General features: G+C 50.8%; 104 protein-coding genes and 1 tRNA gene (1 of these 105 only partly in view). 45 read left to right on the top strand and 60 right to left on the bottom strand.

Going from position 1 to position 115,343, the window contains the following annotated elements; translation table 11 throughout:
- Positions 1-606, bottom strand: the beginning of a protein-coding gene (locus tag H6585_10540; GenBank protein MCB9448770.1) for a SpoIIE family protein phosphatase. It extends 2,694 nt beyond the left edge of the window; the window shows 606 of its 3,300 coding nt (coding positions 1-606); its start codon is at positions 604-606; its stop codon lies beyond the left edge, outside the window.
- A gap of 125 nt (positions 607-731) precedes the next feature.
- On the opposite strand from H6585_10540, the gene H6585_10545 reads away from it, so the two are divergent.
- The 6 genes from H6585_10545 (at position 732) to H6585_10570 (ending at position 6,129) form a co-directional block, all read left to right on the top strand.
- Positions 732-806, top strand: a tRNA-Val gene (locus tag H6585_10545).
- Between the two features lie 478 nt (positions 807-1,284).
- Entirely contained in the window at positions 1,285-2,127 is an 843-nt protein-coding gene (locus H6585_10550) for a hypothetical protein (protein MCB9448771.1), read from the top strand.
- Between the two features lies 1 nt (position 2,128).
- Positions 2,129-3,208, top strand: coding sequence for a cytochrome-c peroxidase (locus tag H6585_10555; GenBank protein ID MCB9448772.1), 1,080 nt, complete (start codon positions 2,129-2,131; stop codon positions 3,206-3,208).
- 117 nt (positions 3,209-3,325) lie between these two features.
- Positions 3,326-3,970, top strand: a complete 645-nt coding sequence (locus H6585_10560; protein ID MCB9448773.1) for a DUF4412 domain-containing protein — start codon at positions 3,326-3,328, stop codon at positions 3,968-3,970.
- A gap of 147 nt (positions 3,971-4,117) precedes the next feature.
- Complete coding sequence (locus tag H6585_10565; protein ID MCB9448774.1) at positions 4,118-4,912, top strand: helix-turn-helix domain-containing protein; 795 nt, start codon at positions 4,118-4,120, stop codon at positions 4,910-4,912.
- Between the two features lie 35 nt (positions 4,913-4,947).
- Positions 4,948-6,129: an MFS transporter gene (locus H6585_10570; GenBank protein ID MCB9448775.1), complete on the top strand. Its 1,182-nt coding sequence runs from the start codon at positions 4,948-4,950 to the stop codon at positions 6,127-6,129.
- Here H6585_10570 and rho read toward each other — a convergent pair whose 3' ends face one another.
- The gene (rho, locus tag H6585_10575; GenBank protein MCB9448776.1) at positions 6,130-7,857 is read right to left on the bottom strand and encodes a transcription termination factor Rho; all 1,728 of its coding nucleotides are present in this window, start codon (positions 7,855-7,857) and stop codon (positions 6,130-6,132) included.
- Between the two features lie 251 nt (positions 7,858-8,108).
- Here rho and H6585_10580 point away from each other — a divergent pair, with 251 nt between their 5' ends.
- Entirely contained in the window at positions 8,109-8,567 is a 459-nt protein-coding gene (locus H6585_10580; protein ID MCB9448777.1) for a DUF4293 domain-containing protein, read from the top strand.
- On the opposite strand, the gene H6585_10585 is transcribed toward H6585_10580, so the two are convergent.
- The 9 genes from H6585_10585 to H6585_10625 are packed head-to-tail and all read right to left on the bottom strand — an operon-like array spanning position 8,559 to position 17,399.
- A complete protein-coding gene (locus tag H6585_10585; protein MCB9448778.1) occupies positions 8,559-9,062 on the bottom strand; it encodes a metallophosphoesterase family protein in 504 nt (167 codons plus the stop codon). The genes H6585_10580 and H6585_10585 overlap by 9 nt on opposite strands.
- A gap of 3 nt (positions 9,063-9,065) precedes the next feature.
- Positions 9,066-9,824 (bottom strand): tetratricopeptide repeat protein, encoded by a 759-nt coding sequence (locus H6585_10590; protein ID MCB9448779.1) that lies wholly within the window; start codon positions 9,822-9,824, stop codon positions 9,066-9,068.
- A complete protein-coding gene (locus H6585_10595; protein MCB9448780.1) occupies positions 9,821-11,620 on the bottom strand; it encodes a protein BatD in 1,800 nt (599 codons plus the stop codon). Before H6585_10595 ends, H6585_10590 begins: the two co-directional genes overlap by 4 nt.
- Before the next feature lie 7 nt (positions 11,621-11,627).
- Positions 11,628-12,461 (bottom strand): tetratricopeptide repeat protein, encoded by an 834-nt coding sequence (locus tag H6585_10600; protein ID MCB9448781.1) that lies wholly within the window; start codon positions 12,459-12,461, stop codon positions 11,628-11,630.
- Positions 12,461-13,483 carry a VWA domain-containing protein gene (locus tag H6585_10605; GenBank protein ID MCB9448782.1) on the bottom strand — a complete coding sequence of 341 codons (1,023 nt, stop codon included), beginning with the start codon at positions 13,481-13,483 and terminating at the stop codon, positions 12,461-12,463. The genes H6585_10600 and H6585_10605 overlap by 1 nt, the downstream gene beginning before the upstream one ends.
- Positions 13,484-13,485: 2 nt before the next feature.
- Positions 13,486-14,484 carry a VWA domain-containing protein gene (locus tag H6585_10610; GenBank protein MCB9448783.1) on the bottom strand — a complete coding sequence of 333 codons (999 nt, stop codon included), beginning with the start codon at positions 14,482-14,484 and terminating at the stop codon, positions 13,486-13,488.
- Positions 14,471-15,460 (bottom strand): hypothetical protein, encoded by a 990-nt coding sequence (locus tag H6585_10615; protein ID MCB9448784.1) that lies wholly within the window; start codon positions 15,458-15,460, stop codon positions 14,471-14,473. The genes H6585_10610 and H6585_10615 overlap by 14 nt, the downstream gene beginning before the upstream one ends.
- Positions 15,457-16,332 (bottom strand): DUF58 domain-containing protein, encoded by an 876-nt coding sequence (locus tag H6585_10620; protein MCB9448785.1) that lies wholly within the window; start codon positions 16,330-16,332, stop codon positions 15,457-15,459. The genes H6585_10615 and H6585_10620 overlap by 4 nt, the downstream gene beginning before the upstream one ends.
- Before the next feature lie 32 nt (positions 16,333-16,364).
- Positions 16,365-17,399, bottom strand: coding sequence for a MoxR family ATPase (locus H6585_10625; protein ID MCB9448786.1), 1,035 nt, complete (start codon positions 17,397-17,399; stop codon positions 16,365-16,367).
- Positions 17,400-17,535: 136 nt separating this feature from the next.
- Between H6585_10625 and truA the strand changes: the two genes are divergently transcribed.
- From truA to H6585_10640, 3 genes are all read left to right on the top strand, one after another.
- Positions 17,536-18,336 (top strand): tRNA pseudouridine(38-40) synthase TruA, encoded by an 801-nt coding sequence (truA, locus tag H6585_10630; GenBank protein ID MCB9448787.1) that lies wholly within the window; start codon positions 17,536-17,538, stop codon positions 18,334-18,336.
- Positions 18,333-20,093 (top strand): ABC transporter ATP-binding protein, encoded by a 1,761-nt coding sequence (locus H6585_10635; GenBank protein MCB9448788.1) that lies wholly within the window; start codon positions 18,333-18,335, stop codon positions 20,091-20,093. Before truA ends, H6585_10635 begins: the two co-directional genes overlap by 4 nt.
- A gap of 221 nt (positions 20,094-20,314) precedes the next feature.
- Positions 20,315-22,693 carry a T9SS type A sorting domain-containing protein gene (locus tag H6585_10640; protein ID MCB9448789.1) on the top strand — a complete coding sequence of 793 codons (2,379 nt, stop codon included), beginning with the start codon at positions 20,315-20,317 and terminating at the stop codon, positions 22,691-22,693.
- Between the two features lie 80 nt (positions 22,694-22,773).
- On the opposite strand, the gene uvrA (H6585_10645) is transcribed toward H6585_10640, so the two are convergent.
- Positions 22,774-25,605 carry an excinuclease ABC subunit UvrA gene (gene uvrA / locus H6585_10645; GenBank protein ID MCB9448790.1) on the bottom strand — a complete coding sequence of 944 codons (2,832 nt, stop codon included), beginning with the start codon at positions 25,603-25,605 and terminating at the stop codon, positions 22,774-22,776.
- Positions 25,606-25,896: 291 nt separating this feature from the next.
- Here uvrA (H6585_10645) and H6585_10650 point away from each other — a divergent pair, with 291 nt between their 5' ends.
- Together H6585_10650 and H6585_10655 are read left to right on the top strand one after the other, a co-directional pair.
- Positions 25,897-26,502, top strand: coding sequence for a sigma-70 family RNA polymerase sigma factor (locus H6585_10650; protein ID MCB9448791.1), 606 nt, complete (start codon positions 25,897-25,899; stop codon positions 26,500-26,502).
- A 74-nt stretch (positions 26,503-26,576) separates the two neighbouring features.
- Complete coding sequence (locus H6585_10655; protein MCB9448792.1) at positions 26,577-26,831, top strand: hypothetical protein; 255 nt, start codon at positions 26,577-26,579, stop codon at positions 26,829-26,831.
- 44 nt (positions 26,832-26,875) lie between these two features.
- On the opposite strand, the gene mtaB is transcribed toward H6585_10655, so the two are convergent.
- Complete coding sequence (gene mtaB, locus H6585_10660; GenBank protein ID MCB9448793.1) at positions 26,876-28,192, bottom strand: tRNA (N(6)-L-threonylcarbamoyladenosine(37)-C(2))-methylthiotransferase MtaB; 1,317 nt, start codon at positions 28,190-28,192, stop codon at positions 26,876-26,878.
- A 135-nt stretch (positions 28,193-28,327) separates the two neighbouring features.
- Between mtaB and H6585_10665 the strand changes: the two genes are divergently transcribed.
- The 4 genes from H6585_10665 to H6585_10680 all read left to right on the top strand — a co-directional run bounded on the left by H6585_10665 (position 28,328) and on the right by H6585_10680 (position 34,213).
- Positions 28,328-29,989 (top strand): ABC transporter substrate-binding protein, encoded by a 1,662-nt coding sequence (locus H6585_10665; GenBank protein ID MCB9448794.1) that lies wholly within the window; start codon positions 28,328-28,330, stop codon positions 29,987-29,989.
- A 72-nt stretch (positions 29,990-30,061) separates the two neighbouring features.
- Positions 30,062-32,017 (top strand): tetratricopeptide repeat protein, encoded by a 1,956-nt coding sequence (locus H6585_10670; protein MCB9448795.1) that lies wholly within the window; start codon positions 30,062-30,064, stop codon positions 32,015-32,017.
- Positions 32,017-32,790, top strand: coding sequence for a class I SAM-dependent methyltransferase (locus tag H6585_10675; GenBank protein ID MCB9448796.1), 774 nt, complete (start codon positions 32,017-32,019; stop codon positions 32,788-32,790). The genes H6585_10670 and H6585_10675 overlap by 1 nt, the downstream gene beginning before the upstream one ends.
- Positions 32,777-34,213, top strand: a complete 1,437-nt coding sequence (locus tag H6585_10680; protein ID MCB9448797.1) for a glycosyltransferase — start codon at positions 32,777-32,779, stop codon at positions 34,211-34,213. The genes H6585_10675 and H6585_10680 overlap by 14 nt, the downstream gene beginning before the upstream one ends.
- An 8-nt stretch (positions 34,214-34,221) precedes the next feature.
- On the opposite strand, the gene H6585_10685 is transcribed toward H6585_10680, so the two are convergent.
- The gene (locus H6585_10685) at positions 34,222-34,422 is read right to left on the bottom strand and encodes a cold shock domain-containing protein (protein MCB9448798.1); all 201 of its coding nucleotides are present in this window, start codon (positions 34,420-34,422) and stop codon (positions 34,222-34,224) included.
- Between the two features lie 258 nt (positions 34,423-34,680).
- Positions 34,681-36,468 (bottom strand): tetratricopeptide repeat protein, encoded by a 1,788-nt coding sequence (locus H6585_10690; GenBank protein ID MCB9448799.1) that lies wholly within the window; start codon positions 36,466-36,468, stop codon positions 34,681-34,683.
- An 88-nt stretch (positions 36,469-36,556) separates the two neighbouring features.
- Between H6585_10690 and H6585_10695 the strand changes: the two genes are divergently transcribed.
- Both H6585_10695 and H6585_10700 read left to right on the top strand, forming a co-directional pair.
- Positions 36,557-37,309, top strand: a complete 753-nt coding sequence (locus H6585_10695; protein ID MCB9448800.1) for a glycosyltransferase family 2 protein — start codon at positions 36,557-36,559, stop codon at positions 37,307-37,309.
- 24 nt (positions 37,310-37,333) lie between these two features.
- Positions 37,334-38,314 carry a class I SAM-dependent methyltransferase gene (locus H6585_10700; GenBank protein MCB9448801.1) on the top strand — a complete coding sequence of 327 codons (981 nt, stop codon included), beginning with the start codon at positions 37,334-37,336 and terminating at the stop codon, positions 38,312-38,314.
- Here H6585_10700 and H6585_10705 read toward each other — a convergent pair.
- The 5 genes from H6585_10705 to H6585_10725 form a co-directional block, all read right to left on the bottom strand.
- A complete protein-coding gene (locus tag H6585_10705; protein MCB9448802.1) occupies positions 38,263-39,402 on the bottom strand; it encodes an endonuclease/exonuclease/phosphatase family protein in 1,140 nt (379 codons plus the stop codon). The two genes, H6585_10700 and H6585_10705, sit on opposite strands and share 52 nt — an antisense overlap.
- On the bottom strand, positions 39,402-40,316 hold the full coding sequence (locus H6585_10710; protein ID MCB9448803.1) for a rhomboid family intramembrane serine protease: 915 nt from the start codon (positions 40,314-40,316) through the stop codon (positions 39,402-39,404). The genes H6585_10705 and H6585_10710 overlap by 1 nt, the downstream gene beginning before the upstream one ends.
- 9 nt (positions 40,317-40,325) lie before the next feature.
- Entirely contained in the window at positions 40,326-41,072 is a 747-nt protein-coding gene (locus tag H6585_10715) for a rhomboid family intramembrane serine protease (GenBank protein ID MCB9448804.1), read from the bottom strand.
- Between the two features lie 107 nt (positions 41,073-41,179).
- Positions 41,180-43,027, bottom strand: coding sequence for a DNA mismatch repair endonuclease MutL (gene mutL / locus H6585_10720; GenBank protein ID MCB9448805.1), 1,848 nt, complete (start codon positions 43,025-43,027; stop codon positions 41,180-41,182).
- A 7-nt stretch (positions 43,028-43,034) separates the two neighbouring features.
- Entirely contained in the window at positions 43,035-43,325 is a 291-nt protein-coding gene (locus tag H6585_10725) for a hypothetical protein (protein MCB9448806.1), read from the bottom strand.
- 177 nt (positions 43,326-43,502) lie between these two features.
- On the opposite strand from H6585_10725, the gene H6585_10730 reads away from it, so the two are divergent.
- Together H6585_10730 and bshA are read left to right on the top strand one after the other, a co-directional pair.
- On the top strand, positions 43,503-46,532 hold the full coding sequence (locus H6585_10730; GenBank protein MCB9448807.1) for a serine hydrolase: 3,030 nt from the start codon (positions 43,503-43,505) through the stop codon (positions 46,530-46,532).
- Positions 46,533-46,571: 39 nt separating this feature from the next.
- Positions 46,572-47,714: an N-acetyl-alpha-D-glucosaminyl L-malate synthase BshA gene (gene bshA / locus H6585_10735; protein ID MCB9448808.1), complete on the top strand. Its 1,143-nt coding sequence runs from the start codon at positions 46,572-46,574 to the stop codon at positions 47,712-47,714.
- A 2-nt stretch (positions 47,715-47,716) separates the two neighbouring features.
- Here the strand turns inward: bshA and H6585_10740 are convergent, their stop codons facing one another.
- Together H6585_10740 and H6585_10745 are read right to left on the bottom strand one after the other, a co-directional pair.
- A complete protein-coding gene (locus tag H6585_10740; protein MCB9448809.1) occupies positions 47,717-48,070 on the bottom strand; it encodes a translation initiation factor in 354 nt (117 codons plus the stop codon).
- 52 nt (positions 48,071-48,122) lie between these two features.
- The gene (locus tag H6585_10745) at positions 48,123-50,015 is read right to left on the bottom strand and encodes a sulfatase-like hydrolase/transferase (GenBank protein ID MCB9448810.1); all 1,893 of its coding nucleotides are present in this window, start codon (positions 50,013-50,015) and stop codon (positions 48,123-48,125) included.
- A gap of 154 nt (positions 50,016-50,169) precedes the next feature.
- On the opposite strand from H6585_10745, the gene H6585_10750 reads away from it, so the two are divergent.
- The 6 genes from H6585_10750 (at position 50,170) to H6585_10775 (ending at position 56,175) form a co-directional block, all read left to right on the top strand.
- Positions 50,170-51,063, top strand: a complete 894-nt coding sequence (locus H6585_10750) for a hypothetical protein (GenBank protein MCB9448811.1) — start codon at positions 50,170-50,172, stop codon at positions 51,061-51,063.
- A gap of 133 nt (positions 51,064-51,196) precedes the next feature.
- On the top strand, positions 51,197-52,120 hold the full coding sequence (locus tag H6585_10755) for a hypothetical protein (GenBank protein MCB9448812.1): 924 nt from the start codon (positions 51,197-51,199) through the stop codon (positions 52,118-52,120).
- A gap of 117 nt (positions 52,121-52,237) precedes the next feature.
- Positions 52,238-52,483, top strand: coding sequence for a hypothetical protein (locus H6585_10760; GenBank protein MCB9448813.1), 246 nt, complete (start codon positions 52,238-52,240; stop codon positions 52,481-52,483).
- A 112-nt stretch (positions 52,484-52,595) separates the two neighbouring features.
- Complete coding sequence (locus H6585_10765) at positions 52,596-54,575, top strand: dehydrogenase (protein ID MCB9448814.1); 1,980 nt, start codon at positions 52,596-52,598, stop codon at positions 54,573-54,575.
- A 39-nt stretch (positions 54,576-54,614) separates the two neighbouring features.
- Positions 54,615-55,340 (top strand): toxin-antitoxin system YwqK family antitoxin, encoded by a 726-nt coding sequence (locus H6585_10770; protein ID MCB9448815.1) that lies wholly within the window; start codon positions 54,615-54,617, stop codon positions 55,338-55,340.
- On the top strand, positions 55,318-56,175 hold the full coding sequence (locus H6585_10775; GenBank protein MCB9448816.1) for an aminotransferase class IV: 858 nt from the start codon (positions 55,318-55,320) through the stop codon (positions 56,173-56,175). The genes H6585_10770 and H6585_10775 overlap by 23 nt, the downstream gene beginning before the upstream one ends.
- Here H6585_10775 and H6585_10780 read toward each other — a convergent pair.
- Positions 56,165-56,425: a hypothetical protein gene (locus tag H6585_10780; protein MCB9448817.1), complete on the bottom strand. Its 261-nt coding sequence runs from the start codon at positions 56,423-56,425 to the stop codon at positions 56,165-56,167. The two genes, H6585_10775 and H6585_10780, sit on opposite strands and share 11 nt — an antisense overlap.
- A gap of 151 nt (positions 56,426-56,576) precedes the next feature.
- Here H6585_10780 and radC point away from each other — a divergent pair, with 151 nt between their 5' ends.
- From radC to H6585_10805, 5 genes are read left to right on the top strand one after another with little or no spacing between them, the layout of a single operon-like run.
- Positions 56,577-57,284, top strand: a complete 708-nt coding sequence (radC, locus tag H6585_10785) for a DNA repair protein RadC (protein ID MCB9448818.1) — start codon at positions 56,577-56,579, stop codon at positions 57,282-57,284.
- Positions 57,285-57,296: 12 nt separating this feature from the next.
- A complete protein-coding gene (gene wecB, locus H6585_10790; GenBank protein ID MCB9448819.1) occupies positions 57,297-58,460 on the top strand; it encodes a UDP-N-acetylglucosamine 2-epimerase (non-hydrolyzing) in 1,164 nt (387 codons plus the stop codon).
- Positions 58,457-59,764 (top strand): polysaccharide deacetylase family protein, encoded by a 1,308-nt coding sequence (locus H6585_10795; GenBank protein ID MCB9448820.1) that lies wholly within the window; start codon positions 58,457-58,459, stop codon positions 59,762-59,764. The genes wecB and H6585_10795 overlap by 4 nt, the downstream gene beginning before the upstream one ends.
- Positions 59,761-60,681, top strand: coding sequence for a GNAT family N-acetyltransferase (locus H6585_10800; protein MCB9448821.1), 921 nt, complete (start codon positions 59,761-59,763; stop codon positions 60,679-60,681). Before H6585_10795 ends, H6585_10800 begins: the two co-directional genes overlap by 4 nt.
- A complete protein-coding gene (locus H6585_10805; protein ID MCB9448822.1) occupies positions 60,681-61,136 on the top strand; it encodes a hypothetical protein in 456 nt (151 codons plus the stop codon). The genes H6585_10800 and H6585_10805 overlap by 1 nt, the downstream gene beginning before the upstream one ends.
- A 28-nt stretch (positions 61,137-61,164) precedes the next feature.
- On the opposite strand, the gene H6585_10810 is transcribed toward H6585_10805, so the two are convergent.
- The 7 genes from H6585_10810 to rsfS all read right to left on the bottom strand — a co-directional run bounded on the left by H6585_10810 (position 61,165) and on the right by rsfS (position 66,398).
- Entirely contained in the window at positions 61,165-61,404 is a 240-nt protein-coding gene (locus tag H6585_10810; GenBank protein MCB9448823.1) for a hypothetical protein, read from the bottom strand.
- Positions 61,405-61,456: 52 nt separating this feature from the next.
- A complete protein-coding gene (locus tag H6585_10815) occupies positions 61,457-62,119 on the bottom strand; it encodes a phosphatidylserine decarboxylase family protein (GenBank protein ID MCB9448824.1) in 663 nt (220 codons plus the stop codon).
- 64 nt (positions 62,120-62,183) lie between these two features.
- Complete coding sequence (locus H6585_10820) at positions 62,184-62,987, bottom strand: phosphatidate cytidylyltransferase (protein MCB9448825.1); 804 nt, start codon at positions 62,985-62,987, stop codon at positions 62,184-62,186.
- Positions 62,984-63,193 (bottom strand): DUF2007 domain-containing protein, encoded by a 210-nt coding sequence (locus H6585_10825; protein ID MCB9448826.1) that lies wholly within the window; start codon positions 63,191-63,193, stop codon positions 62,984-62,986. The genes H6585_10820 and H6585_10825 overlap by 4 nt, the downstream gene beginning before the upstream one ends.
- Before the next feature lie 3 nt (positions 63,194-63,196).
- Positions 63,197-63,844, bottom strand: a complete 648-nt coding sequence (locus tag H6585_10830) for an LUD domain-containing protein (GenBank protein MCB9448827.1) — start codon at positions 63,842-63,844, stop codon at positions 63,197-63,199.
- A 6-nt stretch (positions 63,845-63,850) separates the two neighbouring features.
- On the bottom strand, positions 63,851-65,980 hold the full coding sequence (locus H6585_10835; protein ID MCB9448828.1) for an ATP-dependent zinc metalloprotease FtsH: 2,130 nt from the start codon (positions 65,978-65,980) through the stop codon (positions 63,851-63,853).
- Between the two features lie 31 nt (positions 65,981-66,011).
- Positions 66,012-66,398 carry a ribosome silencing factor gene (gene rsfS, locus H6585_10840; protein ID MCB9448829.1) on the bottom strand — a complete coding sequence of 129 codons (387 nt, stop codon included), beginning with the start codon at positions 66,396-66,398 and terminating at the stop codon, positions 66,012-66,014.
- 95 nt (positions 66,399-66,493) lie between these two features.
- Between rsfS and H6585_10845 the strand changes: the two genes are divergently transcribed.
- Positions 66,494-67,270 (top strand): biotin--[acetyl-CoA-carboxylase] ligase, encoded by a 777-nt coding sequence (locus tag H6585_10845; protein ID MCB9448830.1) that lies wholly within the window; start codon positions 66,494-66,496, stop codon positions 67,268-67,270.
- On the opposite strand, the gene H6585_10850 is transcribed toward H6585_10845, so the two are convergent.
- Positions 67,236-67,658 (bottom strand): hypothetical protein, encoded by a 423-nt coding sequence (locus H6585_10850; GenBank protein MCB9448831.1) that lies wholly within the window; start codon positions 67,656-67,658, stop codon positions 67,236-67,238. The genes H6585_10845 and H6585_10850 overlap by 35 nt on opposite strands.
- Before the next feature lie 128 nt (positions 67,659-67,786).
- Positions 67,787-68,437: an orotate phosphoribosyltransferase gene (locus tag H6585_10855; protein ID MCB9448832.1), complete on the bottom strand. Its 651-nt coding sequence runs from the start codon at positions 68,435-68,437 to the stop codon at positions 67,787-67,789.
- A 7-nt stretch (positions 68,438-68,444) separates the two neighbouring features.
- Here H6585_10855 and H6585_10860 point away from each other — a divergent pair, with 7 nt between their 5' ends.
- On the top strand, positions 68,445-69,068 hold the full coding sequence (locus H6585_10860; GenBank protein ID MCB9448833.1) for an NUDIX domain-containing protein: 624 nt from the start codon (positions 68,445-68,447) through the stop codon (positions 69,066-69,068).
- A gap of 6 nt (positions 69,069-69,074) precedes the next feature.
- Here H6585_10860 and H6585_10865 read toward each other — a convergent pair whose 3' ends face one another.
- From H6585_10865 to H6585_10890, 6 genes are all read right to left on the bottom strand, one after another.
- The gene (locus H6585_10865; GenBank protein MCB9448834.1) at positions 69,075-70,433 is read right to left on the bottom strand and encodes a redoxin domain-containing protein; all 1,359 of its coding nucleotides are present in this window, start codon (positions 70,431-70,433) and stop codon (positions 69,075-69,077) included.
- Between the two features lies 1 nt (position 70,434).
- Positions 70,435-70,896 carry a pantetheine-phosphate adenylyltransferase gene (coaD, locus tag H6585_10870; GenBank protein ID MCB9448835.1) on the bottom strand — a complete coding sequence of 154 codons (462 nt, stop codon included), beginning with the start codon at positions 70,894-70,896 and terminating at the stop codon, positions 70,435-70,437.
- A gap of 13 nt (positions 70,897-70,909) precedes the next feature.
- Positions 70,910-71,455, bottom strand: coding sequence for a 16S rRNA (guanine(966)-N(2))-methyltransferase RsmD (gene rsmD / locus H6585_10875; protein ID MCB9448836.1), 546 nt, complete (start codon positions 71,453-71,455; stop codon positions 70,910-70,912).
- The gene (locus tag H6585_10880; protein ID MCB9448837.1) at positions 71,443-72,324 is read right to left on the bottom strand and encodes a DUF3822 family protein; all 882 of its coding nucleotides are present in this window, start codon (positions 72,322-72,324) and stop codon (positions 71,443-71,445) included. The genes rsmD and H6585_10880 overlap by 13 nt, the downstream gene beginning before the upstream one ends.
- A complete protein-coding gene (locus H6585_10885) occupies positions 72,308-72,844 on the bottom strand; it encodes a hypothetical protein (GenBank protein MCB9448838.1) in 537 nt (178 codons plus the stop codon). The genes H6585_10880 and H6585_10885 overlap by 17 nt, the downstream gene beginning before the upstream one ends.
- 156 nt (positions 72,845-73,000) lie before the next feature.
- Positions 73,001-74,770, bottom strand: a complete 1,770-nt coding sequence (locus tag H6585_10890) for a DNA polymerase III subunit gamma/tau (protein MCB9448839.1) — start codon at positions 74,768-74,770, stop codon at positions 73,001-73,003.
- Between the two features lie 163 nt (positions 74,771-74,933).
- Between H6585_10890 and H6585_10895 the strand changes: the two genes are divergently transcribed.
- From H6585_10895 to H6585_10905, 3 genes are read left to right on the top strand one after another with little or no spacing between them, the layout of a single operon-like run.
- Complete coding sequence (locus H6585_10895; GenBank protein ID MCB9448840.1) at positions 74,934-75,314, top strand: 30S ribosomal protein S6; 381 nt, start codon at positions 74,934-74,936, stop codon at positions 75,312-75,314.
- A 33-nt stretch (positions 75,315-75,347) separates the two neighbouring features.
- Positions 75,348-75,614, top strand: a complete 267-nt coding sequence (locus H6585_10900) for a 30S ribosomal protein S18 (protein MCB9448841.1) — start codon at positions 75,348-75,350, stop codon at positions 75,612-75,614.
- Positions 75,615-75,623: 9 nt separating this feature from the next.
- The gene (locus H6585_10905; GenBank protein ID MCB9448842.1) at positions 75,624-76,070 is read left to right on the top strand and encodes a 50S ribosomal protein L9; all 447 of its coding nucleotides are present in this window, start codon (positions 75,624-75,626) and stop codon (positions 76,068-76,070) included.
- Between the two features lie 86 nt (positions 76,071-76,156).
- On the opposite strand, the gene H6585_10910 is transcribed toward H6585_10905, so the two are convergent.
- Genes H6585_10910 through panB form a run of 3 tightly spaced genes read right to left on the bottom strand, consistent with a single transcriptional unit; the run spans position 76,157 to position 78,913 of the window.
- Positions 76,157-77,368, bottom strand: a complete 1,212-nt coding sequence (locus H6585_10910) for an ABC transporter permease (protein ID MCB9448843.1) — start codon at positions 77,366-77,368, stop codon at positions 76,157-76,159.
- A 26-nt stretch (positions 77,369-77,394) separates the two neighbouring features.
- Complete coding sequence (locus H6585_10915; protein MCB9448844.1) at positions 77,395-78,111, bottom strand: RluA family pseudouridine synthase; 717 nt, start codon at positions 78,109-78,111, stop codon at positions 77,395-77,397.
- Complete coding sequence (gene panB, locus H6585_10920) at positions 78,092-78,913, bottom strand: 3-methyl-2-oxobutanoate hydroxymethyltransferase (protein ID MCB9448845.1); 822 nt, start codon at positions 78,911-78,913, stop codon at positions 78,092-78,094. Before panB ends, H6585_10915 begins: the two co-directional genes overlap by 20 nt.
- 210 nt (positions 78,914-79,123) lie before the next feature.
- Here panB and H6585_10925 point away from each other — a divergent pair, with 210 nt between their 5' ends.
- The 3 genes from H6585_10925 to H6585_10935 all read left to right on the top strand — a co-directional run bounded on the left by H6585_10925 (position 79,124) and on the right by H6585_10935 (position 83,166).
- Positions 79,124-80,119: a hypothetical protein gene (locus H6585_10925; protein ID MCB9448846.1), complete on the top strand. Its 996-nt coding sequence runs from the start codon at positions 79,124-79,126 to the stop codon at positions 80,117-80,119.
- Between the two features lie 157 nt (positions 80,120-80,276).
- Positions 80,277-82,193, top strand: a complete 1,917-nt coding sequence (gene dnaK / locus H6585_10930) for a molecular chaperone DnaK (protein MCB9448847.1) — start codon at positions 80,277-80,279, stop codon at positions 82,191-82,193.
- A 79-nt stretch (positions 82,194-82,272) separates the two neighbouring features.
- Positions 82,273-83,166: an EamA family transporter gene (locus H6585_10935; protein ID MCB9448848.1), complete on the top strand. Its 894-nt coding sequence runs from the start codon at positions 82,273-82,275 to the stop codon at positions 83,164-83,166.
- Between the two features lie 9 nt (positions 83,167-83,175).
- Here H6585_10935 and H6585_10940 read toward each other — a convergent pair whose 3' ends face one another.
- The 16 genes from H6585_10940 to H6585_11015 form a co-directional block, all read right to left on the bottom strand.
- Positions 83,176-83,529 (bottom strand): hypothetical protein, encoded by a 354-nt coding sequence (locus tag H6585_10940; GenBank protein ID MCB9448849.1) that lies wholly within the window; start codon positions 83,527-83,529, stop codon positions 83,176-83,178.
- 89 nt (positions 83,530-83,618) lie between these two features.
- Entirely contained in the window at positions 83,619-85,868 is a 2,250-nt protein-coding gene (locus H6585_10945) for a hypothetical protein (GenBank protein ID MCB9448850.1), read from the bottom strand.
- A 79-nt stretch (positions 85,869-85,947) separates the two neighbouring features.
- Positions 85,948-87,360, bottom strand: coding sequence for a hypothetical protein (locus tag H6585_10950; GenBank protein ID MCB9448851.1), 1,413 nt, complete (start codon positions 87,358-87,360; stop codon positions 85,948-85,950).
- A gap of 15 nt (positions 87,361-87,375) precedes the next feature.
- Positions 87,376-88,788, bottom strand: coding sequence for a hypothetical protein (locus tag H6585_10955; GenBank protein MCB9448852.1), 1,413 nt, complete (start codon positions 88,786-88,788; stop codon positions 87,376-87,378).
- A gap of 260 nt (positions 88,789-89,048) precedes the next feature.
- Positions 89,049-89,753, bottom strand: coding sequence for a TIGR00730 family Rossman fold protein (locus H6585_10960; GenBank protein MCB9448853.1), 705 nt, complete (start codon positions 89,751-89,753; stop codon positions 89,049-89,051).
- 44 nt (positions 89,754-89,797) lie between these two features.
- Positions 89,798-92,623, bottom strand: a complete 2,826-nt coding sequence (gene uvrA, locus H6585_10965; GenBank protein MCB9448854.1) for an excinuclease ABC subunit UvrA — start codon at positions 92,621-92,623, stop codon at positions 89,798-89,800.
- A gap of 2 nt (positions 92,624-92,625) precedes the next feature.
- Positions 92,626-93,594, bottom strand: coding sequence for a lytic transglycosylase domain-containing protein (locus H6585_10970; protein ID MCB9448855.1), 969 nt, complete (start codon positions 93,592-93,594; stop codon positions 92,626-92,628).
- Positions 93,584-94,684 carry an undecaprenyl/decaprenyl-phosphate alpha-N-acetylglucosaminyl 1-phosphate transferase gene (locus H6585_10975; protein MCB9448856.1) on the bottom strand — a complete coding sequence of 367 codons (1,101 nt, stop codon included), beginning with the start codon at positions 94,682-94,684 and terminating at the stop codon, positions 93,584-93,586. Before H6585_10975 ends, H6585_10970 begins: the two co-directional genes overlap by 11 nt.
- A 10-nt stretch (positions 94,685-94,694) precedes the next feature.
- Entirely contained in the window at positions 94,695-95,249 is a 555-nt protein-coding gene (gene rfbC, locus H6585_10980; protein ID MCB9448857.1) for a dTDP-4-dehydrorhamnose 3,5-epimerase, read from the bottom strand.
- A 3-nt stretch (positions 95,250-95,252) separates the two neighbouring features.
- Entirely contained in the window at positions 95,253-97,670 is a 2,418-nt protein-coding gene (locus H6585_10985) for a polysaccharide biosynthesis tyrosine autokinase (GenBank protein ID MCB9448858.1), read from the bottom strand.
- 7 nt (positions 97,671-97,677) lie between these two features.
- Positions 97,678-98,436 (bottom strand): polysaccharide biosynthesis/export family protein, encoded by a 759-nt coding sequence (locus H6585_10990; GenBank protein ID MCB9448859.1) that lies wholly within the window; start codon positions 98,434-98,436, stop codon positions 97,678-97,680.
- Positions 98,437-98,474: 38 nt separating this feature from the next.
- Entirely contained in the window at positions 98,475-99,671 is a 1,197-nt protein-coding gene (locus H6585_10995; protein MCB9448860.1) for a glycosyltransferase, read from the bottom strand.
- Between the two features lie 37 nt (positions 99,672-99,708).
- Positions 99,709-101,574, bottom strand: coding sequence for an asparagine synthase (glutamine-hydrolyzing) (asnB, locus tag H6585_11000; protein ID MCB9448861.1), 1,866 nt, complete (start codon positions 101,572-101,574; stop codon positions 99,709-99,711).
- A 39-nt stretch (positions 101,575-101,613) separates the two neighbouring features.
- Positions 101,614-103,002, bottom strand: a complete 1,389-nt coding sequence (lpdA, locus tag H6585_11005) for a dihydrolipoyl dehydrogenase (protein ID MCB9448862.1) — start codon at positions 103,000-103,002, stop codon at positions 101,614-101,616.
- Positions 103,003-103,062: 60 nt separating this feature from the next.
- Entirely contained in the window at positions 103,063-103,443 is a 381-nt protein-coding gene (locus tag H6585_11010) for a RidA family protein (protein MCB9448863.1), read from the bottom strand.
- A 95-nt stretch (positions 103,444-103,538) separates the two neighbouring features.
- On the bottom strand, positions 103,539-106,049 hold the full coding sequence (locus H6585_11015; protein ID MCB9448864.1) for an LPS-assembly protein LptD: 2,511 nt from the start codon (positions 106,047-106,049) through the stop codon (positions 103,539-103,541).
- Positions 106,050-106,185: 136 nt separating this feature from the next.
- Here H6585_11015 and H6585_11020 point away from each other — a divergent pair, with 136 nt between their 5' ends.
- The 5 genes from H6585_11020 to H6585_11040 all read left to right on the top strand — a co-directional run bounded on the left by H6585_11020 (position 106,186) and on the right by H6585_11040 (position 111,024).
- Complete coding sequence (locus H6585_11020) at positions 106,186-107,376, top strand: N-acetylmuramoyl-L-alanine amidase (GenBank protein ID MCB9448865.1); 1,191 nt, start codon at positions 106,186-106,188, stop codon at positions 107,374-107,376.
- Between the two features lie 12 nt (positions 107,377-107,388).
- On the top strand, positions 107,389-108,360 hold the full coding sequence (locus H6585_11025) for an MCE family protein (GenBank protein MCB9448866.1): 972 nt from the start codon (positions 107,389-107,391) through the stop codon (positions 108,358-108,360).
- A gap of 21 nt (positions 108,361-108,381) precedes the next feature.
- Complete coding sequence (locus tag H6585_11030; GenBank protein ID MCB9448867.1) at positions 108,382-109,695, top strand: 4Fe-4S dicluster domain-containing protein; 1,314 nt, start codon at positions 108,382-108,384, stop codon at positions 109,693-109,695.
- Positions 109,696-109,760: 65 nt separating this feature from the next.
- Positions 109,761-110,528 (top strand): (Fe-S)-binding protein, encoded by a 768-nt coding sequence (locus tag H6585_11035; GenBank protein MCB9448868.1) that lies wholly within the window; start codon positions 109,761-109,763, stop codon positions 110,526-110,528.
- Positions 110,518-111,024 carry an ABC transporter ATPase gene (locus H6585_11040; GenBank protein ID MCB9448869.1) on the top strand — a complete coding sequence of 169 codons (507 nt, stop codon included), beginning with the start codon at positions 110,518-110,520 and terminating at the stop codon, positions 111,022-111,024. Before H6585_11035 ends, H6585_11040 begins: the two co-directional genes overlap by 11 nt.
- A 3-nt stretch (positions 111,025-111,027) precedes the next feature.
- Here H6585_11040 and H6585_11045 read toward each other — a convergent pair whose 3' ends face one another.
- The 3 genes from H6585_11045 to H6585_11055 form a co-directional block, all read right to left on the bottom strand.
- Positions 111,028-112,401 carry an SPOR domain-containing protein gene (locus H6585_11045; protein MCB9448870.1) on the bottom strand — a complete coding sequence of 458 codons (1,374 nt, stop codon included), beginning with the start codon at positions 112,399-112,401 and terminating at the stop codon, positions 111,028-111,030.
- Positions 112,402-112,417: 16 nt separating this feature from the next.
- Positions 112,418-113,302, bottom strand: coding sequence for a hypothetical protein (locus H6585_11050; protein ID MCB9448871.1), 885 nt, complete (start codon positions 113,300-113,302; stop codon positions 112,418-112,420).
- Between the two features lie 151 nt (positions 113,303-113,453).
- Positions 113,454-114,395: an SDR family NAD(P)-dependent oxidoreductase gene (locus H6585_11055; GenBank protein MCB9448872.1), complete on the bottom strand. Its 942-nt coding sequence runs from the start codon at positions 114,393-114,395 to the stop codon at positions 113,454-113,456.
- Between the two features lie 159 nt (positions 114,396-114,554).
- On the opposite strand from H6585_11055, the gene H6585_11060 reads away from it, so the two are divergent.
- Entirely contained in the window at positions 114,555-115,313 is a 759-nt protein-coding gene (locus H6585_11060; GenBank protein MCB9448873.1) for a glycosyltransferase, read from the top strand.
- Positions 115,314-115,343 lie beyond the last annotated feature (30 nt).

Genomic DNA, 115,343 nt, shown 5'->3' on the forward strand with positions numbered 1-115,343 from the left:
ATCGATGAGGAGGGGGCGGCAAAATTTATGGTTGTAGATGCTGGCGCCAGGTGCGTCGAGGGAGTAAAAGATCAGCTGGCCTTTGTTGTCCTTGAAGATGCGGTCGATGTCTTCGAAGTGGAGGCCTTCGTCAGCTGTAAGCATCTTTTCAACCCCTTTTTCCGCCGACAGCATACACACGCCTTTTTCGGTGGCCACCCAGATATGACCGGTGCTATCCGTCGTCATATCGGAGATGGCGTTTGAGGGCAACCCGCTGTCTATGTTCAGGGTGGTAAATTCACGGCCGTCAAAGTAACTGATGCCTGCTTCGTGTTCCGACATGAACCATACGTTGCGGTCGGCGTCTTCCAGCATTTTGATGATGGAATTGTTTTGCAGGCCTTCCTTGTCGGTGAACACCTGGAAGTGAAGTCCGTCAAAACGGTTTACGCCTCCTCCGTTGGTGGCAACCCAAAGATAGCCCTGACTGTCTTCCAGCATGCACTGCACCTGGGATTGCGAGAGTCCCTCTTCGTTGGAGTAGCGTTGGAAATGATACTTTTGTGCATGGGCAATGAGGTTGCCTGCAATGAATATCGCGCACAAAATGAATTTCCTGATCACTGCTTGAAGACTATAATAATGCCCGTTTGCCGTTTACAACGATAAGTTGCCACCTTGTACGAAAAAATACCGGTAGGGTTATTCGGACCGGAATTCAGAAAAACTTCTTTATTTTTGGCCATTTAGGGCTGTTAGCTCAGTTGGTTCAGAGCATTACCTTGACAGGGTAGGGGTCACTGGTTCGAATCCAGTACAGCCCACAAACAAAAAGCCCCACGCGTTAGCGTGGGGCTTTTTCGTGACGGCCGCGAACGCAAATCCCATTTGCGCGAGCAGCCGTCACGAAAAAGGCCACCGTTTGAGGTGGCATTTTTGTTTGGGTACAAGGGCGCCGGGAGCTGGATCACGGAGTAATCCAAAGGCGAGCAGCCGTCACGAAAAAGGCCACCGGATGAGGTGGCATTTTTGTTTGGGTACAAGGGCGCCGGGAGCTGGATCACGGAGTAATCCAAAGGCGAGCAGCCGTCACGAAAAAGGCCACCGTTTGAGGTGGCATTTTTGTTTGGGTACGAGGGCACAGGGTCTTGGATCACGAAGTAGTCCATCTCATGTATAAACATTTCCACAACTTCCGTGACCTCTGTCGTTGCGGTTATCCAACGAAATACTTACCATTGTATATAGCAAGCGCATCCCCAGGCTTGAGGTAAACGAGTTGTATCCCTAAAAACCCGAATCATGAAGAAGATTGTATTGGCAGTGATGGCAGGACTTATGCTCACCGCTGTGGGCTGTGGCAAAAAAGGATGCATTGATCCCAATGCGGTTAATTATGATGAAGATGCCACCAAGGATGATGGTACCTGTGTGTATCCCGAGGAGGAGGATCACATCCACATCACCCTCAAATTCGTGCACACGGTGGATGGAACACCGCTTGAATTCGATACGCTGAAGTATACCAACGCGGCAGGTAACCAGTACAAGGTGAGCCGGCTGAACTACTTTGTTTCCAAGGTGATGTTCAGCGGAGCGGCAGCAGATGTGCTTGCGGATACCATGCATTATGTGGATGGGCAGGATTCCACTACGATGCTCTGGCATGTGGATGCCCACATGGAGAAGGGGAGCTATACCGGCATATCCTTCATCTTCGGCATGGATTCGCTCATGAACCATTCCACCGTATTCAACAACCTGCCTGAATCCAACATGGCTTGGCCCGATCCGATGGGCAACAACAATGGCAACATGACCGATGACGGTTCCCACTACATGAAGATAGAGGGTAAATTTCTTGACTCGGCCAGTGTGCTGAGCAACTTCAATACGCACACAGGTCCCTCTATGGGCAAGCAGTATTTCGTGCAGGTGTCGTTGCCTTCGTCTTCGTTCACGGCGGGCGACAAGGACCTGACCATCGAAATCAAAATGGATATCAACAAGTGGTATACCAGTCCGAACGACTTTGATTTTAATACCTACGGCGATGCCATCATGATGAACATGGCCGCCCAGATGGCATTGAAGCAAAACGGAGCGGATGTATTCTCCATTGGTTCCATTACCGAAACACCTTGATATGAAGCGTTGGGTTACACTGGCATCGTTGGTGCTTGTGGCCTTTCTCTCCCGAAGCTGCAAGAAGGAAAGTCCGCCTGAGGAGACAGACAATGACATCACTGTGGTCTCCACCCCGGAAGTGGGTACACCCTACGAACTGAAGGTGCCACCCGGCTTTCCCACACTTGAGATCCCTGCAGACAACCCGATGACGCTTGAAGGTGTGGCGTTGGGGCGGAAGCTCTTTTATGACCCCATCCTCTCCGGTGACAGTACGCAATCGTGTTCAAGTTGTCATTCACAGAAGTTTGCATTTTCTGATAATGGGAAGCAATTCAGCGAGGGAATAGATGGAAAAAAGGGGGCCCGCAACGCCCCAGCCATCATCAATGCGGCATGGCTGCCTTCTTTGTTCTGGGACGGGCGTGCGGAGACGGTGGAAGACCAGGCGCTGCAGCCGGTGCCCAATCCCATCGAGATGCACCTGGATTGGCTGGATGCCGAGAAGAAACTGAATGCATCATCCGATTACAAAAATCTTTTCCAGCAGGCCTTCGGTACCCGCGTTATCACATCTGACCTGGTGGTGAAGGCCATTGCTCAGTTCGAACGCACGATCATTTCGGCCAACTCCAAATTCGATAAAGTATATGAGAACAAGGAGTTTTTTTCGGATGAGGAATTGGAGGGCTATACCATCTTCTTTACGGAAAAAGGAGATTGTTTCCATTGCCATGGAGGCCGTCAGCTGACCGACCAGCAGTTTCATAACAACGGCCTTGACAGCGTGTTTACTGATCGCGGATTGATGGAAGTGACGGGGAATGCCACCGACCTGGGCAGGTTCAAGACACCCACCCTGCGCAACATCGCGTACACCGCACCTTATATGCATGACGGTCGTTTTGCCACACTGGAAGAGGTGGTGGATTTTTACAGCGAACACGTGGTACCTTCTGCCACCATCGACCCGTTGATGAAAAAAGTGAACCAGGGTGGCCTGCATCTGACCGCCCTGGAAAAGGAATACCTGATCGCATTTTTGAATTCCTTTTCAGACCCGTATTTCCTGATCAATTCGGCATACGGCCCTCCCTGATTGGGAATGGATTTCAACACTAATTTGTTGGCAATAAAATCATTATGATCGTGGCATTTGTTTTGTATTCTTAGACAAAAAAGAGTTATTTTGTCCAACCTTTGAAAACCCACGATTATGAAGCATCATGCAAAATATCTGGCCGCAGTGGCCGCCCTCTTTTTCGGAACTGTTGGCGCTAGCATGGCCGATGGCTTCGAAGGGACAATTGAGTTTGTGAAAATGACGCAGACAGACACATCCAACTATGTGTACTACGTGAAAGGCGACCACATTCGGATCGAAAACACAGTACGGGGTGAAGTAAAAGGTGTGATGTTGGTGGATCTGGGTGAGAAGTCATTGCTGGCCCTCAGCCCGGAAAGAAAGCTTTACATGGATGTGAACAATTCGCCCCTCAATCCGGGTGATAAGAACAACTATGAAGTGATGAAGACCGGTAACAAAAAGACCATCCAGGGTTTTGAGTGTGAGCAGGTGCGTGTACGTAACAAGTCACAGAATACAGAAGTGACTTACTGGTTGGCATCCGGTGGTTTCCAGTTTTTTCCCAGTTTGATCAATACGGTGAACCGTAAAGAAAATACCTCCATATACTATTTGGTGATAGATGGGTTTGAAGACGCTTTCCCATTCCTCACAGTTGAGAATTCGCTGTTGAGGGAAGAAAGAACACGTATGGAGGTGACAAAAATCACCAAGAAGTCTATTGATGACAAGCTTTTCAATGTGCCTGACGGTTACGTCAAGTTCGAGAAGTAGTTGTTAAAGGTTTTTGGTGGACATATGCTAGCCCCGGTTGGAAACAACCGGGGTTTTTTTTTGGAGGTTGAAAAAGTATTTGGTAGATTCGACGGAAAATCTGTCATTCCCATGATGAAAAAGTCGTCAATTGAAAGCGGGCATCCCATTTATTTAGGTACCAACCTCCAGTTGCTCCGGCAACGCCGTGGTCTATCTCAAGAAGAGATGGCTACAACGCTCGGCATCAAGCGTGCTTCTTTGAGCGGGTATGAGCTGGGGCATACGCAGCCTAACCTGGATGTGTTGGCTACCCTGGCAGATTTTTTTTCGATGCCCCTTGACCCATTGATCCGTTTGGATCTTTCGGCGATCCCCGGGTCTCAGCTCGAGGCGTTTGAAAAGGGTCTTTCGTTTGACGCAGACGGCAAACGTCTGCGGGTGTTGCTGACCACTGTGGATCCTTCCGGAGATGAAAACATCGAGTTGGTTCCCCAGGAAGCCAGTGCCGGTTACACCCGCGGCTATGCCGATCCGGACTACATCAAGGTGTTGCCTACTTTTCGGTTGCCGTTTCTGCCAAGGGAGAAAAAGTACCGGACCTTTCCCATCAAGGGCGATTCCATGCCGCCTGTGCAGGAAGGTTCATGGGTAACCGGATCGTATGTGCAGAACTGGCACCAGATCAAAGACGGAGAGCCTTGTATCCTGGTCACACGCGATGAGGGCATTGTGTTCAAGCTGGTTGCCAACCGCCTTTCCGAAGACGGCACCTTTCTGCTTTCATCCACCAACCCGGCGTATGAACCGTATCGCATCAAGGCCACGGAGGTGGTCGAGGTGTGGCGCTTCGTGAACTACATCAGCCCTGAATTGCCGGAAGCGAACCTGTCAAGAGACCAGCTGGCACAGGCGGTGATGGATCTTCAGCGGGAAGTGGCTGAGATCCGAAGCCGGGTTTAGAGCCTGTCTATTCTTTCCTTTGTTATTTTTGCCTCATGGCGGATGTGCAGTCCAATATCTGGAAGCTATACGTATTGAAAATCTCGCGCTGGTTCATGATGTTCATGCCGGTGTTCATGTTGTTTTACAACGACCTCGGACTTGAACTGCGTCAGATTACCTTGTTACAATCCACCTATTACTTAACCATCGCGGTATTTGAAATTCCCTCCGGGTATTTGTCGGATGTATATGGCAGAAGGAATACGCTGCTGCTCGGAACCATCGCCACTGCCATCGGTTTCGGCATGTATGCCTTTGAGTCGTCATTTACTTGGTTCATGGTGGCGGAAATTCTGCTTGGCGTCGGCATGAGCTTCGTCTCGGGTACGGATTCCGCATTGTTATTTGAAACATTGAAAGCCGGGGGAAAAGAGTCGCAATACATTCACCATGAAGGCAGGGTGGTGGCCATCGGAAATTTTGCGGAAGGCATGGCTGGTATCCTGGGAGGTTTATTGGCTGGTTGGAGCCTCCGTTATCCATATATCGGTCAGTGTGTGATTTCGTTGCTGGCGGTACCGGTGGCCGCAAGTCTGAAAGAAATACCGAGCCACATCAATCGCAAGTCGCAACCGGTCGGTGCCATACTCAAATACCTTCGCTATGAAGCCAAAGACCTGACCGGCATGATCTTGTTCTCTTCGGTACTGGGAGCCGCTACTTTGCTGATGGCAAAGATTTTTCTTCAGCCCACATTCCGTGAGCTGAACATGCCTGTATTCTGGTTCGGTGTGGCATGGACCGCACTTCAGTTTCTGGTAGGGATCTCGGCCTATTTTTCTTCAAGGGCTGATCGCCGGTTCGGGCGACGGAACATGGTATGGACCATGTGGCTGCTGATCGCTGCGGGGTTCTGGCTGGTAGCGGCGGTACCCGGGTATGCTGTGCTTTGTGTGCTTGCTTTGTTTTACCTGGTGCGCGGATTGGCAACACCCTTGTTGCGAAGCTACATCAACCTGCTTACGCCTGATCACATGCGGGCCACCATTCTGTCAATCCGTAGTTTCGTCATCCGGTGCATGGCGGCGGTTGTTTCCCCTTTGCTCGGATGGATGGCCGATGTGTATACCCTCAGGTATGCACTTATCCTGGCAGGCATCATGTTCCTGCTGATGGGAGGTATTACCCTGTTGATGTTGATTCGCCTTCGCGCCTTTGACCGTCTGACTTCCTGACTATCCGTTCATGGAAACCAGGAACTCTTCGTTGGTCTTGGTGTGACGCATTCTGTCGAGCAGGAACTCCATTGCTTCCACGGAATTCATATCGGCAAGGTGGTTACGCAGTACCCAGATACGTGGCAAAGCTTCTTTCTCAAGCAGCAAATCTTCGCGACGTGTGCTGGAAGTAACGATGTCAATAGCCGGGTAGATCCGCTTGTTGGAAATCTTGCGGTCGAGTTGAAGTTCCATGTTACCCGTGCCTTTGAATTCTTCGAAGATCACATCATCCATCTTGGATCCTGTTTCTGTAAGGGCCGTAGCCAGGATGGTGAGTGAACCGCCGTTCTCAATCTTACGGGCTGCACCGAAGAAACGCTTGGGTTTGTGGAGTGCGTTGGCGTCCACACCACCGGACAGGACCTTGCCAGAGGCCGGGGATACGGTGTTGTATGCACGTGCCAGGCGTGTGATCGAGTCGAGCAGGATCACCACATCGTGTCCGCATTCCACCATGCGTTTGGCTTTCTCAAGCACGATGTTGGCGACTTTTACGTGGCGTTCTGCAGGTTCGTCGAAGGTAGAGGAGATGACCTCGGCACGTACGCTTCTGGCCATATCGGTTACTTCTTCCGGACGTTCATCGATAAGGAGCACCAACAGGTATACTTCCGGATGATTTTCTGCGATGGCGTTGGCTACGTCTTTCAGCAATGTGGTCTTACCCGTTTTGGGTTGTGCCACGATGAGTCCGCGCTGACCTTTTCCGATGGGTGTGAACAGATCCATGACACGGGTGGAAAGGTTGCTTTTCCTGTGGCCGGTCAACTGGAGTTTCTCAAACGGGAACAACGGTGTGAGGTGGTCGAAGGGAACGCGATCGCGCACGTAGTCGGGTTCGCGGCCATTGATCTTTTCAACCTTGATCAGGGGGAAATACTTTTCACCTTCTTTGGGCGGGCGGATGCTGCCGCGAACGGTGTCACCGGTTTTCAGTCCGAACAGTTTGATCTGCGACTGTGATACGTAAATGTCATCCGGTGAAGTAAGGTAGTTGTAGTCGGAAGAGCGGAGGAAGCCATAGCCATCGGGCATGATTTCCAATACGCCTTCGCTGACAATGATGCCGTCGAAATCAAACAGGTCTTCGGGGGCCTGTTTTTTCTCGTGGCGTTGTTGCGGTTTTTGTTGCTGGAAATTCTTGGAACGATCCTGTTGGTTCTGCTGGTTCTGCGGATTTTGCTGCTGCTGATGTTGATGATTTTGCTGCTGCTGCTGCTGCTGCTGCTGCTGCTGCTGCTGCGGATTCTGGTTGGATCTTTCCTGGTGATTTTGTTGAGGAGCAGGAGCTGTTTTGGTATCCTGATCGGGTTTTCGGTTTTCCTGTCTGGCCACGCTGGGATCGCTGCTGGCGATGGGTTGGCGGTGTTTGGAATCCGGTGCGTTTTTTCTTGGTTCTTCAGAGGGTGTAGCGGATGCGCTGGATTGTTCGGGTTTGAACATGTCTGCCTGTACCGGCTCGGGAGCTTTTGCAGGTGTTTCCGCCGATGGCTTCGCGCTTTCTTTTTCTTCCTTCATGGATGAACTGGCGTTGGTTTTAGGAGGGGCTATGGCTTGTTGGTCAAGAATCTTATATATCAACTCCTGTTTGCGGAGGGCATTATAATCGGATATGTTGAGGGATTTGGCAATCTCTTTAAGTTCGGGGACCAACTTTTCGTTCAGGTCAAGGATACTGTACATGCCTTGGGAAATTTAAATAGAAATGGGAATGATTTTACAATATGAATAAAGCGTTCAAATATGTTGGGCGCTTAAAAAAACAATCTCGCAGTTCAAGCTTCGGATTTGGATTTAATTAGAAGTCATCTGCTGATTTTCCCGCCGGAGAAAACTCTAAATCGTTCGGGAAACGAGTAAAGACGTGCAATATTACAAATAAATCGTGGAATTCAAGAAGGCGTTCGAAAAAAATTATCAATTTCGCCACAGATATGATACAGAGAATTCAAACCATCTACCTGTTGTTGGCCGTGGCCTTCATCATGGCCCTCTTCTATTTTCCACTGGGAAAAATGGCCGGTGACACGGGCGAAGCATCCTATTTTATTTATGGTCTGATGGAAGGACTGGAGGGGAAAGTCACACTTCTCACGCCGTTTCCTTTCGGTTTATGGATCGTATTCGTACTGATTTCATTCGCTACTGTGCTGTTTTACAAGAATCGCCCCAGGCAGATCTTCCTGTGCAGGTTGCTATGGATGCTGGTGGCTGTGGGTCAGGGTGTGATCTTTTTTTATGGATACAGGCTGGCCGGACTTTTTCCGGATCGCTCCTTCAAGATTTCACCGGTGGCATTTCTGCCGTTGGTTTCCATGTTGTTTGTTGTACTTGCCCTGCGACGCATCCATAAGGATGAGGAACTCGTGCGGGCCGCCGATCGTTTACGCTAGGCCTTTTCTGGGCCATTCCACGATACTAAGGTCCTTGACCTTGCCCTGGTCTATCTCCATCCGGATGGCAGTTACTACCCTGTGAATGCCGTGGTTTCCGGCTGCGCCCGGGTTGATATGCAGGAGATCGTGTGCTTTGTCGTAAATCACCTTTAAAATATGAGAATGCCCGCAGATGAATATTCCGGGGCGGTGGTTCATGAACTGTGCCAGCACCCTTTTTTCATATTTTCCAGGATACCCGCCGATGTGCGTGATCCATACCTCCAACCCCTCACACACAAAATGCTGATCCAGCGGACACATTTTCCTCACCTCGGTGCCATCGATGTTGCCATATACGGCCCGTACCGGCTTCATGTCTTCCAATGCATGAAGCACCGCAGCATTTCCGATGTCTCCGGCATGCCATATCTCGTCAGCCCATTCAATGTGTTTCAGCAGCCTCGGGTCAAGGAAGCCATGTGTGTCTGAGATCAGGAGGATTTTTTTCAAGCGTCAGATGATTTCAAGTGCATCTGCCGGCAACCAACCCTCGTTGCCATTGGCCAGGCGGATGTTCAACCAATCGTTGTTTCTGCTGATGATGTTGCACTTGGTTCCTTCGTGCAATTCGAAAAGCATCTTGCCTGATTCGGTCGGTTCACTTTTGGCGGTCACACTGGTTTGCATGATGATCGCACCCCGGCCGTTTATCTGTTCGTTGTTCTGCCTGGATGCCATGATGAAGGAAAGGACACCTACGCATACCATCAGCACCAACCCATAAAACAGGGGTGCTGTTTTCCTGCGACCCCTCAGCCAGATATAAAAGGCAAGTACAAGGCAGGCCAGCCACATGCATAAGGCGGTCAATCGCGCCCAACCATCTGCGCTAAAAATATACGTGGTGTCTTTGATCCACCCCTGGAAGAAAACCTGCGGAAGCGGTTCGATCCGGTCTACTGTGTGTTCATTGGCGAGTTCCAGGTTGTAACCGGCATCTTCCAGTTTTGGGTCGATTTTCAGCGCGCGTTCGTAGTGCAGGATCGCCCGTGGGTATTGGCCGGCTTTATAATAGGCATTGCCCAGGTTGTATTCCAGGGACGCTGATGTATATCCGCCGGACAGAACCTGTTCATAATGTTTGATTGCGTCGTCGTACCTGCCTTCCACGTATTTTTGGTTGCCCAGTTCCAGTTGCGATTGTGAAGCATCCTGGGCCCATACACCACCGGTCATGAGCAACACGCAGATGTATATCAGGAATTGTCTCATTTCATTTCCTCCTCGATCTTTCGAATGACATTGATGGCGGAAGAAAAATCGTCCTGCATTTCATGGCTGCTGCCGGGAGGTGCATAGCGGGCGAACTCACATTGGTGAATCAGTGCGATCAGGTTTCCTGTTGTTTCATTGCTCACTCCCGATTTTTGCAAGGCTGTCGTAGCATTTTCCTTGTTCAAGTCAGCCATGGCGATATGCAGGCGGTGCCCTGTGTAATTCCAGAGGGTTCGCAATACTTCTTCATAATAGGCATCCCGGTTATTTTCCTTCAGCAGCTGAGCTGCTTTCGAAAGGCGGGTGCGTGCCACCTTTTCTGCTTTTTTGCTGCGGTTGCCTGCCACATCCCTCAGTGCTTCCTGCTTTTTTCTGCGTTGCCAGGCAGCAAGAAAAACAAATAAAAGCGGCAGGATCATTAGTATGGTGAAAGCCGTTGAGCCGAAGAATGTTTTGCCTTTTCGCGTGAGGTCGGAAACCCCGTTATGAATGAATCGGATGTCTTGCCCAACGATTTGCACATCTTCTTTTCCAGGAACAAAAGTACTGCCATCCGATTCGCCGTTCCCTTTTTCAACCTCCACCGAATATTCTTCGGACGAAAGGGTGACATACGTGGCCCGGTTGGGGTTAAAGTAATCAAAGGAGAAGGAAGGAATGGTGTATGTGCCTCCGTGCCGGGGAATGAGTACGTATTCAAAGGTGATTTTACCGGATACCCCCGATTCGTTCACCTGGATGTTTTGGGAGATCTTGGGGTCATAGACTTCGAAGTCGGTCGGAAAGTCGATTTCAGGTGCATCAATGATCTTCAGGTTGCCTTTTCCGCTGATGGTTACCTTCAGCGTCAGGGCTTCGTTGGCCTTGAGGGAGGTTTTGTCTACCTCCGTTTTCATCTGGTAATCGCCTACCGCTCCTTTGAAGTGATCAGGTTTCCCATCTTCCGGCAAAGGTTTCACTTGAATCGTAATGGGATCGCTTTTAACCTTAACAACTGTGTTCTTGTATCCACCCCCAAAGAATTGGTCAAAGAAATCCCGTGACCTACGTGTTTGTTCACGTACCACGCATTCAACTTCCATAGGCTGGATCTTGAGCTTGCCGGATTTTTGCGGAAACAGCACTTGTTTGCGCAGGTCAGCGGTTTGGTAGTTGGCCCCGTTGTAGTTTTCGTTCCTGAGGGTGATGGGGCCTTTTTGCTCGATGTCATAGGACATGAATCCTTCCAGCTCAGGAGGCCGGAAATCACGGAGGTCAGCCAGTTGTTGGCGGCTTTGCAAGATTTGGGTGAGCAGGAGTTCCTGTCCCTGGTATACTTCGGACGGACTTGCTTTCAGGCGGGCCAGCGTCATGCCCTGGTTTGAGCTTTCGCCGCCATCCTGTTCGGAGTTCTGTTGTTCGCCGGATCCGTCGTTCGTTACTTCAATGGTGAGTTCACCTGTATTGTATTCCTGACCATCCACCGTTACACTGGCCGGAGGAATTTTTACGGAACCCGCCTTGAGGGCACGCATGTCAATGGAGTAGGAAATGGATTGGGAATAATCACCGTTGATGATGCGTGTGCTGACCTGTTGGTTGGGACCGGAAAGAATTTGCACATTCTGGATGGATGGAAGTCGGAAATTCTTGCCGTTTCCGTTGGCCAGGGAAAAGGTGATACGGAATGGCTGGCCTACGCCCACTTTGCGGTGACTGGTGGATGCGGTGAAGTTGACCTGTGCCTGCAAACCCGTTGCAAATAAAAGCAAACCGGTTGCAATGGCAAATAAGATATGTCGACTTCGGTGCATATGCGATCTACCAATCTTTGTCAATAACCACTACGCGTGCTTTCTGGTTCTTTTGTTTCTCTTTCTGTAAGGCGTTCTCATCTTTTTGCAGCGCATCCAGAATACGTTGGGCGTCCGCCTTTGATATTTTTCCTTCCTTTCCCTGACCCTGCTGCGCCTTTTGCTGATTTTCCTTGTCTTTCTGATTTTCCTTGCCGTCCTGATCTCCTTGCTGAGGGTCCTTTTTGTCTTTGTCGTTCTTCTGTCCGTCCTTGTCCTGCTTATCTTTTTGATCCTGTTTGTCCTGTTGATTTTGTTGATCCTGCTTGTCTTTTTGGTCTTGCTTGTCCTGGTCTTGCTTGTCCTTTTGATCCTGTTTGTTGTCCTGATCTTTGTTGTCGTTTTTTTGCTGCTGTTGCTCTTGCTCCTTTTTTAGCATAGCCTGTGCATATGCCAGGTTGTATTTGGTATCCGGGTCGTTCGGGTTTGACAACAAGGCCTGTTTGTACGCCTGAATGCTTTCCTTCCATTTCTTTTGTTGCATCAGCGCATTGCCTGCATTGTGGAAACATTGCGCGCGTTCTGAGGGGTTCAGTCCTGATTCCTGGGCAAGGGATTGAAAGCCGGAGGCGGCTTCATCGAACTTCTTCTGGTTGTACAGTACATCGGCTTCATTGAAGCGTGCGGCAGCTGACACAGGGTTTTTCTCCCTCGCTTTCTTATAAGCATCAGCTGCCATGTCGTAATTCTGTTCTTTGTAGTATTTGTTCCCCTCGCGGATGTACTTTCGTTCTTCCTGGGCATGTGCGGTCCAGGCCAGCAAGGTCAGCAGACCCAGAGACAGGATATGTCTGTACCACATCATATTTTTAATTTTTGGGCCCATTTGCCTTTTCTCTCAGGAATAAGGGATTCCAAAGTTAGCAACAATAAAGCGGCGGCAATGAAGTAGTGGAAATGGTCTTCGTAGTCGCTGAAAACCTTGGAGTCCATATCGGTTTTATCCATTTTGTCAAGCTGCTTTCTTAATGCTTGAACAGCGGTTTGACTGTGGCTTGTGGGGAAGTAGGCGCCATCGCCGGCATCTGCAATTTCTTTCAGCATGGCCGGGTCCAGTTTGGTTACGATTGTATTGCCTTCCCTGTCTTTCTGGAATCCGGCTTTGCTGCCATTCTGATAAATCGGGATGGGGCCACCTTTGGGAGATCCCATGCCCATGGTGTGTACGATAATACCGGCAGCTGCAGCTTCTTTGGCAGCGGTGATGGCATCATCTTCATGGTTCTCCCCATCGGTAATCACCAGGATCACTTTCGACTTGGCACCGGATTCGTCGAAGGCTTTCATGGATGTACGGATGGCTTCACCGATGGCCGTACCCTGCGTGGGTATGATATCGGTATTGATGTTCCCGAGGTACATCTTGGCAGCGGCATAGTCGGTTGTGATGGGCAATTGCATGTAGGCGCTTCCTCCGAATACAACGATGCCGATGCGGTCACCATGCAGGTTGTCTACCAACCGGGAAATGATTTGCCGTGTGCGTTCCAACCGGCTCGGCTTGATGTCTTCGGCTTTCATGCTATTGGAAACATCAATTGCCACCACCAGGTCGATCCCTTTGCGTTTCACCTCTTGTAGTTTTGAACCCAGTTGTGGGTTTGCAAGTCCAACGGCCAGCAATGCCAGGGCCACACAGAAGAGGATGGTTTTGAACCAGGGTCTTGAACCGGAAACACCGGAAGTGATGGCGCCAAGCACCGATTCATCTGCGTACCTTCTCAAGGCCTTCTTGCTGCGTGACGCGGCGATGCCGGCAATGACCAATACCAGTGGAATCAGCCAGAGCGCATGCAGGAATTCGATATGTTCAAAACGGAACATGTCTATGGAATGCTTTTGAGTAAAGATTTACGCAACAGGAAATCCAGCATGAGCAGCGTCAGGCCGATCAGGGCGAATGGCAGGAATTCTTCTCCTTTTCTGCTGAATTCCGTTACCTGTATTTTTGATTTTTCAAGCTTGTCTATTTGTTGATAGATGCTTCGGAGTTTGTTGTTGTCGGTTGCCCTGAAATACTGACCACCGGTTAAGCTGGAAATCTGGTTAAGAACCGCTTCGTCAATGTCAACCTTCATGTAGTCATAGGTGTACTTTCCGTTGGGTAGCTTGCCTGTAGGACTCAAAGCTACGCCTTCGGATCCTACACCGATGGTATATACCCGAATGCCCATGGTTTCCGCCAGTTCTGCAGCCGTAGCCGGTGCAATGCTGCCCTGGTTGTTCACGCCATCCGTTAGTAGTATGACTACCTTGCTTTTTGCATCGCTGAAACGAAGCCGGTTCACGGCATTGGCCAGTCCCATTCCGATGGCCGTTCCATCTTCAAGCATTCCGACCTTGATGGAAGCGAACAGGTTTTTCAATACGGCATGATCTGTAGTAAGCGGGCACTGGGTAAAGCTTTCTCTGGCAAACACCACCAGGCCGATGCGGTCTCCAGGGCGGTTTTCAATAAACTCGGAAGCCATCTTTTTTGCTGCTTCCAGGCGGTTCGGTTCAAAATCGCGGGCCAGCATGCTGCTGGAAATGTCAACCGCCATGATGATATCAATTCCGTCAGTGGTCACGTTTTGCCAGCTGAGGTCCGACTGAGGTCTGGCAAGGGCCACAATGAGCAATGCCATGGCAAGTAATCTAAGAATGAAGGGCAAGTGAAATATGCGGGAACGGAATGAGGGTTTGATCTTTTCCAGTTCGGAGAGGGTAGAGATAGACGCGACGGGCATTTTCCTGGAGCTCCATCGAAAATGATAAATCGCCAGAACCAGCAAGAGAGCCAGCAGGGAGAATACCCACGGATATGCGAATTCAATTCCCTTCATGGCCATCCGTTTCGTTTGCAGATTCACGTTCCTGGTCCTCCAGGGGTGTGGCGGTTGCCTGCACAAATTCCACCGCGAGTCTCAGGTTTACTTCATGTTCGGATGCCAGCGGTTGTGCTTTGGCAAACTTAACCATATCGGCCAGGGTGAACAGGGGGCGCAGGTGTTTTTGAAGCAGGCCGGCATCCACACGGCTACGCATGGCGGTCAGCACTTCATTGCTGGTCATTTCCATGGCGGAGATGCCGAATTGCCTTTCTATGTATTCGCGAAGAATATCGGTGAGGCGTGTGTGATAGGTCTTGATATCGCCTTGTTGCCAAAGTTTCTCCTCTTCCAGCGCTCGCAAGGCAAGCAATGCTTCTTCATGCGGAGGTAATTGCACAACCGGTTCGGTGTTTTCCACTTGTTTCTTTTTCTCACGGAAGATGAAGTACCACAAAAAGAACAACAGGGCGAAAACGACCAATGCCACAATGAGGATGAGGGTTTTCATCTCCTGCCATGTAAGTGGCGCATCCATCGGCTCCTTGATGTTTCTGATCGCCTGGGTGGTGTCAACTTGTACCGTTATTACATCCAGGTTCAGAGCACCCGTTGATGAAGTAATTGATGTGTCTTTCGCATCGCGGAACAGGAAAGATGGAATGGTGTAGTGGCCGGAGTCGAAGGAAGTGATGAGGTAAGGTTTGGTAAGAAGCGTAACCTTGGTGTCAGGATTAACCACGGTATCAATCTTGCTTTCACCGATGATCAACAACCCGTTTGTGAGTGTGTCTGAAAGTTGAGGCCAGATGACGGATGTGCGTGGATTCGTTTGCACCATCAGTTTGAATACCGTCTGGTCACCGATGGTCAGCAAATTGGTGTCCAACCCCGCCCTTGCCTCCATTTGCTGCGATCGTGCAGGTACAAAAGCCATGAGCAAAATGCAGAAGAGCAGCCGGAATTTATGGAATACAGCACCCTTCGTCATGCCCTTGCCTCCCTGCTTTTAAAGAAATTCATAAGGTAGCGGATGTAGGACTCATCGGTGCGTATTTTCAAATGATCCACCCCCGAGCGCAGAAAGGTTTCTTTCAGAACCGCTTCTTTCTGGCGCCCTGCAGCGAAGTAGGCACGCCGAACATGTGCTGCGTTGCTATCGACCACCATTTGTTTTCCCGTTTCCGGATCACGCAGTCGGATCAGGCCCACCGAAGGCAACTCGAGATCACGTTGATCATACAACTGGATGGCCACCACGTCATGTTTTTTGTTGGCGATGCGCAGGGCCTGTTCAAAACCGGCATCCATGAAGTCGGAAATCACGAAGGCGATGGATCTTTTTTTGATCACATTGGTGAGGTGGCGAAGTGCGCAACTGATATCGGTTTGCGATCTTTCCGGTTCAAAGTTGATCATCTCCCGTATGATATGCAGAATATGGCTTCGGCCTTTTTTCGGGGGGATGAATTTTTCGATGCGGTCACTGAAGAAGATCACCCCGATCTTGTCGTTGTTCTGCATGGCGGAGAAGGCAAGGATGGCTGCCAGTTCTGTGGCCATGTCCCGTTTCAGCCGGAGAGAAGAACCGAAGTTTTCAGATCCGCTCACATCCACCAGCAGCATCATGGTGAGTTCGCGTTCTTCTTCGAAAATCTTTACGTAGGGGTGGTTGAACCTCGCCGTCACATTCCAGTCGATGGCACGGATGTCATCCCCCGGTTGGTATTCGCGCACCTCGGAGAAAGCCATGCCCCTGCCTTTGAAGGCGCTGTGGTATTCGCCGGAGAAGATCTGGTTGGATAGCCCCCGGGTTTTAATCTCCACCTTCCGAACTTTTTTGATGAGTTCTTTCGTGTCCATGATGTCAGGGCTTGATTTGTTCCGGGGTCACATCAGGGAACCTCCACCGTATTAAGAATGTCAGTAATGATGTCTTCCGTGGTGATGTTTTCCGCTTCGGCCTCATAGGTCAGACCGATGCGATGGCGCATGACGTCCGGGCACACCGCACGCACATCTTCCGGAATCACATACCCCCGGCGTTTGATGAATGCGTAAGCCTTGGCAGCCATGGCCAGGTTGATGCTGGCCCGGGGTGACGCCCCGTAGTTGATCAGGGGCGCGAAGCGTTCCAGGTTGTATTCTTTGGGGTTCCTGGTGGCGAACACAATGTCGAGGATATAGTTCTCGATCTTTTCATCCATGTACACTTCCTTCACCACTTCCCTGGCCTTGAGAATGGACTCGGGGCTGACTACCGGTGTTGTGGAAGGTTTCACATGGGAAAGGTTCTGGCGAATGATTTTTCTTTCTTCTTCCTTGGCCGGGTACCGAATGATGATCTTCAGCATGAACCTGTCAACCTGCGCTTCCGGAAGGGGGTAAGTACCTTCCTGTTCGATCGGGTTCTGCGTCGCAAGCACCAGGAAGGGTTCCGGCAACGGATAGGTTTGATCGCCGATGGTCACCTGGTGTTCCTGCATGGCTTCCAGCAATGCGCTTTGCACTTTGGCAGGGGCACGGTTGATCTCATCTGCCAGGATCAGGTTGGCGAAGATGGGACCTTTTCGCGGAATGAACTCTTCCTTTTTCTGGTTGTAGATCATCGTGCCCAGCAGGTCGGCCGGCAGCAGGTCAGGTGTGAACTGGATGCGGCTGAAGTCGGCATGGATGGATGATGCAAGCGATTTGATGGCAAGGGTTTTGGCCAGACCGGGTACGCCTTCAAGCAGGACGTGTCCGTTGGATAGAAGTCCGATCAGCAGTCGCTCGACCATGTACTTCTGTCCGACAATCACCTTGTCGAGCTCCATCAGCAGGAGTTCGATAAATGCGCTTTCCTTTTCGATTTTTTCATTGAGGGCCCGAATGTCGGTACCCCCTTGTTGTGATGGCTCGGCTGCCGTCATGTGTGATGCTTCTTCCATGATTTACCGGATTTGGAGGTTAGCAAAAGTATAAAATGATGAACACAACATTCAACCCAATCCATGTGCAGTTGCTGTTAAAATTTGTTAAGGCCCAGACGGGTTTTCTATCTTTGCGGTCGCTATGACAGCAGGGATGCGCAGGTATTTTATTCGCTTGGCCTATGACGGCAAGCCCTTTCACGGTTGGCAAAGCCAGGACAATGCGGTCTCCGTTCAGCAATTACTTGAGGAACGGTTCTCGGCGGTAACCGGCATACAGGTAGCCATCACAGGATGCGGCCGAACCGATACCGGTGTGCATGCCACGGATTATTTCGCACATGCCGATTTGCCGTCAGCCCTGGCGGATCACCCAGAATTTGTTTTGAGGATGAACGGCTTTCTTCCATCGTCCGTTGTGATCCGCGCCATTTACCCGATGAAACCGGATGCACATGCTCGCTTTGATGCCGTTTCACGTTCTTATGAATACAGGATCGTGCGTGCAAGAGATCCGTTCAGGGTGGGGCGTGCTTGGTATCTGTATGGAGAACTGGATCTGTTCGCCATGGAGCAGGCAGCTGCGATGCTTGTGGGAGAAAAGGACTTTGCCAGTTTCTGTAAAGCGGGCGGAAACCAGAAGTCGACCCGATGTACGGTTACTGCGGCGGTTTGGGAAGAAAATGAAGGTGAATGGGTTTTCCATATATCTGCCAATCGTTTCCTGCGCAACATGGTTAGAGCTGTTGTTGGTAGCCTGGTTGAAGTAGGTCAGGGTAAAATGACCCTGAATGGTTTTGCGGAGATGCTTGACGCGGGAGATCGGTCCCTGGCGGGACAGTCGGCACCGGCTTGCGGACTTTATCTCACGCAGGTGATATATCCATCCGTCCTGTTCGCAGATGACCTGGCCCATGAACCGTTTGTGGAGAAGAAAGCGGAGGTGAAAGTATGAGCGGTGTTTCCGGGAAAATTCTTGATTCAAGCCTGCTGAAAAGAGTGATGGCATTTACCCGGCCTTATCGGAAGGTATTCTGGACGGCCGCGGTAAGTACACTGTTGTTGGGTGTCGTGGGGCCTGCCAGACCCTGGCTTATCCAATATACATTCGATCACTATGTGGTCATGCCCGATCCCATCGGATTGCTTAACATGACCATTGCCATGGTTGCGTTGCTGGTGATGCAGGCCTTGCTGGAGTTTCTTCAGACGTATTCCGCCAACCGGCTGGGGCAAACAGTTGTTCGCGACCTTCGAAAAAAGACTTTCCGTCATTTGTCGGAACTGCGGTTACGCTATTTCGACCGTACGCCGATCGGAACCGTGGTAACACGTGCGGTTTCAGACATGGAGTCCATCGCCGAGATCTTTTCGGACGGATTGCTGGTGATTTTCGGCGATATCATGCAACTGCTGATGATCATAGGTTCGATGGTGTACATGAGTTGGAAACTCACGCTCTTCAGCTTATCCGTTATGCCCATCCTGATCCTCGCCACGTGGATTTTTAAAAACGGAATTCGCTCGGCCTTTCAGGATGTGCGTACCCAGGTGGCCAGGCTAAATGCGTTTGTGCAGGAACATGTTGTAGGAATGAGCGTGGTGCAGATATTCGGGATGGAGGACGAAGAGTACGCTAAATTTCAAACCATCAACAAGGCCCACCGGAAAGCACACATCAAATCAGTCTGGTACTATTCGATTTTCCTGCCGGTGGTGGAAATTCTCTCTGCCATATCCATCGGTGTAATGGTTTGGTGGGGTGCCAAGGAAGCCATCCTTGGTTTGGACAATGGGGTGACACTTGGAAAAATGCTCGCATTCATCTTCTTTATTTATGCGTTGTTCAGGCCCATACGTCAACTGGCGGATAAATTTAATACGCTGCAGATGGGCATGGTGGCGTCAGAGCGTGTTTTTGCGCTGCTGGATATTCAGGATGCCACGGAAGATACCGGGCAACAACACCTGGTAGACCTGAAAGGACAAATTGCATTCCGTGATATTTGGTTTGCTTACAATGATGAAGACTGGATTCTGAAAGGAATATCCTTCGACGTGAAGGCGGGAGAAACACTGGCCATTGTGGGTGCAACCGGCGCAGGAAAAAGTACCATCATTAACATCCTGGGAAGGTATTACGATTATGCCCGCGGTTCCATACGAATTGATGATGCAGACATCCACCAACTGCCATTGGCTGAACTTCGCAAGAACGTGGGTGTGGTGCTACAGGATGTGTTCCTGTTTTCCGATACCATTTATAACAACATCACCCTTTATGACCCAGACATCACCCCGGAAAGGGTGGAGGAAGCGGCGCGTGTGGTGGGAGCCCATGCATTCATTAGCCGGTTGCCGGGAGGATATGATTACAATGTCAGGGAAAGAGGGGGCATGCTGTCTGTGGGGCAACGCCAGTTGATTTCTTTTATCAGGGCGTACGTGCACGACCCCAGGATCCTGGTGCTGGACGAGGCCACATCTTCCGTTGACACCGAATCCGAGGAGTTGATCCAGTATGCCATCTCCAGGCTGACCGAGAACCGGACCTCCATTGTAATTGCCCACCGTCTTGCTACTGTACGACAGGCAGACCAGATCCTTGTGTTGGATCATGGTCAAGTGGTGGAGCGGGGAAGCCATGATGAACTGTTGAGGCACAACGGCGCCTACAAGCGGTTGTATGAGCTTCAGTTCCGTGAAGCCTGATTCAAGCTGGGCTTTGCATTAAGAAAATACCACCATTTGCTATTCTGAAGTCCCGATTCGGTTGGTTTTATTTTACTGTAAAATAATTACTTAGGTTTTTTGCGCAGTGTTATGAATATCAAAATTATTTGTAAAATATTTTTTTGATTTTATCTGCGCTTGGATAAATTTATAGCGGCTGTAGAGTGCGCATCCCATTGTTTGACTTTATATAGTAACGTATGAATAAAATCTTTACCAAGATGGCCATTGCAATGGCAGTGGTTTTCGTCTCCCCCGTTTTTGCCCAGCAACCGACCAAAAGATGCGGCACCACGGAGTATATGGCAAAACTGATAAAGGCCGATCCGACATACAAACAACGTCTGGATCAAATGGAGTCGCAGGTTGCGGCATACATTGCGGCCCATAAGAATGAAGTGAATCGTCCGCATGCTGTGATCACCATTCCCACAGTTGTTCACATCGTCTATAATGGTTCTTCGCAGGATCATTCGGATGCCAGCGTGCAGTCCCAGATCGATGCCATGAACGCCGATTTCCGGTTGATGAATTCGGATAAAAGTTCCGCTCCTTCCGTGTTTCAGACCCTTCAGGGAGATGCCGAGATTGAATTCTGCCTGGCGCAGAGGGATCCGGACGGGAATCCTTCCACGGGAATCACGCGCACGTCCACCAATCACAGCGCTTTCAGTGACAATGATGATGTAAAGTATACAAGCAAGGGTGGGCATGATGCCTGGCCACGCGACAAATATTTGAACCTGTGGGTCTGTGACCTCAGCAACAGTTTGCTCGGATACGCTCAGTTTCCCGGAGGTTCTGCCGCAACCGATGGCGTGGTGCTACACACCACGTATTTCGGAACCGTAAAGTCACAAAGTCCTTATAACTTGGGTAGAACGGGTACGCATGAAGTCGGACACTGGTTGGGACTTTATCACATTTGGGGCGACTCAAACTGTGGCAACGACCAGGTGAGTGATACGCCAACGCAGCAAACTTCCAACACGGGATGCCCGAGCTTTCCTCACGTGACATGCAGCAATGGTCCCAACGGCGATATGTATGTGAATTATATGGACTACGTGAACGATGCCTGCATGGTGATGTTCTCCAAAGGCCAGGTCAGTCGCATGCAGGGTGTAATCAATGGTTCAAGGGTGAGCCTTCAGAATTCGGACGGATGTATACCACCATCTGCACCTCCTGTGGCAGCGTTCGAATCGGACATTCAAAACAGTTGCTCCGGTGCCATCCAATTCTATGATAAAAGTACCGTAGGTCCCACCGCTTGGTCATGGAGTTTCGGAGATGGAAACACATCCACCCAACAGAATCCTCAGCATACGTATGAGGCCAACGGTAGCTTTACCGTAAAACTGATCGTTACCAATTCATATGGCCAGGACTCCATCACGAAAATTTCCTATGTAACCATCAATCGCCCCAATGGGCCGGCTGCTACGGGTGATACGATCTGTGGCTCGGGTACGGCGAATCTCACGGCTTCCGGCAACGGAGGTACATATGAATGGTATGATGCACCGACAGGCGGAACCAAAGTAGGCACGGGCGCAACCTATGGCCCGTCGGTTACCACAACCACCACTTTCTATGTACAGGAGTTGGTGAGCCAGGCTTCCGTGAAGGGTGGTCCGGTTGACTCTGCACTTGGCGGTGGTGGTTTGTTCACCAACAACGATCTGCGTGGATTGCTCTTTGATGCCAGTGCAGCGTTTACACTCAAGTCGGTGAAGGTATATGCAGGGGCTGCCGGCAACCGCACCATTGAACTTCTGGATGGTGATGGAGGCAATGTGCTGCAAACCACAACTGTGAACATTCCATCCGGCGAAAGCCGTGTTACCCTTGATTTTCCTGTTGCTCCAGGCACAGGGTATTTCATTAAGGTTACGGGTACAACGATTGATCTGTACCGAAACAACGCAGGTGCAACCTATCCGATCGACGTGGCAGGCATGGCTTCCATCACCGGTACGAATACCAGTGCCAGCGGGTATTACTACTATTTCTACGATTGGGAAGTTCAGGAGCCTTCGTGCTTAAGTCTTCGTACTCCTGTAACTGCCACCGTTGGATCTGATAACCTGAGCGTATCCAATCTTACAACGGATGATCATAACGGCACCTGTGACGGTACCGCCGGTGTTTCGGTAACGGGTGGCACGCCACCGTACAGCTATGCATGGGACGATGCGTCTTCCCAAACTGCAGCTACGGCCACCGGGCTTTGTGCAGGAAACTACAGCGTGACTGTAACCGATGCGGCAGGATGTGATCATGTAGAGGCCACTGTGGTGGACCTGTTCACAGGCCTGGTGCAAAATCTTGACGGCGCCCTTCAGGTGTTCCCCAATCCGAGTGAGAACGGAGAAGTGTTTGTGCGCTCCGGCGTGAACGGAAATGCAGTGGTTGAGGTATTTAATTGTTTGGGTGAGCGCGTGGTGAATCGTGAAATGGAAATCCGCAGCCATTCTGTTCAGCGGTTATCTGCTGATCCGTTGGCGCCCGGACTCTACCTGATCAATATCCGTATGGGCGATCAACAAACTCATTTGAAATTGGTTGTGCAGTAATACCTGGGGAGGACTGTCAACCAATACCGGGAGGGCAAAACATTTTGCCCTCCTTTTTTTATTCCCGGAAAAAAAGTGTGCTAAAGTTTTCCCTTGAGGTATTTGCCTGTATAGGAGTTCTTACAGTTAACGAGGTCTTCCGGTTTTCCCTGGAACACCAAACGACCACCTTCATCTCCGCCTTCGGGTCCCAGGTCTATCACGTGCTGCGCGCATTTGATCACGTCCGGGTGATGTTCGATCACCACGATGCTATGACCGCGGTCCAGCAGGGCCTGGAAAGAAGTGAGCAGTTTGTTGATGTCATGGAAATGCAAACCGGTGGTGGGTTCATCAAAGATAAAAACGGATTTGCCCTCCTGGTTTCCCTTTGCAAGGAATGAGGCAAGCTTGATGCGTTGTGCTTCCCCGCCGCTGAGGGTGTTGGATGATTGTCCCAGCCGGATGTATCCGAGTCCCGTGTCCTGCAGTGGAGTGAGTTTTTCCACGATCTTTCTTTCCACCGCACTGATCTTGGTTCCTTTACCAAACAATTCCAGTGCTTCGTCCACAGTGATGTTCAGCACTTCGTAAATGTTTTTCTCTTTGTAGGTGACTTCCAGAATTTCTTCGCGGAAACGTTTTCCATTGCACGATTCGCAAACCAGATGCAGGTCTGCCATGAATTGCATCTCAACGGTCACTTCTCCTTCTCCCTTGCATTCTTCACATCGGCCTCCATCCACATTGAAAGAGAAATAGGCGGGTGTATATCCCCTCATCTTGGAAAGCCCCTGTTGGGCGAACAAGCTCCGGATTTCATCAAATGCCTTGACGTATGTGACCGGATTGGAGCGTGACGATTTGCCAATCGGATTCTGGTCGACGAATTCTACACTTGAGATACGGTTGGTGTCACCTTTCAGTTCATCGAACCGGCCGATTTCAGGTGCGTACCCGCCCAGTGCCTTTTGTAGCGCGGGGTAGAGGATGCCTTTGATCAGAGATGATTTCCCCGATCCGCTGACACCGGTTACCACCGTGAGCTGGCCGAGTGGGATCTGGACGGAAATGTTTTTCAGATTGTTTTCCCTTGCACCGGTCAGCATGATTTTTCCGGTTGCATTTCTTTCCCCGGTCGGTCGGGGAATCTTTAATTTGCCGGTGAGGTATCCGGTGGTATAGCTATCGCCGTTATGCACCAGATCTTCATGTGTGCCTTCGAAAACAACCTTGCCGCCGAGGTATCCGGCTCCCGGTCCCATGTCCACAATCCGGTCGGCGGCATCCATGATCTCTTCGTCATGTTCCACCACAATCACCGTATTGCCGAGGTCGCGCAGTGCGTGTAAGACCTGGATCAGCCGTGTGGTATCCCGCGGATGGAGACCGATACTGGGTTCATCCAGGATGTACATGGAACCCACAAGGCTGCTGCCCAAAGAAGTGGATAGGTTGATGCGTTGGGATTCGCCTCCTGATAAACTGCTGGAAAGACGGTTCAGGTTGAGATAACCCAGGCCTACTTTTTCCAGATATGACAGCCGGCTCCGGATTTCAGACAAAACCCGTTTGCTGATTTCTTCATCGTGCTTTGAGAGCGAAAGCGAATCGAAAAACAGACTCAACTTTGACACCGGCATGTGCACAAGCTCGCGGATAGAAGTGTCTTTGATTTTCACATATCCGGCCTCTTTCCGGATGCGACTTCCCCTGCAATCCGGACACACCGTTCTTCCCCGGTAACGCGAAAGCATCACCCGGTACTGAATCTTATAACTTTTCTCTTCCAGATACTTGAAGAAAGCATAGATTCCCTTGAAGTCTTTCGTGCCATGCCAGAGCTGGTCGCGCTCGGTCTCATTCAGTTCTGCGTAGGGTTTGTGAATGGGGAAGTCAGATTTATAGGCGTTCATCACCACCTTTTCCTTCCATTTTCCCATTTTTTCACCGCGCCAGCACAAAACCGCATCATCGTATACCGACACCGATTGATCTGGGATCACAAGTTTTTCATCAATACCAATGATGCTGCCGAAGCCTTCGCAGGTGCGGCATGCGCCATATGGATTGTTGAAACTGAAAAGGTGAATGGTGGGCTCATCGAAGGTCATGCCATCCTGTTCGAAACGGTTGGAGAAGTCGAGCCGTTCGGCTCCTTTGTCGGTATAGCATATGATTGAACAGGCGCCCTCGCCTTCAAAAAAAGCGGTTTCCACAGAGTCGGCCAATCGGCTCCGATGTTCATCATCATTGTGTTTAATTACAAATCGATCGATCACCAGACGGATGCATCCTTCCTGATCCAACGCATCCAGCCGGGGGGCTGCATCCACAAGTTCAAGTATTTCATCACCCAGAAAAAAGCGTGAAAACCCCTGTTGCAGCAACACGCCGATATGTTCTTCGGCAGACCTTCCGGGAGGGATGGGATTGGTTGCGATGAGCAAGGCCTTTGTGTCTTCCGTGTATTTGTGCACGGCATCCAGTACATCCTCGACCGTGTGCCGTTTGACTTCATTCCCGGAGATGGGCGAGTACGTTTTGCCCACCCTGGCATACAGCAATTTCAGGTAATCATAAATTTCGGTGGATGTTCCCACCGTTGAGCGAGGGTTGCGGGTATTTACTTTTTGCTCGATGGCGATGGCGGGCGATAAGCCGATGATCTGGTCCACATCCGGTTTTTCCATACGACCCAGGAATTGCCGTGCATAGGAGGAAAGGCTTTCAACATATCTCCTTTGTCCCTCGGCGAAAAGCGTGTCAAAAGCCAGTGAGGATTTGCCACTGCCCGACAGCCCGGTGATTACCGTCAGCCGATCCCGTGGAATTTTCAGATGGACATTTTGGAGGTTGTGTACCCGGGCGCCACGAATCTCGATCCAATCATCCTCTTTCTTCGCTTCTTTAGCGGTTTTCCGATTCGGCATAGAACTTGTTGTGGAATTAGCGGACATTTGAACCCTATAAAGGTAACGTGTTTTTCAATTTTAAGTCTTTGAAGTGTTAATTAATGTAAAAGAGCAGGATTTTTAACCAATTCTTGCAACAAACGAAATAGGAATGCGTTATCTTTGTAGTATAGTGCTCGGAAACAGCTGTGTTTCCAAGGTATAATCGCATCACATTTCAAACATAACCTGATAAAAGAAAGCGTATTGCATAGACTTTGACCCTGACCAGTTGTTTTTATTTGGTAACCTGTAAACAAGGGAGGTTTTATGCAACGCAATGTTCAAAGCGATCAGGAGCTTATCAAGCGCTATATCGGCGGCGATTCCACGGGAATCGAAATTCTTTTCAAGAGACATAAAGGTAAAATCTACACCTACATTCTGATGTTGGTGAAGAACGATGAATTGGCACAGGATATCCTGCAGGATACCTTTGTGAAGATCATCGTAACGCTCGACAAGGGCAATTACAACGAAGAAGGCAAATTCATGCCATGGGTACTTCGCATCGCTCACAACCTGGTGATTGATCATTTCAGAAGGAACAACCGGATGCCGACGGTTCCGAACAGGATACAGTCGTCAGAAGATGACGGGGTTGATATTTTCGACTTTATCAGCAACGACGAATTGCACATCGAGGATCAATTGGTTAAGACCCAGATTCGTAATGATCTGCGCAGGTTAATCCGTGAACTTCCCGATGAACAAAGGGAAGTGCTGATGATGCGGCATTATGCTGACATGAGTTTCAAGGAAATTGCAGCGATCACCAATGTAAGTATCAATACGGCCCTGGGTCGTATGCGCTATGCATTAATCAACCTGCGCAAGCTCATGGAAAAGCAACATGTCAATTTGTATACAGCATAAATTTTTGTGGTGAACAATATGGGATAGGTACCTTCGTTTATTAGGCATGAACCATTCAACAACGCATCATGCCTATGAACAAGAAAGCTACCCTGTATGCCCGCGGCGGGCAATTTCCCACGGTAATGGCTTATTTTGAATTGAGCCTGGAAGAGCAAGAAATCGTCATGGAAAAAGACGAATTGCTGATGGATGAGTTGATCGATTTCCTGGAGCACAACCAGGTCGAATGTCCGGAGCGGCCGCTCATCAATGCCGTAGCCTTTGCCAAAGCGCATAACACATTTCCCCTTCAGACCGTCGCCGAACAGGTGGTGGTTCTTAACTAAAACCTGATAAACTTGGTCAAAGCCCCGCAAAACGCGGGGTTTTTTTATGCCTGGTGGTAAAGGGCGGCTGATTCAGCCGTTCTTACCGAAACCCATCCGTTCGCCTGGATCCGATCCAGGTAAACATCTTCCGTTTGATTGATTAGGTCAGAATTGAAGGAACGGCAAACCTTGATGTAATTGTCAGTGAAGCCAACCATGAGATCCGATTCTTTTTCACCCTCCCAAAGAACACGTCGGTTTTCTGTCAGATGATCTTCATAAAACTTTCTTCGCAGCTTATCTGAAAGGATGTGCAACGCTTTGCTGCGCTCGTCCCTCACTTTGGTAGGAACAGAATCTTCCAGCCTCAGTGCTGTTGTACCAGGCCGTTCTGAATAAGTGAACACATGCAGATAGGATAAGGGTAGCGCCCTCAGGAATGCATGGGTTGTTTCAAAAAGGGCATCACTTTCTCCAGGAAAGCCAACAATTACATCCACGCCAATACACGCATGCGGCATGTGTTTTTTGATCAGCCGGATTCGTTCCGAATACAGGGATGCGTCATATTTCCTGCGCATGCTTTTGAGGATGACATCGGAACCCGATTGAAGGGGGACATGAAAGTGAGGGGCAAATCGCTTGGAATGTGCTACAAATGCAATGATTTCCTCCGACAACAGATTGGGTTCAATGGATGAGATCCGAAAGCGTTCAATGCCATCCACATCGTCCAGTTCCCGAATAAGTTCCAGGAATGTTTGACCTGTGTTCCTCCCGAAATCGCCGATGTTCACACCGGTCAGTACCACCTCGCGCACACCTTTCCCCGCAATTTCCCGGGCAGTTGCAACGATTTCATCAATGGTTCCTGACCGACTTCTGCCTCTTGCCATCGGTATGGTACAGAATGCACAAAAATAATCGCATCCGTCTTGTACTTTCAAGAATGAGCGGGTGCGGTCGCCAAGCGAAAATGCCGGTTTAAAGTCTTTTACCTGCATTACTTCACAACCGTGAACTGCTTTCAGTTCTCCTTTTCTGGCTTTTTCAATGTGCGCCGGCAGGTTGAATTTTTCAGAAGCCCCCAACACAATGGAGACCCCAGGTATGTTAGATATTTCTTCCGGCCGCAATTGTGCATAGCAACCAATCATGGCTACGAAAGCATCCTTATTTCTCCTCAGTGCCCGTCGTACAATGGCACGACATTTTTTGTCGGCATTGTCCGTTACGGAGCAGGTGTTGATTACGCAAACATCGGCCCCCTCTTCAAAATCAACACGGGTATAGCCCGCTGCCTCGAAATCTCTGGCTATGGAGGAGGTTTCCGAAAAGTTGAGTTTACAACCCAGCGTATAAAATGCCACCGTTTGCATGGCCGCAAAGGTAGGCTAATTCATGCTAAAATCCTTGTCAGTCACGGATCGTCCGCGCATGTTGATAATCTGTTTAAAATGGAGGCGCGGATCACGAAGGGTTTGGGATGTGTTTTCGTATCATTGTCGCCGGTCATGAAGACGCTTCTGTATTCCTTTTTTTGTGTATTCCTGGGCTTGCTTTCCGTTGGATGCGGGGGTGGTGGCAAGGCCCCTGCGGCAAAAGAGCACAAAACGGTGTTCCGCTACAACGAGGCTGCGGGAATATCTACGCTTGACCCGGCATTCGCGCGGGATCAGGCCATCATATGGGCTGTTCACCAGATCTACGACGGACTTGTGCAATTGGATGACACGCTCCGTGTGCAGCCGGCCATTGCAAAATCGTGGAAGGTGGATAAAAAAGGATTGCAATATACCTTCACGCTACGCAACGACGTGTATTTTCACGACAGCCCGGTTTTTCCCGGCGGTATAGGAAGAAAGGTGGTCGCCTCCGATTTTGTCTACAGCTTCAACCGGATTGTCGATGACCGTGTGGCGTCACCGGGTTTATGGGTGTTTCAAAATATTGAGCGGGATGCGGAAGGTCACCTCAGTGGGTTGGTGGCGATGAATGACAGCACGCTGAAGATTACACTGTCCAAATCCTATCCTCCCTTTCTGGGGATGTTGTCGATGCCCTATTGCTACGTGGTTCCTCGTGAGGCTGTGGAGAAGTATGGTTCTGAATTCGGAAGAAATCCGGTGGGAACAGGCCCTTTTTATTTTAAGCTTTGGAAAGATGGCATGCGGCTGGTGCTTCATCGCAATCCATCCTATTTTGAAACCGATTCGGCCGGCAACCGGCTTCCTTATTTAGATGCCGTTGCTATTTCGTTCATCAAAGACAAGCAGATCGCATACATGGAATTCCTGAAGGGGAATTTTGATTTTCTTTCCGGAGTGGAAGCCAGCTACAAGGACGAGTTACTGACACTCGACGGCAGACTCCGGAACAAGTTCTCCGATCGGTTTTATATGCTGACCACACCTTATCTGAATACGGAATACCTGGGTTTTCTGATGGATACCACTTTTGAGGCCGGTCGTACGAGTCCGTTCCGGAATAAAAAAGTCAGGCAGGCCATGAACTACGGTTTCAATCGGCGTAAAATGATCAAATACCTGCGCAACAACATTGGTACGCCGGGTGAAGGAGGGTTTATCCCGAAAGGCTTGCCCGGTTACATTTCCGATAGTACGGCCGGATATACCTATGATCCCGTAAAGGCCGCCCGCTTGCTTGTGGAGGCAGGTTATCCGGGAGGGAAAGGACTGCCGGTCATTCGTTTGTCAACCACAGGCTCCTACCTGAACCTTTGTGAAGCCATGCAAAATGAATTGGGAGAGATCGGAGTGGATATCAAGCTGGAAGTGAATACCTCTGCTACTCACCGTGAAATGGTATCCAAATCCAAACTGGCCTTTTTCCGGGGATCCTGGATTGCAGATTATACCGATGCCGAGAACTACCTGGCTCTGTTCTACAGCAAGAACTTTTCTCCCCACGGTCCGAATTACACCCATTTCAGCAATCCCCGTTTTGATGCTTTGTATGAGCGGGCCCTGCAGGAAGTGAATGAAACGAAACGGGTAGAAATGTACAAGGAAATGGACCGCATACTGATCGAGGAAGCTCCCGTGATTGTGTTGTACTACGATCAGGTGGTGCGCATGGTGAGCCGGCAGGTACAGAACCTGGGATGTAACCCCATGAACCTGCTCACCCTGAAACAGGCGAAAGTCGTTGAATAGTTGGAGTTGCCCCGACCTGTTCCTGCCTTGTAATGGAGAAATAGTACATTTGGTCCGACCAAATCGTTTGAAATGGCCCCAAAGCAGCAAGGTGTTTCCCTTCCCGCTGATCGAAAACCACTGATCACGATCCTCGCGATTCTAGCCCTTACCTGGCTGGCCTATCAGCCATCCCTGAAAAACAGCTTTGTGAATTGGGATGATCCCAAGTACCTGCTGGAAAATCACCTCGTTTGGGACCTGACGGGAGACAATGTGAAGGAATTGTTCTTCGGCACAGAATTGAACGGCCGCTCTTACGTGCCCTTGTCGCAGCTTTCCTTTGCCGTTGAAAATTCTTTTATCAAACCTGATTATCGAAAACTCGACCTGTTCCCGGAGTATGCACGACCCATGCACCGGACCAACCTATTGCTGCATTTACTGAATACCCTGCTGGTGTTCATATTCATCCGGATGCTGACACCCGGCAGGCTTATTCCCGCTGCGGTGTGCGCATTGTTCTTTGGCATTCATCCCATGCACGTGGAATCGGTGGCCTGGATCACGGAGCGAAAGGATGTGCTATTCACATTGTTTTTCCTCTGGTCTTCAATTGAGTGGGTCAAATACCTCCGGGGAAGTCCGTCACCCAAGCGTCACTATATCTTCTCGCTGGTATTGTTCGTACTCGGATTGCTGGCCAAGTCGGCTGCCGTTACCCTGCCGGTCGTGCTGGGGCTGATTGTGTATTGGCGTGAGGGCAAAATCACCAAAAAGCATGTGATGTTGCTGGTGCCGTATTTTGTGCTTGCCGTTCTGCACGGTATTGTAACCGTACTTGCCATAGATTCGGTGAATTCCATTGCAGCACCAAGTTCCTTCACTTTTCTGGAGCGGGTCATGTTTGCCGGTTATGGCAACATCATGTACCTGGTAAAGCTGGTTGTTCCTTTTGGCCTTACGAACTATTATCCGTATCCGAACCTGGTGAACGGACATCTGCCGGTTATTTTTTGGGTGGCTCCGGTGTTCGCGCTGGCGATATTCGGGCTGGTATTGATGACCTTCAGAAAAAGCCGTGTGTTTGTTTTCGGCTATTTGTTTTTCCTCGCCAACGTAGCCCTTACGCTCCAATTTGTACCGGTAGGCCCCAACATCATGTGTGAGCGGTACACGTATGTGCCCTACATCGGTTTGTTTTTTATTGTGGGCTATCTCATTGACCGGTTGGTACAGTCTGATGGGAAGGATAACCGGATGGCAGCCCCCTTGTTGGTGTTTCTTGGAGCCGGTGCGGTTATTTTCTCATGGATCACTTTTCAACGAAGCAAGGTTTGGGAAAACAGCGAGGTATTATGGACTGATGTGATCAGCAAGTATCAATACGATGTACCGGTGGCCTATAAAAACAGAGGCAATTTTTACGGGAAAAGAAAGAGGTTTGATCAGGCGTTGGCCGACTATAACATCTTCCTTCAGTTGAAACAGGATGATGCGGGTATTTATGTGAACCGGGGCAACATCCATGGCATGCGCCAGCAACACCAGGAGGCGCTGAACGATTTCACCAAGGCCATCGGCATTGATCCCAAAAACACCGATGCCCTTATCAACCGGGCCATCACTTACAGCATGCAGCATCGGTATGAACTGGCACTGAGCGATTACAACCGTGCATTGCAGCTGACCCCGGAAAAGCGACTTGATGTATACCAGAACCGTGGCTTCACCTATCTGCAGACCGGTCGGTTCAAGGAGGCCATTGAAGATTTCTCAGCTGTGTTGAAAGAGATTCCAGGGAATGATGATGCCTGGTTTTACAGGGGAGTGGCCTATTTTAACTATGGCGACCCCAGGAATGCCCAAAGGGATTTCTCCCAGTGCATCGCGATCAATCCCTCAAATTCAGGAGCGATTTACAACCGGGCATTGGCCTATCGCCGGTTGGGCGACAACACCCACGCACTGGAAGACGCTCAAAGGGCCAAAGCGCTCGGATATGACGTGCCGGATGCCCTTATTCAGCAGCTTCAATCGGGCCAGTGATCTTACGCCGGGAAAATATTGGGCACGACCTTGATGAAGTGGCTGCCACCCTGCGCCACCGGGAAATTCTGTTGAACAAACCGTTTCTGTATAAACTTTACACTTCATGGTACCGTGGTTTCATTCATCATATTCCCGAAGATGTGCAAGGGCAGTGCCTTGAAATTGGTTCGGGCGGAGGATTCCTGAAAGACCTGTACCCCGATATCATTACCTCCGATATCCAGGCCATACCCGGTTGTGACAGGATGTTTGCAGCGGAAGAACTTCCGTTTGAACCTGGCAGTCTGAAGGCCATCTTCATGCTCAATGCATTGCATCACATTCCGGATACCGAAAGTTTTCTTACAAAGGCCGAACAGGCGCTGGCCCCCGGAGGTATCCTGTACATGGTAGAGCCGGCGGTAACCCCTTTCAGCAAATGGGTGTATACGCGTTTTCATCATGAACCTTTCGATGTGCATGCACAGCAATGGTCGTTTCCTGCAACGGGCCCGATGTCGGGTGCCAATGATGCTTTGCCATGGATCATTTTTACACGGGACAGGGACAGGTTTCTGAAATTATTTCCGCATCTTGTTGTGGAACGGATTCGCCTGCATACCCCATTTCGTTACCTGCTCAGCGGCGGCTTCTCATACAAATCGCTGTTGCCGGGATGGGCCTTCGGGCCGGTGAGCGTGGGTGAAGCATGCCTCCGTCCTTTGTTTGCATGGCTGGCATTGTTCCAGGTGATCGTGGTCAGAAAGAAAATTACAGATGGACGCAAGTAAGGAAACCAAAACGATATACAAGCATTTCGAACAGTTTGCGCCTTCCTACCCCAAGTACCGGAAGCGATACAGGTACTATTGGCGTGCAGTGGTGAACTTTTTCAACTATTACATTCATCCCGATCACTCAGTGCTTGAAATCGGCTGTGGCACGGGCGAGACCCTGGCGGCCCTCAAAGGCAAATCAAAGACAGGCATTGATTTCAGTCCGGCCATGGTACGCGTAGCGCATGAGACCCACCCCGAACTGGACATCCGGCTGATGGATGCTGCCGATATACAGTTGGACCGTACCTACGATGTGGTGGTGCTGTCGCATGTGATCGGATACCTCGATAATGTGCAGGATGTGATGGAGTCCGTCAGAAAAGTATGTCACCCGCGCACCCGCATTCTTGTCTCCTACTACAACTTCTTCTGGGAGCCGGTACTGGAACTGGCGGAATGGTTCGGCCTGAAAAGAAAGAGTCCGCGGCAAAACTGGTTGTCTGAGATCGACATCCGCCACATCCTTACCCTCTCCGGATTCGAATCATTCCGTGCACACAGGGGGATGTTGTTTCCGGTGAATATTCCGGTTCTGTCCTGGTTGCTGAACAAATACATGGCCACCTTTCCGCTCCTGAAGGGACTCTGCCTGAACAAATACATTTGCGCACGTCCGATCCCCGAACCGGCACCAGGGTGGGAGCGTGCGTATACAACCACCGTGGTGATTCCGGCCCGAAACGAGGAGGGCAATATAGCCGCGGCCTTGGAAAGACTCCCCGAATTCGGGAAATCCATTGAGGTGATTTTTGTGGAAGGCAATAGTACGGACCAAACCTGGCAACGCATCCAGGAGGTGGTAAAGACCTATGATGGTCCATTCACGGTTCGCATGGCACAGCAGGAAGGGAAGGGCAAAGGGGATGCGGTAAGGAAAGGATACGGCATGGCCACGGGCGACATCCTGATGATCCTGGATGCCGATCTGACGGTGCCGCCGGAAGAGTTGCCGAAGTTCTACAACGCAATCGCTTCCGGTAAAGGTGATTTCATCAACGGATCAAGGTTGGTGTACCCGATGGAAAAGCAAGCCATGCGTTTTCTCAACCTGCTTGGAAACAAATTCTTTAGCAAAGCTTTTTCGTGGTTGTTGAACAACCCGGTGAAAGATACCCTGTGCGGTACCAAAGTGTTGTTCAGGTCGGATTATGAGAAACTGGCCCTGAACCGTTCCTATTTCGGAGAATTCGACCCGTTCGGTGATTTTGATCTGCTCTTCGGGGCCCACAAGATGAACCTCAAGATCATAGACCTTCCCATCCGTTACCGGGAACGCACGTACGGAGACACAAATATCTCACGCTTTTCGCACGGACTTCTCCTGCTACGCATGTGTATATACGCAGCGCAAAAAATAAAATTCAGGATTATCTGAGGCTGGACTTAGGACTGGCGGTTGAGGCGAACATTAACAGCCTTCTTGCCACGATCTCCATCTACCACTTCGTAAGTAACCGGATCACCGTCGGCCACTTTGTCTACCAATCCGCTCACGTGGAAGAAAACGTCTTTGCCGCTATCGGATTGCGTAATGAATCCGAAGCCTTTTTCCGTGTTGTAGAATTTCACGGTGCCACTTTGCAATTCGCTCATAATGCTTAATAATACTGCGGTAAGCCGCGTTCATCGTTATTTATGAGTACCGGAGGTTGGGACAAAACAGAACCACACCGAACCCTACTGATTTATACAATACTAAGAAATTATTTTGCCATCTTCCAAAAAAAAGTTAAAAATATGAAACCATCATTTTAACACTGCCGTTAAAGATGGTACATAGTAATGGGGGTTTTGTTTATTGACAGGGTCCGGTTCTCAAGAGCCGGACCTTGTTGTTTTGTATTACCGGGGTGGAACGGTCTTTTGCTGCAGGGAAGGATCCAGTGCAAACGCTTTCTGGAAGTAGGGTTGAGCCTTTTCCTGCTGACCCGAATTGGCATACGTGATTGCCAGGTTGAAATTCAGGTTGGCATCATTCGGGTGTTGCTGAACACCCGACTCGAGTACCCGGATGGCCTGATCGTATTTTCCCATCATCGCATACAGGATACCGAGCCCGCAGAGATGATCGGACTCAGTGGAGTGAAACTCATACACCAGCCTTTCCAGATAGGGCAGGGCTTCCGCTGGTTTTCCCAATCCGTTCCCAAGCGACAGAGCGATGCTGTAATGCGTATTGATATGGGTGGGCTGAAGCTTCAGCACATTCTGGAAACATTGTACGGCCTGCTCGTGCATCCCCGCCTTCTGATAAGCCATCCCCAGGTTGTACCAGGCATGATGAAAACGCGGGTTGATTTGTGTGGCGGCGGTAAGTTCCTGTATCGCCTGCCCCATCATGGCCCGGTCTTTTCCTCCGTCAGATCGGTTCATCAGTTCCAAACCGTAAAACATCCTGACCAGGGCACTTTGTGATGATGTTTTGCTATCGGTCTCATACAATGAGAGGTTGCTTTTCCAGGCCGGATTACGCGTAACGGTTTTGGCCGTGCCTGCAACCAGGAGCAATGCCAGCACCACATTTCTGCTTGCCGCACTTCCCTTGGTTTCCGACCAACGGTTCAGCAGCCAGCCAACTGCCAGGCAGAACGCCACCGATGGCGTGTACAGGAAACGGTCTGCCAAGGGTGTGCCGGTGTTGATCACAAAGTTGGATGCCACAGAAAAAGTGGCGAAGAAAGCGAAGATGCAAAACGACAACCAGTGACGCTTTTTCCAGTGTTTCAATGCAAACCAGGTCAGCCCTCCCGTTACAAGCAGCGTGAGCCAGGGAGCAGCCTGCGACCATTCCGAGTAAGGTATTTGGTTGTATGAATAATCAAAAGCCAGCGGGTGTGGGTAAACCAGCATTCGCAGGTAGCGACCGGTATTGGCGAACAGGCTGGCCCAGTGTTGTCCGGGGGTGGCCAGCAGGTAGGGGTTGAACATCACGTCACTTTCCTGGGAAGCTACATCGGCGAAGCCTACGAAAGAAAGACGCATGGCCATATACAGTCCGGCTGCCACCAACATGGGTGGTATGGACCGGTACCACCTGGTATTGGGCCCCGATTGGAAAAAGTAATGGGCTGCCGGGATTACGGCCAGAAAAGTGATGGCGCTTTCCTTTGCCGTCATGGCCAGAAAAAAGCAGAGGCCACTCAACCATAGGGCAGCCTTACCCGGTTTGAATGATTGCCGGAGGGCCAGCAGGGAAAACAGCAACGAGAGGATCTCATCGCGGCTTTTGATGTTGGCTACCACCTCCGTATGCAGCGGATGGGCAAGAAAAAGCAATGCCGCCGCCACCGATATCCATTCCCAGCCCTTGGGGGCAAAGTCGCGTACGATCCGTGCAATCAGCCACGCGGTGAGCACGTATAGGACCAGGCCCACGAAATGACCCACAAAAGGGTTCATCGGGAACAACTGGTACTCAATGGCGAACATGGTGGCCGACAAAGGCCTGTACCGGTTCAGGGACTCACCGTAAACACCTGTGAATACATCGTGCGTCCAGATATCGGGGATGCCTGCAAAACCTTGTTTGGTGAAGATGTTGCCGGTAATGAACAGGTAGTCGTCCAATACAAAACCATACGAAAGGGTTTGGCCGTATAGGATCAATCCGAATGCCGAAAGCAGGACCAAAAGATATGGCTTGCTGTGGATCTGCACGCCTGAGGAGCTGACTTCTCAAAATTATGATATTTTTAGCTTCTCAAAACCCGCCCGCAATTTGCTCGAAGGAAAAAAAATAGTGGTGGTGATGCCGGCTTACAACGCCGGGCAAACACTCGAACAAACCTATCGCGAGATTCCACTGGATGTGGTGGATGATGTGGTGCTGGTGGATGATGCCAGTCATGACAACACCCTTGATGTTGCCAACCGCCTCGGCATCCGGCACGTGATCCGCCATCCGCGCAACCGGGGGTATGGCGGGAACCAGAAAACCTGCTATGAGATGGCACTCGGCCTGGGAGCCGATATTGTTATCATGATTCACCCTGATTACCAGTATACCCCCAAGCTGCTGCTGGCCATGGCTTCCATCATTGCCAACGACGTGTACCCGGTGGTGCTGGGTAGCCGCATCCTTGGCAAAGGAGCGCTCAAAGGGGGCATGCCGGTGTACAAGTACCTGGCCAACCGGTTCCTGACTTTCGTTCAGAACTTGCTGACCGGTGAAAAGTTATCCGAGTATCATACGGGGTATCGTGCTTTCCGGCGGGATGTGCTTGAACACATTGCATATGAAAAGAATTCGGATGATTTTGTGTTCGATAACCAGATGCTGTCACAGATCATCATGGCGGGTTATGAGATTGCGGAAGTTACCTGTCCGACCAAATATTTTGCGGAAGCTTCTTCCATCAATTTCATTCGGAGTGCCAAATACGGCATGGGTGTGCTGTCAACCTCCCTTGTGCACTTCCTGCATCGGGCCGGTATCATCCGCAGCCACCTGTATCCCGTTAAAAAATCCTGACCTGTCAGGGACCGGGTTCATTGTATGACCGCCAATTGTCCATATTGTCATCTGCACAACAGCAGGCTCGCATACCGCACCACCGATACCGCGGGAGATACATTTGACGTGCAGGAGTGCAACCTGTGCGGTACTTTTTTTCTTTCGCCTGCGCCTTCAAAGGATCAGTTGGAAGCGGCCTATGATGACACATACTACGGCGAGCGGGAGGATAAATTCAACCCGCTGGTGGAACGGGTGCTCGATGGTTTCCGAAAGAAACGTGCCCGGCTGGTGGCGCATCTGTTGAAAGGGCATGGCCGTGTGCTGGACATCGGGTGTGGGAACGGACGTTTCCTGGCCACATTAAATGGGTTGGGTGATTTTGAGATCCATGGTATTGAAATGCCGGGTAAAGCAGCAAAGCGGGCAATGGCTGTTCCGGGCCTGAACCTGAAAACAGGTGTGCTTGAACCGGGTGATTTCCCGCCGGCCAGCCTGGATGCCATGACCCTGTTTCATGTGGTGGAGCACCTGCCGAATCCTTCGGAGGTATTGGATATGATGACCGGCATGTTGAAGCCGGGAGGTATTGCGGTGGTTTCATTCCCCAACATCGCCAGCCGCCAGGCGCGATGGTTCAAGGGTAAGTGGTTGCACCTCGACCCGCCCAGGCATTTGTGGCTGATGCCACCCGACGGGTTTGTTCAGGTGATGCGGGAACGTGGATTCAGGCTGATCGGGCGCACTGATTTTTCCATCGAATACAATCCGTTCGGCTACCAGCAAAGTCTGTTGAATGCGATTCAGTCGAAACGGGAAGCCTTGTATGAATTCATGAAAGACAACCGGCGCTATCTCGAAGGGTATCCGAGGTTTTGGTTGCAGGTGCAAAAGTGGTTTTACCTGGCTACATTTCCACTGTTCATTCTGATGGATGCGTGGGATGCCCTGTTCCGGAAGTCGGGAACCGTTCAGTTGGTTTTTGCAAGGGAAGGTGGCAACACCACCGACATGACAGGGTAGTGATCCGACAGGTTTTCGGTTCCGATTTCATACGAGACCGGGGTGAATTCCGGACTGTGCAGGATGTAATCGATCCGGAAGGCGGGATAGAGGCCCACGTACGTTTTACCCCATCCTTTCCCGAAGGCATGGAAATCATCCGTAAGACCGTCGGCGATGGTGTGGTAGGCGTATGAGATAGGGGAGTCGTTGAAATCACCACAAATGATTTTCAGGTAAGGGCACTGATCCATATGTGCGCGAATGAGGTCGGCTTGATGGGCCCTTTTCTGGAAAGCGTTTTTCAGCTTGCCGGCAATGCGGCGTGAGTCCTTGAGCGTTTGTCCCTGGTCGCCGTCTCCCGGGTTTTCCAAGAAGTGATAGTCTTCGGCACCGAAGTGCAACGACTGCAGGTGCATGTTGTAGATGCGCACGGTGTCTCCATGGATCACCACATCGGTATAGATACAAATGTTGTTGCCGTTGTCTTCGAACGGTACCTTACCCCGGCGAATCACCGGATAACTGCTGTAGGTGGCGATGCCGAAATGTTGTTTGTGTTTGCGGACATATGCCGTGTACTCAATGTGGGAGTAGCGGGCTTTCCCCAGTACTCTCCGGATGTCCGATTCCCGGATGTGTAAGGCGGTATCCTGGCTGAAGAACTCTTGCAGGCAAACGATGTCTGCCTGCTCCTTCTGCAGGAACTTCATCATTTTTTCCTTGGTTTCCTTCCGGTGGGTCCAGTTGTAATAATCGAACAAACGTACGTTGTAGGTGAGGATACGGATACCTTCTGATTTCAATCCTTCATCGGGAGTGGGGTTGTTCCATTGGAAGAATTGGCGCAGCTGCGAGCATCCGATGATCAGGACAATCAGCGTATAGATGAACATCCGGTCTTTTTTGAATCCCCAGAAGACCAGCAGCACAGTATTGCCTGCCAGCAGCAGGGGGTACCCCAATCCCAGGAATGCGGTGGGCCAGAATGTTTGCGGACTGATGCGCGGGGAAAATACGGCGATCATCAGCCCCAATCCCAATAAGATCTGTGTGATCAGGAATAAGGCCCTCAGGAATGCGCTGATCTTTCTTCGCCGCTTGGTCACTAGGTTTCCTGACTGTATCGGAACAATTTGTCTTTTTCTTCGCGGCTCAGGCTCTCGTAACCCGACCTGGAGATTTTGTCAAGAATGGCATCCATTTCTTGTTGGCGCCGTTTCTTCATCAGGTTGTAGTCTTCATCGGAAACAGGCTTTGGTTTTACATGCCCTCGGCTGACCTTCATGCGTGTTCTTCTTTTTCCTGAGAAGAAGTTTTCAATGGCTTCCCACCATTGATTGAACCCCGTCGTCAGGTCACGACCTTTCTTGAGTTGCAACGAGAAAATGAGTCCGAACAGTGCACCGCCTGCGTGGGCAACGTTACCACCCATGTTATCCATGCGTGCCATAGACATCAGGCTTAGAACGATGGTGAGCAACGCCAGGTATTTCACCTTGACCGGTCCGATCAGCACCAGGTTCACGGAATAATTCGGGGCCATCACCATGGCGGTGATCACAAATGCGAAGAGGGAACCGGAGGCGCCCACCAGCCGGCTGCCGTCAACCACGTGGGGAAACATATATGATGTCAGAACCGTCAGGCCGAAGCTGGCAATGCCTCCGTACATGTAGAGTCCAACGATGCGTTTGTTGCCGATCACATCCAGCAGGATCCTTCCGAAGAAATAGAGGAAGATCATGTTGAACAACAGGTGCCAGAAATCGTAGTGAAGGAAGAGGTGTGTGACCACCGTCCATGGTTTGTACGCCAGTTCACCCAGGTCGTACGGAGCGGCAATCCAGCTGATGATGTCAACGAACGCCATTTGCGCATCCATGCGGTTCACGTAGGCGAAGTTCAGCACGATCTGCAGCAGGAGGGTCAGGACGAACACCACCGCGTTGACCATGATCAGGCGGGTTACCACATTCGCAACCCTGAATTCACGTTTGATCTCCTCCGTCCAGCTTGTCATGTATTGCAATCAGTAAAAAGTTCTGCCCCGGCTGTTCCAGTACTTGATGATAATGAATCCGACCAGTGCACCACCCAGGTGAGCGAAGTGCGCCACCGAGTCGTTGTTCTGAATTCCCATATACAGTTCAAATGCCGCCATGATGGCCACCATGTATTTGGCCTTGATCGGGAATGGCAGGAACAACATGATCATAACGGTATTCGGGAACAGCATGCCGAATCCCAGGAAAATACCGAACACAGCTCCGGATGCACCCACCATACCGATATTGGTGACCCCCCTCAGGCATTGTTGGACGTAGTATACGGCACGTTGTGCTTCTTGTTCGGATGAAAACTCAACGGTGTGGTGGCTGACCCTGAAATCATTGACTTCATTCAGTATTTCGGTTCCCCCGGGAAAATTCCGGTCATCCAATGCAGGGCCGTATTTGTTGGTCAGTTCAATGAACCCGTTCATGTCGGGGTTCTCGGCGAATGCGTGTACTTCGTTCGAAATGGCATTCAGTTCAAGGGTGTTGACGCCCATTTGCAATCCGGCAGCACCCAATCCGCACAACATATAGTAAATGAGAAAGCGTTTCGATCCCCATACGCTTTCCAGCATACGTCCGAACATCCAAAGCATGAACATATTGAAGAAGATATGCATGATGTTGGCATGCATAAAAATGTGTGTTATGAATTGGTGGGGCATGAACTTTTCCGAGCGCCAGTTGTGGAGGCCCAGGATGTCGTCCAGGTCGATGCCCATGCCTGCGAATACGTATTTGGCGGCCAGCATGAGGGCATTGATGATGATCAGGTTCTTGACCACCGGAGGGGTGTTGCCCAATATGCCTTGCCGTGGCTGGTAATAGTTCATCTTGATTTGAAGTTTTGCAACATTTGCTCGGAAGTGATGGTGGTGATCGCAGGCCTTCCATCCGGTGCAACGTTGGGTTGTTTGCAGGCGAACAGGTCATGGATCAGGTTGTCCATTTCTTCCTTGCCAAGCTTCTTTCCCGGTTTAATGGAGGCATTGCGTGCAAGGCTCCGTGCCAGGTTCTCGCGTTTGTCGAGTTTGAATTTGGTTTGGTTGGATTTGTATTGCTCCACCAATTGTTCCAGTTGTCCGCCGGCGCCGGTCTCCGATAAGTCAGCCGGGATGCCGTTCAGCACCACCGTTTGCTTACCGAAATCGGTGATGTCAAATCCGAGGGCCTTCACATCTTCTTCGATCTCTCTCAGGATGTCCAGGTCTTCGGCTTGCAGTTCGATGGTCTCCGGGAACAGGAGTTGCTGGCAACTGCCCTGCGCAGTCTCCAGGTGGTCGAGGAAGCGCTCGTACAGGATGCGTTCATGGGCCAGTTGCTGGTGTATGACCAGCAGTCCGGATTTGATCTGGGTCAGTATATACGTGTTGTGCAGTTGCACCTTGAACTTTTCATCGGTATCATCCTGCTCGTGATCCCAGGCTGCGCTGATAACTTGTTGTTGGGGCTCGTGAATGGATTCCTGCGATGTACGGTGCATCCGAACCGGGGGTATAGCTGTTCGTTGCAGGTCCACCGCCATGTTGAATTCCGTATCGGTTTTGGGTGCTGCCGGCCGGGGTGGTTTGAAGGGGTTGTAATCCGGATCCACTTTCACCTGCGGTGGCCTGATCGTGTGTCCCGGTCCCGGAGGCGGTACATGATCAAAGGCGGATTCCTGTTCAAAGTCCAGGGACGGAGCGATGTTGTATTGTCCGAGTGAACGCTTGATGGTGGATTGCAGGATGGCATACAGGGCCTTCTCATCTTCAAACTTCACCTCGGTTTTGGTCGGGTGGATGTTGACATCGATGGTAGCCGGATCCACATCCAGGAAAACGAAATAGGCGGGATAGGCATCCTCCTGCAAAAGTTCTTTGTAGGCGAACTGAACGGCATGGTGGAGGTACGGGCTTTTGATGAACCTGTTGTTCACGAAGAAATATTGCTCGCCGCGTGTCTTCCTGGAAAATTCGGGTTTGCCGATGAAACCGGAGATGTTTGCGATGCCGGTCTCTTCTTCAAGCGGCACGATGCGTTGGTTGAAATTTTTTCCGAACAGGCTCACCAGTCGTTGCCTCAGGCTTCCCGCCGGCAGTTGGTATACCTCGCTGTCGTTATGGTACAGCGAAAAGGAAATACCAGGATGTGCGATGGCCACCCGGTGGAATTCATCCATGATGTGGCGTGTTTCGACCGGGTTCGACTTCAGGAAATTGCGCCGTGCAGGGATGTTATAAAACAGGTTTTTGACCTGCAGGGTAGAGCCGTCTTGCCCGCCGGCGATCTCATGCAGTTTCACTTCCGAGCCTTCGATCTGCAGTCGCGTGGCCACATCATCTTCGCGCTTTTTGGTAAGCAGTTCCACCTGGGCCACTGCGGCAATGGAAGCCAGTGCTTCGCCACGGAACCCTTTGGTACGTACCGAGAAAATATCTGCGGCATCCCTGATTTTGGAAGTGGCATGTCGCTCAAAACATTTACGGGCGTCGGTAAAACTCATGCCGCAACCATTGTCGGTTACCTGCACCAGGGTGCGTCCGGCATCCTTGATGATCAGCTTGATTTGGTCTGCGCCGGCATCAACGGCGTTTTCCAATAGCTCCTTCACCACCGACGCGGGCCGCTGAATGACTTCTCCGGCTGCGATCTGGTTGGCAACATGGTCTGGTAATATGTCAATGATGTCGGCCAACGACCGGTTAAAGCTTTAGGTAAAGGTATACAATGAGGACCAGCAGCGCCAGGATGATGATCAATCTGCGGTTGGCCAGTTGGGATTGCCTTGAAGCATGCGCTTCAAATGAAAAGCGTTGATCGGAGAGCCGCGGCGGCGGGGTTGTCTGCGTGCTTTTCTCTTGGGCCGACGCTGCTTCTCTTTCAGCCACGCGGATGGTTTTCTCTACCCGCTCTTTCCGCTCATCGTAATACCGCGGTTCATAATTGAACTGCCTCGGTTTACGCGTTTTGAACATGCCGGATAGTATTCCCATGAAATCTGCCGTTTAGACAAAGGTACAAGTTCCTGAGAAAAATGGGGGCATCAGCGGTTGTAACTGCATGCGGCCTTTCCCTGGCAACGATGCGGGGTGAACTAACACCTCCTCGCTCATAACTCATGCCATCGGGAGCGTTGTGGCCTGTCAATTATTTGTACTTTCGAAGTTGAAATGCTTAGGAAACGCTTCCGGAACCGACCCAGCCTGCGCGGATTGATCTATCTCACCGCTGCCGCCTTGGTGGGCATGCCGCTCCAGGCCGATATGAAGCATTTGCCGGATGATCCTTCCCCCGAAGAGAATACCTTGCCCCCGTTCCTGTGTTGCGAAAACCCTTGGGTGGATAGCGTGATGACCGTTCTGACCCCGGATGAAAGGATCGGTCAGCTGTTCATGGTGGCTGCGTATTCCAACCAGGGCGAAAAGCACGAAGAAAACATTTTGTCACTGATCCGCGATCAACACATCGGTGGGTTGATTTTCATGCAGGGTGGTCCCGTGCGTCAGGCGGGATTAACCAACCGTTACCAGGCGGCTTCCAGGATTCCCCTGATGATGGCCATGGATGCGGAATGGGGATTGGCCATGCGGCTCGATAGCACCGTGCAGTATCCCCGGCAAATGGCCCTTGGCGCCATGCAGGGAGATGACATGGTGGAAAGAATGGGTGCAGATATCGCCAGGCAGATGCAGCGCCTGGGTGTGCAAATCAGTTTTTCTCCCGTGGTGGATGTCAACAGCAACCCTGCGAACCCCGTAATCGGGAGCAGGTCATTCGGTGAGAGCAAGGAAAATGTGGCGCGCAAAGGACTTGCTTATATGCGTGGACTGCAGAACGGGCATGTGCTGGCCAATGCCAAACATTTTCCCGGCCACGGAGATACCGACAAAGATTCCCACCTCGCATTGCCGGTTGTGAAACACAGCAGAGCCCGGCTGGATCAGATCGAGCTGTACCCGTTCAAAACCCTGATCGATGCCGGTGTGGGAAGCATCATGGTGGCTCACCTGCACGTACCCGTTCTGGATTCCGCCAAGAACCGTGCGACGACCTTGTCACATGCCGTGGTCACCGACCTCCTCAAAAAACAAATGAATTTCCGTGGCCTCGTGTTCACCGATGCGCTGGGCATGAAAGGTGTAGCCGACTTCAATGCACCCGGTGAGGTGGATGTGAAAGCCCTGCTGGCCGGAAACGATGTGTTGCTGTTTTCCGCAGACGTGCCCAAAGCCATTGAGGGAATCAAAAAAGCGATTGCAGATGGGAAGATCACCCAGAATGAGGTGGATGAACGTTGCCGCCGCATCCTGATGTTCAAGCATTGGGCGGGGCTGGCAAATTGGAAGCCGGTGGATGTCAATCATCTCTATGAAGACCTGAATGACCCTTCCTACGATTTCGCCCAGGCACGCATCGCCGAGGAAGCCATCACGCTGGTGAAAAATGACATGCGCTTGGTACCCCTGATGCAACCGGATACACTCAAAATGGCATCTCTGGCCATTGGTGCCGGAGAAGACAACCCTTTCCAAACCACCATGAAATTGTATGGTGCGGTGGATTGTTTCCAGGCGGGCAACAAATTGAAGGACGATGAAATTAAAAAGTGGGTCAACAAGCTGTCGACATATGAATGTGTGGTGTTGAGTGTGCACAATACATCCCACCGCCCGTCATCCAATTTCGGAGTGACCACCACCACGCAAAAACTGGTGGAGCAACTTGAAGGCAAAACCAAGGTGATCCTGCAACTGTTCGCCAACCCGTACGTGCTGGGAAAGATCCCGTCACTCGCCAAAGCCAATGTCATTGCGGTGGGGTACGAAGAAGGGGAGTGGTTACAAAAAATGAGTGCGGAAGCTTTGTGGGGCGCCATTCCTTTCAAGGGCAAACTTCCGGTGACCGCTGCTGTTGCTTATCCCGCAGGTTACGGCATCGAAACAAAATCACTCAACCGCCTCAGGTATACCGTTCCCGAAGATGCGGGCATCAAAGGCTCTACCTTGCAAAGAATAGATGACCTGGTCAGGGAAGCGATTGACGCCGGGGCATTCCCCGGTTGTCAGGTGCTGGCTGCACGCAACGGATCGGTTTTCTTTTACAAGACCTACGGATACCACACCTATGATAAGAAAGATCCCGTGCTGCCAACGGATATATATGACCTGGCCTCCATCACCAAAGTGGCTGCTTCCACCGCAGCCATCATGTATTGGGTGGATCGCGGCAAGATCAACGTAGATGATACCCTGGGTGCCTACCTGGATTTTCCTCCCGGATGCAACAAGGGAGGCATCGTAATCCGTGACCTGCTCACCCATCAGGCCGGACTTCCCGCCTGGATCCCGTTCTGGAAGGAAACCATGAGCGGAAGAACGCCTTCAACCGATTGGTACCACAAGGTGGGAAACAGCCGCTACCCGCTGCGTGTGATCAAAGGCATGTATGCCCGTGCCGATTTGCCCGACACCATGTACGCCAGGATCAATGCAGCATCTCTGTCTGGCGAGAAAAAGTACCTCTACAGCGACCTGGGGTACTACTACATGAAAAAGATTGTAGAGAAACTGGCAGGTTGTCCATTGGACCATTTTGTGGATTCTGTATTCTACAAACCGATGTCGCTCCCGGCCATCTCATTCAAACCTTTTGAGAAATTCCCTGAAGACCGGATCCCTCCCACGGAAAACGATGTGCTGTTCAGGCAGCAGTTGGTTCAGGGAGAAGTGCATGATCCGGGTGCTGCCATGCTCGGTGGTGTGGGTGGTCATGCCGGCCTGTTTGCCAATGCCGCGTGCCTTGCTGCCATGATGCAGATGTTTCTGAACAAGGGTACCTACGGTGGCAGAAGATACCTGTCGGAAGCCACCCTGAACGAGTTCACGAAATGCCAGTTCTGCATAGAGAACAACCGGCGTGGGATCGGTTTTGATAAACCCGACCCCGACCCCAACAAAGGAGGTTCCGCCTGCAAATGTGCATCGTACCTGAGCTTCGGTCATTCAGGCTTTACAGGTACATTGGCGTGGGCCGATCCGGAGAACGGCTTGCTATACGTGTTCCTGTCGAACCGCGTATACCCGGATGCGGAAAACAAGAAATTACTCTCCATGAATGTACGCACCAACATCCAGGAGGTACTATACGATGCGTTGGTGGACCTGAATCCTTCCACAAAAAAAAATGCGGCCAAACCATAAGCCGCATGCCCGGAAGATCATGAAGGAAAAAAACAAAGTATGAAGATCGGAATCGTATGTTATCCCACCTTTGGTGGAAGCGGTGTTGTAGCAACCGAACTGGGCAAGGCCCTGGCCGCCCGCAACCACGAGGTGCATTTCATATCCTACAGCCAACCGGTGAAACTGGATATATTCAACCGGAACCTGCATTACCATGAAGTGCGCATTCAGGATTACCCGCTCTTCGATTACACCCCCTACGAACTTGCGCTGACCAGCAAACTGGTGGATGTAACCAAGTATGCCGGCCTTGATTTGCTGCATGTGCATTATGCCATTCCACACGCATCTGCTGCATACATGGCCAAGCAGATTCTGGCAAGCTACGGCATTCGTTCACCTTATGTAACCACTTTGCACGGAACGGATATTACATTGGTGGGAAGAGACCAATCTTATGAACCGGTGATTACATTCGCCATCAACCAATCCGACCGGGTAACCGCTGTTTCCGAATACCTCAGGAAAGCAACGTGTGATTACTTTGATATCAACCGGGAGATTGATGTGATTCCCAATTTCATCTGCCCCGACGAATATGCCGGTCCGCCTTCCGCAGACCTGCGCCGCCAGTTTGCTCCCAACGGGGAAAAGCTGCTGATCCATACCAGTAACTTCAGGCCGGTCAAACGGGTGGAGGATGTGGTTGAAGTGTTCGCACGCGTCAGAAAAGTTCGTTCCGACGTTCGGCTGCTCCTTGTTGGCGATGGTCCGAACAAGGTGGGGGTTGAAAAACTATGCCGGGATCTGAACATATGTGAGCACGTGGAAATGCTCGGTAAATTGAAAGATGTGGAGCCGTTGCTACAGATCAGTGACATGTTCCTGCTTACCTCGGAATATGAAAGTTTCGGACTGGCGGCATTGGAGGCGATGGCTGCCGGCGTTCCGGTGGTGTCATCCAACACCGGCGGCATACCGGAGGTCAATGAAGAGGGAGTGTCGGGTTTCCTGTGTAATGTGGGAGATGTGGATGCCATGGCGGCCAGGGTACTCGAGGCATTCGGAGATGAATCGTTGTTAAAGAAACTCCAGGCAGGTGCCAGGAAACGGGCGGAAATGTTTGACATCCGGACGGTGCTGCCCCTCTATGAAAACCTGTACCGGGAAGTTGTCAGCGCAAAGGTGGAGGCGCACTGACCTCAGCCTCCGACGCGTTTTACCTTGAATCCCTTTTCCTGCAGGAAGGCCAGGATCCGGTCGCGGAACATCCCCTGGATAAAGATTTCTCCATCTTTTACCGTGCCCCCTGTGGCCAGTTTTGATTTCAGTTCACGGGCCAGGTTCTGAAGGGCTTCGTCACTTCCTTCAAATCCTTTGATAAGCGTGCCCGGTTTTCCGGCCCGGTGCTTCTTTTCAAAATGCACGGTGAGCAATTGGTCGGAAGGTGCAACCTCTTCCTGTTCCTCGTCTTCTCCCATGCGGTTCACCGCATCCGGATCGGTGGAATATACGAGTTGGCTGAAGTCGTTGAGGGTCTTCTTTTTCTTGTTCATGCGATACGTGTGCTGTCGGTAATGATAAAGGTATGAATCGTTGCCGGCCGGATCAAGGCTTCCGGTAGATCATTTCGTTGTAAAGCAGGTTGTGGTTGTATTGCTGGACAATGGCCTGCGTGGTTTTCTGAATATACGGCAGCTCGGTGGATTTCGGTTCCAGGATGTTTCGGGTTTGCAGCGGATCTTTTTGCAGATCATACAAGCCCACACTTCCCTCTGTGGTCATCTGGTAAATGTATTTGTCGGTGATCAACTGATACACCCCATTCAGGAAGGTGATGGCGCAATCGGGTATCCGGGGTGAAAATACGCTGTTGCCGAATGCCACATACGGTTGATCGTATCCGATGTAATCCAGGATGCTGGGCATAATATCCACCTGTTGTGCGATGCCCTTCCGTATCTGGGGGAGCGAATCGGTCGGGTGGAAGAACAGAATCGGTATTCTGAACTTGCCTGTGCTGGTTGACCCCGTCGGTGTTAGCTCCATGCCCGTATGATCTGCAGTGATCACGAACAACGTGTGCTGATAAAACGGGTAGGTTTTGAGCCTGTTGAACAATGCCCGCAACGCATGATCGGTATAGGCGATGGCCGGCAAAACAGGAAATTCGGAAGCGGGAGGGGAATACCCGTTGTCGTCGGGAACAACGAATGGGTGGTGGGAGGAGATGGAAAACAGCGTGGTGAAAAAAGGCTCGGGGTAGGTGGCCAGGGTTCGGGCGAAGAAAGGAAAGAACAGGTGATCGGGGATGCCCCAGTGTCCGTCGTAATCATCGGCCACAGGGTATTCCGAACGTCCCAGGTAATGATCTACGCCTGCCAGGGCGCAGAAATCATCGAAGCCCATGGTGCCGTTGGTGCCGCCATGAAAGAAGGAGGTGTGGTATCCCTTCTTTTTCAATAGGTGCGGCAGGGCATCCATGGCATTCCCGGAAAAGGGGGAAAGGAGATAGGGGTCGTTCATCAGGTTGGGTATGCCGCTGAGGATGGCAGGCACTCCCTCGATGGACTTCTTGGCGTTGGCTATGCCGGCAGGATAGGACCTTCCGAGCTGCATCAGGGAATCCAGGAACGGGGTGAACCCCTGGAGGCTTCCATACCCGGTGTATTCAGCAGAGAAACTTTCCAGGATGATGATGCAAATGTTGTCGGGTTTAAACGCCTTGGCCGCAGGTTGATGAATGATCGGGTATACCTGTTCGGCTTCCACCTCATCCATAAAGTGCAGCTCTTCGATGGGTGCCGCCCCCATCGTCTTTAAGATGCAGAATGGGGTGTTCAGTACGTAGGGTGTATGCTCCGGACTGGCATACCGGCCCGCGGTTACCAGATGGATCGGACGTTCCTGGAACCCTCCCCGGATACCGATGACCACGAGGGCGTTGGTTGTTAGGAAGAGGATGCCGGCGGCCACATAATTCATGCGCCCCGGAAGCATCAGGACCTGCCGTGTGTTGCGCAGCCAAAGCCGGTCGAGCCACCAGGCGGCCAGGGTGATGAGCACGGTGAGCGTGGGAATGTACCAGAAGTCAGACACAAACCGGGGAATCAGGTTGATCACGTCATTTCCTGTTCCGGCGAGGAGGAACAGGTCGGCGGTGGACCGCTTGCCGGTGAATTTGAAGTATTCGCTGTCGATCAGGTTGAAAAGAGCAGCAGCAAAGATACCGGCGACAAAAAGTACGTGCGAGGTATTCCTGAACAGACGTTTGCGAACGAAAGGGAAAGGCAACAGAGAAAATATCAGCGCCGGCCAGCACAACATGGCCAGGGCAGAAGCATCGAAACGCAGGCCGGAAAGCCAGATCTGCAGCCAGTCGTACCCGCTCATGTGCACCGGATTCAGGGCGATGAAAACCAGCCTTGTGAGCAACAGGCATCCGAGCACCGCCAACATACGTCTGAAAGTAAGCCGAATCAGTGCAATTTCACGAAACATGTAGGCAAAGCTACCAAATTCCTAAGCGAATTAATCCTGGCTTTATGCATAGGTTTGTAATATTCTGGCCTTCTTTTTAACTTCGCTCACCGTTTGTTTTTGGCACGCAAATTGTCTGAGTGGACGGTAATAACTACAAACCAAACCTAAGAAAATGAAAAAGCTGACAAAACTGATGTTGTTCCTGATGGCCGGTGCATCTACGGTCTTCGTAAGTTGTAACAAGGATGACGATGAGAATACCGACAAATCTCCCACCATCAACTTCGTGGGTGGATCCGGATATGTTGATGCCAACGTGCAACTGACCGTGAACGATGCTTTCAAAGTGGGTATCACCGCATCTTCAAACGCAACCAGCAGCACCAAGCTGGTAAGCTTCAAGGTGGTTCGTACCGCCAACAATACGCCTGTAACCGTGCTGGATTCAACCATCAGCACAAAAACGTTCGGAACCTGGACCGGTAACTTCACTGCCCAGAGCACTGCTACCACCGAAAACTGGACGTTCACTGTTACTGACGCCGACGGCGAATCTGCAACTGCAACATTCACCATCCAAACCGTAGCTGCAGGTCCTATTTCCACTTACACCGCAAAGCAGGCAGGTGCCCAATCCAACTCTACACTGGGTAGCTTCATTGATCTGACCGGCGGTAACATTTACCTTTCTTCGGCTGCGGTCACCAACCAGGCGAATGTAGATGCCGTTTATTTCAACGGTGCTGGCAATGCCACCATCGGTTCGGTAACAGACAGCGAAGCCAAAGGCATTTTCTCTACGCTTCCCTTCACTACCACCAACAACCAAACTACATTTGTAGACCTGACTTCAAGCATGTCTACAAGCCAGTTCGATGCCATCACAGACGATTCAGGTATCCTGAATGCTTTGGGCACGCCGACTGCTACACAGATTTCAGGTCTTGCCGTTAACAGCATCGTTGGATTCAAAACTGCCGATGGAAAATACGGTCTTGTGAAAGTAACTGCCCTTACCGCCGGTAACACAGGCAGCATGACCTGCACCATCAAGGTTCAGCAATAACATATCATTCCACGGAATGGGAAAGAGGCTCCATTCCGGAGCCTCTTTTTTTTGGTGCAATTGCTGTCCCTGTAACTTTTGGTATATTAATTGTTTTGCTGATCCGTCGAAACAATGAATCAAACTGATCAAAATGAAAAAACTTACCCTGGGTATTTTATTTTCCTTGGCTTGCGTATGCGCTGTTTTCTTGGGTTGCGGAAAGAAGAATGTTGACAAATCTCCCGGCATCAGTTTTGTGAACGGAGCCGGATATGTTGCTTCCGATGTGCAGTTGACTGCAAAGGATACCTTCCGGGTGGGTATCACGGCATCTTCGAGTACCACAAGCGGCGCAGAGTTGGTGAAATTCACCGTGGTCCGTGTGTTCCATTCAGCGGTAACCGTGCTGGATTCAATCATCAATGCCAAGTCATTCGGACCCTGGACGGGTACATTCATTGCTAATAGCAACGTAGGCAGTGAAGAGTGGAGGTTCTTCGTTACCGATGCAGATGGAGAAACGGCATCGAAGATTATGACCATTCAAACTACGGAGCGCCCCATTGCAACTTACACCGACATAAAGGCTGATGCGCAATTGCCGTCAACCCATACGGTAGGCAGCATTCTCGACCTGACCGCCGGTGTCGTGTTCCCTTCGTCGACTGCAACCTATGATGATTCCCCGGCGGTGAATGTGCAGGCACTGTATTTCAATGGTTCGGGCAATGCCACCATCGGCTCGCTGGACGACAGCGAAACCGGAGATGTTTTCAATACGTTCCGAAATTCTTTCAGAAGTGACACAATCAAACTGGTTTATTACGACCTGCAAAACCTCCGTTTCAAAGACCTTTCCTCCGGCATGTCTACCGGTGCGTTCGATGCCGTTGCAGACAATGCCGGAATTGCAGATGCGGTGGGTACACCTTTGGCCGTTAAGGTTGCTAATCTGGCCGTCAACAGCATCATCGGGTTTAAAACCAGCGACGATGTCTACGGCCTGCTGAAAGTAACCGACTTGGTTCCGGGTGACTCAGGCAGTATCACCTACACCGTCAAGGTGCAGCAATAACATTGCATACCCTGGAATGGGAAAGAGGCTTCACATCGGAGCCTCTTTTTTTCTTGCCATTTGGAAATCCCATACTTTGATATAATTTTGTTCACCTAAACCAAACCCCGTATCTTCATGAAGAAGCTAGTTGGTATTATGATGGTGTCAGGAATGGCATTGTTGGCTGCATGTGGAGGCCAAAGCGAAGAAGAAAAAGCAGCACAGGAACAGGCAAGGCTAGACTCGATCGCACAGGCCGAGCAAGCCAACCAGGAAGCCGAAATGGCCGCCGAACAACATCGCATTGATTCCCTGGCGCAGATCGCCGCGGATACCACCAAAGTGGACAGCACCGCTACTAACGGTACCAAGACCGAGTAACGACTTGAAAACTGATCATGAAAGGGTGGCCAGAAGGTCACCCTTTTTTTATGGATGTGCATGTGCACATCCTTTTTGATATTTTTGCTCCGGTGTCTTAAGTAAACCCTGCATGAAATTCGAACGAAGGAAATACAGCAACCGGCAGCTGACCGATTTGTACCGGGCACTGCTGACCCCAAGGCTGATCGAGGAGAAAATGCTGGTACTCCTGCGGCAGGGGAGAATCTCAAAGTGGTTCTCCGGGATCGGACAGGAAGCCATTTCCGTGGGCGCCACCCTGGCATTGGACGACGATGAGTTCATCCTGCCCATGCACCGCAACCTGGGCGTGTTCACCGGCCGCAATGTACCGCTCGAACGCCTGTTCGCCCAGTTCCAGGGCAAAGCATCCGGCTTTACCAAAGGCCGCGACCGCTCGTTCCATTTCGGTTCCATGGAACACCACATCATAGGGATGATCAGCCACCTCGGACCCCAGCTCGGTATTGCCGATGGCATAGCCCTGGCACATAAGCTGAACAAAGAACCAAAAGTAACCGCCGTGTTCACCGGCGACGGTGCCACCAGCGAAGGCGACTTTCACGAAGCACTGAACGTAGCCGCCGTATGGGACCTGCCCGTTTTGTTTGTGATCGAGAACAACGGGTACGGACTTTCAACTCCATCCCGCGAACAGTTCCGCTGTGAGTATATGATTGATAAAGCCAAAGGATACGGCATGGAGGCAGTGCAGATCGATGGCAACAACATCCTCGAAGTATATTATACCTTCCGGCAACTGGCCCGATCCGTCAGAAAGAACCCCCGCCCTGTTATGGTGGAATGCCTCACCTTTCGCATGCGCGGGCACGAAGAAGCTTCAGGTACCAAATATGTTCCCACCGAACTGATGGACCATTGGGCAAAAAAAGACCCCCTGGTCAATTACGAATCCTACCTGCTCGAAGAAGGTGTGATCACCAAACAGGAGCAACAACAGATTCGCGACGAGATTAAATCCGCGATTCAGGCCGCATTGGATATCGCCTTTGCCGAACCCGCTATTGAAGCCCATACTGCTGAGGAAGTCGCTGATGTATATCAAGACCATACACCGGTATTGCCATCTGTACCATCCGGTCAGGTCCGTGATTTACGTTTTGTAGATGCCGTGAGCGAAGGCCTCCGTCAATCCATGGAAACCTTCCCGAACCTGGTGATCATGGGGCAGGATGTGGCAGAGTACGGAGGTGTTTTTAAAGTCACCGAAGGCTTTACCGATGCATTCGGCCGCGACAGGGTGCGCAACACCCCGCTATGTGAAAGTGCCATCGTGGGTGCGGCACTCGGACTTTCCATGCATGGATACAAGGCCATAGTGGAAATGCAGTTTGCAGATTTTGTGACCTGTGGCTTCAACCAAATTGTGAACAACCTGGCCAAGCTCCATTACCGCTGGGGAAGGTTTGCCGATGTGGTGGTGCGCATGCCCACCGGGGCAGGCGTCTCCGCAGGCCCATTCCATTCCCAATCCAATGAAGCCTGGTTCACACATACACCCGGACTCAAAGTCGTGTACCCGGCCTTCCCCGAAGATGCCAAGGGGTTGCTCATAGCCGCCATCGAAGATCCGAACCCGGTGATGTTTTTTGAACACAAAGCCCTCTACAGAAGTGTAACGGGGCCGGTGCATGATGACTGCTTCGCCATGGAACTCGGCAAGGCCAGGTGTGTGAGGGAAGGAGAAGATATCACCATTGTTACCTACGGTTTCGGGGTGCACTGGGCCCTCGAAGTGCTCGACCGCCACCCGGAAATATCCGCCGACCTGATTGATCTGAGAACCCTGGTGCCTCTGGATACGGATACCCTTCTTGAAAGCGTAAGGAAAACCGGAAAGGCCATCGTGTTGCATGAAGATACGCTGACCGGCGGGTTTGGTGGCGAAATAGCATCCCTGATCACCGAGCGTGCATTTGAATCGCTGGATGGCCCGGTTGTGCGCTGCGGGTCGTTGGATACCCCGATACCCTTTACATCTTCCCTGGAAACGAACTTTCTTCCTATGGAAAGATTTGAATCGAAGTTGCTGGAGCTTTGGTCATACTGACCGCAAAAGACATGTGAAAAATAACCTATCTTGTTGGGGATGATCCTGAAGAAGCCGGGTAAGAAGGAAGAAGCATTGTGGATTGGTTTCTACATGCTGCCATTCGTAGCATTGATCGCTCCGAACAACCGGTCTGTTCCTTTCGGTCTTCTGCTGGGCACGTTGAGCGGCCTGCTGGCGATTCTGGTTTTCCTGCTTGTCAGGCGCCACAAGAGGTGGGTGCGTTGGGTCACCCAGGCGGGCTGCATCCTGCTGGCGGTTGCGGTGAATTCCATCTACCAGAAAGAGGTTGTTTACAGGTTGAACAACAGGCTGGACGAGAAATACTACCGGAGCGGACAAATCAGGTCAAGGGTTCGCATAGTGGATGGACAGCGGCAGGGTGTATGGATGTCATGGCACGAGAACGGGTTCCTGGAAGAAAGGGGATATTTTATTCACGATCAACCGGCGGGCAAATGGCTGTATTACTTTGACAACGGACGCCGGGAACAGGAAGGAGTGTATGTAAACGGTGTAAAAACAGGCATCTGGCGATGGTGGTACCAGAATGGCGGATTCAGGGCCCGCATGCACTACCTGAACGACAAGCTGTACGGAAGCTGGGTGTATTGGCACGAGAACGGCAACATCGCTGAGTTCGGCGACTTCAGGAACAACTATGAGTTGGGTAAATGGCTCTACCAGGACGAGCAGAAAGACATCGGAAGGATCCGGTGGTTTAACAAAGGCAAATTAACAGATGAGCTTATCTTCAGACAATAGGTGGGTGGCGCACCGCGGACAAATCACACCGCTCGCGTCCTGTTTGATACCGGTCAACGACCTTGCCATCATGCGTGGCTACGGTATGTTCGATTATTTCAGAACCTATAACGGGCATCCGTTTCATATGCCCGATCATCTCAACCGCTTCGAGCATTCTGCGGCGCAGCTTGGATTGTCTACCACCATGCCCCGTGAAGAACTGCAGGCAACCATCGAACAACTGCTGAAAGCACAACCTCTTCGGGATGCGGGCATACGTCTGCTGCTCACAGGCGGGTATTCTGCAGACAGCATGACATCTGAGTCTCCCAACCTGTTCGTGTTGTCGGAGCCGCTGCCGGTATTTAACTCCCAACAGTTTGCCGAAGGTGTACACCTGATGCTTTCGGCATTCGACCGGGAACTTCCCCAGGTGAAAACCATCAACTACCTGCAAAGCATCCGCCTGCTTCCGGAACGGAAAAAGAACAACCAGTATGAGGTGCTATACCACGGTAAGTCAGGCGTGACGGAGGCTTCCAGAAGCAATTTCTTCCTGGTGAAAAACGGAACGGTACGAACCACCGGTGAAAACGTATTGTTGGGTATCACCAGAAAAGTGGTGCTGGGTCTGGCCGGGAAACTGGGTATTCCGGTGGTGCAGGAACGAGTGGAGGTAGATGCGTTGTATGATGCCGATGAGGCGTTTCTGACCGGAACCAACACGAAGGTCATGCCGGTGGTGAAGGTGGGCGAACAAACGATCGGGAACGGACAACCCGGGGAAGTAACGCGGGCATTGATGGATGCATTCAACGCCTACACCGAACAATGGGGAACAATCAGGCCCTGAGTTCTTCAAGCACTTCGCCGCCCACCAGTTCCGACAGGTCAAGGCGATAGCGCAGTTCTTCCAGGGCAGCCGTTCCTTTTACCGGACGCGAACGGAGATAATGACGGAAGTCCCCCGGACTGCTGAAGAAGTACTCCCGCTCTCCCCTGAGGTTCTTATCTTCCCAGATCACACCGTATACCTCCTTGCCGGATTTCAGCTTAAACCGGCACACCCGATACATATAATAAGCAAGTTCCTGGCTCGTCATGGCGCTGAGTTTTTCTTTGGCATGATTACGACCTCATCCTTTCCAGGGTTAAAAAAAGCGGGTCATACTTTTCAACATTTTTTTCACAAAGGTGCCGGACCTCCTTTCGGCAAAGGCCATCATTCAACCAATCCTGCTATCTTTGTTTGTAATGGAACCAGTAACGCATTTGCGATCTTCACGCATTCTCGACCTGCCTTCCCAGGACCGGCCGAGAGAAAAGATGCGATCCAAAGGCGCACGGTCCCTTTCCGATTCCGAACTACTTGCCATCCTGCTCAGGTCGGGAAATGCCGATCGTTCTGCCGTTGACCTTTCCCGGGATATCCTGCAAGCCGTTAACCACAACCTGTCAGCCCTCTCGCGGCTTACCCTGGGTGACTTATGCAAGTTCAAAGGCATGGGAGAAGCCAAGGCCATGTCGGTACTTGCCGCCCTGGAGTTGGGTCGCCGGCGCCGGGCAACCGAGGTCACCCGCGATGCGGGAATAGGTTCCAGCAGCGATGCATTCGCATACATCGGCCCACACCTCGAAGATTTGCAGCATGAAGAATTCTGGGTGATTCTCATGAACAGGGCCAACCGGGTGATCGGTTTGTTTCCAGTGAGCAGCGGCGGCATCACCGGCACCGTTGCCGACCCCAGGGTCATTTTCAGGCTTGCCCTGGAACACCATGCGTGCGGCATGATTCTCTGTCATAACCACCCCTCGGGCCAATTGAAGCCCAGCGATGCCGATAAGGCACTCACCCGTAAATTGTGTGAGGCCGGACACAACCTCGAAATCCAGGTGCTCGATCACCTTATCGTAGGTACGGACGGATATTATAGCTTTGCAGACGAAGGCATGCTGCCTTAGCCATCATACGATATGCTCAAGTTACTGACCGTTGTAGGTGCCCGTCCGCAGATCATCAAAGCGTCTGCAATCAGTCGCGTGATCGCAACGCAATACGGCGACGATATGCGTGATATCATGTTGCATACCGGGCAACATTATGATGCGGATATGTCAGAGATCTTCTTTCGTGAACTGGGCATGCCCGAACCCGCATACAATCTCCAGGTGGGTTCGTCTTCCCATGCACGGCAAACCGCCCGCATGATGGAAGGAATAGAGGAGGTGCTGATCACCGAGAAACCCGACATCCTGCTGGTGTACGGTGATACCAACTCCACACTGGCAGGTGCACTTGCCGCCACCAAGCTGAAAGTACCTGTTGCGCATGTGGAGGCCGGACTGCGATCTTTTAGAAAAAGCATGCCCGAAGAAATCAACCGCATCCTCACCGACCAGGTGTCTTCCTATTTGTTCTGCCCCACCGATACGGCCATCGGCAACCTGGCTAAGGAGGGCTTTCCCGCGCCGGGAGCCAAAGGGCCTTACAGTGCCGACTTACCGGCCGTATGCAAAGGCGGAGATGTGATGTTTGACAACGTGCTGCACTTCTCATCAGGTGCCAACCAGGCAAACGAAGCTTTTTTCAACGACCTGGATATAATACCCGGGGAGTACATACTTGCCACCGTTCATCGCGACAACAACACCAATCATCCCCACAGGCTGAATGCCATCATCAAGGCCCTGCTCGGTATCGTCGAAGATGAGAAACGCACCGTGCTGCTGCCCGTTCATCCGCGCATGCGAAAAGCCATTGAAGATCACCTGGCACCGGCGCTGGGGAAAGCATTGAAATCGCAACCGGGGCTGCGGATCGTGCCGCCTGTCGGGTACCTGGACATGATTCGCCTGGAGGCGCATGCACGGTTGATCATGACCGATTCCGGCGGACTTCAGAAAGAAGCTTTCTTCTTCCGCAAACCATGCGTGGTTCTTCGGCGTGAAACCGAATGGGTGGAACTGGTGGCCTGTGGTAACAGCAAACTTGCCGATGCCGATGAAGAAGCGATCAGGATGGCATATGAAGAAATGATCCAATACCAGGGTGCTGAATTCCCGGACATCTTCGGTAACGGACATGCCGCCGAATTCATTTGCCAGTTTCTTACCGACAATCCTCCGGCAACATCATGATACTCGTCTACTGTGAAAAGATAAGTCCGCGACTCGTCTATTCCGCGCGCACGCTGCTTTCTGTGCTGGATGAGGAGGTGAGCTTTACTTCTTCCATTGAAGAAGCAAAGGAGCATACCGGCCCCCGCATCTGGTATTGCCAACTGCAGGTGGCGGAGGGTGTGCACGTTTATCCGGCAGGGCTTCTGACCGACCGTGGTATCAACGACATAACGGTGCCGGTGATGAAATGGAAACATACGCAGGCCCTGTTCCCGTCTCCGCATCATGCCGGTTTTCCGTTCGATGTGTTTTCTGCGGCGTTTTACATGTTGTCCAGGTACGAAGAATACCTGCCTCACCGGAGTGATGAACATGCCCGGTTCGAGGCGAAGGAATCGCTGGCGTTCACCCATGAATTCCTCGAAGAACCCGTGGTGGATTACTGGGCCATTGCCCTGGCCGAAGAACTGACACAACATTACCCGTATCTCAACCGGGCCGATCGCCGATACACCTATCGTTCCACCATCGATATAGACAATGCATTTGCCTACCGTGAAAAAGGAATGATGCGCACGCTGGGTGGTTATGCACGGTCTTTGGTGAAGTTCAGGCTCAGCGAGGTGATGCTCCGCACACGTGTGTTGGTTGGCAAGCAACGCGACCCCTATGATACCTATGATCAGTTGCGCGCCATTCATACCCAATACGGCATCCGCCCCACCTGGTTCTTTCTTTTGGCGGATTATGGAGTGAACGACAAGAACGTTCCTTTTCACAACCGCAAGTTCCAGTCACTCATTAAACTCCTGGCCGATTACGGTGATGCCGGCATTCATCCGTCCTTCGGATCGGCCAGGGATCCCCGCAAGCTGGCCACGGAGATCGAAAGACTTTCAGGCATCCTGAACAGGGAGATCATCCGCTCCAGGCAACATTTCCTGAAACTGGAATTCCCGAAAACATACCGCCAATTGATCCTGCATGACGTCCGCGAAGACCATACCCTGGGCTTTGCTTCAAGGATCGGTTTCCGCGCCGGTACCTGTCACCCGTACCTGTTTTATGACCTTGAGCGGGAAGAGACAACCGATCTGACCATCGTGCCGTTCCAGGTGATGGATGCCACCTTGCGGTACTACATGAAAGTGGAACCCTCCGAGGTGATCGCACGCATCCGGCCTGTTATTGACCGGGTGAGAGAGGTGAAGGGGTGTTTCGTGAGCCTTTGGCACAACGAGTCACTCAGTGAAAATGCCATATGGAAAGGATGGAATGGCGTGTACGAGGAGGTGGTGCGTGAAGCTTCCAAAACCGGGTGAAAAACTTCAGGACCATACCGCATGACCGGATTGACCGGGCAACCTGGGATCACTGTGTGATGCAGGATCCCAACGGATTGCCGTATGCGCAAAGCTGGTTTCTGGATGTGGTTGCGCCCGAATGGAGCGGATTGGTGTACGGCGATTACGAATTGGTTTTTCCGCTCACCTGCAGAAAAAAGTGGGGCATGACCTATATGATGCAGCCTCCGTTTACTCAGCAGTTGGGATGGTTCGGGCATGCAGGTGCGGAGGTCACAACGAAAGACATCCTGTCTGCCTTGCCCGGCGATATCCGGTTGATCGTGTACAACCTGCACCAGGGCATTGCTGAAGTACCGGGAACGGAAGTTCGTTGGAACCGGAATGTATGCCTGGATCTCTCCTCCGAAACAGATGACATCCGTAAAGGGTATTCCACCAACCTGAAAAGAAACCTGAAGCGCGCTGCCAATGGTGGTATAGTGATACAGGATGGGAATGACCTTGAGCCGGTGATCCGGATGTTCAGGGAGAACAGGGGCAAAGACCTGGCGGGGTTGAATGATGCCATATATGATGTGCTGAGAAATATTTACAGGTCAGCCAGGGACAACGCAGGCGCAGATATCCTTTATGCTTTTGATCCGGAAGGTAGTTTGATGGGCGGGGTCATGTTTTTGCAATGGAAAGACCGAACCATCTTTTCATTTTCCGGTTTAAGTGAAGAAGGAAAGAAGCAAGGTGCGATGGCAGCCATTGTAGATGAGATGATCGGCCGTAAAGCGGGACGTGCAGGAAGCATGCTGGATTTTGAAGGCAGCAATGATGAAAACCTGGCCAGGTTCTATATGAGCTTCGGTTCGCAGGAAATGAAGTATGCAACGGTTCGTATCAATCGCCTGCCGTGGTATGTGAAGTGGTTAAAACGTGGGTGATGGATGAATGGTTGAAGATACTGCCGATCGTGTTGCTGAGTACTGTGAAGTTCGCTGTGGCGTTTCCTGTGGCATACGGTGCCGGACTTTCACCCTGGGCAATGTGGGCATCTACGGTCACCGGTGGTGGAGCAGGGGTGTTGTGTTTCGGCTTGATGAGCGAACGCATCAGCGAATGGTGGATACGCAGGATGCACAAACGCCATGAAAAACATCCCAAGCGAATTTTTACCCGTCGCAACCGCAACATTGTTCATGTTCTACGCCATTATGGTTTGCCCGGTATCGCGCTGCTGACACCGGTGTTATTCTCCATTCCCCTGGGTACCTTCCTGGCGTTCCGGTATTTTCACCACCAGCCGGCCAAGGTATTCCTGTACCTGCTTGCATCGGTGGTGTTGTGGTCGTCGGTGCTGTCGAACTTCGGCAGCGTGGTACATCTCATCGTACCATAAAAAAACCCCGCTTGTGCGGGGCTTCTGATCAGTTGTCTTTTTTATGACATTCTTCCTTCGACTTGCAACACTTCTTCTGTGCGTCTTTGGAACATTCCTTTGAACAATCTTTTGTACATTTTTTCTTCTTCTTGCTGTCTTTGTCCTTATCATCCTTGTCGTGATGCCAGGCAACGGTGGTGGCAGCCGCAGATGAAAGGGTCAGTGCCGAGGCGGAAAACGTGCCGGCCATCAGGGCCAGGGCAAGCGCTAAGGTGATCTTCTTCATAGGTGAATGTTTTAGGTATATGTTTTCAATTTACAACAACCGCGCCGATTTGTCAACCCCTGCCGGTCCAGGCGGCCAGCGGGCTTTGCTTTCCTTTGACCACATCCCCCAGCTTCACCTTGATGTCGGCATCCACAGGCACGAGGATATCAAGCCTTGAGCCGAACTTGATGAAGCCCATCTCTTCACCCTGGGTGGCCTTGGCGTTTTCTTTCGCATAGTATACGATGCGACGCGCCAGGGCACCCGCGATCTGCCTGAACAGGATTTCGCCGCCGTTTGCATGTTTTACCACGATGGTGGTGCGTTCATTTTCCGTGGATGATTTGGGATGCCATGCCACGAGGTATTTGCCCGGATGGTATTTGGTATAACTGACGGTGCCCGAAATGGGATACCAGTTGATATGCACATTCAACGGCGACATGAACACCGAAATCTGGATGCGTTTGCCCTTGAAATACTCCGGTTCCTCCACTTCCTCAATCACCACCACTTTGCCATCGCAGGGTGATAGCACCAGGGCGTCATCCGGTTTGGAAGCGCGGTCGGGAACCCGGAAGAAGTAAAGAATGATAAGCAGCACAATCACGGCGGCAACCGACAGCGGAACCGACAGGAACTCCGGCAGGAACCGGTGAAATACGAATACCAACAGTGCACACGCCATGGTGGCGATGAAAATAGTGGCTTTGCCTTCTCTGTGTAATTTCATGGGATCGGAATAGAATTCAAACCTAAGCAAAAAGATTTTTTGAAATAGTGTATACCGACTTCCTTCACATCAACAACCAAAGGGTCAGGTAAGCAGGTGCCGCAGAAAGCAACTGGCTGTCGAACCGGTCCAGGAGGCCTCCGTGGCCGGGCAGCAATCCGCCTGTGTCTTTTGCACCCACACTGCGCTTGATCACCGAAACCGACAAATCACCCAACGTACCGGTTACCATCACCACAGCTGCAAATGCTGCGCACTGCCACCACGCGGTTCCCTCGGGCATGAACGGGGTGGCAAAATAGGAAGCCGCAATGCCTGTCAGAAAACCTCCTGCGGCGCCTTCCCATGTTTTCTTAGGGGAAACCCGCTCCAGAAGTTTGTGCTTTCCGAAAAAGCGCCCTGACAGGTAGGCGAATGTGTCATAGATCCAGATGGTGGCAAAGTAAAACATGACAACACCGGCTTGGTACCGGTCGGATACCTGAAGTCCCATGATGCCGATCAATGCCATCGGTAACGCGATGTACAGCACAGCGAAAAACGTATGGGCGATGTCGTGATACGGTTTGGCTGACTTGTTGAATACCGTGTCTGCAATCCCGAAAAAGGGAAGGAGGAGGGTGGCGACAAGCAAGGTGGGGTCATGCATTTTTACACACATGAACGCCCCGGCTACGAGGGTAAGCCCCGTGAGTGTGCCCAGCAAACGCTTGGGCCTGGCATCGGTGGTGTTGATCATGCGGTAGTATTCCCACTGGCCACCGGCGGTGATCAGCATCACCAGGGCAAACAGCGACCACTCACTGTAAAGAATACCCGAGATCATCACCACCAGAAAGATGGCACCGGTAATCGCCCGCTGCATCATGGGGTGAGGTTTTTATTGATCAGGTGCTTGGCACGGATCACGTCGTCGGGGTGCACGAGGATCATGATTTCACCCAGCAAAGGGTAGGCGGAATCAATGCGGTTCATGGTCACCGCGGCAATTTCATTTTGTTCCAGGAGGTTCATCATCAGAACAGCCGCCTGGTTCTTTGTGGTTGTGAAAACGGAAACCCAGTTACGGTCCATGTATCAGGCGTTACCTGCATCCAATAAAAATACATAAATCTCTTTGGGGCCGTGGGCGCCGATGATCAATGTCTTTTCAATATCTGCGGTGCGACTGGGACCGGTGATCGCCGAGATCATGGAAGGCACCTGCTGGTCGTACTTTTTTCGCAATGCCTCCAGGCAGTCATCCATGTTGTAAAGCAATTGGTTTGAGGAGGCGATCACGATATGCGCCGGTGTGAACGCGGGCAGTTTGCGGCCGGATGACTTGGCCGAAGAAGTAACGATGGTGCCTGTACGTGCCACCAGGAATTCGCAGGTGGTGATACATGCTTCGATCTCATCGAACTTTTCCTTGTTGTCTATATAAGGCAGGTTCATTTTGTCCAACACCTCTTTCAGGTTTTGCTCAAAGCAATGGAAGTGATCCCATTTCTTCTCTTGCAAAATAGAACGAAGTCCGTCCGCCAAATCCTCCAGGGACTCGCAAAACTGGAACTGACCGCCTACGGCAACAAAGGCCTGGGCAAAGGTGATATCAAGGGTCTCCTGTTGAGCCGGGAACACATTGGTCTCGTAATCGAGGGATGTGTACGGACTGTCATTCTTTTGAATAAGCGCCTTTCGGATCTTCTTCAGGATCTTTTCTTTGGATGTGCTATCCTGCATGGTGGTTTACAGGTTCAGTTCAAACTGTTGCTGATCGCTGGACTTCTCATCATCCGGTCCGCTGGTTTCGGTGCTGGACGACGGACCGGCACCGGGGGTATGATGACCTGATGGTTGGATCGGTTCTGCCGGCGCCTGCGATGGGGCATTGACTTCCTGACCGTTCTTTACAAATGGCCGTTGACCGAAGATCACCTCCAGGTCTTCCTTGAAAATCACTTCTTCCTTCAATAGTTTTTCGGCCAGCAATACCAGCTTGTCTTTGTTTTTCAAAAGGATGTCTTTGGCTCTTTGGTATTGCGCTTCTACGATCTTGGACACTTCCTCGTCAATGATCTGTGCCGTTTGTTCGCTATAAGGTTTGGTGAGGGAATACTCACTTTGACCTGTGGAGTCGTAGTAGCTCAGGTTACCGATCCGGCTGTTCAGTCCGTATATCATCACCATGGCTTGCGCCTGCTTGGTGACTTTTTCCAGGTCGTTGAGCGCACCGGTTGAGATCTTGCCGAAGATCACTTCTTCTGCGGCTCTTCCGCCGAGGGTGGCACAAATCTCGTCGAGCATTTGTTCGGTGGTGGTGATCTGTCGCTCTTCGGGCAGGTACCATGCGGCACCCAGTGATTTGCCCCGCGGCACGATGGTGACTTTCACAAGCGGACTGGCATGTTCTACTAGCCAGCTCACGGTGGCGTGTCCGGATTCGTGGTAAGCGATCACTTTTTTCTCGTCCATCGTGATCACCTTGTTCTTCTTTTCCATGCCGCCGATGATGCGGTCCACAGCATCCAGAAATTCCTGCTTGCTCACGAAGGCCTTGTCTTTCCGTGCGGCGATCAGTGCGGCCTCGTTGCATATGTTGGCGATGTCGGCACCTGAGAACCCCGGTGTCTGGCGGGCGAGGAAAGAAATATCCACGGTGCTATCCAGTTTTTTGAGGTTTTTCAGATGTACCTTGAAAATGGCTTCACGCTCGTGCAAATCGGGAAGTTCAACATAGATGAGTCGGTCGAAGCGGCCGGGACGCAGCAATGCGCGGTCGAGTACGTCGGCGCGGTTGGTGGCGGCCAGGATGATGACGCCACTGTTGGTGCCGAAACCATCCATTTCGGTGAGGAGTTGGTTGAGGGTATTTTCCCTTTCATCATTGGCGCCTTGCGTCAGGCTTTTGCCGCGGGATCTTCCAATGGCATCGATTTCGTCGATGAACACGATACAGGGTGCTTTTTCCTTGGCTTGTTTAAACAGATCACGAACGCGGGACGCGCCCACACCCACGAACATTTCAACGAAGTCAGAACCCGAGAGCGAAAAGAACGGCACCTTGGCCTCGCCGGCAACGGCCTTTGCAATCAGGGTTTTACCTGTTCCGGGAGGGCCTACCAGCAGTGCGCCTTTGGGAATTTTACCACCCAGGTCGGTATACTTGGAAGGGTTCTTCAGGAAGTCAACGATCTCTTTGATTTCTACTTTGGCGCCTTCCAGTCCGGCCACATCATCAAATGTCACCGATACCTGCGTATTGCGATCGAACAGGGTTGCGCGGGACTTGCCGATGTTGAAGATCTGGCTGCCTCCCATGCTGCCGCCACTCATGCGGCGCATCAGGAAGACCCAGATGGCAACGAACAGGCCGAGCGGAAGAATCCAGGTCAGCATGCCGCCGAGCACATCCCTTCGGGTTTCATAGAATACATTGACTTTGTCTTCCGGGCTGAATTCTTTCTCGGCATCACGAAGGTCTTCACGAAAAATCTCTTCTTTCCCGATGTTGATCTCGTAGTGAGGCCCGGCATTCTCAAAGCTGCCCAGGGTCCGCTGACGCACGTCATCGTATGTGGCCTTCTTGAGGCTGTCTTTCTTGATGTACACCTCAGCCACTTCACCGTTGACCACCACGATCTTATCCACGTCGTGTTGTTGCAGCATTTCTTTGTTGAATTGCTGCCACGAGATGTTGTTGACCGTTTTGCTGTAACTGGTGAAAATGTGAATGGCAATGAAAATGAAAATGATGATGATGTAAACCCAATACAGGTTGAAACCGAATTTGGGTTTACGCGGCGGCCCGCCGGGGGTACCGCTGTCTTTCTCAGATTTGCGGTAGTTGCTGTTTGTATGATTGGTTTCTGTACTCATAAAATTTCAGGCAGTGAAATTGGGATTGGACTCAGTTCGCCTTGGGGACAAAGGATTCTTCCTGGATGTCCTGACGTTTGGCGTCGGCCCAAAGCTCTTCGATCCTGTAGAAATCCCGTTGTTGAGGTTGGAATACATGGGCCACAACGGTTCCGTAATCCAGCAGGATCCACTCGGCGTTGTCGTAGCCTTCGGTACTCCAGGGTTTTTCCTTGATGGTCTTCCGGACAATTTCTTCGATGGAGTCGGCGATGGCTTCCACCTGGGTCCGGGAGTCTCCCTCACATATCACAAAGTATTCACAAAAGGCATGGTCGATTCCTTTCATGTTCAGCAGCACAATGTGTTTTGCTTTTTTTTCAAGCATGCCTGCAACTACTGCATCGGCCAGCTTTTTTGAGCTTTGTGTTTTTTTCATGTTCAAGTTGCGTCCGCTGCAGGGAGAACAGCGGATCGGTAAACGTGTTTTTCGGAAAAAACAAAAATACTCATTTCTTTTGCAAATCAGCGTTTTTGCCCATGCTCATCGGTCAGCGGAAGATTTTATTGGACGAAGTGGATTCCACGAATGCTTATTGCGCCCGGCAGTTGAGGAGCGATGCACCCCCCGAAGGCACTTTGTTTGCAGCGAAACAACAAACCTCAGGCCGGGGGCAGACAGGTAAATCATGGTGGAGCGAGGCCGGAAAAAACCTCACCTTCAGCATTGCCTTGTACCCCGGATTTCTAACCCCCATGCAATCGTTTGCGCTCAATCAATGGGCGGCGCTCGGACTTCTTCATTACCTGCAAACATTGTCCGGTTTTCCCGACGGAACCCTGGCCATCAAATGGCCCAACGATTTGCTGGTAGGGGGGAGGAAGATCGCGGGTATCCTCATAGAAACCGCCATGCAGCAGGGGCGCATCGCCCATGCCATTGCGGGAATCGGACTGAATGTGAACCAGGATCGGTTTCCGGATGACCTGCCCGGGGCTACTTCGGTGCGTTTACAAACAGGAAGGCCATATGAGTTGGATGCATTCCTCGAAGGCGTATGTGTTTCGCTTGATGAAGTCTATGAGAAGTTGCGCATGCAAGGTGTCGGTGCTTTACAGGCAGATTATGAAGCATACATGTTCGGCAGGGGAGCCTGGCGCCCGTACGTGATAAGAGGAGTTAGGAAAGAAGGGTTGATTCGGGGTGTTGATGAAGCCGGACGTTTGCTGATGTCTTTCCGCGACGGCAATCTGCATGCCTTCGGTTTCCAGGAGATCAGCTTTGGGGATGGGCCTCCATTTGCGCTTTGATGTTGGCCGTCATGCTGTCGAAAAAGCTGGTCAGGGGTTTTTCAGCCACCATTTTTACAAACGGAGTCATGTCGGTGATCATCTCGAAACGCAACCTGCATCCCTGATCGGTGGGGTCGATGTGCCCGTACAGATCAAAAACAATCGGACTCACGCGGCTTGAATGCATATGCACCTGTTGTGGTGGAATGCCCGGTTTGATTTCCATGCCGATGGTGGACATGCCCTTGATGATAAATGAACAATCGGATTCCGTTGCCTTCCAGTTGCTGATCTTGCCCTGAGGCATCGCCGATTCCAGGTTTCTCAAATCGGAAAGCCATGTAAACACGCGTTCCTGGGATGCAGGGATGTCGTAGGTTTGGCTGGAAATAACGGTGTTGGCCATGGTGGTTGGATAGTTGTGAGGATTGTTTGTTGTTGAGCTGCAAAAACATGAAGGCACGAAGAATGGGAAATGCCCTTTGTGTCTTCGTGCCTTTGTGGCATTTCTATTTGCGTTGTTTCATCAGGGCATCAGGATTTGGGTTGTTGCCATGTGTCCGGATGATTCCTCCACGCGGTCAGCGCTTTCAGGTCGGCTTCCTTGATGTAGTTGGTTTCCATTGCTACACGGATCAGCGTTGGGTAATCAGACAAAGTGAACAGATCGCATTTGGCTTCGTTGAAGGCCTTTTTGGCCACCTGGAATCCGTAATCAAAAATGGCCACCATGCCCTTCACTTCCACACCGGCGCTACGCAAAGCTTGCAATGCCTGTAGGCTGCTCATGCCGGTGGATACCAGGTCTTCCACAACCACGGCACGTTTCCCTGCTTCCACTTCGCCTTCAATCTGGTTACCCAGTCCGTGTTCTTTCGGTTTGGGACGTACGTAAATGAACGGAAGATCCAATGCCTGGGCTGCAAGCACGCCGTGGGCGATGGCCCCGGTGGCAACACCCGCGATCACATCCGGCTTACCGGTTTTGGATTCGATGGCTGCTGCCAGTTGCTGCCGGATGAAGGTACGTACCTTCGGATAGGAAAGGATTTTGCGGTTGTCACAATAGATGGGAGAACGCCACCCGGAAGCCCACGTATAGGGGTTCGACGGATTCAGTTTAATTGCCTTAATTTGCAACAACAACTCGGCGGTTTTAACCGCCACTTCTTCTTGCACGATCATGCCGCAAATGTATAAAGTTTTCGTCAACAAGGTTCCGTTGCTACTGACAGATGGCCACTTTCAGGTCGACCCGGAAGGAAGTCATTTCGTGTTGCAGTACGGTGATGAGACTTCCCTGTTGGCGCTGCAAACCATGCTCGAAGGCGGCATGCTGGCGGTAGATCAGGTGGTGGTATATGGTGACTCGGCCGATGAGATCTTGGAACACTTCAAGCAACTGTTCGTGGTGGAAGTGGCCGCCGGTGGTTGGGTAACGGATCCGTCAGGACAGCTCCTGGCCATCCAAAGGCCCCAGCACGGTGAAGGATGGGACCTGCCCAAAGGCAAAGCGGAGAAAGGGGAAACGTTACCGGAAACCGCCGAACGGGAGATCAGGGAAGAATGCGGAGCCGGCGAACTGACCAATACCGGAACTTTGCCTGTGACCTACCATACTTTTTTCAGAAAGGATCAACGCACGCTCAAGGAATGCCATTGGTACCGGTTTGAATCGCCCGCTTTTGATCCCATACCACAGGAAGGTGAAGGAATATCGGTGGCTGCGTGGATCGGTGTGGATGAATTTGTGGCGAACATGGCTTTCCCCGCACTTGGAGAGTTGGTGGCACAGGTAGCGAGCCGCGTGAACTGACGCGGATCACTTTTTCCTTACATACGGCAGCAGGAATTCATGCAATCTTTCCGCAGGAGAGGGGGCTCCGGCGTGTACAATCTTTTTCTGTTCATCCGCCATGATGTATTGGGGCAACACCGGCAGGTTGTAAAGTTCCGCCACCTTTTTTGGGTCGGAGGCATGTACAAAATCGAACTCGGGTTTTGAACGCTCCGCCAGTTTCCTGTATGCCTGTTCCGATTCATCCAGGCTCACCGCTACGAAACGTACCAGGGTGCCGTACGATTCGTGGTAGGATTTCAATAATTCCAGTTCTCCCACACATTTGGGGTCGGTGGTAACCATGAACATGATGTAGGTAGGACGGTGGGCGGCATCTTCCCAGGTATAGGCTGAGCCGGTCAGGTCGGTCATGTTGATGTCGGGGAGAGGTTCATCTTCCACACTTTTGTTCAGCTGTCTGTAGATCAGTCCCGCCGCCTTGTTGGTGGTGTGAACCACTTTCCTATTGTAGAACTGGCTGATCATCGAAAGGATCATGGGTTTGTCGGAGTTGGGCGTGGCGTAAAGGGATATCATGCCTTTCAGGGTAACCCATTCCCTCAATTCCGGAGACTTCAGTAGGGGGTCTTTTCCGAGGCTGTCTAAAAACGCATTTAGTTTCCGGTCGAGCAGGGGAGGCCAGAGCGATTTGCTTTTGCGGCTGACCAGGAGTTCCGGCAGATAGGTTTTGAATGCATTGTTGAATGCATACATGTAGGAGATGTGGTTCGGGTAAACCGGCCGGTCGGTGAAGTATGCCTGGATGAATTTGCGGTTGTCCATTTCTTCCAGCATGTACAACTCGGCTGTTTCATACGTCACGTAGGTTTTGTAGTAGGGCAGCTGACTGGCAATTGCTTCTTTGTTGACCTCCGCCAGGAATTCTTTTACAACTTCCGGTCCTTTTTCCGTGTTGAGTACGTTCAGGTTCTTTTTGCGGAATGCAGCGTACCTGCCATCGAAGTCGCGGATTTTCTCATTCAGTTTGGAAGGACCCTCTTTGAGTATTTTCATTGGAACAGGGTCGCCGTTCATGTCCCTTCCGGCATGGATCTCCACATTGTAATGGATGTTTTTTTCTGCATGCAGCAGTTTCCTCGTTCCGTCCACATCAATAAATACAGCGGTTGTTTCCAGCAGGAGTAAGTCGGTTTTGAAATGCCCGGTAGCATCCACCTTGGCTTCTCCGAGTGTTTCTTCATTGAACAGCAACTGTTCACCATACGTGCGGAAGTACACGGTTTTTCCTTTGTATTCAGGAGCGCTTCCTTCGATCACCGTTTGGGCGCCGCAGGTCAGGCTCAACAACAAAGTGGTAAGAAGAAGAAACCGATGCAGCATGTCAGGGAATTTGAACGGATGAAGGCACGAACTGGCTCACATCTCCGCCGTGCTTTAGGATATCACGGACAACGGTTGAGTTTATTGCAAACACCTCGGGTACGGGGAATACAGATACCGTTTCAATCTCAGGGGCCATGGCATGGTTCATGGCGGCTATGGTGCGTTCGAATTCGAAGTCGTTCGTGTTCCTGATCCCGCGCAGGATGAACCGGGCGTCAACCTTTCGGCAGAATTCTACGGTTAGCCCTTCGTAGGATTCACACGTTACGCGGCTTTCGTTTTTGAATACCGACCGTATCCATGCTTCACGTTGCTCGATCGGGAACATGTATTGTTTCGCGGAGTTGTGACCTACACCCACAATGATGCGGTCGAATACGTTCAGGGCGCGATGCACCACGGATTCGTGGCCTCGGGTAATGGGGTCGAATGACCCCGGGAATACGGCGATTCGTTCCATGGGTGTATGTTGGTTAAGTCATGTTGGACCGTGCAGAAAAGATACTGAAATTCACGCTTCCGTACTTCCGCATTTCCAGGAACTCCGGTACATCGGAGAATGAATGATCGGCTCCGTGTTCAAGCACGAATAAACCATCCGCTCCAACCCATCCCTGGTTCAGCACGAGTTCGGGCAATTCAGCCAGTTCTGGCAGATCGTAAGGTGGGTCTGCCAGTACCAGATCAAATTCCCTGCCGGGTTTTTTCAGAAAGCGCAATACGTCCTCCTGGATCACCGTGGCATTTTCATTCAGGTCTGTCAAGGTTTTGCGGATAAAATTTACTGAGGCTCGGTTTTTTTCCACGGCCCAGGCGCCGGCTGCACCTCTTGACAAACATTCATAGGTCAGACTACCGGTGCCGCTGAACAGGTCCAGGCAAGTGCATTGTTCCCAGTCCAACCGGTTGGTGAGAATATTGAACAGCGATTCTTTGGCAAAATCGGTCGTGGGCCTCAGTGATAATTTGGCGGGAGGTTGAAAGCACCTGCCTTTGTATTTGCCGCCTATGATGCGCACAGGTATTCCTGGTGTAAGATAAAAAACTGGTGGGCGGGGATATCCCGGTATGGGTCGGCGTAGTCGATTGTGAGCGGGCGACCTTCAAAGCGAATATGATGAAGGTACTGGGCCATCAGCAGGTGCAGTGCATCACCTTCCAGGATGTCTCCCATCAAGGCTGTTTCCGTTTCCGAAGGAGTGAGGGCCAGTTGTTCCATCACGAACAACACATAGTACAGATGGTCTTCCGGCGAATGGCATTCAAAGCTGTTGGCGAGCAGCAGGGCGCGGTTACTGATCACCACAACGTCAATAAAACCGGTGCGTACATGAATGAACATCTGGGCCTTGGGTTCGTGTTTGTATAACGAAAGCAGGGATTCGATCAGGATGGACATCGGGTGAACGATATGCCCGCCAGGCAGATGTTGCAAGGCCCAGGCGTGCAGATTCCGGTCGGCCCGGAATACCCCCACCGCGTTCATGACCGGCAGGGGCATGAACTGGGACATGGCTTGAGGGTCTTCTCCGTAATGATAATTCAGGTAATCGTTGATTCCGCCGGCATCGAAGAGTCCCTGGGGAACAAGGGTATAAGCTTTGTTGTGGAGGATCAGGTGGGTGGAGGCAAACGCTTCTCCGGGTAAGGAAAGCTGTTTCCATGCATCGGCCCAGGGGGCGGGTGCTGCCTGGTTCAGTTCTATCCGGCCTACTTTTTCAAACCTGCGTGAGGCAACGTGGAGTGCGGTATACTTCAGAAAATATCCGTCCAACTCAAGGGTAAGCCTGTATTGTTCTGGCTGATCCGGCTGAAAGGCTGATCCGGTCAGATGAAATGTGGGGGCGAGCGGTGGAAGCGGTTGTGGGTGGTTATTCCCAGTTTCCATTTGTAGATGGTTCTTCCATGGAGCCCACCTTGAGCACCTGATTGGGGTCAAACGGTGCACCGTCGATCACTTCAAAGACCTTTACTGTGAGGCCGTTTACGTCAATCTCACCGGCGTTGATTTTAAACGGTTTGCCTTTTGTGTAAGGAACAAGGCCCAATGAGTCTACATGGTAGTCAGGTGGGAACAATGAGTCACGAACACTGACCATGCTGGTGTCACGAACCACCTGTCCCATGGCAACGGCCACAGAGTCTTCTATGTCTCCGATCTTTTTGATCACGGGGAAAGAATCGGTCATGATAAAATCGGTCAGCTTTTCAAAGCTATCGGCATATTGGTTGCGTACGGCTTTGTAGGCAAACTCGGCTTTGCGAATGTCTTTTAACCGTTCAATCACTTTGGCGTACCTGATCTCTTTTTCCTTATTGAATTCGATCGGCCTTTGAATCTCCATATAAAGGAGCACGGCAAGAACAACAGCTACAACAGCCAGAACGAGATTGATAACGATTTTCATTTGTTACATTCTTTGACCGGTTTGTCCGGCCGGGTTATGACTAAACTCCGTTTCTTCTATGAATGATGCGGCAGTGCAAAACTACAATATTCCGTGATTCTGCAAAAAGGAGGTTTTTTGCAACGCAATATTACTTCCTTCTGGTATGCGGCGGGGTTAATAGTCGATATCCAGATCCAATTGCTGGCGCAGTTTCTGGATGTTCGGATTTTTCTCCGCCATCTTATCGAACTTGTCCTTGGCGGTGTATGGGGTTTGGTCCTGTTCTTCCCGGTTGATCTCTGTTTCAAGCTGAATGGCGGAATTCCGCAGTTGTTTGCGGAGGTGACCGAGCAAGTGGGCTTTCTGAGATTCCAGTTCTTCTTCCTGGGCTTTGTTGTCTATGAGCAACATCAACCGGAAATCGTCCCCGATTTCAGGCTCCCGCTTCATCAGGGTTGCGTGCAGGTTGGCGCGGCCTTCTTCCTTGGACTGCAGGGCAAATGCCCTCCAATGCACCATCAGTTCTTCCTGCGTGAACGGGTGTTTTTCTTCAGGGGTTGTTTCTACAGGTGAGGTGTCGTTGCCGGGTTCTCCTTTTTTCTGAAGGATACCGGAGATGGAAATTGTTTTGGACTGATGTGATGGTGGTGTCGGTTCCGAGGGCGATGGAGGTGTGGCGATTTCCTCCCTTGCCGGTTGAGCCGCTGCGGCGGGTGACTTTTGCTCAGGCTTCTGTGAAGGAGCGGGTTCTTTCTTTTCTGCTTTTTTTTCCTGTTGTATCGGGTTCGTTGCCGGCGGTTTGGACGATGATGTTTCCTTTTTAGGGGCGGGTGCGGCTGCAGGTTCTTGTTCGGCTGAACCGCCCGCCATTTTCATCAGGGTGAGTTCCACCAGGAACCGTGGATTCTTAGACCCGCGATATTGCAGGTCGCAGGTATTGCCAAGATCCAGTGCCCGTAAAAGGAACGGGTGGGAGCAACGCCTGGATTGTTCCAGGTATCGGTCTTTGATGTTCTGGCTGGCTTCGATCAGTGGGATGGTCTGGGGATCTTTGCTTACAAGCAGGTTGCGGATGTGTCCGTTCAGTCCGTTGATAAAATGATGGCCATCAAATCCGCGAGTGATCACTTCGTCAAACAAAAGGAACGCACCGGTGGTATTATGTTCCAGCAGGTGATCGGTCATCTGGAAGAATACATCGTGATCAAGGATGTTGAGGTTTTCCACCACATCCTTATAGGTAAGCTGGTGCCCACTGTAACTGACCAGTTGGTCGAAGGTGGAGAGGGCATCCCGGAGGGCGCCGTCGGCCTTCTGGGCAATCACATGGAGGGCTTCCATTTCCGCTTCTACGCCTTCGTGTTTGGCAACGAAAGCCAGGTGCTTGGCAATATCTTCAATACCAACCCTGCGAAAGTCGAAGATCTGACAACGCGACAGGATGGTCGGCAGCACTTTTTGCTTTTCCGTGGTTGCCAGGATAAACTTGGCGTGGGCGGGAGGCTCTTCCAGGGTTTTCAGGAATGCATTGAATGCCTGTTGCGATAGCATGTGTACCTCATCGATGATGTACACCTTATATTGACCTGCCTGCGGAGAGAACCGTACCTGGTCAATCAGGCTTCTTATGTCTTCCACATGGTTGTTGGATGCGGCATCAAGCTCGAATACGTTCAGGGACTTCCCTTCATTGAACGACTGGCAGGAGACGCAGGCATTGCACGCTTCGCCTTCTTCGGTCAGGTTTTCGCAGTTGATGGTTTTGGCCAGTATCCTCGCACAGGTGGTTTTGCCCACACCGCGGGGTCCGCAAAAAAGAAATGCCTGTGCCAGGTGATGATTGCGGATGGCATTCTTCAGGGTGGAGGTGATGGACTCCTGACCGATGACCGTATCGAAGCGGGAAGGTCTGTATTTTCGTGCGGATACTATAAATGGTTCCATGGTGCAGTTTCCCGGTTGCCGGGGGAATACAAAGATAGTATATTTATGCTTTTTGATGGCGGCAGGGGACGTGCCCCGGAAGGGGGTGAAATAATTGCCAAATGATTTGTTTGGAATCAAACTTTTCGTACCTTTGCCGTCCTATTTTTAAGGATGCAAATCTATGTCTGAGATCAAAAACAGGTATGAAACAGTGTTCATCATGACACCCGTTCTGTCCGATGAACAGTTGAAAGAAACAGTTTCCAAGATCAAGAATCTGCTGAAAGATGAAGGTGCTGAAGTGATCCATGAACGCAAGTGGGGGCTTCGGAAGCTGGCTTACCCCATTCAAAAGAAATCAACCGGTTTTTATCACCTGTTGGAATACGCTGCACCCGGCACCGCCATTGATGCACTTGAGGTGGAACTGAAACGGGATGAGCGTGTGCTAAGGTTCCTCACGGTGAAGCTCGATAAGCATGCGGTCGCTTACAATGAAAGAAAGCGCGACAAGAGCAGCAAGAAGAGCGAGGACGTGAAGCCGCAGCCAGAAGAAGCATAATCACAACTTTACATCTCTATAACCCCAACTGCTATGTCAGCTGATTCAGAAATCAGGTACCTCACCCCTCCGACGGTAGAGGTAAAAAAGAAAAAGTACTGCTGGTTCCAAAAAAACAAGATCCACTACATTGATTACAAGGATCCCGACTTCCTGCTTCGTTTTGTGAACGAGCAAGGCAAGATTCTTCCCCGCAGGATCACAGGTACTTCTCTGAAGTATCAGAGAAAGTTGTCGACCGCTATCAAGCGTGCGCGTCATCTTTCGTTGCTCCCCTATGTTGGTGACATGCTTAAATAATTTACGGAGATGGAAATCATACTGAAGCAATACGTGAAAGGCCTTGGCGAGAAAAATGACATCGTCACGGTTCGTGACGGATATGGCCGCAACTTCCTGATCCCACAGGGACTGGGTGTCATTGCCAATTCAACCAACAAAAAGGTGCTGGCGGAAAACATGAAGCAGTCATCCTTTAAGGAGACGAAGATTCGTAAGGAAGCTGAGGATCTCGCTGGCCTGTTAAAAGACAAGGTGTTCAAGATTGGTGCGAAAGTGGGAGAGTCCGGAAAGATTTTCGGTTCCGTTACCGCACTGCAAATTGCAGATGCCATCAAGGAAGCCGGTCACACCGTAGATCGCAAATTCATCACCATCAAGGAAGAACCCATTAAGGAACTGGGTGCTTACAGCGCTGATGTGAAACTGTACAAGGACATCCACGCCACTGTTCAATTCGAAGTGGTAAGCGAATAAGTCCTGATTCCCCAACTATGTCTGAAACCCTGTTCGCATTGCGGACAGGGTTTTTTGTTGCTATGGGTATGGTAAACGGTTCGGGCTTATTCCACCCGAAGGGCTTCAATGGGCGGAAGGCGGGATGCTTTCAAGGCAGGGATCAGGCCGGCCAGGAGCCCCGTGATCATGCACATGATCAATCCCAACGTCATCCACAAAACCGGCAGTACTGCACCCACATGCATAACGAGGGCAACCAGGTTGCCAACGATTGTGCCGAACACGATACCGGCAATGCCACCCAACTGGCAGATGACAATGGTTTCGATCAGAAACTGCCACATAATGGCCCTTCTTGTTGCACCAAGTGCCTTGCGGATGCCAATCTCACGGGTACGTTCTGTTACGGCAACCAGCATGATATTCATCAAACCGATGGCGGCTCCCATCAGCGTGATGATTCCGATGATGGTACCCACAAGGCCCATCCATGCAATTTTCTCGATGAGCACATTGGCCAGGCTGTCACTTTTGAAAATCTCAAATGAATCCTCTTCGCCACGTTGTACGCCGCGAATGATCCGGAACAATCCCGTGGCTTCACCGATGGCGGCTTCCATCATTTCAATGCTGGCGGCTTTTACCTGGATAACAAAGTTCATATCGGGTCTGCCGTACTGCTGACGAACATTCTGGATGGGTATCATACACACCCGGTCGTTGTTCATGCCCACGGATGTGCCTTTTTCCTTCAATACACCTATGATCCGGTAGGTGCCGGAGGCAATTTTGATGTTTTGATCAAGTGCTTTGCTGGCGCTACCAAAGAAAAAGGATGCGATCTCCCTACCGATGATTACGCTGGGATATCCGAGGTTGACCTCCTGCTGTGTAAAATTACGACCAGCTGCCAATTCATATCCCGACGTGGCGAGATATGCTTCGTCTACCCCCAATACGGAATTGTTGGGGTTTGATTTCTTATCCCTGTATTTGATCGTGGCGGAACCGGTTCCGCGTGTGGTTACGGAAATGTCTGCCGGAAAACCGAATCGTTCCTTGAAGGCCATTGCTTCATCATAGGTGATGGATTCAAATTGTTTCGGACGTTCACCGCCGGAACCGATGCGGATGCCCATGCCCCGGTTGCGGATACTGAAGGTGTTGACGCCCATGCTGGAGAAACTTTCGGTCAGGCTGATCTTCAATACGTCAATAGCGGTTAAGATGGCAACCAGTGCCGTAATGCCAACGGCAATGATCACGATGGTCAGGATGGTCCGCAGCAAGGTGCTCCGGATAGAGCGCCAGGCCATGATGATGTATTCCCTCAGATATTGTCTCACTTTGCTACCTGCAATTGTTGGGTGAAAAACTGCCAGAGCGGATCTCCGGACGGAGGAGGGGCTACAATTTCCATTTCATCTTTCCTGACGGGATGCTCCAAATGAATTGAGCGGGCGTGCAGGTGGATGGAAGCGTCTTGGTTGGATCGTTTGGCGCCATACTTGAGGTCGCCCTTGATCGGGCAACCCATGTGTGCGAGTTGAACGCGGATCTGATGGTGGCGTCCTGTCAGCGGCTTGACTTCAAGCAGATGGTAACGATCGCTAGATAACAGCAGTTTGTAACGTGTGATTGCTTCCTTGCCTTTTCCTGGAGAAACCACCACCGATTTGTTGGTATCGGCATGCTTCAGCAGGTGGTTGGTCAGTTCGCCTTCCGTTTGAGGTGGTCGTGCACTCACCACGGCCCAGTACGTTTTGCGTATTGTGTTTTCCCGAAACATCTGATTGATCCTGGCAAGCGCTTTGGATGTTCTGGCGAACAGCACCACGCCACTTACCGGCCGGTCGATCCGGTGGGTTACTCCAATGAAAGCTTTGCCCGGCTTTTCATATTTCGCTGCAATGTATTCGGCCACCTGTTCACTCAGGGGTACGTCTCCCGTCCTGTCACCCTGAACAATATCCGACGGACGCTTGTTCACGGCAATCAGGTGGTTGTCTTCATATAACACGTCGGGCAGGATTGCACCGTCAGTATTGTTCCTTGTCATTGGGGAATTTCTTTTCCTTGACGTCCTGTGTATATCTGCTCACAGCTTGTTTGATGTCTTCGAATAAATTGAGGTACCTGCGCAGGAAACGCGGGCTGAATTCCTGGTTCAGCCCCAGCATATCATGTAGCACAAGCACTTGCCCGTCTACCTGGTTGCCGGCCCCGATTCCAATCACGGGAATGTCTACGCTGGCTGCAGCTTGTGCGGCAAGCCTGGCGGGAATCTTCTCAAGTACAACCCCGAAACAACCGGAATCCTGCAGAATGCGGATGTCTTCCAGCAGCTTTTTGGCTTCTTCTTCTTCTCTTGCGCGGACCACATAGGTGCCAAACTTGTAAATCGATTGGGGGGTCAGTCCCAGGTGTCCCATCACGGGCACCCCGGCAGATACAATGCGTTCAACCGATTCCTTTACTTCCCGTCCGCCTTCCAGTTTCACAGCATGTGCGCCGGATTCTTTCATGATGCGGATGGAAGAATTGAGCGCTTCTTTCGAGTTGCCCTGGTAGCTACCGAAGGGCAGGTCAACCACCACCAATGCACGTTGCACCGCCCTGATCACCGATGAAGCGTGATAGATCATCTGGTCAAGTGTGATGGGCAAAGTGGTTTCGTGGCCCGCCATTACGTTTGAAGCGGAATCACCAACCAGGATGACGTCAACCCCGGCCTGGTCCACAATCCTCGCCAGTGAAAAGTCGTAAGATGTAAGCATGGAGATTTTTTCCCCCCTCCGCTTCATTTCCTGAAGTACATGGGTGGTTACTCTTTTAACCTGTTTGATGTTTTGTGAGCCCATCTGAATTTAAAGTAGGTGACCTGAATATTTGGAGTCAACGATAGGGTTGATGACATGCAAAACTACAAAAATAGAGGATGGGGAGAATTTGATGTTTTGCCTATATTTTGCATCTTTACAGCCTTTCCCCCTTGTGTAGTTAGTGCAATATGCAGAAATTTGCCCGGCCCGGTTCATCAAACCAGAAGTTTATACTTTGTTGCTGATCTTATGAAGAAGTTATTTTATTTCCTGATGGTATGTGGTATTGTAGTGCTTCCGGCCTGCGAAACGGATTTTGATGTGAATGATGAATGGACGGAAACCACCATCGTTTATGGATTGTTGAACCAGAATGATGCCAACCATTATATCAAGGTGAACAAAGCTTTCCTGGGTGAAGGAAATGCACTGGAGATGGCAGCCGTTTACGATTCCATCAGCTACGCCAAACAAATTGAGGTATACGTGCAGGAATGGCTGAACGGTAACCTCAAGAAAACCCTCGTTTTCTCCAGGGATTCGTCCATGTCGAAAGACCCCGGAATTTTCTCTTACCCTTTCCAGGTTGTTTATAAGAACAGTGAAGCCCTGGATCCGGCTGTGGAATACCGGCTGATTGTGAAAAATACCGAAACAGGCAAAACCGTCACCGGCACAACCAGTCTGGTGCAGAATGTGACCATCACACAACCCACTTCTTCTGTCGGCCAATTGGTGAACTGGGTGGCGGCGACCAACAAATACAGCGTGAAATGGACGACTGGTACAAATGGAAAGCTGTATCAGCTCCGCATCGGTTTTCACTACACGGAAACACTGAAGGTCTCGCCTTATACGGTGACCGATCAATACGTCGAGTGGGTGCAACCCGCCACCGAATCACTGGGAATCACCGGAGGAGAAAACATGCAGGTTGATTTGCCCGGCGATAATTTTTACCAGTTCCTGGCCAGCCACCTTGAAGAAAATACGGATGTGGACCGCAAAGCCGACGGTATTGATTTCATTATAGATGTAGCCGGTGATGAATTCAATACCTACATGGCGGTGAACAAGCCGTCTACCGGTATCATCCAGGAAAAACCTGAATACACCAACCTGGAAAATGGCATCGGGCTGTTCTCTTGCAGGTACTCCAAAGGTGTTTACGACAAACAGATGACCCTCACTTCCCTCGACTCTCTCCGTGATGGACGCTTCACCAAGCACCTCGGATTCCTCTGACGTTCACTCCGTTGTTATGTCTTTTTGGCAGTTGATGTCAGTCTTTTGCCGGAGATTTTCCCCCGCTTGCTGTCAATATTGCGATAAGCATGTGATGGTATGGTGCTTGTAAAAAGCATATCAAACAAATTACTCAGTTATATCAACACGACTAATCATGGGAAAAATAATAGGAATAGACCTGGGAACCACCAACTCTTGTGTTTCTGTAATGGAGGGAAATGAGCCGGTGGTGATTCCAAACAGTGAAGGTAAAAGAACGACTCCTTCCATTGTGGCATTTCTGGACAACGGAGAGCGCAAGGTAGGTGATCCGGCCAAACGTCAGGCCATTACCAATCCGGAACGTACGATCTATTCAATCAAGCGGTTCATGGGAGCCTCTTTTGATGAAGTGCAGTCGGAGATCAAGCGGGTACCATACAAGGTAGAAAAAGGGGATAATAACACCCCCCGCGTTCGTATCAACGACAGGTTATATACACCGCAGGAGATTTCGGCCATGGTGTTGCAGAAAATGAAGAAGACCGCCGAAGACTACCTGGGAACGGAAGTGACAGAAGCCGTAATCACGGTTCCGGCATATTTCAACGATGCCCAAAGGCAGGCTACCAAGGAGGCGGGTGAGATCGCCGGTCTCACGGTGAAGCGCATCATCAACGAACCCACCGCTGCGGCGTTGGCCTACGGGTTGGATAAAAAGATGGAAGACCTGAAGATCGCTGTGTTTGACTTGGGTGGTGGTACATTTGATATTTCCATCCTCGAGTTGGGTGAAGGTGTGTTCGAGGTGAAATCCACCAATGGCGATACCCACCTGGGTGGTGACGATTTCGACGATGTGATCATCAACTGGCTCGCTGAAGAATTCCAGAAGAATGAAGGCCCCGATCTGCGTAAAGATCCGATGGCATTGCAACGTCTGAAGGAAGCTGCCGAAAAAGCCAAAATTGAGTTGTCAAGCGCGTCATCCACAGAAATCAACCTGCCTTACATCATGCCTGTAGACGGAATTCCCAAACACTTGGTGAAAACGTTGTCAAGGGCACAATTCGAACAACTCGCAGATGGTTTGATTCAGCGTACACTCCAGCCTTGTAAGATGGCTTTGAAGGATGCAGGCATTCCCGCCAGCGAGATCTCGGAAGTGATTTTGGTGGGTGGATCTACCCGTATTCCTGCCATTCAGGAAGTAGTGGAGAAGTTCTTCGGAAAGAAACCCTCCAAAGGTGTGAACCCAGACGAAGTGGTTGCCATCGGTGCTGCCATTCAAGGCGGTGTACTCACCGGAGAAGTAAAGGATGTGTTGTTGCTGGACGTAACACCGTTGTCGCTGGGAATCGAAACCATGGGCGGTGTGTTCACCAGGCTGATCGAAGCCAACACCACCATTCCGACAAAGAAATCAGAAACTTTCAGCACGGCAGCAGATAACCAGCCGTCGGTTGAGATTCATGTGCTGCAGGGGGAACGCCCAATGGCATCCGACAACCGTACCATCGGTAGGTTCCATTTGGCAGACATTCCGCCGGCACCGCGCGGTGTTCCCAAGATCGAGGTGACATTCGACATTGATGCGAACGGTATTCTGAACGTATCGGCCAAAGATCAGGCTACGGGCAAGTCACAACAGATCCGTATTGAAGCTTCATCCGGGTTGTCAGACAGTGAAATCGAGAAGATGAAGAAAGAAGCGGAAGCCAATGCTGCCAGTGACAATGCCAAGAAAGAAGAAGCCGAGAAAGTTAACAAAGCCGATACCATGATTTTCCAGACGGAGAAGCAACTGAAGGAATACGGTGATAAGCTTTCCGCCGGCAACAAATCAAATATCGAAGCGGCTCTTTCAACGCTGAAAGATGTGCACGGCAAGAAAGACCTGGCAGGAATTGAAGCGGCCCTTACCAAACTGGATGATGCATGGAAAGCAGCTTCCGAGGAAATGTACAAGGCCACCCAGGAAGGTGCGCAAGCATCGGCCGGAGGGAACGGTTCCCAGCAGGCAGATTCTTCACAGGACGGAGAAGTAACCGATGTGGATTTTGAAGAAGTGAAGGACGAGAACGGTAAGTAATCAAGTCATGGTTGATTTGATGAGCAGGCCCCGCCATTGGCGGGGCCTTTTTGTTTACATTTGGGGCGCATCTGGCGCTATGAAATCAGACATTGTTCGACTTCACCTGGTGGTGGTCGTTTTCGCGTTTACCGGGGTCATCGGAAAGTTGATCAGTCCGGCGGTCAATGCCCCGAATCTTGTCATGTACCGCATGTTGTTTGCGGCCCTGGGCTTGGGGGCATACCTTATCATTAAAGGTCAGCGCCTGCCTCCGGTATCGCAATGGTGGAAATTCCTGCTGGTCGGATTGCTGGTTGGCTGCCATTGGGTATTTTTCTTTCAGGCGATCAAGGTGTCCAATGTTTCAGTAACCCTGGGATGCTTCGCTTCCGCTGCATTGTTTACCTCCCTGATTGAACCATTGCTGACACGTAGCAGGTTTTCGAAGTTGGACATTGTCATGAGCATCATGGTCATGGTGGGCATCTACATGATCTTCGAATATGCATGGACGTACTGGACGGGCATCCTTTACGCGTTGGCATCTGCATTGCTGGCGGCGTTGTTCACAGTGATCAATAAGAAGTTTGTGGCAAATTCGGAAGTGCTTTCCATGAGTTTCCTGGAACTATTGGGTGGCGGTGTGATGTTGTCTGCCGTTGTTCTGTGCGGGGAAACAAAACTGGTATGGCCGGGTGGGGAAGACTTGCTTTATCTGCTGGTTCTTGCCTGGATATGCACATCATTTGCTTTTGTGATGTCCAATCTGGTGATGAAAACACTAACGGCCTTTCAGGTTTCCCTTACCATCAACCTGGAGCCTGTGTACGGAATCGTTCTGGCGGTGATGATCTTTGGCGAGTCGGAACGTATGTCGGCCGGTTTCTATACAGGGGCTTGTTTGATTCTTGCGACTGTGGTGCTGTATATGCCCCTGAAGAGGTGGACAAAAAAAAGAGGGAAATCAAAATTTCCCTCTTTCCTCGGTTGAGGTTTGTGCTTATTGCGGTTTAGGGGCTCCCGGTTGGGAAGGTTTGGTTTCCGGTGCGGTTGCCGGCGCATCATGCTGGTCTGCCTGGGCCACCTTCTTCCTTGCATTTTTCCTTGCTTTGCCCAGTGCGCTTGGTGCCTTTTCGCCTGACTTGGCACCGGGGGCAATGGTTTCCTTGTCGCCGGTCGGGGTGGCGGATGGGCTTCCTTCTTCCCGGATAATCAGGTCGTTTTTTCCATTTTTATCATTCGGGGTTGTCGGGGCGGTTTTTTCAGTGTCGGGTTTGGTATCGGTCTGGGCCATGGCTGCTCCCATCATTGTGAGAGCGAACAAGCCGGTGAAGAGAAATGCTTTCCTGTACATGGTAGAGAATTTTGTTTCTCAAACAGAGGCAAAAATGATACCAAGATTGTTGCTGTGGAAAAAACCTATCGGGCGGGCGGTAGTAGCCATCAGTTCTCCTTAAGAGACGTTGCCGCTTCATTTAATGAGATCAGTACACCGGAACGGTAGGGCAGAAGGGCTGCGGTATCAATGCCATTCTCCATGGCATACCCGAGATATGCATTTGCTTCCTTATATGTGTTGAAAGAAGGGGAACTGTATGTGGTTTGGCCATCCATCAAACCTTCTTGTTTCTGCACATCTTTCAGGTTATTGATCTTGAGCAGGTCGGCTTCCGGAATATCCCCGCTGTTGAAATTTCCCAATTGAACCCTGAAAGAAATATCGTGCCCGCTTTTTTCAGCCAGGGTAGGATCTGACTCAAACGGATTGTCTTCCGATGCTGCGGCGGAAGAATCGTTATGATCGGGTTCTATTTGCTCTTCTCCGTCGTTGTCGGGTTCATTTTCCTGGTCGGGTGATGTTTGTTGCGCGGGTTGTTCATCCCCGTCAACGGCATCTTCCTCTGCATCCATCCCGGAAGGTTTGTTAACACCGGGGCTGGTTTTTTCAGGTTGATCTTTGTGCTGTTCATTGTATTTTTTCTCCGCTTCGATGGCATCTACAATGTTGAGTTGTTTTCCATCCTTGTATGCCACGACGAAGGCTCCTTCAAATCCTTTCACCAGCATATCAATCCTATGTTTTACCGCTTCGCTGTATGCATAGAATGTGCCCGACATGTACTTGTAAAATCCATCATTGGTTTTCAGGGAATTCAGGTCATTGATGCCTTTGAAGTTATCAACCGAGATCTCGCTCCTGAAAGCGCCCAACTGCACACGGTACAACACGCGTTCAAAATTAAGCGGCGTATGGTCTCCCTTGCCTGTGTTCACCATGTGATCCACCTTGTCCAGATCGATGTTTACGTTCTGCGAGAACTCGGGCAGCCAGCGAACGACCTTGGTGTTTTCCATGCCTCCCTCTTCCAGCACCCTGCGTTTCACTTCCGCTTCTTCCGCTGTGGCGAAGGATCCCACGGTAAGGATGGTACGTCCGTTCTCATCCTTCATGCTTTTCAGGTCTTCGATGCTGAGGAACGCATCCATCATTTCATTGGGTATGCCTTCGTCAAAAGCACCCACCATGATGCGGTATTCTTCGGTAGGCGATTGTTTGTGTTTGGAAGGATCGAAACCAAAGCGTCCGGTGCTGTCGATGTATTCCATGTAAATGTTCAGGATCATCTCGGGTGTCATCAATTCACCGCGGGTATCCACCAGTGTATCGGTAAGTGTACCTGCCTGATTGTCGCGGTAGTTGGGAACGCCGTCGTTGTCATCGTCGAGGGGGCATCCGTTTTCGTTTACGGCTTCTCCTTCGGGCGTCTCCGGGCAAAGGTCACTGGCATCCTGCACACCATCCATGTCATGGTCTTCAACCTGAAGCGCATAGAAATCAACCCCTTCGTAGTAATAATCCTCGGCTGTTTTTCTCGGGTTGAAGTTATAGCTGAACCCCATGTAGGTGAACATGTAGCGGTCATTGCCTCCTCTTCCTTTCCGGTCGTCTGTACCATCCTGTGTCACGTTGTCGATAAAATCGGTCATCGTGTAATGCAGGTTGGTTCCGAGCTTGAAGTTGATTTGTTCGTTGATGTTGAATGAAACCCCGCCGCCAATGGGAAATATCAAAGAAGTTAGTGGATAATTGCCGAACCCGTCCATGTTGGCATCCCTCAGGTCGGTTTCATAGACATGGTCTTTTTGAAGAACTACGGCAGATGACGCCTTGGGATCATCTTCGGCAATGCTGCGGATGCTTCCGTCATTCCAATAATAGTACAACTGGTTGCTGGCATCATACAGGTCGCCTTTGGGACGGAAGTGCATGAAACCAATGCCCACGTTCAGGAAGGGTGTCAAAATACTGCGGTCTTTCAACAAGGGAGCAAAATCGTAGAAGCACTGTACACCTCCCGCCTGGATGTTGGTCTGAAAATTCATGTTCCGGGTCAGCGACTTTTCCGATGCGGCCAATTTCCCGGTATGGAGGAATAAACCCACCTGCAGGTTGGGCTTCAGCGATTGACGTACATCTATCTGGTATCCGGGACGGGTTTTGTAAGGTTCATTCAGCTGGTCGTAGCCCACATCACCGAAGAAGCGCATCATACCCACCTGCAAAGACACTTCGGGCTTGAATTCAATCGGGGTGGATACCTTCACATCGGTACTGTCATCGGCATGTGCCAAACCGAAGAAGGATACGAGAAAATAAAACGAAAATAAGATGCTACGCCCTGAGTGTTTCATGTAATGCTACTTACAACTTTGGGCAGGTATACGCAATTCCCTTTAAATGGTTATGCAAGCTGCGCGGGCATCCGGCGCATCAGGGAACCCATTTCTGGTTGGAGATCATCAGCGCTTCCTGCACGGTGATCCGTTTGGCTCCATTGTATGCGGTTACAAAGGGATTATGCACCTGGTTCACATTACGGAGGGTTTCTCTTTTGTTGCGGGCATCCTGGTATGCACTCAGGGCACCAACGGTATATTTGTTCCAGCCGTTGTGTTGTTCCTGATTCACCGTTTCACTGATGTTCTTTTTGTCTTTGAAATAAGACATGGAAACAGTGGTATTGCGCAGGGCCATTACCTGCACCCGGTAAATTACACCTTGTTGGGGTGCCGGGATGCCGGTTACTTTCTTTTCATCACCACCGCTGTTTTTGTTGTCCCCTGTTGGGGGGGGAGGAGTGGTTTTGGGCTGGACAGGTGGTGCAGCAGATGCTGTTTCTGTTGGCACATCCTGTTTGTTGGTATTGGTGTTGTCTGCTGCGGCTTGGTCCGGCATTTCAGTTTCAGTCGGAGCATCTGTTTCCTCGTTGCCTCCGTTGTTGTCTGCCGGGGGATTCATGGCCAGCGGAGCACCGGCAATGATCTCAGAAGTTGCAATCACATACTTTTTTGATTCTTCGTTTTCCATGAAAGTGAAGGCACCATCAATTTTGTCACCGGCATTCATCTTGGCCGGGGTTTTCACTTTGTAGGAAACGGTAAAGTGATCCTGGTCGGGCAGGTTCATCCATAGAAACTTGACATCCTGGTCAACGAAAGAAAAAATAGCGCCCTGGGTTTCGATCTGAGAGGCGCTATATCCTTTGGGAAGTGTTTCCTGAAGCTTGGCATATCCGGCAACCTGGCTTTTGGATATCTCCACGGTTACCGTGAACTCGCTGCCGGGTTGGATCTCCGTATCAGACAAACGGCGGCTGGCTTCGATTGTACCACCGCCTGAAGCCACGGCTTCACCGGTTACCGGTGGGGTGGTCAGAGAAGCAGCATCGTCAATTTTTTCCGGGTGTTCATTGACAATGGCCACCTTTTTTACGGGGACCGAAGCCATTTTTCTTTCATTGTCTTTCACGTAAGAGAAGCGACCTCCCAGGTACATTTCACCGGAGGGTACATTCTCTCCGACTTTCACTGTGTAGGACAGGGTGATGTTGGGGGTGGCGGGCATGGACATCCAGATGAACTTGACCGAATTGTCTTTGAATGTAAATGTGGCATCCGCCGTTTTTCCTGCCGTAGCGGTGAATCCCTGCGGCAGGTCTTGCTGCAATTTCGCCAGGCCTGTGAGGTCATTCTTAACGATGGTGATCTCAACGGTGAATTCCTGACCGGCCTTGATTTCCGAAGGTACGGTCTGAACGATGGTCACATCATCGGTGACCACGGAAAACATCTGGAGCAGGCTTACAAGGCTCAGGTGCAGAACTACCAGCAGGGCTTTTATCATGGCGATTCAGTTCAGTTATTGTTCAAAGAAGTAATCGATGAGCTTATAAAGGGTTTCAACCGTGAATGAAGTGGCACCTTCAAAAAATTCATCAATAACCATGGTGATTTCCTCGGATGAGATGAAGCCGTCGTTGTTTTTGTCACCGGCTCTCAGTTCAGGTGGAATGTTTGAAGAACCGGTTGTGCCCTGCAGGTTCTTTTCCGAAAGTTTCTCACGGATGGCTTCCAGCGTGCTCCTGTCCATCGCCAGTGTATCACGGCTGGTGCTTTCCTGGATCATGGCATCGGTAATGACCATGCCTTCCGCATTCACCGGTTGATTCGATTTGGAATTGGGTTCCTTATCGCGATAGTCGGGAACGCCATCCTTGTCGCTATCCACAGGACAACCTTTGCTGTCGGATTTCACTCCTTTGGGTGAGTCCGGGCAATCGTCCTTCACGTCGGGTATTCCGTCACCGTCGCTATCGGTGCGATCGATGGCGGCGAAGTCGAAGTTCTTATATTCTTCCTTGTCTTTTTTGCGCTCGTCTCTTTTCGGGTCACCTCCTCCGAAGCCGTAGTGAAGGGCAACGCTGGAACGCAGGTAGCGGTCGTTGTCGAAAAAGCCTCCACCGTCTGAATAGTCGTCGATAAAATCGGACATGACAAAATTATAGGAAGCACCGATGCGTGCGTCGAAGCGATCTCCCAGTTTCAGTTTAATGCCAAAGTGCAGGGGAATAACCAGTGCGCTGTGTTTGTACTCGCTGCCTGTGGAATCCAGTTTGGTCTCGTATGTATAATCGCGAAGAATTTCTTTGCCGGTGGTATCGGATTCATTGGTGTTGCGGATGGATCCGTCTGCCCAATAGTAATAGCGTTCATTGTTTTTATCCAACAGATCTCCCATCGGATTGAAAAAGAAATACCCGATGCCTGCCCCGAACAACGGGCTGAACTTGGCGCCCCTGTCCATGATGACATCATTGTCGAAATGGAGGGTAAGCCCCAATTGAGCCTGAAAGAAATTGGTTTCAAAATTCAGGTTACGTGTGACCGATCTTTCCTGCTTGGAAAGCTTGCCGGTAACCAATCCCAGGTCTGCACCAAGAAAATTACCGAAACGCCTTTCGCCGACAACGAACACGCCTTTGCGGAAATGGCTGAAGGAACTCCGGATGGTTTTGGTTTCCACTTTTCCGATGTCGCCATAAAAGGAGCAAAGGCCTACGCCGGCGCCCACCGACCAATTGCGGATGATGCCGGATGATGGAGGACGTACTTCCTGGGCACGTCTGTCTTCTTTCTCGGATTTGTTGTCGGAGGGAGCAGAAGAACTTTCGCCCTTGGACTGATCGGGTCCCGGGACTTCCTGGGCTGACAGGCTCGTGCACATCAAGCCGAGGGATCCTATCAACAACCAGCAGGTGAAATGTCTTCGCATACGGAGCGCTTTACGTTCATGACCTGAGGTTTCATCCGGGCTGTCGACTCACCCGTGTATCTGCCAGGCCTTCCTACAAAACTATTTTTTATTGTGTCCCGGGCGCCCGAGGAGAAGTCTATTTTTTAAACAAAATACTGTTAATAACGACCGGACGAATGAACTGATTCTAAAGATCATTCAAGGGTTTCGTGGGATGGATTCAAAACAAAAAAGGCCGGTTTGTTCCGGCCTTTTTGATGTACACTGCAGGGTGTATGTCAGAAGTTGGGTTTCAACAGATACTTCGAGTAGAAACTTGTAATGGCATTTTTGGCTTCTTCTGCGGTATCCACCGTGATGAAGAGGTCGAGGTCTTCCTTGCTGATGTTTCTTTCTTCGAGCAGGGTGTTCTTAATCCATGCGATCAATCCTTCCCAGTATTTGCGACCTACGAGAACGATCGGAAACTTACCGATCTTTTCTGTTTGGATCAGGGTCAGTGCTTCAAACAATTCATCCAGGGTGCCGAAACCGCCGGGCAACACGATGAACCCTTGTGAGTATTTCATGAACATCACCTTGCGTACGAAAAAGTAGTCGAAGTTGATGAGCTTATCGTTGTCGATGAAGTCGTTCGGCTTCTGTTCGAAAGGCAGGTCGATGTTCAGGCCGACGGAATTCCCGCCTCCTTTTTTGGCTCCTTTGTTTGCCGCTTCCATGATGCCCGGGCCACCACCGGAAACAATCCCGTATCCTTCCTGGGTAAGTTGGAAGGCGATGGTTTCAGCCAGTTGATAATAGGGATGGTCGGGCTGGGTACGTGCGGATCCGAAGATGGTCACGCAGGGACCGATCTGGGTTAGTTTTTCAAATCCTTCAACGAATTCGGCCATGATCTTGAAGATCTGCCATGAATCCGCAATCTTAACTTCATTCCAATTCTTATGGGCAAAAGCTTTTCTGATTTTATCGTCACTCATCATCTGAATTATTTGATCACCTCGTTCGGTGAAGTGTAGGGGAGTCTTTAACGGACGAGGTAGGCATTTAGTTCCTTTGCCAGGAATCCTGCCGTGAGGCTGCGGTCGTGATTCGCCAGTTTTTCGGGTGTTCCCATGAAGAGTATTTCCCCTCCTTCATGACCACCTTCCGGGCCTAAATCAATCACATAATCGGCGGTTTTGATCACATCCATGTTGTGTTCGATCACCACCACCGTATTGCCTTTGCCAACCAGTTTGTTCAGTGCTTCCAGGAGGATACGGATGTCTTCGAAATGTAAACCGGTGGTTGGTTCATCCAACAGATAAATGGTATTCCCTGTGTCTTTTCTCGACAGTTCTGCGGCCAATTTGATGCGTTGTGCTTCGCCGCCGGACAGGGTGGTGGAGGGTTGCCCGAGTTTGACATAGCCCAGTCCGACTTCCTGCAGTGCAGCAATTTTTTGCGTGATGGATGGGATGTTGGAGAAGAATTCCAGTGCGTGTTCGATGGTCATTTCCAACACGTCGCTGATGTTCTTCCCTTTATAGCGCACCTCCAGGGTTTCTTTCATGTAGCGTTTGCCCTGGCACTTGTCGCACAGCACGTACACATCCGGGAGGAGGTTCATTTCAATGGTGGAAACACCGGCGCCCATGCATTGTTCACAACGTCCACCTTTCACGTTGAAAGAGAAACGGCCCACCTTGTAGCCCCGGATACGGGCTTCCGGCAGGGATGCGAACAAATTGCGGATATCAGTAAAGACACCGGTGTATGTAGCGGGGTTGGAACGTGGCGTACGGCCAATGGGGGCCTGGTCCACATCAATAACTTTGTCAACGAACTCGAGTCCTTCCAATGCCTTGAATGGCAGCGTATCGGCATGTACACGGTAGAAATGCCTGTGCAAGGCCGGGTACAGGGTTTGGTTGATCAAAGACGATTTGCCGCTTCCCGAAACACCGGTCACACAACACAGGGTGCCGAGGGGGATCTCCAGGTTGGCATCCTTCAGGTTGTTGCCTGTTGCTCCGAGCAGTTTCAGTTTGTTTCCGTTGCCTTCTCTTCGTATGGCGGGGATAGGAATTTGCTTGTTTCCCCGGAGGTAATCCGCAGTGAGTGTATGGCTTTTTATAAAGGCATCGGGCGGTCCTTCTCCGACAATCTTCCCGCCGTGTTCACCGGCGTGAGGCCCGATGTCTACCACGTGGTCGGCAGCAAGGATCATGTCTTTGTCGTGTTCCACCACCAGAACGGAATTACCGATGTCACGCAGTTCCTTCAGGGATTCAATGAGTTTTTCATTGTCTCGTTGGTGCAATCCGATGCTGGGTTCGTCAAGGATATACAACACACCGGTCAGTTGCGCCCCGATCTGTGAAGCCAGCCGGATGCGTTGCGCTTCACCGCCGGATAAACTTCTGGCGCTTCGATCCAGTGAGAGGTAGTTGAGTCCGAGGTCGGTCAGGTATCCCAATCGTTTACGGATCTCAACCAACACTTCCTTGGCGATGGTGAGTTGTTTGCCGGTCAGTCTGTTTTCCACATCCTGGCTCCACTTATGCAGGTCTGATACCGGCAGGCGTGCCAGGTCAGCGATGTTTTTCCCGTCGACGAAAAAATACCTGGATTCTTTTTTGAGGCGGGTGCCTTCACATTGCGGGCAAGGGAATTTGCTCATGAACGACTGCGCCCATTTCTTCAGGGCTTCCGTGGATGCATCTTCGTACTGATTTTTAATAAATGAAGCGATGCCATCAAAATACATTTGATATCTCCGGCCGGTGGTTCCTGAGTCGGCCACCTGGAAAGTTTCTTCCGAACCATGCAGGATGATGTTCATGGCTTCTTCCGGGATTTTGGAAATGGGTGTATCGAGGGTGAAGTCGTACTTTTTTCCAATGGCCGTGAGTTGCCGCAACAACCAGTCGTGCTTTTTTTCCCGCAAAGGCAGGATGCCTCCTTTGAGGATACTCAGGTGCCCGGGCCCGATCACCTTGGCCGGATCCAGTTCATAGATCACGCCAAGTCCGTTGCAGTGATTGCATGCTCCGTAGGGTGAATTGAATGAAAAGGAATTGGGGGCGGGTTCATCATATGAAATGCCTGTGGTGGGGCACATCAGGTGGTGACTGAAATGACGGGATTTACCGGTAGCGGTTTCATATACCATCATGGTGCCTTTGCCATGCCGGAAGGCTGCCTGAATGGCTTCTTTGGTACGGGATTTTGATTTGCCCGAAACAGTCAGCTGGTCCATGACCATTTCAATGTCGTGGGTTTTGTAGCGGTCCACAGACATGCGCGGTTTCAGGTCGCACAATTCGCCGTCTACCATCACGCGCAGGTAACCTTGTTTTCGGATCTGTTCGAAGAGCTCGCGGTAATGTCCTTTTCTTCCTTTCACAACCGGTGCGAGCAAAAGAATTTCCTTGCCGTTGTATAATTCTGTGACCAGGTTGAGGATCTGATCATGGGTGTAGCGTACCATTTTTTCCCCGGATTCGTAGGAGATGGCTTCACCTGCCCTGGCAAAGAGCAGCCGCAGGAAATCATAGATTTCGGTAACGGTACCCACGGTGGATCGTGGGTTACGGGAAATGGTTTTTTGTTCAATGGAGATCACGGGGCTCAGTCCCTGGATCTGGTCCACATCCGGTTTTTCCAGGTTGCCGAGGAACTGCCTGGCATATGCCGAGAAGGTCTCGATATAGCGTCTTTGGCCCTCGGCGTATATGGTATCAAAAGCCAGGGATGATTTGCCGGATCCGCTCAGACCGGTGATCACCACCAGTTTTTTTCTGGGGATGACAAGGTCGATGTTTTTCAGGTTGTGGACCCTTGCGCCAAGAATTTCCAGATGTTCCATTTTCAATGCAATGAGTCAGCGAATTCCGGCAGAAAGAAAGGCTTGTTGATCGACAGTTTCTCCGGTAAGTCGAAGTAGAAAGTTTCCTTTTTGGGATTGGTGAAGGAACTGTTCTTGAGCCAGGGATTCAGGAGCTTCAACGTTTTGTATTTGATGCCGTGCAGTTTGGCAAATGCGGGCAGGCTTGCAATGGAGCTGTCCACTGCTACCTTGCGGATAGGGACGGGTGGGTACAGGTCTTCCTGCCGGATCATGTATCCGTATTGTTCCGGGGCATTGTGAATTTCTCTCAGGGCCAGCATCCGGAACAGGTAACGGGAAGTTTCATCGTTCAGGTACAGGTCGTAGTAGTTGCTGCATGACTGAAGTTCGATCTGGTTCTGGATACCTTGCATGCCTCGGTTGTAGGAGGCTGCCGCCAATGTCCAAGATCCGAACTTGTCGTGAGCTTGTTTCAGGTAAATGCAGGCTGCATGGGTGGCTTTTTCAAGGTGGTAGCGTTCATCGATGTTGTCGTTCACCTGCATGCCGTAATCAGGTGCTGTGTTTTCCAGGAATTGCCAGAAACCTGCGGCACCCATGGGAGAAACCTGGTATCGGAAACTGCTTTCCACCCAAGCCAGGTATTTGAAGTCGTCGGGTACGCCTTCTTCCTTCAGGATGGGTTCGATGATCGGAAAGTACCGGTTGGCCATTTTCAATCCGAGCATGGTGCTGGACTGCCAGAACGTGTTCACGATGAACTCCCGTTCCAGGCGTTCCTTTACATTGAAATCATCCAATGGAACAGGCTCTCCGGCAAACGTGAGTTTCTGGGGTATTTCCGGAGGATATACCTTGTAGGTGGCATGAAATTCTTCGGCAAATGCTTTCTGTTCTTTTACCTGGTCCCTGGAGAAAATGAACAGGCGCGACGCTTCCAGCGAAATCACAACCAACGCCAGTATGACAATCCAATTTCTAGTTTTCAATGTTTGTTCCCGTCTCTTTTTTCTTTCCATCTGCCGACCTGCGAACAATCAGGAACAGCGTGAGAAATACAACTGCCATGTACCCGGATAGCAACAGGCAGGTGGTCATTGTCCAGGCCAGTTGACCTGAAACCACCAGCAGCACTAAAGTTAACGAAACAATTGAAATCGTCCAAAACACAACGGCGACTTGCCGGTCGCTGAAGCCCAGGTAAACGAGGTGATGTGTGGTATGGTCGCGGCCTCCGATAAAGGGAGATTGTTTCCTGGCAAGCCGGTTGACAATCACGGTGAAGGTATCTGTCAGAGGCAAAAGGAAGACCAGTGCGGTTAGAACAAGGCGCATCGAAACAGGGCTTGATTCTGCCTTGTAGTTCCAGAAGAATAGGATGCCTACGGCGGCAAGCAGCAATCCGAGGAACTGGCTGCCCGTGTCGCCCATGTACATGCGTGAAGGGTGCCAGTTATAATACAGGAATCCCGTGAGGGCTGAAAGGGTACCCAGCAGGATCATGGTATAGAAATGATCTTCTCTTTTCAGGATCAGCAACAGCAACAGGGTGGTGGTCAGAATCGAAAATGAAACGATTGTGGTGATGGCATCCATGTTGTCAAGCATGTTGATGGAGTTCATGATGCCTACCACCCATAGAACGGTCAGGAGGGTGTTCAATATGTGCAGGTCAAACAACCGGATGGAAATTCCCGTCCAACTAAGCAGGAAGCCGCATGCTATTTGTACGCCGAGTTTAAGCAGGGGGCGGGTATTGTAGGCGTCATCGGCGAGCCCCATCAGGAAGGCGAGGGTGGTTGCACCCAGCAATCCGAGGAACTCTTTGTTGTGCATCATGCTGTCCTGCCCGAAAAAGATATTGAAACATGCAATGGAGAGGAGGAAGATGATGAAAAAGGCGATGCCTCCGAAGGCTGGTTTTGACTGGCTGCCCCACCGTATCACGGTTTCGCTGGTGTTGCGGATACCCAGGTTCCTGGAGAATTTCAGGAACAGCCCGATGATGAGCATGGAAAACACCAGACATCCCAGGGAAAACAGGATATACAGGAGAATGGCTAAATGGGTGTCTGACATATGCCGGTAATCAGCAGTGCTTGAGTTCCTGGGTGAAAGCTTCCAGCGAAATACCTTTGGTGTCTTTTTCCGACAGAATGGGATCTGGGAAAGGCCACTGGATACCCATTCCGGGATCGTTCCAGGCCAGGGTTACTTCGGATGGTTTATGGTACGTATTGGAGCATTTATACAGAAAGTAAGTGTGGTCTTCAAGGGTTTGGAAACCGTGAGCGAACCCTTCGGGTATCATCAGGAATTTTCCGCTGCCGCCTTCGATTTCCAGGCCGAAGTGTTTGCCGAATGTGGTTGAATCCGGCCTGAGGTCAACTGCAACATCCATCACTTTTCCCTTTAATACGGTAATAAGTTTGGCCTGTGCATGCGGATCTTTTTGAAGGTGCATGCCACGCAATGTTCCTTTGCCTGCTGAATAAGACAGGTTATCTTGCCGGAATTGCAGGGTAACACCACCGGATGTGAATGTATCGGCGTTGTATGTCTCGGTGAAAAACCCCCTGTCATCTCCGAAAACCGGCATTTCAATAATCAGCAGATCCTGAATCGGTGTTTCCAGTATTTTCATGGATCATGGTCTTTTGTGTTTTCCGAAGAGCCTTTTTATGAATGAACGCTTCCGTTTTCTGCCGTCTTTATCTTCATCATAATACCCGGATCCGTACCCGTATCCGTACCCGTAATTGTTTCCATAGCCATATCCATAGCCATATCCGTGCTGGCGCGTATTGACGCCGTTCAGGATAACAGACAGTTTTCGGATGTTGTTCTCATCGATCAGTTTGTTTACGTTCTGAAGGAAGTTCCGTTTGGAGAAATTCGCCTTGAGAATGTAAATGGGATAATCGGCTTTCTGGATGTTTGTTAAACCGTCGGTAACGATTCCCACGGGAGGGTTATCGATCAGAATCACGTCGTAGCTTTGTTTCAGTTGAACAATTATATCATCCAGGCGCGGACTGATGATCAACTCCGAGGGGTTAGGGGGAATAGGTCCGGCCGTGATGAAGTCGAGGTTTTCAAGGCTGCTATGGCGTATGCAGTTTCCGATTTCATCCTTTCCTATCAACAGGGTGCTCATGCCTTTGTCGTTCACCGTATTGAAACCGAGGTGGATTTTTGGTTTTCTGAGGTCAAGATCCAGGATGATCACTTTCTTTCCTGCATAGGCGAGAATGCCACCCAGGTTGATGGTGATGAAAGTTTTTCCTTCTCCGGAAATGGTGGAGGTGACAGCGATCGACTTGGGTCCCGGTTCATTAGAGATAAACTGCAAGTTGGTTCTTGCGGTTCGGAATGCTTCGGAGATCAGTGATTTCGGTTTCTTGTCGACCAGCAACTGTGAAACCGGGATCTTTTCACTGTGTTTAGGAATCACGCCCAGCAGGGCGGCTTTGGTGTACTTGGCAACTTCCGCCACCGATGTGATTTCATTATAGGTCAGGTAGCTGAAGATGATGATTGCGATGCCCAATGCAAGGCTTGCCAGAATGGAGCCCATAATGATCAGCGGCCGGTTGGGCGAAATGGGGGAAGAAGGAATACTCGCTTCAGCCAGAATGGTGTAGTTGGAAACATAGCCTGCCCTGGAAATTTGGTATTCGGCTTTCTTTTCCAGCAATAAGGTATAGAATTTCTCATCGGTATTGAACTGTCGCTGCAACTGTTCAAGCTTGATTTCTTTGGAGGGGGTATTGTAAAAGACGCTTTCAATTTCCTTGATCTTACCGCCGATGGATTCTGTTTTGATGTTCAGACGCTGGCGTATCGAAAGAATGGTTTGTATCAGCAGGTTTTTCTGTACATCAATCTGATATTCGATGGACCTGATGCCTTCGTTGTTCGGTTTTACAGAATACAATGCTTCCTCCCGGTCAAGCAGGAGTTTGTGCAGGCGGTCTACCATCTGTGTTACGGTGGGACCGAATGATGCGCCGGCGATCAACGGAATGACATTGTACACGTTCTTCGTGTTGATCGAATCCTTGATGGCCTTTTCGAGTTCGGTGATCATGCTGACCTCCAGGTCTGCTTTCATCTTTTCTTCTTCAAGGGAGTTCAGCCTGTCCATGTACTTGATGGAAAGGTCTTCCACATCTCTGATCTTATTTTCATTTTTGAACGACCGCAGGATCTTTTCGGTGCTTTGCAAACGGGTGTATACCGTGTCCATTTGTTCTTCAATGAACCGAAGTACATTGGTGGCACTTTGTGCGGTTTTCTCAAGGTTGTATTCCGTGAATTTCCGTGCCATGGCATTGGCAATGGTTGCCGCCTTTGTGCGGTTGTAATCTTTCACCAGAATGCTGACCGTATTCGCTGCTTCGTTTTCAGGTGCGATGGTGATTTCATGTGCATACAGTTCGGCCAGTTTATCCGGGTTATGCATGATGAAGAACAGGGTGTTGTTCTCCTGCATATTTCTGAACCCCTGCAAATCGGTGATTGATACAATCATTGAACCCAGGGACGTAACCGATTCAGCACCCACCCGAATGGTATCGCGTATATCTCCTGTTAATGTGCCATGTAACAGCACCAGGGTGGAAGGTTCATCGGTAGGGTATACATATACCGGAACATCCCTTGCTTCATTCAATATGTTTTTGGTGGTGACCCGGATAGGGGAATTCATGTATTGGTCTGCAACCAGTACATCTCCCTTTGTGAAGTATTCCACTTCCAGTCCGAGATTCTTCAGTACTGACTGGCGGAATACTTCGGAGCGAAGCAGCTCCACTTCTTCTGCAACATTATCCAGTTCATTGAAGCTTTGAACATTCAGCACCCTGCTGGCTTCATTGGTTTTGTTGATCAGAACCACACTATTGGCCTGATACAGGGGGCGCTTGAAATGCAGGTAGGTATAGGATATGGCCAAGGATACCGCCAGAAAAGCAAATAACCAAATGATTTTCCTCTTCGCGATGAACAGGAAAAGCCCAAGGTCAAATTCCTCGTTGAAAACCGGGATTTTGATATCGGACATGGCGCGGTTACCTGGTAAAGATGCTGTAGATCAAAAGTGTACTTGTAATCAAGCCGATAATGGGTGTGAGCTCAGCCAGTATGGATTGACTGATTTTCAAGGTTGGATCTACATAAATAATGTCATTGGCCTGTAGCACGATTCCACCATCTTTGGTGCCATCAATCTTGGACAAGTCTACCAGAAATACCTGAGGATCGGATGGGTTCCCCCGGATCAGTTTAATCTTATGTGCTTTTCCTCTGGTGGAAATCCCTCCGGCCAATGCCAGTGCTTCCATCAGGGTGGTATTCTCATTTTCCAAAAGAATTACCCGGGCGTTGCTTCCGTTTCCGGGAAATATTGTCACCCTTCTATTGGTGATCTTGAGTACGACAAAAGGGCTGTTGTAATATACCGCATACTTATCTTCCAAAAGTTTTTCGGCCTCCCGCAATGTATAACCGCTGAGTTGTGTCCTTCCGAGGATAGGCAACTTAACCGTTCCATCGTACTCAACCAGGTAAGGGCGGTTACCCATGTTGTCAAATTGCCGCCGGTTCAGGTCGCCCCCTGAAGTGATGTCGATCAGTTTGAATCCGTCATTCGTATAGATACGAAAATCCAGTTGGTCATTGGGGGCAATCTTGTAAAGGATACCAACGGTATCAGCCGGGGTGGGATCAAACTGGTAATTGGCAGGTGTGCGCAGCATGAAACTCGGGTTCAACATGCGGCATGAGGTCAGTGAAGTAATGATGCAGAGATAGAGAATCAGTTTCCTCATCAGGTCGTGGTTGGACATTATCGACAAAAGTATCAAAATTATGGAGACACAGATAGGAGTTCATGATATAGCGCGCTCATATCCCCTGCAAGTCGCAGGTGCCCGAACTTTTCTATGCTGATTTTTCTCCCGGCGGTTCCGAACGCAGCACGCTGAGAAGCACTGGAAGCCAGTTCCTGTAAATGGCGCGCGAATTCTGGGATGTCTCCCTGGGATACAACATAACCGCTTTTGCCATGTGCAACCACATTGGCAACGCCGCCGGCTTCCGTACTGATAACAGGTTTGCAGGCAGCTTGTGCTTCGATGAGGCTCACCGGGGTGCCCTCATTCAGGGATGTGAGCACTGCAATTTCAACTCCTGCAAGTGCAACGTCTGCATCTTTCATCCAGGAAGTGAAAATAACCTGGGGCCGGGTTCCCTTAGCTGGTTTGCCTTCACACCAGGTCAGGCCCAATTCATCACACAGTTGCCGGATCGCTGATTTTGTTTCACCATCCCCAACCACAACAAAGCGCAGGTTGTTGTTGCCCGATTGAAGTGTCAGGGAAGCGACCTTTAAAAAGAAAGCATGGTTTTTTACCGGAGCCAGCCTGCCAATGATGCCAACGGCTACATCGTTTTCACCAAGGCCGTATTGTGTCCTGAACCGGTTTCGTTTTTCTTCCTGTCCTGTCATAAAACGCTCGAGGTCGAGTCCGAGAGGAATCACGCGGATTTTTTCCGGCTGACAAATCCTGTGGTCCACCGACAGTTCCTTTTTCTGGATTTCACTGATGGCAACGATGGCTGAACTTTTGCTTGCCAGGTACCTTTCGATTTGTTTAAAGAAAGCGGTTTTGGCTGGGTTGAAATAAGAGTGGAACACGTGCCCGTGGAAAGTGTGCACCACCACCGGCGTTTTGCAGGCTTGTGCGGCCATTCTTCCTAGCAGTCCGGCTTTGGATGCATGCGTGTGTACAATGTCCGGCCGGAATCGCTTGATCAGGTCACATATCTTTTTATAAGCACTCCAGTCTTTGAGTGGGTTAACTTCCCTCGACATTTCCCCGATGATCAGCGGATCAAGTCCTGCATTTTCCGCAATGAACAGGGAGCTTTCTTCGCCGGGAGCATGGGTGCCACCCACAAGCATTGTTTCAAACTCCGGAGACAGATCCCGGGTCAGGTTCACCGCATTGTAGGTGGGCCCGCCCAGGTTAAAACGATTGATGATGCGAAGGATTTTGGGCATGGGATTCCGTTCAAACGTATGCCGGCGCAGTGCGGTTTCAATCGGGGATTTCGGGTTGATATTTAGCGAGCCATTTGTATAACAGGTACAGTCCCCACACCCGTGCAGGATAGTCGCCCGCATATTTTTGGTCACATGCCTTCACCATGCGTGCCACCTCATCCGGTTTCAGCAGCGGGTAAGCAGCCAATGCATCTGCGCTCAGGGTGGTTTGAATGTCGGTGCGCATTTCGTTCCTGAGCCAGCGGGCGATGGGGATTTCAAACCCTTTTTTAGGTCTGTTGAAAATGTCCGGGGGCAGGATGGATGCAAAGCATTCCTTCAGCACGTATTTCTGTTGACCTCCCTTCATCTTGTTTTTTGCAGGCATTTGGAAAGCACAACGTACCACATCGTGATCCATGAATGGAACCCGTACCTCAAGCCCGTGAGCCATCGACATCCTGTCGGTTTTCACAAGCATGTCATAGGCCAGAACAAGGCGTACATCGGCAGCGAGCATATCGTTGAGGTCGTTTGATTCACCGTGTATGGCTGATGTCCATTTGCTGCTTCGCCGTTTGGCTTCGTCCGTTTCATGTATTTCCAATTGGTGCAGGTCCTGGTCGCTCGTGAATCCGCACCATTTCCAGTAGCGTTCCCTGCTGCTCAGTGAAAGGCCATCTATGAATTTCTGGATTTGCCGGATGCGTTCCCCTGCTTTGCTGCCGCGCCCACCGGCACCTAGCGGTGGCAGCAGTCTGAGAAACCGAAGATGTGGTCCGCTGATCCCGATGCGGCGCATGAGTTGTTCTGCTTTGTGTTTGCGGTATCCGGCGAAGAGTTCGTCACCTCCGTCGCCTGACAGGGCAACGGTCACTTCCTGCCTGGTTTTTCCTGCAAGCAGGTTCATGGCCACGGCTGAAGAGTCTGCAAAGGGTTCATCCTGGTGCTCCTGGATTTGGTAGGCGCTTTCCAGGAGGTCATTGCCGGTCACATGAAACGTCGTGTGGTCTGTTCCCAGGAAGCGGGCCGTGGCCTCCGCCTGTTCACTTTCATCCAGGTAGGGCTGGTCTTTGAAGCCCATGGTAAAGGTGCGGATGTTCCCGCCTTCCTGTTTGGCCAATGCCGTGATGATGGATGAGTCGATCCCTCCGCTCAGGAATGTGCCCAGCGGTACATCGGAAATCAGTCTGCTTCTGACCGAATATCGGATTGCATCGGCCAGGTCAGAGGAAGTGCATGTTTTTCCACTCAGGTAATCCTTTCCGGATGGTGGATCAAAATACGCATGAGATTCAAACCTGTTCCCGCGTAGCCGTGCATAGCAGCCCGGTTCCAGGTGAAGGATGCCCCGGATCATGGTTTGTGGTCCCGGCACATAGTTCAGATGAAGATAGAGGTGCAGGCTGTTCAAGTCGAGCACGCGGGGAACCGGGTACGCGAACAATGCCTTTTGTTCAGAGGCGAAGCAAAAGAAATCACTGCATTTGTAATAGAACAGCGGTTTGATGCCGAACCGGTCCCTGGCGAGGAAAAGTTCTTTTGTTTCCCGATCAAATATGGCCAATGCGAAAAAACCCCTGAAAGAATCCAGGAAAGCGGGACCCTCCAGGATGTATGCGGCAAGGATCACTTCCGTGTCGGAATGCGTTACGGGTTGAAACCCGCGGGCTGCGATTTGCTCCGCTATTTCCCGGAAATTGTAGCATTCGCCGTTGTACACGATGGTGTACCGGCCTGTGGGGTCTGAAAAAGGTTGATGTGCCGCTGCCGAGGGGTCCAGTACCGACAGGCGGCAATGTCCCATGGCCATATGTGGTGCTTCGAAATAACCCGTATGGTCAGGCCCGCGGGCTTGCAAGGTGCGGGTCGCATTTGATACCCGCTGAAGCGCTTCCTCACCCGTATCGGTAAATGCCATTATGCCTGTGATTCCGCACATGGCAGTTCCCGGTTTGGTTTATAGGTGAATGACCTCGTCGTAGGCTGCTGCTACGGCCTCCATAACGGCTTCCGACATGGTTGGATGTGGGTGAACCGATTTGATGATCTCATGGCCGGTTGCTTCCAGTTTTCTGGCAGCAACCACTTCGGCGATCATTTCAGTTACGTTGGCACCCACCATGTGTGCACCCAGCCACTCACCGTATTTGGCATCGAAAATTACTTTTACGAAGCCATCCTTGTTGCCGGCGGCGCTTGCTTTTCCGGAAGCGGAGTAAGGGAACTTTCCAACCTTGATGTCGAATCCGGCCTCCTTGGCTGCTTTTTCGGTATAGCCGACAGATGCCACTTCGGGTTGGCAATAGGTGCAACCCGGGATGTTGTTATAATCGATGGGGTCCACGTGCATGCCTGAGATCTTTTCAACGCACAGGATGCCTTCGGCGGAAGCCACGTGTGCCAGTGCCTGACCGCCTACACAGTCGCCGATGGCATAATAGCCGGGCATGTTGGTCTGGTAGAAATCATTCACGAGGATTTTGCCTTTATCGGTGGCGATCCCTACATCTTCCAGTCCCAGGTTTTCCAGGTTGGCGGCGATACCCACAGCTGAAAGCACGATGTCGCATTCCTGCACTTCCTGGCCTTTTTTGGTTTTAATGGTGACTTTGCACTGGGCGCCTTTTGTGTCCACCGATTCAACGGAAGAATCGGTCATTACATTCATGCCGATTTTCTTGAATGAACGGGCCACTTGCTTGGATACTTCTTCGTCTTCCAGGGGCAGGATGTTGGGCAGGTACTCCACGAGGGTCACCTGGGTACCCATGGTCTGGTAGAAGTAAGCGAATTCGGAGCCGATGGCACCCGAACCCACCACGATCATGGATTTGGGCTGCTTGGGAAGCGTCATGGCTTCGCGGTAACCGATGATTTTTTTGCCGTCTTGTTTGAGGTTCGGCAGTTCGCGCGAACGGGCGCCCACGGCGATCAGGATATGGTTGGCGCTATATTCGGTTGTTTTTCCGGCGCTGTCGGTCACGGCAACTTTTTTACCGGGAAGCACCTTGCCGGTACCCTGGATGTGTTCGATCTTGTTCTTTTTGAAAAGGAACTGGATGCCTTTGCTCATGCCGTCGGCAACGGTTCTGCTGCGGTTCACGATGGCGCCGAAATCCGCTTCCGCACCTTTAATCTTGATTCCGTAATCTTCGGAATGGTTGATGTATTCAAAAACCTGGGCACTTTTCAGCAAGGCTTTGGTGGGGATACAACCCCAGTTCAGGCAGATGCCTCCCAGTTCGGCGCGTTCCACCACACCCACTTTCATACCCAATTGGGAAGCGCGAATCGCCGCTACATAACCGCCGGGGCCGCTTCCTATAACCAAAAGATCATAACTCATGTCGAGGAAAATTTAAATGAAGGTCTGCGAAAATAACAGAAAAAGCAAAGATTCAAAAGATCAGGCGCAGGATACGATCATTGAGATCTCCACATTCACCCCCTTGGGAAGTCCGGCCACCGCAACGGTTTCCCTTGCCGGGAACTGGTCTTTGAAATAGGAGCCGTAGATTTCATTCACCTGTGCAAACAATCCCATGTCTGAAAGGAAGATGGAGGTTTTGATCACCTTCTCGAAATTCGTTCCGGCCTCGTTGAGGATGGCCTGGAGGTTCTTCATAACACGGTGGGTTTCGGTGGCTACATCTGCCATTTCCAGTTCGCTGGTTTCCGGGTTCAGGGCAATCTGGCCCGAAATGAAAAGAAGATCACCTGTGCGGATGGCTTGGTTGTATGGGCCGATCGGTGCGGGTGCCTGTTTGGTATTGATCACTTGCTTCATATCTATGTTAAGTTTTGAATGTTCGGTTTGAACTGCACGCCACGTTGCAGTGCCCAAAGATAGCATTTGTAGTGTTGTCCGGAAGCGATCGGTTTTTACCTCAGGATCGATTGGTCTACCCAATCCTTCCTTTTGGTGATCTTCAGGTCTTGCAGCACCGGGGCTTTTACCCTGATCGACAGGTTGTAGCTCTGGCGTGAACCGAAGGGAATATAGAAAAAGCTCATTTCCCAGCAGTGAAGGTCCCGGTTGATGGTGATGGTGGTATAAGAGAATTGGCCTTTGGTCAGGTCGTAACCTGAATAGAAGCTGGCTTTCCACTTAGGGGTAAGACTCAGGTCGCCGTTGAATGCAAGGGTTTGTTGCAGGGTTGATTCGGGGAGTTGTTTGGTGTAGTTTACGATGTAGTTCATGCGCAACGTCCAGGGTATGGAAAAATCAACCTGTCCTGCGATGGGGAAGAGTCCGGGTGAAATGCCCGGTGTGGATCCTTCCGTTTTTGCTCCTTTGTGGGACAGGCTCAGGTCGATGGATGCCCGCATGTTGACCAGCCTGGCAAGGCGTTTGTTTTCCAGGATTTCAAGACGGTTGAGGGTTCGGTTCTGGGTGTCGGTTACGTACGGACTGTATGCGCTTCCGAATGTGACGTTAAGGAAAGGCAGCGGTGTGGCACGCGCCTGGATGTTGATGGGCTGCCATTGGATGCTGTCGGCTGCCAGGTTATAGGCGGTACTGACAGACAGGTTGTCGATCAGCTTGATCTTTTTCGCCTGACCGGTGGTGTCATCAGCGGCAGGGCGCACCTTCATCTCCACGTTGTTCTGCACGCCGAAGTTGATCAGGCCGCTCTTTCCTTTGGCCGGACCGCCGAACATGCCCTGCTCATATATGGAATACACGTCATAGTTGGGGATTGTGTCTCTCTGAACGGTATTGTAATAGCCGTAACCGGGCTTGCTGAAATCCGGGCGCCAGCTCATGCCCACGGACGGTGTGGCCACGTGCCGTATGGCCTGGATCCACGCGTTCTTTCCGAAGCCCACCATTCCGTAGACCTTCGTGTTGAGTGACGTGCCCACGCCCCAGTCTCGTGCAGCCGAAAACTGTTGTACGGTTTGGGATTGCACCGTGTGCGTTTCCGGATCCCAATCCTTGTGGGTGGTTTCGAAATACCAGTACTCATTGTATTGGGCGGATTGCGACCAGGTGAAATATTTAAACACCCTGAATGAATTGCTGAGGGGGATGGAATGGCGGATGCCTTTTCGTGTGTCCCGCAGGGTGTAATGGCTCAACGGAATGGTATCTAGCAAATTGATGTCGTTCTTCATGCTCATGGTATAGCTGATGCCGGCGTTGCTGAAAAGCCCTTTTTTCCCCGCTCTGGGTTTGGGGGTCAGGCGGTTCATGGTCAGCGTGAGTTGGGGTAGCGACAATTCAACCTGGTGGGATTGCACGTTCTGGTGGTGCCGGAGGTTCAGGTTCATGTTAAACGGTGTGCCGCGAAAACTCTTTGAATAGGCGATGCTGGACGAGAAATCATTGTTGAGTGCTTCGTTGGCTTGGAGAGAATTGTTGCGGTAGTAGTCGCTGCTGGTGATGTTTACATTTGCAGAGAACTGGCTTCCGGGCAGTGCCTTGGCATCTACCGAGTGGTTCCAGCGAATGAAGAAATCGTTGCGTTCGCTGTAGTCGGGAAATTCCTTTTCTCCGAACTTAAGGCTGGAATACCCCGCCGATAGGGTACCCCTGAAGCGGTATCTCACCGCATAGTTGCTTGCAGTTCGCAATCCCCAACTTCCTAGTGAATAAACATCGCCGCGTACCTGCAGGTTGATATAGTCGTTAATGGCGAAAAAATAGCCGCCGTCGCGGAGGGAGAACCCGAGGGTTTTGGTTTCGCCGTAGGAAGGCATCAGGATGCCGGATCTTTGTTCCTTCTTGTTCGGAAACAAGCCGAACGGCAATGCCAACGGGGTTGGAACGTCTTCTATCACGAGGTAGGCAGGTCCTGTGATGATCTTGTTGTTGGGGATTACTTTCAGCTTGGAGGCATGCAGGGAAAAGTGAGGATGTTCAAGGTCGCAGGTGGTGTAATCCCCCCCGTGGATATAATACACGTCATTGGTGTCTTTTTTGACAACCTGTCCATGCACATAGCCGTCGCCCTCGCTGGTAATCACTTCATTGATCCGGCCCTTTTTGGTGGTGAAATTATAATCGATTTGCCTGGCGGTGAAATTTTCGCCATCGTCGGCAAAGACCGGTTTGACATCTTTTCCACTGCTGTCGGGTCTTGTTTCAGCATGCAGGGTATTCGTGGTCCAGTCAATCTCTATATAAGGAGCTTCCAGTTGTGTGGTTTCGTAGTTGATCTTTGCATTTCCCCAAAGCAAGATCTTTTTCCCTTCCACGTCAAACCGGATGGAATCGTTTGCACTGTATTCCACTTTTGATTTGAGGTCGCCGGTTTGGCCCTCTTTTTGCGTTTGTTGAATGGAGTCGGCAGGATGTTCGCCATCTCCCGCTGTCTGTGCAAAAGCAGAAGTTGCCGTTAAAACATACAGCAACGTTGTGAATGCGGATATGACAGCAACGCGGTTCAACTTATGAAGGAGATCGGTGGTTGGATCATTGTAAATAGTAGAGAAACTAACCTTTTATTGTGTAAAAATAATCCCAATGTTTTGATTTGGGTGTACGTTGCTGTATTAACTTGGCTTTTCGGAAACGTCTTGTGTCATGAAAAAGATCACATGTTTACTGTTGTTATTGGCGTTTGCACCGGTGTTAACATCTTTCGTGCCAAAGGGTGGGGAAGAGGGGTATAAGATCCGCACGGTGGTGATTGATCCCGGTCATGGTGGTCATGATCCCGGTTGTTCGGGTGTAAAGGCGAAGGAAAAAGATGTGGCATTGGCGCTGGCATTAAAGCTGGGCAAGCACATTGAGGAGCAGTACAAGGACATCAAGGTCATCTACACGCGCAAAGACGACCGCTTCATCGAACTTCACAGGAGGGCCGCCATTGCCAATGAGAACCATGCGGATCTCTTTATATGCATCCACCTGAACTCCGGGCCCGCCACCGCGTATGGAGCGGAAACCTATGTGATGGGTTTGCACAAGAGCGCGGCCAACCTGGAAGTGGCCAAGCGTGAGAACGCTTCCATCCTGCTTGAAGAAGGATACGAGGAACAGTACGACGGGTATGATCCCAAGTCGCCGGAAGGAAGCACCATCCTGGAATTGTTCCAGAGCGCTTACCTTGATCAGAGCCTGGCCTTCGCCACCCGGGTTCAGGACAACTACCGGGGCAAGGCCAAAATGAAAGACCGGGGCATCAAGCAGGCAGGCTTCCTGGTGTTGTACAAAACCACCATGCCCAGCGTACTGATCGAATCCGGTTTTCTGACCAACCCTTCGGAAGAAAAGTTCCTCACATCGGAAGAGGGACAGTCCAAAATCGCCGAAGGTTTGTTTACCGCTTTTTCGTCCTATAAGAAGGAGCTTGAATCCAGGTCGCCCGGCACCATCGTGGAGCAGGCCCCTGAAGATTCAACGGAAGGCGAGTCATCCAATATGGCAGATCATGAAATACGTGTGAACGGAAAGCCGGTGAATCAGGGAAGCACAGGAGAACAGCCGGCTGTGGGCGAAAGCGAAGCGGGTATCGTATTTAAAGTACAAATCGTATCTTCGGCCAACAGAATTCCAATGAGTGATCCGTCGTTCCAGAACCTTCCTGACTTGAAAGAATACAATGAAGAGGGCATCTTCAAATATGCCGCGGGCAAGGCCAGGACGTTTACAGATGCAACCGCATTGCAGAAAGACATCCGGGCAAAAGGGTTTGCGGATGCATTTGTGGTGGCATTCAGGGACGGAAAGAAAATTCCATTGAAAGATGCGCTGGATGCCCAGGGAAAATAAAGTGAACACAAAGTGAAAGTTACCAGGGAAGTAAAAATCGGGGCTGTTGTCCTAATCGGACTTGTATTGCTCGTTTGGGGGTTCAATTACCTGAAGGGAACCAATATCTTTTCCAGCAAAAGCATTTATTACGCCAAGTATGAACACATCGACGGATTGGCAGAAGCCAACCCGGTTCTGGTGAAGGGTGTGAAAGTAGGCCAGGTTTACAGCATTGAGATGGTTGACGGGCAGGATGCCCGGATCAAAGTTGGGTTTTCGATGAACAGCAAATCATTCAGGATACCTGTTGATTCAAAGGCGCGCATTGTGAGTGCCAACCTGATGGGTGACAAGTCCATCGAGGTGAATCTGGGAAGCAGCGATCAGTTCCTTGAACCGGGTGGTACCCTGAAAGGTGAGGTGGAAGAAAGCCTTTCGGAAGGCATTTCCAAAATGATGGCGCCGCTGCAAACCAAGGCCAATGAAATGATGGGGTCACTGGATTCCGTGCTTACCGTGATCCAGTATATCTTCAACGAAGGCACCCGGGAAAGTCTTAAAGAAAGTTTCGTGCGGTTAAGAAATACCATCAAGAACTTTGAAAAATCTTCCGGTCAGCTCGACAATATGCTCTCGGACCAGGACGGAAATTTCACAGTGATCATGAACAACCTGTCAAGCATCACCACCAATATCCGCAACAATAATGGTGCGTTGACCAATGCCATCAACAATTTCTCCACCATCAGTGATACCCTCGCCCGCGCCAATATTTCCAACACCATCACCAACCTGAACGGTTCGCTGGAAAAACTGGCCGTGATTTTTAATAAACTCGAGAAAGGCGAAGGCACTGCGGGTAAGTTGCTTCAGGATGAAGATTTGTACGATCAACTCACCAAAGCTTCCGCCGGTTTGGATAGCCTTGTCAGGGATTTTCACCGACATCCGCGCACATATCTGAAACCTTTCGGTAAACGAAATAACCCCAATGCGCCCTAGCGGCGTTGCTACGCATCACCCATGAGCAAACAAATCGCATTCACGATTTTCTTCCTGGCAGCCATTGGTGTATTCGGTTACACGATTTCCCGGCTCAGGCGCTTTTTCAAACTCACAAAAAAAGACTTCCCGCTGGATAACATTCCGGAACGGATCCGCCAAACCCTTCTGGTGGCATTCGGCCAGACCAAGATCCTGAGGAGACCGATGATCGGACTGATGCACGCGTTCGTTTGGTGGGGCTTCCTTGTTATCACCATAGGAACCGCGGAAATGATGGTGGATGGCCTGGTGGGTACGGAACGTTTTCTGGGTAAGATCCTCGGGCCGGTTTACACCGCCATCATGGCATCCGGTGATGTGCTTGCAGCCTTTATCGTATTCGCATGTATCTCCTTCCTTGCACGCAGGTATGTGATCAAAGTGAAGCGGTTCTCCGGCGTTGAAATGACACCAACCGCCAACCTGGATGCCACCGTTGCTTTGCTCATGATCCTTTTCCTGATGGTTTCCCTCCTGGGCATGAACATCGCCTATGTGAAACTGGCGGGCGCGGAAAAGGTGGGCGTATACCCGGTGAGTGAATCCCTGCAGGGACTGGTGGCCAATATCGGAGGCAGTACAGTGGCGAAACTTCATGAACTGAGCTGGTGGACACATATCGTGCTGGTGCTTGTGTTCATGAACATCCTCCCGTATTCCAAACACTTCCACGTATTCATGTCGGTACCCAACGTTTTCTTTACACGTCTCGGCCCGTATACCAAACTGCGTAACATGGAAAGTGTGACAAAGGAAGTAAAAGCCATGCTCGATCCTTCAGCCACCATCGAGCCCCAGGCGGCGGATGCACCCATTCCCAGGTTCGGCGTGAAAGATGTTGAAGATGTCAACTGGAAGAATTACGCCGATTCGCTCACGTGCACCCAATGTGGCAGGTGTACGTCCGTATGCCCGGCCAACACAACGGGAAAACTGCTTTCACCGAGAAAAATACTTGTGGATCTGAGGCACCGGATGAACGACAAGGGGCCCGGGCTTTCAAGGGATCCCCAGTATACCGACGGCAAAGCCCTGGTAGGAGATTACATCACCCAGGAAGAGCTGTGGGCATGCACCACCTGCAACGCGTGCGTACAGGAATGCCCTGTGAACATCGACCACGTGTCACTGATCGTTGACATGCGCAGAAGCCTTGTGATGGAGGATTCCTCCGCCCCTGAGTCGCTCGTAGCCATGTTCACCAACATTGAAAATAATGGTGCTCCATGGCAATTCTCGCCATCCGACCGGATGAGGTGGGCCGATGATCTGTTCAGCAACAAAGCGTCTTAATCATGACCGATTCCAATCAAGACAACCAACAGGCATCTGCGCCCAGGGCCATCAAGGTTCCGACCATGGCGGAAATGACTGCCGCCGGTGAGCAACCCGAAATTCTGTTTTGGGTGGGATGTGCAGGTGCATTTGACGACAGGTACAAAAAGGTGACCCGCGCATTTGTGAAAATACTGGATGCGTTGGGTGTGAAATATGCCGTGCTTGGTACAGAGGAAAGTTGTACAGGTGATCCGGCACGAAGGGCAGGGAACGAATTCCTTTTTCAGATGCAGGCGATGGGAAACATCACCGTGTTGAACGGCTACGGCATCAAAAAGATCGTAACCGCCTGCCCGCATTGCTTCAATACACTGAAGAACGAGTATCCAGATTTGGGCGGTACATATGAAGTGATTCACCATTCCACATACCTTCAGCAACTGATTGATGAGGGCAAGCTGCGTGTTTCAGACGGGAAACCGTTCAAAGGACGCCGCATCACCTTTCATGATTCGTGTTATCTCGGACGCGGTAACAACATTTATGATGCACCGCGGAATGTGCTGGAACAGTTGGATGCCGACCTGGTGGAAATGAAAAGAAGCCGCAGTCGGGGTTTGTGCTGTGGGGCGGGTGGAGCGCAGATGTTCAAAGAGGCGGAAAGGGGCGATAAGGAGGTGAATGTTGAGCGCACCGAGGAAGCACTTGCAACCGGATGCCAGATTGTGGCCACCGCTTGTCCGTTTTGCATGACAATGATGGAAGATGGGACCAAGCACTTTAACAAGGAAGACCAGGTGAAGGTTTATGACCTCGCCGAACTGATCGCTACTGCCAATGACCTTTGATTCGCAAAATACCGACCACCTGCCCGGCAATGCAAGGGTATGGATCTTCCAGGCGGGTCGCGCACTTTCCGCTGATGAGCAAAGCCGGGTAGACGAATGGGTAGGAGCGTTCCTTCGCCAATGGGATAGCCATGGCGCCAAAATGGATGCAGCTTACCTGGTGATTCATGACCGGTTCCTGATTTTATTTGCGGATGAATCTTCCGTGCAAGCAAGCGGTTGTTCCATTGATAAGATCTTTGCGGTTGTGCAAAAGGCCGGGGTGGAACTGGGGGTTGATTTCCTGGATAAAAAGCAGATCGCTTATCGTGACGTGGAGGGACAGGTAACCAGCAAACCCATGTCGGAGTTTCGCAAAATGCTTGAAGCCGGCGATCTGGGCCCGGATACCATTGTGTTCAACAACCTGGTGAATACCAAAGATGAATTCCTGAAATCCTGGGAGGTGCCGATGCGTGAAAGCTGGCATGCCCAATGGCTGGAAGGTGTGCGGTAAAGGTTATTGATTGCTCAACGCCTTCGCTTCGGTAACCGGGATGTACACCCCTTTGTCGAAAGCAATGACAAAAGCACCGTTCACACCGTTGTTTTTTGCCAGCTGGCCCCTTTGAACGGATGCTTCCGAGAATTTTTTGTAGTTACCGACGTAGTACTTGTACCAACCATTCGCATGTACAACAGAGATCTTATCGGCACTGATGTTGTACTTGTTGCTGAAGACGCTTGTTGAGATTTTGCTCTTTGAAGCGCCGATCTGAACCCCGTAGGTGATGATGTGTTCGGCGGTGGCTTTGTTGGGAGCAGGTGCCGGACGAACAGTTTCTTCCTCTGCGGGGGGCGCTTCATCATCATCGGTAGCTGTCTCCGTGCTTTGTGCGGCTTCCTTCGCTGCGGCTTCTTCCGCTTTCCTTTTTGCCTCTGCCTCTGCTTTGTCTTTCTCCGCCTTTAGTTGGGCCGCCGCTTCCTTTTCTTTTCTTGCCTTGGCTTCCTCCTCTGCAGCTTTGTGTGCCGCTTCTTCATCGGCTTTGCGTTTGGCTTCGGCCTTTGCTTCCTCTTCCGCTTTTTTTGCTTCAGTCTGTCTGGCTGCTTCCTTTTCCTCTGCAGCTTGATGCGCAGCTGCCTCTTCCGCCTTACGTTTGGCTTCGGCTTCGGCCTGTTCTTTTTCCGCTTTCACCCGGGCTTCCTCTTCTGCTTTTTTGGCGGCATCCTTTTCGGCCTTGTGTTTGTCTGCTTTGTCTTCTTTTGGTTTTTCTGCTTCCTCTTTTGCCTGGTCACCCGCATCTGCGGTCACCGTTTCCTGTGACGTTGTTGCCGCACTTTCTTCGGGATCAGGTGCCGTTGTTTTGACCTCCTTCAGACCTTGGTTGGTGCTGATGAGGGTACGTGTTTCTTTGCTGTCTCCTTCGCCGCTGATGCTCAGGATATCGGTTTTCACATCGGCGGTTTCAATCAGGATTCTTGCAGGAGGTATATCTGCATTGCGTTTTTCTCCCCCCACCATGTAAGAGAACTTACCGTTGATGGAGAAGGAGCCACCTTCCGCGTCACGGGTGATGAGTTCATATTTGACAGTGAAGTCCGGTTGATCGGGGAGGGCCAGCCAGATGATTTTAACCATCCTGTCGTCCTGGGAGAAGGTGCCTTTGGCTACATCGATGGGTTTTGCTTCCAGTCCTTTCGGCAGCATTTGCTGGATTTTTCCGATCCCGGAAATGTATCCCTTGTTGATGGTGATGGTTACGACAACCTTTTTTCCCGCATCAATTTTCGAATCCGAAAAGGATTGACTGATCTTCACATTCTGCGCACATGCATGGGCAACGATTGCTGATAAAAAGACGATGCTCCATGCGATCTTCATAACACTCTTCATAGGGAGAACGCTGGTTTTATTCACCGAGCAACTTTTTGACTTTGCTCGCTGACAGGTATTGTCCGTGCTGGTCGCCAACCACCAGTGCGGTTTTTACATATTTTTTTCCGGCCATTTCACGCTTGTAGGCGTTGGCTTCTTTGTAGCTCTGAAATTGCCCGATGGCATATATTCTCTTTGTCCGGTCCTTGATTACGTATATGTCTTCATCAATTTTATTCTTCTTCTTGTATTTTTCGAGGTCAATTTCCTTTGTGTCCGTGAAGATTTGCAGACGGTAATATACTTCCGGCTTTTCTTCCACAGGTTTCTCTTCCTCACTGGATCCGACGGTGCTGACACCGGCAGCTTCGCGGATCTCGGCAGCCGAGGTGGCTGTGTTGTCAGCGGAGTCGCTGGGTAGGATGGTTCGGATCTCGTCTCCGTCGCCTTCTCCTTTGATGGTAATAACGTTTCCACCCAGTTCCTTACCAATTACAACCCTTTCGGCGGGAATATTTACCAGCTTCATCTGGTCATCTTCAAAATAGGAGAAGCGTCCTGAAATGGAATAGGAGCCTGTTGCATCTTCGGAGGTTTCAACCTCAAACGAAACGTAGAATTCATTGGGTACCGGGAGGTTTTTCCAGCTGATGGTGGCCATGCGATTCTCAAAACTGAATATACCGCCTTCGGTTTCGATTTCATTGGCAGTAAATCCTTCGGGAAGGAGTGTGGTAACCTTGCCTTTGACCTCCATTTCACCTTTGACAATATGAACAGTGATGGTGAAGGTTTCACCTGGGTCAATCAGGTTGGGTTCAAAGGAATAGCTGGCGTGAACGGATCCGGCTTCGGTGTCGGCAAATGCACCGGAGCATGAAAGGGCCATGAACAGAATCAAAAGTCGAAAATGTTTCATCTCAACGAAATTAGGGGGCACCAAATCAAAAATTGTGAACTACCGCATGGCTAATTCGGACGAATGGCATACCGCAAATGGGTACTCCGCCTTCACTCTTAAGAGCAAATGTAATCTTTTTTTGGATGCGAGGGTAGCCCCTGGGACGGGTTTAAGACGATTGGGTAGCGCCTTCGGTGAGCATCAGGAGTGATTGCAGTCCGGCCTGGATGGAAGTGGTGGGTTTATAATTCACGGCTTCGAATAATTTCTGTGAACTGCCAAGGCGTCTCTCTATTTCGAAATCGTAGCGTTTCTGAGGCGCTTTGATGAAGGTGATTTCCGAATTGGACAGGGTCAGGGATTTGATCTCTTCTGCCAGTTCCCTGATCGAGATTTCGTCTTCATTGGCGATGTTGAAGATCTCAGATCCTTTGACTTTTCCAGCCAATCGGATCACCGCCTCCACCGTGTCATCAATGAAGGTGAAATCCCGTGTTTGTTGTCCGTCTCCAAATACAGTTATTGGACGATGACGCAGCGCCTGATCAATGAAACGCGGGATCACCATGCGGGTATCCTGCTTTTCTCCATATACGTTGAAAAACCGCAGGCTGATGGAGTTCAATCCTTTTTCCTCAAAGAGTGCGGCGAGGTAGATCTCGTTGTACCTTTTGGCGATGGCATAGCTGGTGCGTGGATCCAACTGGATGTTTTCTGTCACACTTTTTTCTATGGCCGAATGACCGTATACACCGCTGGTGGAGGCATATATCACCTTTTCTGCGCCAATTTCAATGGCCACTTTAGCAACATTTTGCATACCGATGCATTCTGTTTCCATGGTTTCCACCGGGTTATCTGCTACCACGTCTACGCCCAGGATGGCTGCGAAATGAAATATCTGATCACATCTTTTGCTCAATCTGCGCATGGCATCGATATCCCTGACATCCGCCTGTTCAAAATGCACCGCTTTCAGAATTTCCGGATCCAGTTTATTGCCACGAAGCAGGATGTCGGCAACCACAACTTCATTTCCATCTTCCACCAGTCGCTTGACCAAGTGGCTTCCGATAAATCCAGCACCTCCGGTAACAAAAATTTTTTTCATGCGCGGTTTTTCTAAGAATGGACGGATTTTTTTACGGACACAAACATATAAAGTTTTGGTAAATCCGATACCCTGGTGGTCATTTCACCACAAAGGAAGTATTTTTTAACTAAGGGTGATTAGATTTGTACCCCAATTCAGGGCCGAATGACCATGTCCATCTCCATCAGTTTGATTACGGTTTGCAGGAATAATAGCGACACCATTGCAGAAAGCCTCGCAAGTGTGAATGCTCAGACCTATGAAAACCTGCAATACATTGTTGTGGATGGTTGTTCAACCGACGGTACATGCGAGATCATCCGTAAACAAGGGGTGAGGGTATCCCAACTCATATCCGAAGAAGACAATGGAATCTATGACGCCATTAACAAAGGGCTTTCCATGGCACAAGGTGATGTCATTGGTTTGCTACACGCAGATGACATGCTGGCACATGCAAGCGTGCTTGAAGACGTGGCAAGAGGATTCCAAACATCTGATTGTGATGCCTTGTACGGCGACCTGGTGTATGTAAATCGCACCGACGCCAATCAGGTGGTGCGGTATTGGAAATCGGGTGTTTATGTTCAGGATATGTTTCGCAAGGGATGGATGCCGCCACATCCTACTTTTTATATCAAAAAGGAATGGATTGAGCGCTATGGTGCCTACGATTTGCGTTTCCGCACGTCGGCTGACTATGAATTCATGTTGCGGATGGTACACAAGCATGGGGCGAAGTTGCACTATATTCCGGAGGTTATGGTGAAAATGCGCGTGGGAGGACAAAGCAATGAAAACATAGGTAACCGTTTGCGGGCGAATCGGGAAGATCGTATGGCTTGGCGCGTGAACGGCTTGCGTCCGGGGCCCCTTACATTGATTCGCAAACCCCTGTCCAAGTTAAGGCAGTTTCTTTTGCGTGGCACTTCCTGAAGCCGGTTCTCCTTTTTTGGTATAAAAAAA

Source organism: Flavobacteriales bacterium, from assembly GCA_020635855.1.
Classification (GTDB): domain Bacteria; phylum Bacteroidota; class Bacteroidia; order JACJYZ01; family JACJYZ01; genus JACJYZ01.

Coding starts and splice junctions, on each gene's coding strand:
- dnaK (MCB9448847.1), top strand. CDS start 80,277: ATGGGAAAAATAATAGGAATAGACCTGGGAACCACCAACTCTTGTGTT.
- H6585_10810 (MCB9448823.1), bottom strand. CDS start 61,404: ATGAAGAAGATCACCTTAGCGCTTGCCCTGGCCCTGATGGCCGGCACG.
- H6585_10880 (MCB9448837.1), bottom strand. CDS start 72,324: ATGGAAACTGGGAATAACCACCCACAACCGCTTCCACCGCTCGCCCCC.
- rho (MCB9448776.1), bottom strand. CDS start 7,857: ATGTACAGTATCCTTGACCTGAACGAAAAGTTGGTCCCCGAACTTAAA.
- H6585_10955 (MCB9448852.1), bottom strand. CDS start 88,788: ATGCGAAGACATTTCACCTGCTGGTTGTTGATAGGATCCCTCGGCTTG.
- H6585_10805 (MCB9448822.1), top strand. CDS start 60,681: ATGGATGAATGGTTGAAGATACTGCCGATCGTGTTGCTGAGTACTGTG.
- H6585_10605 (MCB9448782.1), bottom strand. CDS start 13,483: ATGTTCCGTTTTGAACATATCGAATTCCTGCATGCGCTCTGGCTGATT.
- H6585_10915 (MCB9448844.1), bottom strand. CDS start 78,111: ATGACAAGGAACAATACTGACGGTGCAATCCTGCCCGACGTGTTATAT.
- H6585_10595 (MCB9448780.1), bottom strand. CDS start 11,620: ATGCACCGAAGTCGACATATCTTATTTGCCATTGCAACCGGTTTGCTT.
- H6585_10850 (MCB9448831.1), bottom strand. CDS start 67,658: ATGGCCAACACCGTTATTTCCAGCCAAACCTACGACATCCCTGCATCC.
- H6585_10795 (MCB9448820.1), top strand. CDS start 58,457: ATGATACTCGTCTACTGTGAAAAGATAAGTCCGCGACTCGTCTATTCC.
- H6585_10860 (MCB9448833.1), top strand. CDS start 68,445: ATGTATAAAGTTTTCGTCAACAAGGTTCCGTTGCTACTGACAGATGGC.
- bshA (MCB9448808.1), top strand. CDS start 46,572: ATGAAGATCGGAATCGTATGTTATCCCACCTTTGGTGGAAGCGGTGTT.
- H6585_10975 (MCB9448856.1), bottom strand. CDS start 94,684: ATGTCAGACACCCATTTAGCCATTCTCCTGTATATCCTGTTTTCCCTG.
- H6585_10900 (MCB9448841.1), top strand. CDS start 75,348: ATGTCAGCTGATTCAGAAATCAGGTACCTCACCCCTCCGACGGTAGAG.
- H6585_10960 (MCB9448853.1), bottom strand. CDS start 89,753: ATGATGAGTGACGATAAAATCAGAAAAGCTTTTGCCCATAAGAATTGG.
- H6585_10615 (MCB9448784.1), bottom strand. CDS start 15,460: ATGACGAAGGGTGCTGTATTCCATAAATTCCGGCTGCTCTTCTGCATT.
- H6585_10855 (MCB9448832.1), bottom strand. CDS start 68,437: ATGATCGTGCAAGAAGAAGTGGCGGTTAAAACCGCCGAGTTGTTGTTG.
- mtaB (MCB9448793.1), bottom strand. CDS start 28,192: ATGCAAACGGTGGCATTTTATACGCTGGGTTGTAAACTCAACTTTTCG.
- H6585_10700 (MCB9448801.1), top strand. CDS start 37,334: ATGACCGCCAATTGTCCATATTGTCATCTGCACAACAGCAGGCTCGCA.
- H6585_10995 (MCB9448860.1), bottom strand. CDS start 99,671: ATGCCCAAAATCCTTCGCATCATCAATCGTTTTAACCTGGGCGGGCCC.
- H6585_10910 (MCB9448843.1), bottom strand. CDS start 77,368: ATGGCCTGGCGCTCTATCCGGAGCACCTTGCTGCGGACCATCCTGACC.
- H6585_11045 (MCB9448870.1), bottom strand. CDS start 112,401: ATGAAGAGTGTTATGAAGATCGCATGGAGCATCGTCTTTTTATCAGCA.
- H6585_10905 (MCB9448842.1), top strand. CDS start 75,624: ATGGAAATCATACTGAAGCAATACGTGAAAGGCCTTGGCGAGAAAAAT.
- H6585_10815 (MCB9448824.1), bottom strand. CDS start 62,119: ATGAAATTACACAGAGAAGGCAAAGCCACTATTTTCATCGCCACCATG.
- H6585_10590 (MCB9448779.1), bottom strand. CDS start 9,824: ATGAGACAATTCCTGATATACATCTGCGTGTTGCTCATGACCGGTGGT.
- radC (MCB9448818.1), top strand. CDS start 56,577: ATGGAACCAGTAACGCATTTGCGATCTTCACGCATTCTCGACCTGCCT.
- H6585_10640 (MCB9448789.1), top strand. CDS start 20,315: ATGAATAAAATCTTTACCAAGATGGCCATTGCAATGGCAGTGGTTTTC.
- H6585_10945 (MCB9448850.1), bottom strand. CDS start 85,868: ATGAAACACTCAGGGCGTAGCATCTTATTTTCGTTTTATTTTCTCGTA.
- H6585_10890 (MCB9448839.1), bottom strand. CDS start 74,770: ATGGAACCATTTATAGTATCCGCACGAAAATACAGACCTTCCCGCTTC.
- H6585_10825 (MCB9448826.1), bottom strand. CDS start 63,193: ATGGACCGTAACTGGGTTTCCGTTTTCACAACCACAAAGAACCAGGCG.
- H6585_10940 (MCB9448849.1), bottom strand. CDS start 83,529: ATGTACAGGAAAGCATTTCTCTTCACCGGCTTGTTCGCTCTCACAATG.
- panB (MCB9448845.1), bottom strand. CDS start 78,913: ATGGGCTCACAAAACATCAAACAGGTTAAAAGAGTAACCACCCATGTA.
- H6585_10715 (MCB9448804.1), bottom strand. CDS start 41,072: ATGGGCATCGACCTGGACGACATCCTGGGCCTCCACAACTGGCGCTCG.
- H6585_10765 (MCB9448814.1), top strand. CDS start 52,596: ATGAAATTCGAACGAAGGAAATACAGCAACCGGCAGCTGACCGATTTG.
- H6585_11055 (MCB9448872.1), bottom strand. CDS start 114,395: ATGAAAAAAATTTTTGTTACCGGAGGTGCTGGATTTATCGGAAGCCAC.
- uvrA (MCB9448854.1), bottom strand. CDS start 92,623: ATGGAACATCTGGAAATTCTTGGCGCAAGGGTCCACAACCTGAAAAAC.
- H6585_10670 (MCB9448795.1), top strand. CDS start 30,062: ATGGCCCCAAAGCAGCAAGGTGTTTCCCTTCCCGCTGATCGAAAACCA.
- H6585_10760 (MCB9448813.1), top strand. CDS start 52,238: ATGAAGAAGCTAGTTGGTATTATGATGGTGTCAGGAATGGCATTGTTG.
- H6585_10925 (MCB9448846.1), top strand. CDS start 79,124: ATGAAGAAGTTATTTTATTTCCTGATGGTATGTGGTATTGTAGTGCTT.
- H6585_10950 (MCB9448851.1), bottom strand. CDS start 87,360: ATGATAAAAGCCCTGCTGGTAGTTCTGCACCTGAGCCTTGTAAGCCTG.
- rfbC (MCB9448857.1), bottom strand. CDS start 95,249: ATGAAAATACTGGAAACACCGATTCAGGATCTGCTGATTATTGAAATG.
- H6585_10610 (MCB9448783.1), bottom strand. CDS start 14,484: ATGAAGGGAATTGAATTCGCATATCCGTGGGTATTCTCCCTGCTGGCT.
- H6585_10885 (MCB9448838.1), bottom strand. CDS start 72,844: ATGAAAATCGTTATCAATCTCGTTCTGGCTGTTGTAGCTGTTGTTCTT.
- lpdA (MCB9448862.1), bottom strand. CDS start 103,002: ATGAGTTATGATCTTTTGGTTATAGGAAGCGGCCCCGGCGGTTATGTA.
- H6585_11010 (MCB9448863.1), bottom strand. CDS start 103,443: ATGAAGCAAGTGATCAATACCAAACAGGCACCCGCACCGATCGGCCCA.
- H6585_10775 (MCB9448816.1), top strand. CDS start 55,318: ATGAGCTTATCTTCAGACAATAGGTGGGTGGCGCACCGCGGACAAATC.
- H6585_10750 (MCB9448811.1), top strand. CDS start 50,170: ATGAAAAAGCTGACAAAACTGATGTTGTTCCTGATGGCCGGTGCATCT.
- H6585_10780 (MCB9448817.1), bottom strand. CDS start 56,425: ATGACGAGCCAGGAACTTGCTTATTATATGTATCGGGTGTGCCGGTTT.
- H6585_10820 (MCB9448825.1), bottom strand. CDS start 62,987: ATGATGCAGCGGGCGATTACCGGTGCCATCTTTCTGGTGGTGATGATC.
- H6585_10570 (MCB9448775.1), top strand. CDS start 4,948: ATGGCGGATGTGCAGTCCAATATCTGGAAGCTATACGTATTGAAAATC.
- H6585_10770 (MCB9448815.1), top strand. CDS start 54,615: ATGATCCTGAAGAAGCCGGGTAAGAAGGAAGAAGCATTGTGGATTGGT.
- truA (MCB9448787.1), top strand. CDS start 17,536: ATGCGCAGGTATTTTATTCGCTTGGCCTATGACGGCAAGCCCTTTCAC.
- H6585_10755 (MCB9448812.1), top strand. CDS start 51,197: ATGAAAAAACTTACCCTGGGTATTTTATTTTCCTTGGCTTGCGTATGC.
- uvrA (MCB9448790.1), bottom strand. CDS start 25,605: ATGCCGAATCGGAAAACCGCTAAAGAAGCGAAGAAAGAGGATGATTGG.
- H6585_11035 (MCB9448868.1), top strand. CDS start 109,761: ATGGCGGAAATGACTGCCGCCGGTGAGCAACCCGAAATTCTGTTTTGG.
- asnB (MCB9448861.1), bottom strand. CDS start 101,574: ATGGCATTTACCGATACGGGTGAGGAAGCGCTTCAGCGGGTATCAAAT.
- H6585_11030 (MCB9448867.1), top strand. CDS start 108,382: ATGAGCAAACAAATCGCATTCACGATTTTCTTCCTGGCAGCCATTGGT.
- rsfS (MCB9448829.1), bottom strand. CDS start 66,398: ATGAAAAAAACACAAAGCTCAAAAAAGCTGGCCGATGCAGTAGTTGCA.
- coaD (MCB9448835.1), bottom strand. CDS start 70,896: ATGGAACGAATCGCCGTATTCCCGGGGTCATTCGACCCCATTACCCGA.
- H6585_11050 (MCB9448871.1), bottom strand. CDS start 113,302: ATGAAACATTTTCGACTTTTGATTCTGTTCATGGCCCTTTCATGCTCC.
- H6585_10730 (MCB9448807.1), top strand. CDS start 43,503: ATGCTTAGGAAACGCTTCCGGAACCGACCCAGCCTGCGCGGATTGATC.
- H6585_10555 (MCB9448772.1), top strand. CDS start 2,129: ATGAAGCGTTGGGTTACACTGGCATCGTTGGTGCTTGTGGCCTTTCTC.
- H6585_10985 (MCB9448858.1), bottom strand. CDS start 97,670: ATGTCCGATATCAAAATCCCGGTTTTCAACGAGGAATTTGACCTTGGG.
- H6585_10665 (MCB9448794.1), top strand. CDS start 28,328: ATGAAGACGCTTCTGTATTCCTTTTTTTGTGTATTCCTGGGCTTGCTT.
- H6585_10740 (MCB9448809.1), bottom strand. CDS start 48,070: ATGAACAAGAAAAAGAAGACCCTCAACGACTTCAGCCAACTCGTATAT.
- H6585_10625 (MCB9448786.1), bottom strand. CDS start 17,399: ATGGAAGAAGCATCACACATGACGGCAGCCGAGCCATCACAACAAGGG.
- H6585_10835 (MCB9448828.1), bottom strand. CDS start 65,980: ATGAGTACAGAAACCAATCATACAAACAGCAACTACCGCAAATCTGAG.
- H6585_10895 (MCB9448840.1), top strand. CDS start 74,934: ATGTCTGAGATCAAAAACAGGTATGAAACAGTGTTCATCATGACACCC.
- H6585_10620 (MCB9448785.1), bottom strand. CDS start 16,332: ATGGACACGAAAGAACTCATCAAAAAAGTTCGGAAGGTGGAGATTAAA.
- H6585_10725 (MCB9448806.1), bottom strand. CDS start 43,325: ATGGGAATACTATCCGGCATGTTCAAAACGCGTAAACCGAGGCAGTTC.
- H6585_11040 (MCB9448869.1), top strand. CDS start 110,518: ATGACCTTTGATTCGCAAAATACCGACCACCTGCCCGGCAATGCAAGG.
- H6585_10635 (MCB9448788.1), top strand. CDS start 18,333: ATGAGCGGTGTTTCCGGGAAAATTCTTGATTCAAGCCTGCTGAAAAGA.
- H6585_10655 (MCB9448792.1), top strand. CDS start 26,577: ATGAACAAGAAAGCTACCCTGTATGCCCGCGGCGGGCAATTTCCCACG.
- H6585_10550 (MCB9448771.1), top strand. CDS start 1,285: ATGAAGAAGATTGTATTGGCAGTGATGGCAGGACTTATGCTCACCGCT.
- H6585_10680 (MCB9448797.1), top strand. CDS start 32,777: ATGGACGCAAGTAAGGAAACCAAAACGATATACAAGCATTTCGAACAG.
- H6585_10580 (MCB9448777.1), top strand. CDS start 8,109: ATGATACAGAGAATTCAAACCATCTACCTGTTGTTGGCCGTGGCCTTC.
- H6585_10650 (MCB9448791.1), top strand. CDS start 25,897: ATGCAACGCAATGTTCAAAGCGATCAGGAGCTTATCAAGCGCTATATC.
- H6585_10600 (MCB9448781.1), bottom strand. CDS start 12,461: ATGTGGTACAGACATATCCTGTCTCTGGGTCTGCTGACCTTGCTGGCC.
- H6585_10560 (MCB9448773.1), top strand. CDS start 3,326: ATGAAGCATCATGCAAAATATCTGGCCGCAGTGGCCGCCCTCTTTTTC.
- H6585_10990 (MCB9448859.1), bottom strand. CDS start 98,436: ATGAGGAAACTGATTCTCTATCTCTGCATCATTACTTCACTGACCTCA.
- wecB (MCB9448819.1), top strand. CDS start 57,297: ATGCTCAAGTTACTGACCGTTGTAGGTGCCCGTCCGCAGATCATCAAA.
- H6585_10830 (MCB9448827.1), bottom strand. CDS start 63,844: ATGCAGGATAGCACATCCAAAGAAAAGATCCTGAAGAAGATCCGAAAG.
- H6585_10865 (MCB9448834.1), bottom strand. CDS start 70,433: ATGCTGCATCGGTTTCTTCTTCTTACCACTTTGTTGTTGAGCCTGACC.
- H6585_10935 (MCB9448848.1), top strand. CDS start 82,273: ATGAAATCAGACATTGTTCGACTTCACCTGGTGGTGGTCGTTTTCGCG.
- H6585_10710 (MCB9448803.1), bottom strand. CDS start 40,316: ATGACAAGCTGGACGGAGGAGATCAAACGTGAATTCAGGGTTGCGAAT.
- H6585_10745 (MCB9448810.1), bottom strand. CDS start 50,015: ATGTTTCGTGAAATTGCACTGATTCGGCTTACTTTCAGACGTATGTTG.
- H6585_11020 (MCB9448865.1), top strand. CDS start 106,186: ATGAAAAAGATCACATGTTTACTGTTGTTATTGGCGTTTGCACCGGTG.